The following is a 113,033-nucleotide window of genomic DNA, read 5'->3' as shown; positions in this document are numbered from 1 at the left end:
ATCGTCGACGAGGACACCGACAAGCGGTCATGACCGCCCCCCGGGACGAGGATGCGCCGCGGGTCGTGATCCGCGACAAGCGGCGCATCGATCCGACCACGGGCACGGTTCGGGTGCCGGCCGGCGAGCAGCCGGCCGGCACCACCCCCGGCCCCACCGCCCGAGACACAGCGGTCCGAGAGGAACAGATGAGCGAGCACGAGACGCCGGTCGCCGAGGAGTCGGTGCCCGGCCAGTCCGCCCCCGACGGCGACCTGGGGAAGCAGCTGGCCGAGCGAACGGAGGACCTGCAGCGGGTCACGGCCGAGTACGCCAACTACCGGCGGCGGGTCGACCGCGACCGGGCACTGGTGGTGGACCAGGCCGCCGAGCGCTTCGCCGCGCAGCTGTTCCCGATCGTCGACGACATCGAGCGGGCCCGGGACCACGACGAGCTCACCGGCGGGTTCAAGCTGGTGGCCGACCGCATCCTCGGGCTGCTCGACGGCCTCGGGGTCGAGGCCTTCGGCCAAGCGGGTGACCCGTTCGATCCGGCGCTGCACGAGGCCGTCCTCCACGACACGTCGCCGGAGGTGAGCGTTCCGACGGCGACCACCGTGCTGCGGCAGGGCTTCCGCCGCGGGGACCGGGTGCTCCGGACGGCGATGGTCGGCGTCTCCGAGCCGGAGTCGCCGGCGCCGGCTGCCGAGCCTGCGTCGGCTGAGTCGCCGGTGCCGGCTGCCGAGCCCGCGACCGACGACCAGCCGGTCACGCCGGACGACCAGCCCGCCGCCGGCTGACCGGCACGGCAGACAGACAGAGAGGGGGCGCCCGATGAGCACCCGGGACTTCATCGAGAAGGACTACTACGCCGCGTTGGGCGTCCCCAAGGACGCCGATGCGGCGGCGATCAAGAAGGCCTACCGCAAGCTGGCCACGGAACTGCACCCGGACAAGAACCCGGGCAACTCCGAGGCCGAGGCCCGCTTCAAGGACGTCTCGGAGGCCTACGACGTCCTGTCCGACACCAAGCGCCGGGCGGAGTACGACGAGGCCCGTCGGCTGTTCGGCGCCGGCGGACGCCCTGGTGGCTTCCCCGGCGGGTTCCCCGGCGGCGGCGGCCAGCCGTTCGACCTCGGCGACCTGTTCGGTGGGGCCGGCGCGGCCGGGGGGCGTGGTGCCGGCGGGCTCGGCGACCTCCTCGGCGGGCTGTTCAGTGGCGGCGCCGCCGGGGGTGGGGCCCGCGCCCGCAGCCAGGCGGCGTCCGGACCCGCGCGGGGTCAGGACGTCGAGACCGAGGCGACGCTCTCCTTCGACGAGGCCGTGCTCGGCGTGACGGTGCCGCTGCGCATGCAGAGTCCGGGCACCTGCCCGACCTGCGCGGGCAGTGGCGCCAAGCCCGGGACCTCGCCGCACACCTGCCCGGTGTGCCAGGGGGCGGGCGTGACCAGCCGGAGCCAGGGGGCGTTCGCGTTCTCCGAGCCGTGTCGCAACTGCCGCGGCACCGGCTCGGTCGTCGACGACCCGTGCCCCACCTGCGGCGGCAACGGGGTCACCACCCAGACCCGCACCATCACCGTCCGGATCCCGGCCGGCGTCAAGGACGGGCAGCGCATCCGGCTGCCCGGCAAGGGGGCGCCGGGACGGCGGGGCGGCCCGGCCGGTGACCTGTTCGTCGTCGTGCACGTCTCCGAGCACCCGTTGTTCGGGCGCAAGGGCGACGACCTGACGCTCACGGTCCCCATCACCTTCGCCGAGGCGGCGCTCGGGACGACGATCACCGTGCCGACCCTCGACGGGACCGTCTCGCTCAAGGTGCCGGCCGGTACCGCCAGCGGACGCACGCTCCGCGTCCGGGGCCGGGGCGTGCCGGGCAAGGGCCGCTCCGGTGACCTCCTGGTCACCCTCGAGGTGGCCGTGCCTGCGCGGCTGACCCCCGCGCAGCGCAAGGCGCTCGAGAACCTGGCCGAGGAGATGGACGAGGACCCGCGCCCGCAGATCACCGCCGCGGTGCAGGCGGGCGGTGAGGGATGAGCAGCGCGCAGGACCCCACGCGCTCCGTCGCCGAGGACGCCCCGGTCTTCGTCATCTCCGTCGCGGCCGAGCTGGCCGGCATGCACGCCCAGACGTTGCGCCAGTACGACCGGCTCGGCCTGGTCAGCCCGGGCCGCACGCCGGGGGGCGGCCGGCGGTACAGCCCGCGGGACGTCGCCCTCCTGCGAGAGGTGCAGCGGCTGTCCCAGGAGGACGGCGTCAACCTGGCCGGCATCAAGCGGATCATCGACCTGGAGTCCCAGGTGGAGGCGCTACAGGCCCGGGTGCACGAGCTGCTGGAGGCCCTGGACATGGCCGAGGCCCGGCGGATGGCGGCCGAGGCCGCCGTTCCGGCCGGGTACCGGCGGGATCTGATGCCCCAGAACCGGCAGAGCTCCGCCCTGGTCGTCTGGCGCCCGCGGGCCGAGCGGTGAGCGGTCCCCCGGACCGGGTCGACCAGCACGAGGCGTTCGTCCGGCTGGAACGCGAGATCGGCCTGCTCCTCCGCCGGGCCCGGGCCATCTCCGCCCGGCTGGCCGGTCAGCTGCATCCCGACCTCGACGGTGCGGCCTACGGGCTGCTCGCGCTGCTGGAGGACGCCGGCCCGCTGCGGGCCGGCGACCTGGTGGCGCGGCTGGGCCTGGACAAGAGCACCGTCAGCCGGCAGGTGGCCCACCTCGTCGACCTCGGGCTGGTCGACCGCGCCGCCGACCCGGTGGACGGCCGCGCGCAGGTCCTCACCCCGTCGGCGGAAGGCTCGGCCCGCCTCGCCCGGATCCGGGAGACCCGGCGGGTGCGTTGGGAGGCCGACCTCGACGACTGGCCGGCCGAGGACGTCGCGACGCTGGCCGAGCTCCTCGCCCGGCTCAACCGGCTCGGTGAGGCCCGCGAGGCCGAGGTCAGGGGTCCGCGCCCCGCCTGACCGGTCGGCTCAGCCCCCGGGGAAGCGGGTGAGCACGCTCCGCGGCAGCGCCGCTGCGGAGCCCGATCTCGTCGGCTCCACGAAGACCCCGAGCAGGCGCCGGGCGCTCAGGCCCGCCGAGGCAACCGTGTGCAGCAGAACCGGGAGCGAGTGCGGCGCAGTGGTCCTCCCCGTCGCCGGCCGGCGCTCAGGGAACCATCCAGCCGAGCACCGGGGTCGCCTGGAGCACCACGATCAGGCACATGAACAGCAGGAGCAGGATGCTCCAGCCGAACACCTTGCGGAACAGCTCCCCTTCCTTGCCCGCCATACCGACGGCGGCCGCCGCGATCGCCAGGTTCTGCGGGCTGACCATCTTGCCCATGACCCCACCGGACGTGTTGGCCGCCGCGAGGAGCACCGGGTCCAACCCGGCCTGGGCCGCGGTCTGCACCTGCAGGGCGCCGAAGAGCGCGTTGGCCGAGGTGTCCGACCCGGTCACCGCCACCCCGATCCACCCGAGGATGGGGGACAGGAAGACGAAGAAGTTCCCGGTCTGGGCGAGGAACGCGCCCAGCGTGGTCGTCTGGCCCGACTGGTTCATGACGTACGCCAGGGCCAGCACGGCCATCACCGTGACGATGGCCCACTTGAGTTCCTTGTAGGTGTCGATGTAGGCCTTGAACGCCCGGCCCGGCGACACCCTCAGCACCAGCGCGGTGAGGATGCCCGCGAAGATCATCAGGGTGCCAGCGGCCGGCAACCAGTTGAACGTGAAGGTGGTCGACGCCAGGGGCTCGTCGGCACCGGGTGCGAACACGTTGAGTCCCAGCCACGGGAACTTGATCGTCCACGGAGCCTCCGCCAGGGCGGTCTTCACCGGGCCGAGGTTGGCCAGCGAGAAGATCACGATGATGATCAGGTACGGGGCGTAGGCCTTGAAGACCTCGCCACCGCCGTCGGAGCGGCCTGCGCCGGAGGACACGTCGGGGTCGGCCGGTCCGCCGGAGCTGCCGGCGTAGCCCGGGCGCGGCGCTCCCCGGTCGCGCGCCCGCTGGTCGCCGGGACCGCCCGCGAGGGTCTCCTCGGTGGTCGCGCCCGTTCCCCCGGCGGCCGCGGTCGCGTGTGCGGGCTCGGCGAGGTCAGGGGATTCGGAGGGCCTCCACACCCGGAGCAGCGCCACGACAGCAGCCGCTGAAGCCAGCGCGGCGACGATGTCGGCGAGCGGCACCGAGATGTAGTTGGAGGCGACGAACTGGGCGACGCCGAAGGAGAGCCCCGCGACGAGCGCCGGCAGCCAGGTCTGACGGACACCGCGCTTCCCGTCGACGACGAGGACGAGCACCAGCGGGACGATGACAGCGAGGATCGGCGTCTGCCGCCCGACCATCGCGCCGAGGGTGTCCACGTTCAGGCGCGGGTCGTCGTTCACGCCCGAGGTCACGGTCGCCAGGGTGATGATCGGCGTGGCGAGGGCGCCGTAGGCGACGGGCGCGGTGTTGGCGATCAGCGACACCGCGGCCGCCTTGAGCGGCTTGAAGCCCATCGCCATGAGCATGACGACGGTGATGGCCACGGGGGTCCCGAAGCCGGCCAGCGCCTCCAGCAGCGCGCCGAAGCAGAAGGCGATGATGATCGCCTGGATGCGCTGGTCAGGGCTCACCTTGGCGAACGAGCGGCGCAGGACGTCGAAGTGGCCGCTGGAGACCGTGAGGTTGTAGACCCAGATCGCGTTGATGACGATCCAGAGGATGGGGAAGAAGCCGAAGGCGGCCCCCTCGGTGGCCGACAGCAGGGTCTGGCCGACGGGCATGGAGAAGAACAGGACAGCCACCACCATGGCGACGCCCAGGGAGACCAGCCCCGCGATCCAGGCCTTGACCTTCATCACCCCCAGGAGCACGAAGAGGGTGACCAGCGGGATGGCCGCGCAGAGCGCGCTGAGCCCTAGCGACCCGGCTACCGGGGCGAGTACCTGTTCGAACATCGGCCTTCTCACTTCGGCGTGAGGCGTGGACGTGGGACGGGTGGTGCTCACCCCGCCTGAGCGGTGGGCTCAGCGGAGGGGATCGGGGACACGCAGGGCGGAGACCGGCAGGCCGCGGATGGAGGCGTCGAGGACCTCGATCGTGTGCGCCATGCCGACCCGGGCGCCCTGCCGGTCGAGGGACGCCGCCACCTGCATGAGGCAGCCGGGATTGGCCGTGACCAGGAGCGACGCCCCGGTCGCGACGATGTTGCTGGCCTTCCGGTCGCCCAGTTCCCGCGCGGGCTCGGGGTTGAGGACGTTCCAGATCCCGGCCGACCCGCAGCAGATGGCGGCATCGGCGATCTCACGGATCTCCAGGCCCGGGATCTCGCTCAGCAATGCGCGGGGCTGGCTCCGGACGCCCTGGGCGTGCGCCAGGTGGCAGGCATCGTGGTAGGCGATGCTGACCGCGAGCGGGTGCCGTTCGGCCACGGTGCCGAGCTCGGCGAGGAACTCCGAGATGTCGCGGACCTTCGCGGAGAACTCCCGGGCCCGCTCGGCGTAGTCCGGGTCGTCCGCGAGCAGCTCGGCGTACTCCTTCATGCTCGATCCGCAACCGGCGGCGTTCACCACGACGGTGTCCACCCCCGCCGCCTCGAACACGTCGACCGTGGCGCGGGCGAAGGCCTGGGCCTCGGGCTCGCGGCCGTTGTGCACCGACAGTGCCCCGCAGCAGCCCTGGGACGGCGGCACGATGACGTCGCAGCCCTCGGCCGCCAGCACGCGGGCGCTGGCCGAGTTGACGCCGGGGAAGAACTCGCCCTGCACGCAGCCGGTGAGCAGACCCACCACGGCCCGGCGCTGCCCCACGGCCGGCACCCGGGCCGGCACCCGCTCCCGCTTGCCCAGGGGCGGCGCCAGGCTCTCCATCGCAGCGAGTTTCGGGGCGAACCGCTCGAGCAGCCGGGTGCGCCGGAGCAGCCGCGGCAGCCCGCTGCGCTGGTAGGCGCGCAGCGGTCCCCGGAGGGCGCGCAGCCGCCTCTTGTACGGGAAGAGGGCGAAGATCGCGCTGCGCAGCGCGCGGTCGCCGGGAGAGCGGTCGTGGTTGCGCTCGATCTGTGCGCGGGTCGCCTCGATCAGCCGGTCGTACTGCACGCCCGACGGGCAGGCCGTCACACACGCCATGCAGCCCAGGCAGGCGTCGAAGTGCTGCACCATCGAGTCGGTCATGGGCTCGCCCTCGAGCCCGGCCTTCATCAGGTAGACGCGGCCCGGCTCGCGCACGAGAGCGGAATGCCGCTGTCGAGCATCCACCGGCTGGTGCGGACGCTGGTGACCCGCGGCTACGTGCGTCAGCTGCCCAGTCGCCGCTATGTCTTGGGCCCCCGGCTGATCCACCTCGGGGAGATCGCCTCACAGACCCTCGCGACGTGGGCGCGGCCGCACCTGTCCGCGCTGGTCGACGCGGTCGGGGAGACCGCCAACCTCGCGATGCTGGACGGCGACCGCGTCGTCTACGCGGCGCAGGTGCCCTCCCGGCACTCGATGCGCATGTTCACCGAGGTCGGCCGCCGGGTCCACCTCCACTGCACCGGCGTGGGCAAGGTGCTGCTGGCCGGGCTGCCCGACGACGGCGTCCGGGAGGTGCTGGCCCGGGCGGGTATGCCCTCGCGGACACCCCGGACCTTGACCGACCCGGACGCCCTGCTGTCCCAGTTGCACCGGGTGGCTGCGCAGGGTTACGCACTCGACGACGGGGAGGAGGAGGAGGGCGTGCGCTGCGTCGCCGTCCCCGTGCCCGGAGGCGCGCCGGCCGCCGCCATCTCGGTGTCGGGGCCGGAGGGGCGGATGGCCATGGACGCCGTGCCCCGCGTCGTGTCCCTCCTCCGGTCCGCGGCTGCCGCGCTGGCGGCGGAGCTGACGGCCGGCCGCGACCGGCCCGCCCCCGTCCCTCCGGCCTGAGATCCTGCGCGGGCGTCGGACACCTGCTGACGTCGGTGATGCCCGACACCGTGCATTTTGTTGCTGACCGCAACCAACCAGGCATATGGTTGCGGTCTGCAAGCATCGACGCAAGGACTCCTCATGCCCATCAGCCCGGAGACCCGGGACCGGCTGACGGCGAGCATCGCCCAGCTCGTCCGCACCGGCCGACGCATCAGCTCACGGGCCGCGGCCCAGCTCTACGGCGACCTGCCCTCCTTCGGCTGGGCGCTCCTCCTGCCGCTCGAGCAGGACGGTGCCCAGCGCAGCAGTGACCTCGCGGCGCGAGCCGGGATCGACGTCTCCGTCGCGAGTCGGCAGATCGCCGTCCTCGAGCGGTGCGGCCACGTCGAGCGGCGTCCTGACCCGAAGGACGGCCGGGCCAGCCTGCTCAGCCTCACCCCCGCCGGCGCCGACGCGCTCACCGCTACCCGCGCGCTGCGGGCGGACTGGGCGCTCGGCGCCCTGGCCGGCTGGGACGAGGACGACGCCCACACCCTCACCGGCCTTCTCGACCGGCTCGTGAGCGACCTCGAGACGGCCGGCGTTCCGCACGGAACGGACCGGGCAGCGGTGCCCGCGCCGCGATGACGACGGGACCTTCCGCTTCCCAGAACATCAGGAGAAACGTGAGCAGCACCCTCCGACGCCCGACTGCGGTCGCGGCCGTCGCCGACCAGGCGCCCGTCGAGCAGCAGGGGCAGATGACGCACCGGGAGATCCTCTCGGCGCTGTCGGGGATGCTTCTGGCGATGTTCGTGGCGTTCCTCGCCTCGACCGTCGTCGCCAACGCCCTGCCCACGATCATCGCCGACCTACGCGGCACGCAGGGGCAGTACACCTGGGTGGTCACCGCGACCCTGCTGTCGTCCACGGCCTCGACGCCGATCTGGGGCAAGCTCGCCGACCTGTTCAGCAAGAAGATGCTCATCCAGCTGTCGATCGTGATCTTCATCGTCGGCTCGATGCTGGCGGGGCTCGCGCAGTCGGTGGAGACGCTGATCGCCTGGCGCGTGCTGCAGGGCCTGGGCCTCGGCGGTCTGCAGGCGCTGGTGCAGATCGCGATGGCGGCGATGATCAGCCCGCGGGAGCGGGGCAGGTACGCGGGGCTGCTCGGCAGCGTGATGGCCGTGGCAACCGTCGGCGGGCCGCTGCTGGGCGGCCTGATGGTCGACACCAGCTGGCTCGGGTGGCGCTCGGTCTTCTACGTCGGCGTCCCGTTCGCCGTCGTCGCGCTCGTGCTACTGCAGCGCACGCTGCACCTGCCGGTGACCAAGCGCGAGGTGCACATCGACTACCTCGGCGCAGCCTTCCTCACCGCCGCGGTCTCGACGCTGCTCATCTGGGTCACCCTGGCCGGCAACAGCTTCGCCTGGGCCTCCACCGAGACGGGGCTGTTCCTCGCCGGTGGCGTCGCGGCCGTCGTCGCCTTCGTCGTGACCGAGACGAGGGCCAAGGAGCCGATCGTCCCGCTCCGGCTCTTCCGCGACCGCACGACCACCCTGGCGATCATCGCCAGCATCGCGATCGGTGTGGCGATGTTCGGTTCGTCGGTCTTCCTCGGGCAGTACCTGCAGGTCGCCCGCGGCTACTCGCCCACGGCGGCCGGGTTGCTGACCATCCCGATGGTCGCCGGCCTGCTGCTGTCCTCCACGGTCTCGGGCATCCTGATCACCCGCACCGGCCGATGGAAGCGATACCTGGTCGCGGGCTCCGTGCTCGTCGTCGTGGCATTGGGTCTGCTGTCGGTGGTCGACCACCAGACCGACATGGTCGTGCTCGGCGTGTTCCTCTTCGTGCTCGGCGTCGGCATCGGCATGACCATGCAGAACCTCGTCCTGGCCGTGCAGAACACCGTGGCGGCCACCGACCTGGGTGCGGCGAGCTCCGCCGTGGCCTTCTTCCGCAGCCTCGGCGGCACGATCGGTGTCTCCGTGCTGGGCGCCGTGCTCAGCAGTCGGGTCGGTCACCTCATCGCCGAGGGGCTCGCGGGCACGCCGGGTGGTGCGGCGGTCGCCCAGGGCTCCGGGGGCGTCGGCCTGGCGGACCTGGCAGACGCCCCGCCGGCCGTCCAGGCCCTGATCCGCGTCTCCTACGGCGATGCGACCGGCCGGGTCTTCCTGGTCTCCGCGGTGATCGCGGTGGTGGCCGCTGTGGCGATCTTCTTCATCCGCGAGGTGGCCCTGAGCACTCGCAGCGGCGAGGAGCGACTCCGCGAGGAGGCGGAGGCGCCGGTCGCCTCCTGACCGACCTCACCACGACGACGTCCCGGCCCCGCCGGGGGCCGAGCCGTCGTCGCACCCGTGGCCCTTCCCGGGTCGGCCCTCTCCTGGCGTGCCCTGAGGGTGCGAAGGGCTCGGGGAGAGGGTCCTTCACCGAGGGTGGGAGGAGGGGGTCCTCTTTCAGTCGAGCGCGGCGTCCAGCGTGATCTCGACGCCGGTGAGCGCCTTGCTGACGGGGCAGCCCACCTTGGCGGCCTGGGCCGCCTTCTCGAAGCCGGCAGCGTCGAGGCCGTCGACCTCGCCCCGCACGGTGAGCTTGATGCCCGTGATCATGAAGCCGCCGCCTTCCTTGTCGGGGCCGAAACCGACGTCGGCGGTGACTTCCAGTGCCTGGGGGGTGCCGCCCGCCTTGGCGATCTCGCCCGACATGGCCATGGAGAAGCAGGCGGAGTGCGAGGCCGCGATGAGCTCCTCGGGGCTGGTGGTGCCGTCGGCCTCGTCGGACGTGCGCTTGGGCCAGGAGACCTCGTAGGTGCCGAGCTTGGAGCTGGAGAGCTCCACCTGTCCGGAGCCGTCCTGCAGGGTGCCGTTCCAGGCGGTGCGTGCGGTGCGAGTAGCCATGGGCCTTCTTCCGGGCCGGGCGCCGCCCGCTCCTGGGCGGCGCTCTGGTCGCCTCTTACCCGCTCGGCTGCGGTGCTACCGCGTCAGCAGATCGCTTCGCCGCGGTTCACGCGCTCGGTGAGCAGGCGCAGCCGCTGCCTGAGCTCGTCGAACTCGCTGGTGTCGAAGCCGATGGCGCCGATCATCTCCTCGGAGATGGCGAAGGCCTTCTCGCGGAGGCCGCGGCCCTGGTCGGTCAGGGCGATGGAGACCGAGCGTTCGTCCTCGACCCGGCGGTGCCGGGTGACCAGTCCCGCGGCGGTCAGCCGCTTCAGCAGAGGGGAGAGGGTTCCGCTGTCGAGAGCCAGGCGTGAGCCGAGCTGGCCCACGGTCTGGTGGTCGGACTCCCAGAGCAGCATCATGACCAGGTACTGCGGATAGGTCAGGCCGAGGGTGTCGAGCATCGGCCTGTAACGCGCCGTCACGGCCCGGGAGGCGGCGTACAGCGCGAAGCACAGCTGGTCGTCGAGCGCCACACTCGGTGCCGGCAGAGCGGTCATTCCCCGAGTCTAGGGCGCAGGAGCAGGTGCGCCATGGCCTTGTCGGAGTTCGTCGTCCGACAGGGGCAGGACGGGAGCTGCCTGGATGCGCCAGGGTTGAGTGGAACAGACTCAACTTGGCAACCGTTGTACCGGTCGACCACGCGCCGTCGGGGACACTCCCGGCGGCCGCCCGATCCAGACGAGAGGAAGCGCGTCCCTGACCATGGAGAGCAAGCTCACGACCCGGTCGCAGGAAGCCATCGCCGCAGCGCAGCGGCTCGCCGTCGCTCGCGGCCAGGCGGCGCTGGAGCCGGTACACCTTCTGGTGGCGTTGCTCGAGCAGTCCGACGGCATCGCCGGCCCGCTGCTCAGGGCGGTCGGCGCCGATCCGGTCGACGTCCGTGCGAAGGCCGAGGCGGCGCTGCGCCGCATGCCGAGCGTCAGCGGCGCCACCGTCCCGGCGCCGTCCCCGTCCCGCGAGTTCCTGCGCGTCCTGAACGCCGCCGGAGAGCAGGCCGGTGCACTCGGCGACGAGTACATCTCCACCGAGCACCTGCTGGTCGGCCTCGCCGAGTCCGGTGGGGAGGCCGGTGACGTCCTCATCGGTTCCGGGGCCACCCGGGACACGCTGCTCGGCGCCTTCCGCACCGTGCGCGGCAACCGCAAGGTCACCACGCCGGACCCCGAGGGAACCTTCCAGGCGCTCGAGAAGTACGCCGTCGACCTCACCCAGCGCGCTCGCGACGGCAAGATCGACCCGGTCGTCGGCCGCGACACCGAGATCCGTCGCGTCGTGCAGGTCCTGTCCCGCCGTACCAAGAACAACCCGGTCCTGATCGGCGAGCCGGGCGTGGGGAAGACGGCGATCGTCGAGGGCCTGGCCCAGCGGATCGTCGCGGGCGACGTGCCGGAGAGCCTGAAGGGCAAGCGCCTCATGGCGCTGGACCTGGCCAGCATGGTCGCCGGTGCCAAGTACCGCGGTGAGTTCGAGGAGCGGCTCAAGGCCGTCCTGCAGGAGATCTCCGAGTCCGAGGGTGAGATCGTCACCTTCATCGACGAGCTGCACACGATCGTCGGCGCCGGTGCCACCGGCGACTCGGCCATGGACGCCGGCAACATGATCAAGCCCATGCTCGCCCGCGGTGAACTGCGCATGGTCGGTGCGACGACGCTCGACGAGTACCGCGAGCACATCGAGAAGGACCCCGCGCTGGAACGCCGTTTCCAGCAGGTCTTCGTCGGCGAACCGAGCGTCGAGGACACCATCGGCATCCTGCGGGGCCTCAAGGAGCGCTACGAGGTGCACCACGGTGTCCGGATCACCGATGCCGCCATCGTGGCCGCCGCCACGCTGTCGGACCGCTATGTCACGGCGCGCTTCCTACCGGACAAGGCGATCGACCTCGTGGACGAGGCCGCCAGCCGGCTGCGCATGGAGATCGACAGCCGCCCCGTCGAGGTCGACGAGGTGGAGCGTGCGGTCCGCCGCATGGAGATCGAGGAGATGGCGCTGACCAAGGAGGACGACCCGTCCTCCATCGAGCGGCTCGCCGCGCTGCGCGAGGAGCTCGCCAACCGCCGCCAGGAGCTCGCCGAGCTGACCTTCCGCTGGCAGCAGGACAAGACCGCCATCGAGCGCATCCAGCGGATCAAGGAGGAGCTGGAGCACGTCCGGCTCGAGGCTGAGCGAGCCGAGCGGGACGGCGACCTGGCGCGGGCCGCCGAGCTGCGATATGGCCGACTGCCCGAGCTGGAGCGGTCCCTGGCCTCGGCCGAGGACTCCGTGGCGGCGGGTGACTCCATGCTCAAGGAGGAGGTCGGGCCCGACGACATCGCCGAGGTCGTGCAGGCCTGGACCGGCATCCCCGCCGGGCGGTTGCTCGAGGGGGAGACCCAGAAGCTGCTGCGGATGGAGGAGGGCCTGGCCGCGCGGGTGGTCGGCCAGCCCGATGCCGTCCGGGCGGTGTCCGACGCGGTGCGCCGCGCGCGCTCCGGCGTCGCCGACCCCAACCGGCCGACCGGCTCCTTCCTGTTCCTCGGTCCGACCGGCGTCGGCAAGACCGAGCTGGCCAAGGCGCTGGCCGAGTTCCTGTTCGACGACGAGCGGGCGATGGTCCGCATCGACATGAGCGAGTACTCGGAGAAGCACTCCGTGGCCCGGCTGGTCGGGGCCCCGCCCGGCTACGTCGGCTACGAGGCCGGCGGCCAGCTGACCGAGGCGGTGCGGCGGCGTCCCTACACCGTCGTCCTGTTCGACGAGGTGGAGAAGGCGCACCAGGACGTCTTCGACGTGCTGCTGCAGGTGCTCGACGACGGCCGGCTGACCGACGGCCAGGGCCGGACGGTGGACTTCCGGAACACCATCCTGATCCTGACGTCGAACCTGGGTTCGCACCTGATCGCCGATCAGTCGATCCCCGAGGAGCGGCGGCGGGAGGCGGTCATGGACGTCGTCCGGACGCACTTCAAGCCGGAGTTCCTCAACCGGCTCGACGACGTCGTGGTCTTCCGGGCCCTCGGCACGGAGGAGCTCGCCGGGATCGTCGACATCCAGGTCGGGGTGCTGGCGCGCCGGCTGGCCGCGCGGCGACTCACGCTGCGGGTCACCGAGGCCGCCCGTGAGTGGCTGGCGCTCAACGGGTTCGACCCCGTCTACGGGGCGCGGCCGCTGCGCCGGCTGGTGCAGTCGGCGATCGGGGACCAGCTGGCGAAGGCGCTGCTGGCCGGCGACATCCGGGACGGTGACGAGGTCGTCGTCGACTGGCCGGCCGACGTCGCCGACGACGCCAGCGGGCTGAGCGTCACCCGCGGCTGAGAAAGGGCCCGTCGGCTCACCGATCCGGCGGGCACTACCGCGCTGGGTGGCGGACGCGTCCGGGCGACGACACGCGGTCCCACGGTCGTCGTGGTCCCCCGGCGTCCTCCATGATCGCTAGGGAATCGGTACGAATGGAAGGCCGGAGATGACGTCAGGACAGGGTGGGCCGTACGGCGACCCGCCGCAGCAGCCGGATCAGGGAGGCCAGCCCCAGGGCTGGAACGCCCCGCCGCAGCAGCCCGGTCAGGGAGGCCCGCCGCAGGGCTGGAACGCCCCGCCGCAGCAGCCCGGTCAGGGAGGCCCGCCGCAGGGCTGGAACGCGCCGCCACCCCAGCCGCAGTACGGCCAGCAGCCGCCGTACGGGCAGCAGTACCCGGGGTACGCGCCGGCGCCCTCGGCCCCGACCGGTTACGGCGCCCCGCCGGCCATGGAGCGGCCGACTACCGTTCGGGCCGGCATCGGCGCCCTCGTGGCCAGCCTCGTGCTGGGGGTGATCGCCGCGATCGTCAGCTTCTCCGACATCGACACGCTGATCGGCCAGCAACTGGAGGTCAACACCGACCCGGCCCTCACCGAGGAGGTCATTCGCTCCGGGATCGTGATCGGCGCGATCGTCACGCTGATCTTCGTGGGGCTGCAGATCCTCTTCCTCTGGTTCGCCTGGAAGGGGCGCAACTGGGCCCGGATCGTGATCTGGGTCCTCGGGGGGCTCAGCGTGGTGTTCGGCCTGGCCGGTTCCGCCGCCGGCGGCCCCCAGAGCACCGGTTTCCTCACCTCCCTGGGCTGGTTCCAGTTGCTGCTCACGGCAGCCGGGATCGTCCTGCTGGCGCTCAAGCCGTCCAACGAGTGGTACCGCTTCCGCGGCTGGCAGCGCGCGAACGGTCAGGGCTGACGGATCCGGCAGCGGCGGCCCGTCGTGCCGCCGCTGACCGGGTTCGTCGGGAGCCCGGTCAGGCCCGGGTGTGCAGCTTCGGCACCCACGTGCCGGTGGTCCGCGCGAGCAGGCTCGTGACCGCAGCGACGGCCAGGACCAGGACCAGCAGCAGCGGGATCGTGACGCCCCCGATGCTCATCGCCGACATCAGCGAGAGCAGTGCCAGCAGCGCGCTGGCGGCCAGGCCCACCCAGCGGGCCCACGGCTGACGGCGCGGCAGGAACCAGGCGGCGAGCGCGAGGGCGAGCCCGACCACCAGGTAGGGCACCAGCGACATGAGCACGAACTGGCTGGCCTCGGACCGGGAGATGTCCTCCCCCTCCCGCACGAGACGGGCCACCGCGTCGTCGTAGGCGTACCAGAGCAGCGCGGCGTTCGTCAGGAGGAGCGCGGCGAGCACCCCCATCACGATGACGGCGACCCGCACGGACGGGGGCATCGACGGGCGCGCGGATGTGCCCTCGGCGGGGGGCTGGGAGGTCGGCACCCGTTCAGCGTGGCAGATCGTCGGCATCGTCGGCACCGGCCGCTCGGGCCACGAACGGTCGTGCCCCGTACAGATCTCGCCGCACCCGAATCCGGATCGGTCACGGCGCCCGAAGACAGGGGGTGACCACGTCGGTGCAGGCTCCGCCCCCCTCCTCCGGGGCCTCTCCTGCCCGGAGTTCCGCCGGCCGCCGGGCCCTCGCGGCGCTGGCGGGGCTGCTCGCCGCAGCGGTCGCCCTGGGTGTCGCCGAACTGATCGCGGGCGTGGTCGGGGCCGCGTCGTCACCGGTCATCGCGGTCGGGGACACCGTCATCACGCTCACGCCGGAGCCGGTCAAGGCCTTCGCCATCCGGACCTTCGGGGAGAACGACAAGATCGCCCTGGTCGTCGGAACGGTGGTGATCACGGCCGTCTGTGCGCTGCTCGTCGGGCTCGTCGGCCTGCGGAACCGGCGGCTGGGCGCCGGGGGGATCGCGGTGCTCGGCCTGGTGGGCGCGCTGGCCGCCGTCACCCGGCCGGCCGGCGGTCCGCTGGACGCCCTCCCGTCCCTCCTCGGTGCCGCGGCCGGCATCGCGGCGCTGCTCGCGCTCCTCGCGCCGCTGAACCCGACTCCGCGAGCCGCCGGGGCGCCCCCCGTTCCGCCTGCCGGGGGGACACCGGCCGACGAGCGCATCGTCGACCGGCTGCGCGACGTCCTCGGTTCCGGGGACCGCAAGGGTGCCGCCCTCGACCGTCGCCGCTTCTTCCTCGCCGGCGGGGTGGCCCTCGGCGCCGCCGCCGTCACCGGAGCCGGGGGCCGGCTGCTGCAGCGGCGCTTCGACGTCGCCGGTGACCGCGCCGCCCTCCGGCTGCCCGCGCCGGCCTCCCGGGCGGCGGCGCTGCCCGCCGGTGCCGACCTGGCCACCGAGGTGGACGGGCTGACCCCGCTGTTCACCGGCAACCGCGACTTCTACCGGGTCGACACGGCGATCAGCGTGCCGCGGATCCGCCCGGCCGACTACCGGCTGTCGATGACCGGCATGTTCGATGCCCCGCGCAGCTACACCCTTGCCGACCTCTTCGAGCGCACCGACCTGATCGAGCGGGACATCACACTCACCTGCGTCTCCAACGAGGTGGGCGGCGGGCTCGCCGGGACCGCCCGCTGGGTCGGCGTCCCGCTGGCCGCCCTCCTCGAGGAGAACGGCATCCGCTCGGGCAGCGACCAGTTGCTCTGCCGCTCCGAGGACGGCATGACCATCGGCGCCCCGACCCGATCGGCGCTCGAGGTCGAGGACGCGATGCTCGCGTTCGGCATGAACGGTGAGCCGCTGCCCGTCGAGCACGGCTTCCCGGTGCGGATGCTCATCCCGGGCCTCTACGGCTACGTGTCGGCCTGCAAGTGGCTGGTCCGGATCGAGGCCACGACGTTCGACGCGATCGACGCCTACTGGGTGGAGCGCGACTGGGCGGCCGAGGGGCCGATCAAGATCGCTTCCCGGATCGACACGCCGGCACCGCTGCGCCCGTTCCGGGCCGGCCGGCGCGCCATCGCCGGCGTCGCCTGGGCCCAGACGCGCGGCATCGCCCGGGTCGAGGTGCGCGTCGACGACGACGACTGGGCGCAGGCCGAGCTCTCCCCGGAGGTCGACGCGGACCTGTGGCGCCAGTGGGTGCTGCCCTACGACTTCGCCCCCGGCCGGCACTCGATCACCGTGCGCGCCACCAGCGCGGACGGCGAGGTGCAGGCCGAGGACCGCGCGACGCCGTTCCCCGCGGGTTCCAGCGGCTGGCACTCCGTCCAGGTGGTCGCCGCGTGACCACTCCTTCCGGCTCTTCGGCCGGACCCCGACCCGTCCCGGCGCCCGCCGGTGACGCGACACTCCGGACCGCTCCCGCGGACCGGCGCAGCACCCGCCCGCGACAATGCGGTCGCACGGACAGGACAAGGAGCACCATCACCGTGAAGAGCAATCTCCTCACCCGCGGCGTCCTCATGACCGCCGTCTCCACCCTCGCCCTCACGCTCAGCGCCTGCGGCTCGGACGACTCGTCCGACAGCACCGCCTCCGCGGACACGGGCAGCAGCATGGAGACCTCGGAGGCGCCGGAGAGCAGCGCGATGCCGACGTCCGACGAGCCGTTCGGTGCCGGCTGCTCCGCCGTCCCTGCCGAGGGCGAGGGCAGCTTCACCGGGATGACCGACGACCCGGTCGCCACCGCCGCCGGCAACAACCCGGCGCTGTCGACGCTCGTGCAGGCCGTGACCGCCGCGAACCTGGGCGACACGCTGAACACCACCGACGACATCACCGTGCTGGCCCCCGCCAACCCGGCGTTCGAGGCGGTTCCGGCCGACGCGCTGAACGCGCTGCTGGCCGACACCCCGCAGCTGACCACCGTGCTCACCCACCACGTCATCCCGGGTCGCCTGACCCCCGACGAGCTGGCCGGGACGCACACCACCCTCAACAACGACGAGGTCACCATCGAGGGCTCCGGTGAGGACTTCTCGGTCGCCATGGACGGCACCGTCGTCGGCATGGAGGCCTCGGTGATCTGCGGGAACGTGCAGACCGCCAACGCCACCGTCTACATCATCGACCAGGTGCTCAAGCCCGCCGCTGCCTGAGCGAGGACGGCCTCTCCCCACTCCTGACGCCCCCGTACGAGGACGCGCCCGGAGCGGGTCGCCCCAGGGCCGTCGTCCGACTCCGGTCGGACGGCGGCCCTGTCGCATGCCGGCGCCGCAGGCAGGGCTGCTCAGTAGGGTCGGGCGCATGGAAAAGGACCCCCTCCCTCCCCACTCCTCGTCCCTCGGGGCGGGCCCCTGGGGCGGGGTCGCCCTGCCCGACCGTGACCGGCTGCTCGAACTGATCGTCGAGCTGGCCGTGGTGCACGGGAAGGTCACGCTCTCCTCGGGGCGGGAGGCCGACTGGTACATCGACATGCGCCGCCTCACGCTGCACCACGAGGGCGCGCCGCTGGTCGGCCGGGTGATGCGGCAGCTGACCGGCGACCTGCGCTACGACGTCGTCGGGGGGCTGACGCTCGGAGCCGACCCGGTGGCGACCGCGATGCTGCATGCCGCCGCCGACGGCGAGGGATTCCTGGACGCCTGCGTCGTCCGCAAGGCGGGCAAGGCGCACGGGCTGCAGCGCCGGATCGAGGGTCCGGACGTCACCGGCCGCGCGGTGCTCGTGGTCGAGGACGTCTCCACCACCGGCGGGAGCCCGCTGACCGCGGCCGAGGCCCTGCAGGAGGCGGGGGCCGAGGTGATCGGCGTGGCCGTGATCGTCGACCGCGGCGGCCGCGAGGCGGTGGAGAAGGCCGGCTTCGAGTACCGCGCCGCCTTCACCCTCGCCGACCTCGGCCTCTGAGCGAGGACGCCGCCCGGTGCCCCTCGCGGGGGCCGACGACGGCCTGAGGGAGCCATCCCCGCTTACGGTGTGACCGTGACCACAACAGCGACGGCGTGGGCAGCCGAACTGCGGGAGGCGCTCGGCGCCGACGGGGTCCTCCTCGACCCCGACGTGACGGCCGCCTACGCCCGTGACCAGGCGATGCTCGTCGACGCCGGCGTGCCGGCGGCGGTCGTGCTGCCGCGCACCACCGCCGAGGTGGTCGCGGTGATGCAGGTGGCCTCGCGGTACGGCGTCCCCGTCGTGCCACGGGGGCCGGTTCGGGCCTGACCGGCGCGGCGAACGCCGTCGACGGCTGCATCGCCCTGGTCATGACCCGGATGGACGCCGTCCTGGAGGTCGCACCGGCCGACCGGCTGGCCGTCGTCCAGCCCGGCGTCGTGAACAAGTCGCTGCGGGATGCGGTGGCCGGGGTCGGGCTCTTCTATCCACCGGACCCGGCCAGCTACGACTGATGCACCATCGGCGGCAACCTGTCGGTGAACTCCGGTGGGCTGTGCTGCGTCAAGTACGGCGTCACCACCGACTACGTCCTGGGCCTGGAGGTCGTGCTCGCGGACGGGCGGGTGCTGCGCACCGGCCGTCGCACCGTCAAGGGCGTCGCCAGCTACGACCTGACCCGGCTGTTCGTGGGTGCCGAGGGGACGCTCGGCGTCATCACCGAGGCCACCCTGGCGCTGCGCCCCGCGCCGCAGCGGCCGGTCACCCTGGCCGCGAGCTTCGCGACGACGGCGCAGACCGGTCAGGTCGTCGAGCGGGTGGTCACCACCGGGCTGGTCCCCAGCCTCCTGGAGGTGATGGACCGGACCTGCATCCGCGCCGTCGACGACCTGCTCAAGGCCGACCTCGACCGGGACGCGCAGGCCCTGCTGGTCGCGCAGTCCGACGCGGGCGGTGCCGCGGCGGACACCGAGATCGCGCTGCTGACCCGGATCTGCGAGGAGGCGGGCGCGGACTTCGTCCACTCCACGGACGACCCGGCTGAGGGGGATCTGCTCCTCGCGGCCCGCCGGATGGCGCTGCCGGCGCTGGAGCGGCTGGGCACCACCCTGCTCGACGACGTGGCGGTGCCCCGGTCCCGGATCGCGGCCTTCATCGACGGCTGCGACGCCGTCGCCACCGAGCACGACCTCCTCGTCGGGGTCGTCGGCCACGCCGGGGACGGCAACATGCACCCCACGGTGATCTTCGACCCCGGGGACGCCGGCCAGCGCGAGCGGGCCTTCGCCGCCTTCGACGCGGTCCTCGCGCTGGGCCTCTCCCTGGGCGGGACGATCACCGGTGAGCACGGCGTCGGCCTGCTCAAGCGCAACTGGCTCGAGCGGGAGATCGGGCCGGTGTCCCTGGCCGTGCACCGCGCGATCAAGGACGCGCTCGACCCGGCGGGCCTGCTCAACCCGGGAAAGGTCTTCCGCGCAGCGACCGCCGGGGATCTCGAGGCGGTGGCCGGGCTGACCGCCGTGCGCTGATTGTGGCCGCCGGCCGATGAGTGGGGGAGCCGCCGCGATCGGCCGGGGGATGGCAACCTGAGCGCGTGGATCGACAGCGGCTGGTCGTCATCGGGGGGACGCCGCCGGGTTGTCGGCGGCCGCCCAGGCGCGGCGCCTGCAGCCGGCCGGGGAACTGGACATCGTGGTCCTGGAGCAGGGCCCGAAGATCTCCTACTCCGCCTGCGGCATCCCGTACTGGATCGGCGGCCAGGTCTCCGACCCCGACCGGCTGCTCGCCCGCACCCCGGCCGACTTCGCGGAGCAGGACATCGCCGTGCGCACCGGCACCCGGGCGGAGGGGATCGACCTCGCCGTCGGCGAGGTCGTCGCGGCAGGAGGAGAGCGGATCGGCTACGACTCCCTCGTCGTCGCCACCGGCGGCAGGCCGTTCCGCCCGCCGGTGCCGGGGCTGGACGCCGACGGCGTGCACGGGGTCCACCGGCTCGCCGACGGCGCCGACATCCGGGCCGCCATCGCCGCCGGGGCCGAGCGCGCCGTGGTCCTCGGCGGCGGCTACATCGGGCTGGAGATGGCCGAGGTGCTGCAGGCGCGCGGCCTCGAGGTGACCGTCGTCCTCGCCGATCCGCTGCCGATGGCCCAGCTGGACGCCGACATGGGGCAGCGCGTCTGCGCGGCGATGTGCGGGATGGGCATCGACGTGCAGAGCGACCAGCCGGTGCGGGAGATCGAGGTCGGTCCCGAGGGTGCGGTTCGGGCGGTGCGCACCGACGCCGCTGCCTACGACGCCGACCTCGTCGTCCTCGGGCTGGGCATGGGCCCGGAGACGACGCTGGCCCGGGAGGCGGGCCTGCAGCTGGGATCCACCGGGGCGATCGACGTCGCGCACACCCAGCGCAGCCGCTCGCACCCCGAGGTCCTCGCCGCCGGTGACTGCGCGCAGACCTTCCACCGGATCACCGGCGAGGCGATCCACGTCGCGCTCGGGACGCACGCCAACAAGCAGGGCCGGGTCGCGGGTTCGGTGATCGGCGGGCGGCCCGCGCGCTTCGCCGGCGTCCTGGGGACGGCGATGACCAAGGTCGGGGACCTCGAGGTGGCGCGGACCGGGCTGTGCACCACGCAGGCCGAGGAGGGCGGCTACGACTTCCGGACCGAGGTGATCGAGTCCTCGACCAGGGCCGGCTACTACCCGGGGGCCGCGCCGATCGCGGTCAAGATCATCACGGAGGCGGGGTCGGGGCTGCTGCTGGGCGCCCAGGTCGTCGGCGGCCCGGGGAGCGGCAAGCGGATCGACGTGTTCGCGACCGCCATCTGGGCGGGGCTGACGGCGGAGGAGCTGGCCGGCTCCGACCTCTCCTACGCGCCGCCGTTCTCCCCGACCTACGACCCGGTGGTCGTCGCTGCCCGCGTGGCCAGCCGCATCGAGCAGGGCTGAAGGACAGGGCTGGAGCACATGGCCGACCGCGCGTACGAGGCCGCACCGCCGCCGACGGAGAGCGAGGTCCGGCAGGCCGACTGGTACGGCGAGGACCTCTCCGGTCAGGAGCACGTCCGCGTCGCGTTCGTGGGCGTGGACCTGACCGAGGCCACCGACGACGGGGCGGTCTTCACCGAGTGCACCTTTCGCGACTGTCGGTTCAACCTCTCGCGGCACACCGACGCCGCGTTCCTGAACTGCACCTTCACCGGCTGCTCGTTCTTCGGCGCCACGTTCGTCGACTGCAAGATGATCGGCTCGACGTTCGACGCGTGCAGCTTCGACCTGCTGACCGTGGAACGGGGCGACTGGTCCTTCGTCGGGCTGCCGGGCGCCGACCTGGCCCGGGCGACGCTCACCGGGACCCGGATGCGGGAGGCCGACCTCACCGGGGTGCGGGCCACCGGCGCCACCCTGCGGTACCCGGACCTGTCGGCCGCCTCCCTGCACGCTGCCGATCTCAGCGGTGCGGACCTGCGCGGCTCGGACCTCTCCGCGGTCGACCCGCGCTCGGTCGAGCTGACCGGCGCGCAGGTCGACGTCCCCCAGGCGGTCGTACTGGTCACCGCTCTGGGTCTGAACGTCCGCCCCGACGCCCCGGAGTAACCGTCGCGGCGCAATACTGACCATGACGTACAGCGCCGTACAGCCACATCCCATCGGAGGAGTGCCCCGCATGCCCATCGCGACCCCCGAGGTCTACGCCGACATGATCCGCCGGGCCAAGGAGGGCGGTTTCGCCTACCCGGCGATCAACTGCACGTCCTCGGAGACGGTGAACGCGGCCCTCCGCGGGTTCGCCGACGCGGGCAGCGACGGCATCATCCAGTTCTCCACCGGCGGCGCGGAGTTCGCCTCCGGCACCAAGGTGAAGGACATGGTCACCGGTGCGGTTGCGCTCGCCGAGTTCGCCCACGTCGTCGCCGAGAAGTATCCGGTCAACGTCGCGCTGCACACCGATCACTGCCCGAAGGACAAGCTCGACTCCTACGTCCGGCCGCTGATCGCGCTCTCGAAGGACCGCGTGGACGCCGGCCAGGAGCCGCTGTTCCAGTCGCACATGTGGGACGGCTCGGCGATCGAGCTCACCGAGAACCTGGACATTGCCGAGGAACTCATGGAGAAGTCCGCGGCGGCCAAGATCGTCCTCGAGCTGGAGATCGGAATCGTCGGCGGCGAGGAGGACGGCGTCGTCGCGGAGATCAACGAGAAGCTTTACACCGCCGACGGCGACTTCCTGCGCACCGCCCAGCAGCTCGGCCTCGGCGAGCGCGGCGTGTACCTGCTCGCGGCGACGTTCGGCAACGTGCACGGCGTCTACAAGCCCGGGAACGTCAAGCTGCGCCCCGACGTCCTCGAGCGCGGCCAGGCGATCGTGGCCAAGGAGTTCAACCTCGGCGACGGCGCCAAGCCGTTCAACCTGGTCTTCCACGGCGGCTCCGGCTCGGCGCTCGAGGAGATCCGGGAGGCGCTCTCCTACGGTGTGGTGAAGATGAACGTCGACACCGACACCCAGTACGCGTTCACCCGCCCGATCGCGGGCCACATGTTCACCAACTACGACGGCGTCCTGAAGATCGACGGCGAGGTCGGCAACAAGAAGACCTACGACCCGCGCAGCTACCTCAAGGCCGCCGAGACCGGCATGGCCGCGCGCGTCGTCGAGGCGTGCGAGCACCTGCTGTCGGCCGGCCAGTCGCAGGGCGCCTGATGGTGCACGCGCACGGCAACCTGCTGGGCGAGCCGCCGGCGACGCTGTTGCCGGCCCACCCGGAGGCCGAGGCCGAGCTCGCGGCCGGCAACCCGCCCGCCGAGGTCGCCGCCCACCACCCGACGGTCAGCGCGACCTGGGCTGTCCTGGCCGAGGAGGCGCTGGGCCGGCCCGAGCGAGGGCTCACCGACACGATCGAGGCCTACGCCTACGCCCGCACCGGCTATCACCGCGGCCTGGACGCGCTGCGCCGCAACGGGTGGAAGGGCTACGGCCCCGTGCCGTGGTCACACGAGCCCAATCGCGGGTTCCTGCGCTGCGTGACGGTGCTGGCGAAGGCCGCGGAGGCGATCGGTGAGCACGACGAGCAGGAGCGCTGCACCCAGTTGCTGCGTGACTGCGATCCCTCACTGGCGCCCTGATCGGAGGATGTCGCGCCGCGGAACAGGGTCGTTCCGGTCGCCACTCTCCGTGATGATCGCTACCGTCCGTATCCCGTGGCCGCGAGGGCGGCGCGGAGGGATGGGAGGCACGTCATGGTCACGCTGCTCTGGATCCTCGCCGTGGTACTGGTGATCGCGGGAATCTTCGCGATCATCCGCGGCCAGATGTTGTGGGGAATCGTGCTCATCATCGTCGGCCTGCTCGTCGGCCCCGGCGGGGTGAGCCTCTTCGCCTGACCAGGCGCCCGGGAGGAAGCTGCGCGTCTCGACGGCAGCCTCCTCCCGGGCGCGGGTCGCTCAGCGGTCGCCACGGTGAGGCAGACGGAGCCTTCCTCAGGGCTGCAGGCGCCAGCGCACGCGGTCGTCGGCGTACCAGGTCCAGCGGTGGACCGGCCGCGGGTAGGCCACCCCGTCACGGAGGACGCGCGCCGGATCCGAGGCGATCTGGAGGGCCCGGCCGCTGGTGTGCCGGGTCGGCCGCAGCGGCAGCGTCATCACGGTGACGCCGATCGTGTCCACCGCCCGCCAGACGGGGCGGACGTCGATGCGCGTGATCTCGCCGTCGGCGACCTTGATGTCGTCGTGGTGGGCCTGCAGCCCCAGCCGCCGGCTGAGGGAGCGGCGGCCGTCGCCGTCGGCCTGCACCCGGCCGTGGTGCAGCAGCACTCCGCCGTGGTCGTCGCGTACGAGGCAGAGGTCCCGGGGCTCCCCGGTGCCGACGCCGATGTCGCGGGCCAGGGCGAGCGAGGCCTTGTCATCCGCCGGCTCCCAGGCCACCGGGACGAGCGAGGTGCGCTGGGCCTTGAGCAGGACGGTGAGCACGGCGGCCAGGCCGGGGACCGGACCTCGCACGCGCAGCGACTCGGCCTCCCCGGCGGCGGCGACGTCCGTCGGTCGGGGGGCCTGGCCGGGTTCCAGACGGCGGAGGTCCAGCTGGACGGAAGCCATGCCGATACCCTGCCACCTGACCACCCGACCATCCCGGCTGACCAAGCGGCCGGGAGTCGCCGGGTGCCGGACGAACCGACCCGCCCACCACCCCGACGACCGAGGAGAACCAGAACCCGATGCCGGCTGTCGTGCTGATCGGCGCCCAGTGGGGCGACGAGGGCAAGGGCAAGGCCACCGACCTCCTCGGCGGCCGCGTCCCCTACGTCGTCCGTTACCAGGGCGGGAACAACGCCGGCCACACGGTGATCACCCCGGACGGCGAGAAGTACGCCCTCCACCTCATCCCGTCGGGGATCCTGACGCCCGGCTGCACACCGGTCATCGGCAACGGCGTGGTCATCGACCCCGAGGTGCTCATCGGCGAGCTCGCCGGCCTCGACGAGCGCGGGGTGGACACCTCGCGGCTGGTCATCTCCTCGGACGCGCATTTGATCATGCCCCACCACCGGGCCCTGGACAAGGTGACCGAGCGCTTCCTGGGCAAGCGCAAGATCGGCACCACCGGTCGCGGGATCGGCCCTGCCTACGGCGACAAGGTGGCCCGGGTCGGCATCCGCGTGCAGGACCTGCTGGACCTCTCCATCCTGCGGCAGAAGCTCGAGGGCACCCTCCAGGAGAAGAACCAGATCCTGGTCAAGGTCTACAACCGCAAGGCCATCGACGTCGACGAGGTCGTCGAGGAGTACGCGCAGTACGCGGAGGCGATCAAGCACCGCATCGTCGACACCCGGCTGCTGCTCGGGAAGGCGCTCGACGCCGGCGAGTGGGTCCTGCTGGAGGGCTCGCAGGGCACGCTGCTCGACGTCGACCACGGCACCTATCCGTTCGTCACGTCGTCCAACCCGACGGCCGGCGGCGCCGCCGTGGGGGCCGGGGTCGGCCCCACCCGGATCGAGCGGGTGGTCGGCATCCTCAAGGCCTACACCACCCGCGTGGGCTCCGGGCCGTTCCCGACCGAGCTCTTCGACGCCGACGGCCAGTACCTGCGCACCCAGGGCGGCGAGGTCGGTGTCACCACGGGTCGCGACCGGCGCTGCGGCTGGTTCGACGCCGTCGTCGCCCGCTACGCCAGCCGGGTCAACGGGATCACCGACTACTTCCTCACCAAGCTCGACGTGCTGTCGGGCCTGGCGACGGTGCCCATCTGCGTCGCCTACGACGTCGACGGCGTCCGGCACGACGAGATGCCGATGACCCAGACGGAGTTCCACCACGCCACACCGGTCTACGAGGAGTTGCCGGGCTGGTCCGAGGACATCCGGCACTGCCGGAAGTTCGACGAGCTGCCCGCCAACGCGCAGGCCTACGTGCGGCGACTCGAGGAGCTCTCGGGCGCCAGGATCAGCGTCATCGGGGTCGGCCCGGGCCGTGACGAGAACGTGGTCATCCACGACTTGATCGATTAGCAGCCCTCCGGGGCTGCACCGCGGCCATGCTCTCTGTCGTCCTCCGGACGACACCGCGGCCACGTGCTGTCCCGCGTTGCATTGAGCGCGTCCCGGGCCTCTTCTCCGGAGGACCTTCGGCCCTCCGTCGTCGAGGCCGTCTCGCCGGAGCGGCTGACCGCTCCGGTCCGCTGCCCCCTGCCGTCCCCAGCTCCTTGCCGCGGCTCTTCGCCCCTCCTCCGGGACCCTCCGGGCCCCGTCGTCGGGGCGATCAGACCAGGGCAGCCTGGAGCTCGGCCACGGCCTGGGCGGCGTGGTCGGGGGAGTCGGTGATCAGGCCGTCGACGCCGAGCGAGAGCAGTCGGCGGGCCATGCCGATCGCGTCGCCCAGGGCCTCGGGGACGGTGCCCACGCGCAGGGGCTCGGGCAGGAAGGCGTTCTCCGCCCGCAGGGTCCAGGTGAAGACGGCCAGCTCCGCGCGGTGCGCCTCGTTCACCAGCGCCGAGGTGCCGGACACGACGTCGACATCCCGGAGAACCCGTTCCACGCTCGGCGCGACACCCTGGGCGTAGGTGGAGATCTCCCGCAGACCGGCGGGGGTGACCATGCGGTCCCCCTCCGCCACGTCGTCGACCAGCTGCATCATCTGCGGCCCGTGCTCACCCAGGCGGGCGCGGAGGTCGCGGAGGACGGCGGCGTCGAAGGACTGCAGCATCACCGGACCCTGCGCGTCGGTCGCGCCGAGCCGGCGGAGCTCCTCGGAGACCAGCTCCGCCATGGGGAGACCCTGCTCGGCGGACCAGCCGGGGTGCTTGAGCTCGGCCAGGACCCGGATCTGCCGGTCGGCGGTGGACCGCGCGCGGGCCAGGTCGACGACCTCGGCCAGCGTGAGGATGCCGAACCGGCCGTCGTAGGCGGTGTTGAGCGGCCGGACCTCCGGCATGCGCTCGACGGCGCGCAGCGTGCGCAGCTCGGCGAGGGTGAAGTCCTCGGCGAACCAGCCGGTGCACAGCTCGTCCTCGACGAGCTTGGTGGTCCGCCGGTCGGCGAACTCCGGTCGGCTGCTGACGTCGGTGGACCAGGAGAGCTCGCTCTCGTGGCGGACCACCAGGGCGCCGTCGCGGCTGACGACGACGTCGGGCTCGATCAGCTCGGCACCGAGGTCGATCGCCAGCTCGTAGCCGGCGGCCGTGTGCTCCGGCCGGTAGGCGGGGGCACCCCGGTGCCCGACGATGACAGGGCGGGGAAGGCGGGTCGCTGGACGGACCGCCAGCAACTCGGACGCGCGCATGTCCTTCACGGAACCCTCATCGGATGTACTCGAAGTGAACGGGCGGGAACGCGGCGCACACAATTCGAGAGACACGGCGCTGACCTGCGCGGCACCATCGGCTCGTGACCGATCTCTCAGCCCTGGGCTGGACCACCGACCGCGTGGTCGAGCTCCCTCCGGGGTGCACGCCCGCACGCGTGACCCGGGTCGACCGCGCCAGGCTCAGCGTGCTGAGCGGCCAGGGCGAGCAGCGGGTGGTCCCGGCCGCGGCGCTGTACGGGGTGGAGCCGGGTGGCCCGGCGGTGGGCGGTTGGGTGGCACTGCGCGGGGAGCTCGCGGTCGCCGTCCTGCCGCGGCGCAGCGCGTTCGTGCGGACCATCGCCGGACGGACCTCGGAGGCCCAGGTGGTGGCGGCGAACCTCGACACCGTCCTGGTGGTCGACGCCCTCACCGGCGATGCCCGGATGCGCCGGGTCGAGCGCTACCTCGCCGTCGCCGGGAGCAGCGGGGCCACGCCGGTGGTCGTCCTGACAAGGCGGACCTCTGCGCCGACGTGGGAGCCACCGTCGCGGCGGTGCGGGAGGACGCCCTCGGCGTCGACGTCCTGCCCGTCAGCGCGGTCACCGGGGTGGGCCTGGGGGAGCTCCGTGCACTGCTCGGGCCGGGACGGACCGCGGCGATGGTCGGCCCCTCCGGGGTCGGGAAGCCTCGCCAACGCACTGGCCGGGCGGATCGTGGCCGGGACCCGGGAGATCCGGGAGGACGGGCGTGGCCGGCACACCACGACCGCCCGTGAGCTGCGCCTCCTGCCCGGTGGTGGTCTGCTCGTGGACACCCCCGGCATGCGTGAGCTGGCGCTCTACGACGACGCGGAAGGGGTGGAGACCGCCTACGCCGACGTCAGCGAGCTGGCCACCGGCTGCCGGTTCCGCGACTGCGCCCACGGCGGCGAGCCCGGGTGCGCGGTCGCTGCGGCGATCGACGACGGCCGCCTGGACCCGGCGCGCTTCATCGCCTGGCGCAAGCTGCAGGCCGAAGCGCATCGCCGGCTGCTGCGCGTCGACGCCCGCGCCCGCGCGGAGGAGCGGGCCCGGCTGCGCACCCTGCACCGGGCGCTGCGGGAGCAGCCCAACAGGATGCGATGACGGCGGGCTCGGTAGCGTCGCGAGCCGTGCGCGTCCTGGTGATCGGCTCCGGTGCCCGGGAGCACGCTCTGTGCGTCGCTCTGTCCTCCGACCCGGAGCTGACCGCGCTCGCCTGCGCCCCGGGCAATGCGGGCACGCGAGCGCTGGCCGAGCCGCTGGCGGTCGACGTGGCCGACCCGGTGGACGTGGCCGGCGTGGCGACCGCGTGGCGGGCCGATCTCGTCGTCATCGGGCCCGAGGGGCCGCTGGTCGCCGGCGCGGCCGACGCCGTCCGGGACGCCGGGATCGCCTGCTTCGGCCCCTCCGCCCAGGCCGCGCAGCTGGAGGGCAGCAAGTCCTTCGCCAAGCACGTGATGGACGCCGCCGGCGTGCCCACCGCGCGGTCCTGGCCGGTCGGCGGGCCGGCCGAGCTGGAGACCGTGCTGGACGAGGTCGGTGCGCCGTACGTGGTCAAGGACGACGGCCTGGCGGCCGGCAAGGGCGTGCTCGTCACCGACGACCGCGACGCCGCGGTGGCGCACGGCCGGAAGGTGCTCGACGGCGGCGGGGCGGTGCTGGTCGAGGAGTACCTCGACGGACCGGAGGTGTCCCTGTTCGCGATCACCGACGGGACGACGGTCCTCCCGCTCGTGCCCGCACAGGACCACAAGCGCCGGGACGACGGCGACGTCGGCCCGAACACCGGCGGTATGGGTGCGTACGCGCCGCTGCCGTGGGCGCCGCCGGGCCTGGTCGACGAGGTGCTGGCGACCGTGCTGCAGCCGACCGTGGACGAGATGGCCCGCCGCGGGGAGACCTTCAGCGGCCTGCTCTACGCCGGCCTCGCGCTCACCTCAGGCGGCCTGCGCGTGATCGAGTTCAACTGCCGCTTCGGCGACCCCGAGACCCAGGTGGTGCTGCCCCTGCTCGAGACCCCGCTGGCCGGGCTGCTGCACGCCGCGGCCACCGGCACGCTCGCCGAGCATCCGCCGCTGCGCTGGCGGAAGGGCGCCGCGGTGACCGTCGTCGTCGCCGCGCACGGCTACCCGGAACGGCCCCGGACCGGTGACCCGATCACCGGAGCCGACGGTGAGGGTGTGCTGCACGCGGGCACCGCGCTCGCCGCGGACGGGACCGTGGTCTCCGCAGGCGGCCGGGTGCTCGCCGTCACCGCTGTGAGCGAGGACCTCGCCGCCGCCCGGCAGGCCGCTTACGAGCGCGTTGCCGGCGTCCGACTGGCCGACGCGCACTGGCGCACCGACATTGCGCTCGCCGCCGTCGAGGGCCGCATCACCGTCGGCTGACAGCTCGGCCCCGTCCAGAGGCTCGCCGCGAGCGAGCGAGCGGTGAGGGGGACGGGGTCCTTCCACTACTTCGCGGTGACCGCGGGCTTCGCCCGCTCCGGCCGCGGCTCGGGCGGGCGGGGCCCTTCGTGCCGCCGGCTCAGGTAGGTACCGGCAACGTTCGCACAGGCCACCGCCGGAACGGCGATCAGCGCCCCGAAGATGCCGCCGATCAGCAGCCCCGCGGCGATGGCCAGCACCACCGCCAGCGGATGCACCCGCACCGCCCGGCCGAGCAGCAGCGGCTGCAGGACGTGGCCCTCCAGTTGCATGACGGCCACGACGATCGCCAGAGCGATCAGGGCGGTGATCGGTCCCTGGGTCACCAGTGCGACCAGGACCGCCACGGTTCCGGCGAGGAACGATCCGATGATCGGGATGAATGCGCCCAGGAACACCAGCGCGGCGAGCGGGATGACCAGATCGACCCGCAGGATCGCCAGGCCGATCCCGATGCCCACGGCGTCCACCAGCGCCACGACGACCGTCGCCCGCACGTAGGAGATCAGCGTGCGCCACGACCGGCGGGCGGCCTCGTCGAGGTAGGCCCGGGAGTCGGCAGGAAACAGGCCCACCAGCCAGAGCCAGATGGACCGGCCGTCCTTGAGGAAGAAGAAGAGCGTGAACAGCGCCAGGACGATGCCGGTGAACACCTCACCGACCGTCGTGGCGGTGGTGATCGCCCCGGAGGCGAGGGTGTCCTGGTTGTCGACCAGGGTCGCCTGCATCGAGGCCACGGCGTCCTCGAGCTGCCCGCGGGTGATCGGGAACGTGCGGACCACGAACGACTGCACCTGGCCGATGCCCTCGCTGACCTGCTCGGCCAGATCGGGAAGACCCGCCGCGACCTGCTGGACGACCAGCGTGATGATCCCGGAGACGACGGTGAGCCCGACCAGGAGCATCGTGAAGGCGGCCAGGGACGGCGGCCAGCCGCGCCGGACCAGACCCGCGGCCCCCGGCTGCAACAGCGCCGCGAGGAGCAGGGCCACGATGACCGGCACGACCGCGACCGCGATGTAGGCCGCCGCATAGAGCAGCACGTACAACCCGGCGATCACGACGATCAGCCGCCAGGACCACGCGGCCGCCGTCCGCAGGCCGAAGGGGACGTCGTCCTCGGCGCTCGTCCGGCGTGGGGGAGCGGACCGCCGGCCCCGGGCGGGCGGGCGCTGCGGCCGGCCGCCGTCGGGCGGACCGCTGACCCCGCCGGGGCCGACAGCGCCGTCGAGGTCGGGGGCGCCCGGCTCGGGACTCCCGAGCGGGGGTCTGGTGGACCCGTCCCGTGGTTCCTCGTACGACCCGTCGTCGGCCGGGTCCTGCACGAAGTCGATCGGCTCCGGGTCGCCGTCGTAGTGGTGCCAGCCGTGGGGGTCGTGCTCCCGGGCCGCCCGGATCCGTTCGCGGGCCCGCAGGGTGAGGTCACGTGCGCGTCTGCGCATCACGCACCTCCGGGGCTGAAGCAGGGGCCGTCAATGATCGCGTCAGCCCTGCGGGAGGATGGTCCCGTGGTGCGACGAGCTGAGCAGTGGCAGGCGGTACCCGCGTGATCGAGCGCTACACGCTCCCCGAGATGGGCCGGGTCTGGAGCGACCAGCACAAGTACGAGCTCTGGTGCCGGGTGGAGACGCTCGTCCTCGAGGCGCACGCCGCTGCCGGCCGGGTGCCGGCGGAGGTGGTGGAGCCGGTGCGCAACGCGCCGCCGCCCACGCCCGAGCGGGTCGCGGAGATCGAGGAGACGACGCAGCACGACGTCATCGCCTTCCTCACCGCGTGGGCCGACAACACCTCGCCGCGGTCGGCCGCGGCCTACGTGCACCACGGCATGACGTCGTCGGACCTGCTGGACACGGCGCTGGCGGTGCAGCTCACCGACGCCACCGACGTCCTGCTGGCCAAGGCCGACCGGCTGGTCGCCGCGCTGCGCGACCACGGCCTGGCGAACCGGGACACCATCAAGGTCGGCCGCACCCACGGCGTGCACGCCGAGCCCGACGTCTGGGGCCACCGGGTCGCCGACCTCGCCTTCGCGATGGCGCGATCCCGTGACCGGCTGCGGGCGGCGCGCTCGGCCGTCGGCGTGGTGGCGATCTCCGGCGCCGTCGGCACGTACTCGCTGATCGACCCCTCGGTCGAGCTGGCCGTCGCCGAGGCGCTGGGGCTGCGGCCGGCCGACGCCTCCACCCAGGTGGTGCTGCGCGACGGCATCAGCGAGTGGGTCTCGGCGCTGGCGATCATCGCGACGGTCTGCGAGGCGATCGCGCTGGAGGTACGCCACGGCCAGCGGACCGAGGTGCGCGAGCTGTCGGAGGCGTTCGGGTCGGGCCAGAAGGGCTCGAGCGCGATGCCGCACAAGAAGAACCCGATCCGCTCGGAGCGCATCGCCGGGCTGGCGCGGGTGGTGCGGGCGGCGATCGTGCCGGTCATGGAGGGCATCCCGCTCTGGCACGAGCGCGACATCTCGCACTCCTCCACCGAGCGGGTCTTCCTGCCCGACGCCGCGATCACCACCGACTACCTGCTCGACCTGACGGCCGGGCTCGTGGAGAACCTCGTCGTGGACGTCGAGCGGATGCGCCTCAACCTGGAGTCCACCGGCGGCCTGATCTACACGTCGTCGGTACTGCTGGAGCTGGTCGAGGGCGGACTCTCCCGGGAAGACGCGTACGCGCTGGTGCAGGGCGCGGCGATGGAGACCTGGAACTCCGGGACGCCGTTCCGGGAGACGCTCCGGGCGCGGGCGAAGGACTCCGGCGTGACGCTGGACGAGGCGCGCCTGGACGAGATCTGCCGGCCGGAGCGGTACGTGACCAACCTCGGTCCGCTGTTCGACCGGCTGGCCGCACTGACGTGATCGACCTGCCGCTCGTCGCCCGGGGCAAGGTGCGCGAGATCTACGACGCCGGTTCCGACCGGCTGCTGCTGGTGGCGTCGGACCGGATCTCGGCCTACGACCACGTGCTGCCGACGCCGATCCCCGACAAGGGGCGGGTGCTGACCCAGCTGTCGGTGTGGTGGTTCCAGCAGCTGACGCCGGTGCTGTCGTCCTTCGGGGCTACCCACCACCTCATCTCGGCCTCGGACGTGCCGTCGGAGGTGGCCGGTCGGGCGATGCTGGTCCGGCGGCTGGAGATGCTGCCGGTCGAGTGCGTGGCGCGGGGTTACCTCTCCGGGTCCGGCACCGTGGAGTACTCGCGCACCGGGTCCATCCGCGACGTCCCCCTGCCTGCCGGGCTGGTCGAGGGTTCGCGGCTGCCGGCGCCGGTGTTCACGCCGTCGACCAAGGCGGAGGTCGGGGAACACGACGAGGCGATCGACTTCTCCGCCGTCGTCTCCGCCGTCGGTGCTGCGCGGGCGGAGGAGCTGCGGGAGCTGACCCTGGCGCTGTACTCGCGCGCCGCGGAGATCGCGCTCGACGCCGGGATCGTCCTGGCCGACACCAAGTTCGAGTTCGGGCTCGCGGGGGAGGGGCTGGTGCTGGGCGACGAGGTGCTCACGCCCGACTCGTCCCGCTTCTGGCCTGCGGCGACCTGGTCACCCGGTTCCGTGCAGCCCTCGTTCGACAAGCAGTACGTCCGTGACTGGCTGACGTCGTCCGGATGGGACCGGGTCTCGCCGCCGCCCGAACTGCCTGACGACGTCGTAGCCGCCACGCGCGAGCGCTACATCACGGCCTACGAGAAGCTCACCGGCCAGAAGTTCGCCTGAGGGTCGCTCCTCGGACGGGCCGCCGTCCTGACGTGCGACTCTCTTGACCTGCGACGGACCAGCGGCGGCATCGCGACTTCACCGGCGGCAGGGGCGACTCCCTGCTGCTCCTCCTGCGCGGCCTCGGCGCAACGGCGGCGGTGTGGCGGCGGCTGCCCCCGCTGGTCGATGAGTCGTGGGACGGCCGGTGGGCGGCGCCCGACCTCCGCGGTCACGGACTCTCGGTGGCCCAGCCGCCCTACGGCTACGGCATCCACGCCGCCGACATGGCGGAGCTGGCCGCGGAGACCGGCGCCACACGGGTCACGGTGCTCGGCCACTCGTTCGGCGGCGTCGTCGGGGCGGTGCTCGGCAGCGGTTGGTACGGCGTCCCTGTCGACCGGGTCGTCGCCGTCGGCGTGAAGATCGACTGGACCGACGACGAGGTGACGCGGGCCGCGGCGATGTCCACCCGGCCGCCCCAGGTCTTCGCGAGCTCGCTCGAGGCCGCCGACCGGCACCTGAAGATGGCCGGCCTGCGCGACCTCGTCGACCCGGTCGACCCGGTGGCGCGCGCCGGGACCCGGGTCGCTCACGGCGGCTGGATCGCCGCTCTCGACCCGCGGGCGTTCGGCGCGGTGGGCCCGTCGGTGGAGACGATCCTGTCCCGGTGCGCGGCGCCATTGCGGCTGTCCGCGGGCTCGGGCGACCCGATGGTCGGGCTGGACGCCATGCGCCGGGTCGATCCCGACGCCGTCCTCCTCGAGGGCGCCGGTCACAACGCCCACTGGGAGACGCCCGACGCCGTCTGGTCCCTCCTCACCCCCTGACCCGCGAGATCTGCACACTCGTGGCCATCAGCCGCTGATGGCCACGAGTTCGCAGATCTCGCTCCAGGGTTGTGGACGACGCCAGCGGGGTCGGTGCCGGTTGGAGCAGGCTCCGGCGGTGCCCAGTCGCCCGGTTCGTCCCCGTCTCACCGGCCCGGCCACCCGGTCCGGCGCCGCCTCCGCAGGCATCTCCGACTGGCAGCTGCGTCACCGGGGCGTCGCGCGTCTGTCCCGAGACACCTACCTGCCTCGGGCGCTGCTCGATGACGTGACGGCCCGGATCACCGCCGTCCTGCTGAGCGCACCCCCGAACGCCGTCGTCAGCCACGTCACGGCGGCGACGATCTGGGGCCTCGCGATCCCCATGCAGCCCGAGGATCCCCGCGTTCATCTCACCGTCGTGACCGGATCGGCGGTGCGCGCCCGTGTGGACCGCAGCATCCATCGCCGTCCGTTGATGGCAGCCGAGGTCGTCGAACGGCTCGGCTTCCGGCTCACCAACCCGCAGCGCACCTGGCGCGACCTCGCGGCCACCCTGGCGCCGTCGGCGCTGCTGGCGGTGACCGACCAGCTGCTGGCCCACTGGTGCTCCGTCGACGACCTGCACGCTCAGCTGCGACTCCGGCCGTCCGGACGCGGTTCCGCGCGGGCCCGAGCCGTCCTCCCCGTTGCGGATCCACGTGCGGAGTCGCCTATGGAGTCGGTGCTCCGGTGGCTCCTGCACACCGCGGGCGTTCCGGCTCCAGAGCTCCAGTACGTGATCCGTACGGCAGGTGGAGAGTTCCGTGCCGACTTCGCCTGGCCCGAGCACGGGGTGGTCGTCGAGTTCGACGGTGCCGTCCATCGCGAGCGTGGAGTCTTCGTGCGGGACCTCCGGCGGCAGAACGCGCTCGTCGCGGCCGGCTGGACGGTCCTGCGTTTCAGCGGCGCGGACGTGCTCGGTCGACCAGAGGAGGTCGTGGCCCAGATCCTGCGGGCGCTGGGCCAGTGAGTTCTGCGTTCTCGTGGTCATCAGGCGCTGATGGCCACGAGTGTGCAGATCTCGCGGGAAACGAGCGGGGCAGGGGCGAAAACGCGCCCAGGTACCCTCGTTGGCGTGTCCCGGGTGGTCGTCGACGTGGTCCTCAAGCCGGAGATCTCCGACCCTCAGGGTCAGGCGGTGCTCGGAGCGCTGGGCCGGCTGGGCCACGACAGCATCCGCAGCGTCCGCCAGGGCAAGCACTTCGTCCTCGAGGTCGACGGCACGCCCGACGAGGCGGAGTTGAAGCAGATCGCCGAGACGCTGCTGGCCAACCCCGTCATCGAGGACGTCGAACTGCACCTCACCACCGACTGAGAGAACGAGCTGTGCGCATCGGTGTTCTGACCTTCCCGGGCTCCCTGGACGACGTCGACGCCGCCCGCGCGGTGCGGCTGGCCGGGGGTGAGCCGGTCGCTCTGTGGCACGCCGACCACGACCTCAAGGACGTCGACGCCGTCGTCCTCCCCGGCGGCTTCTCCTACGGCGACTACCTGCGGGCCGGTGCCATCGCCGCCCGCGCACCCCTGATGCAGGACGTCGTCGACCGCGCGAAGCAGGGCCTCCCCGTGCTCGGCATCTGCAACGGCTTCCAGGTGCTCTGCGAGGCCGGCCTCCTCCCGGGCGCGCTGACCCGCAACAGCCACCTGCACTTCCGCAACCGCGACCAGGTGCTGCAGGTCGAGCGGGCCGACACGGCCTGGACGACGGACTACAGCGAGGGCCAGCGCATCGTGATCCCGGTCAAGAACGGCGAGGGCCGCTACGTGGCCGCCGACGCCGACCTCGACCGCCTGGAGGGCGAGGGGCGGGTCGTGTTCCGCTACGTCGACGGCAACCCCAACGGGAGCAGCCGCGACATCGCCGGCGTGACCAGCGAGGACGGCCGGGTCGTCGGCCTGATGCCGCACCCCGAGCACGCCGTCGAGGACCTCACCGGGCCGAGCACCGACGGGCTGGGCTTCTTCACCAGCGTCTTGAAGGCGGTCGTTGCAGCGTGACCCAGGGACTGAGCGATCTCGACACCGGTCCCGGCCGGCTGGCCGACCGCCTGGACACGGTCGAGCTGGCGGCGCGGACGCCGGACGACGAGCAGCCGTACGCCGAGCTGGGCCTGAAGTCGGACGAGTACGCGCGGATCCGCGACATCCTGGGCCGCCGTCCCACCACCGCCGAGCTGGCGATGTACTCGGTCATGTGGAGCGAGCACTGCTCCTACAAGTCCAGCAAGGTGCACCTGCGGCAGTTCGGCGATCTCCCGCCGAGCGACGCGCTGCTGGTGGGCATCGGGGAGAACGCGGGCGTGGTCGACGTCGGCGACGGCTACGCGGTGACCTTCAAGGTCGAGTCGCACAACCACCCGAGCTACGTGGAGCCCTACCAGGGCGCGGCCACCGGCGTCGGCGGCATCGTGCGCGACATCCTCACCATGGGCGCTCGGCCGATCGCGGTCATGGACTCGCTGAGGTTCGGTCGCGCCGACGCGCCCGACACCGCCCGCGTGCTGCCCGGCGTCGTCGCCGGGGTGGGCGGCTACGGCAACTGCCTGGGCCTGCCCAACATCGGCGGTGAACTGCTCTTCGACGACTGCTACGCCGGGAACCCGCTGGTCAACGCTCTGTGCGTCGGCGTCATGAAGCACGAGGACGTCCGGCTGGCCAAGGCCGAGGGTGTCGGCAACAAGGTGATCCTCTTCGGCGCCCGCACCGGCGGCGACGGCATCGGCGGCGTCAGCGTCCTGGCGTCGGAGACCTTCGACGCCGAGGGTCCGGCCAAGCGCCCCAGCGTCCAGGTGGGTGACCCGTTCACCGAGAAGCTGCTGATCGAGGCGTGCCTGGAGATCTTCGCCGTCGACCTCGTCACCGGCATCCAGGACCTCGGCGGCGCGGGCCTCTCGTGCGCGACCAGCGAGCTGGCCAGCGCCGGTACCGGCGGCATGCACATCGACCTCGACACGGTCCCGCTGCGCGACAGCACGCTCACCCCGGCCGAGATCCTGATGAGCGAGTCGCAGGAGCGCATGTGCGCGATCGTCGAGCCGGCCAAGGTCGAGGAGTTCCTCGCCGTCTGTCGCAAGTGGGACGTGCTCGCCACCGTCATCGGTGAGGTGACCGACGGCGACCGGCTCACCGTCGACTGGCACGGCGAGCGCATCGTCGACGTCCCGCCGCGCACCGTGGCCCACGAGGGACCCGTCTACGAGCGCCCGATGCAGCGCCCCGCCGACCTCGACGCCCTCCAGGCCGACGACGCCGCCCGCCTCCCGCGCCCGGTCACCGGCGCCGAGCTCGAGGCCCACTGGCTCGCGGTCGTCAGCAGCCCGGACGGCGCCGACAAGACCTGGGTCACCGAGCAGTACGACCGCTACGTGCGCGGCAACACCGTCCTGGCCCAGCCGGAGGACGCCGGCGTGGTGCGGATCGACGAGGAGAGCCACCGCGGCATCGCGCTCTCCCTCGACGGCAACGCCCGCTATGCGCGCCTCGACCCCTACCTCGGCGCCCAGCTGAACCTCGCCGAGGCCTACCGCAACGTCGCCGTCTCCGGTGCCAAGCCGCTCGCTGTCACCAACTGCCTCAACTTCGGCTCCCCGGAGGAGCCGGAGGTTATGTGGCAGTTCGCCGAGGCCGTCCGCGGCCTGGCCGACGCCTGCCGGGAGCTCGGGCTGCCGGTCACCGGCGGCAACGTGAGCCTCTACAACCAGACCGGCGACGTGCCGATTAACCCCACGCCGGTGATCGGCGTCCTGGGCGTGCACGACGACGTCCGCCGCCGCGTGCCCTCCGGCTGGCGACAGGAGGGGGAGACCGTCCTCCTGCTCGGCGAGACGCGGCCGGAGTTCGGCGGCTCGGCCTGGGCGTCGGTCGTGCACGGACACCTGGGCGGGCGGCCCCCGGCGGTCGACCTGGCCGCCGAGCGGACGCTGGGCGACCTGCTGGCTGCGCTGGGCCGAGAGGGCCTGATCACGTCTGCGCACGACCTCGCCGACGGCGGCCTCGCGCAGACGCTCGCGGAGTCCGCGCTGCGCCACGGGGTGGGCGCGCGCCTGCACCTGGACGGCGACCCGTTCACGGCGCTGTTCAGCGAGTCCACCGCCCGCGTCGTCGTCACGACGTCGGATCCCGGTGGCGTGAAGACGACGGCGCAGTGGGCCGGCGTCCCCGTGACGGAACTGGGGACGACGGGCGGGGCGGCGCTCACCGTCGACGGCCTGCTGGACCTGCCGCTCGACGAGCTGCGCGCGGCGTGGTCGGCGACCCTCCCGGCGCTGTTCGGCAGCCCGGAAGCCACGATCGGCACCGTTCCGGCGGGCACCGTCCCGACCAGCTGATGGCCGGGACCGCCCCCATCCCGGCGGAGGAGCTCCGCGCCGTCCTCGGGCCCGTTCTCCCGTGGCTGGCGGGGGAGGCGGAGCAGCCGCCCCGCGCGGTCGTGGGCGCCGCGGTGAAGACCACCGCCCGCTGGCTGGCCCAGCAGGTGCCGGGCCGCTCGGTGGAGCTGCGGGTGCCCCCGCACGTCGCCGTCCAGTGCGTGCCCGGCCCGCGGCACACCCGCGGCACCCCGCCGAACGTCGTCGAGACCGACGCCGCGACCTGGCTGCGCCTGGCGACCGGGCAGCTCACATGGGAGGACGCCGTCGCCGAGGGGAAGGTCAGCGCCAGCGGCAACCGCGCGGACCTCTCGGACAACCTGCCGCTGCGGCCCCTGAGATAGCACTGCGCCCCGTCCGCTCGGGAGCGGACGGGGCGCAGTGGACAGCGGTGGTGCGGGTCAGCCGCCGAAGAGCGCGCTGGCCGCCTTCACCGTGTTGTACAACCCGTAGGCCAGGGGCACGCCCACGAGGGTCCAGGCGAACGCGATGAGCGCCGCCGGGGTGTGGGTGGGTCGCTGGTTGCTGCTCGTGGAGGCAGGAGTGCTCATCGGGCGGCGCTCGCTTCCTGGGTGGAGGGGGACGGGGCGGCCTTGGGCTCGTGCCACTTGTCGGCCACCGGCTTGATCAGCAGGTTGGCGACGAAGCCGACGGCCAGCAGGCCGACCATGATGAACAGCGCCGGCCGGTAGTCACCGGCGACCAGCTCACCCGGCGTGCCGCGCGAGTCGAGGACGCCGTTGATGATCAGCGGACCGACCACGCCAGCGGCAGCCCACGCGGTCAGCAGCCGGCCGTGGATGGCGCCGACCTGGTAGGTGCCGAAGAGGTCGCGCAGGTACGCGGGGACCGTGGCGAAGCCGCCGCCGTAGAAGCTGATGATGATGGCGGCGGTCAGCACGAAGACCCAGGTCGCGGTGCTGCCGAGGGTCGCCAGGACGATGTACAGGACGATGCCGACACCCAGGTAGACCATGTAGATCGGCTTGCGTCCGATGTAGTCCGAGGTGGAGGACCACACGAACCGGCCCCCCATGTTGAACAGCGAGAGCAGCCCGACGAAGCCGGCGGCGGTCGCGGCGGCGACGGCCGAGGTGGCGCCGTCGCGGAAGAAGTCCTGGATCATCGGCGCGGCCTGCTCGAGGATGCCGATGCCCGCGGTCACGTTGCAGAACAGGACCGTCCACAGCAGCCAGAACTGCGGGGTCCTGATCGCGTTGTTGGCGGACACGTTCTCCGTCGTCACCAGGGACTTCGCCTTGACCGAGGCCGGGTCGAAGCCGTCGGGACGCCAGCCGTCGGCGGGGACCCGGATGATGAACGCCCCGAACATCATGAACACCAGGTAGACCAGGCCCAGGGTCAGGAACAGCAGCGCGACCGAGTTGCCGCTGGGCACGGTGCCGGCGGTTCCGTCGTAGCCAGGGTCGTAGAAGTTCATCAGCTGGCGCGACAGCGGCGAGGCGATCAGCGCGCCACCACCGAAGCCCATGATCGCCATGCCGGTTGCCAGGCCCGGACGGTCGGGGAACCACTTGATCAGCGTGGAGACCGGGGAGATGTAGCCGATGCCCAGGCCGATGCCGCCGAGGAAGCCGTATCCGAAGTACAGCAGCCACAGCTGCTCGGTGTAGATGCCGAGCGAGCCGACGAGGAAGCCGGACACCCAGAAGACGGCGGAGGTGAACATCGCGGCACGGGGGCCGTTCCTGTCCACCCAGGTGCCGAAGACGGCGGCCGAGAGGCCGAGCATGACGATGGCGATCGAGAAGATGATGCCGATCGCGGTGAGGCTGGTGTCGAAGTGCTCGACGAGTGCGGTCTTGTAGACGCTGGTCGCGTACGCCTGGCCGATGCACAGGTGGACGGCCAGGGCCGCCGGCGGGATCAGCCAGCGGTTGAATCCCGGCCGGGCGACGATGCGCTCACGGGCCAGGAAGCTGGGTACTGCCACGGAACAACCTCCGAGTCGGGAGGGGCGCACCCGGACGGGCGCAACCCGGTCGCGCGCTGTGATATGCATCGCGACCGTTCGCACGGTACGTCGCCGCCTCCGCGGCCGCGCGTCCGACACCCGGACGAGACACGGCCGTGACCACCGAATGCGCAGGTTGGGGGCGGTTCGGCCGCGGTGGCGTCGCCGACCTAGGCTCGTCCCATGGCCTATGAGGTGAAGGGCGTCGTGGCCCGCAGCAAGGGTGCTCCGGTCAGCATCGAGACGATCATCGTCCCCGATCCCGGCCCGGGTGAGGCGGTGGTCGACATCCAGGCGTGCGGGGTCTGCCACACCGACCTGCACTACCGGGAGGGCGGGATCAACGACGACTTCCCGTTCCTGCTCGGCCACGAGGCCGCCGGCGTCGTGTCCGCGGTCGGTGAGGGCGTCACCAACGTCGCGGTCGGCGACTACGTGATCCTCAACTGGCGGGCGGTGTGCGGGCAGTGCCGCGCCTGCCTCAAGGGCGAGCTGCAGTACTGCTTCGCCACCCACAACGCCGCGCAGAAGATGACCCTGGCCGACGGCACCGAGCTGTCCCCGGCGCTGGGCATCGGCGCGTTCGCCGAGAAGACCCTGGTCCACTCCGGCCAGTGCACCAAGGTCGACCCGGCCGCTCCGCCGACCGCCGCCGGCCTGCTCGGCTGCGGGGTGATGGCCGGGGTGGGTGCCGCGATCAACACCGGCGCCGTGCAGCGCGGGGAGAGCGTCGCGGTGTTCGGCTGCGGCGGCGTCGGGGACGCCGCGATCGCCGGCGCCAAGCTGGCCGGCGCGACGACGATCATCGCCGTCGACATCGAGGAGCGGAAGCTGGAGTGGGCCAAGCAGATGGGCGCCACCCACACGGTCAACTCCAAGGACACCGACGCGGTGGAGGCGATCAGGGCGCTGACCGGGGGCTTCGGTGTGGACGTCGCGATCGACGCCGTCGGCCACCCGAAGGTGTTCGAGCAGGCCTTCTACGCCCGTGACCTGGCCGGTCGGGTGGTGATGGTCGGCGTCCCGACCCTGGACATGACCATCGAGCTGCCGGCGATCGAGATCTTCGGCCGGGGCGGGTCGATCAAGTCCTCCTGGTACGGCGACTGCCTGCCGTCCCGCGACTTCCCGATGCTGATCGACCTGTACCTGCAGGGCCGCTTCGACCTCGACGCCTTCGTCTCCGAGACCATCGGCCTGGACGACGTCGAGGAGGCCTTCGCGAAGATGCACCGCGGCGAGGTGCTGCGCAGCGTGGTGGTCCTGAAGTGACCACCGCCCGCGTCGAGAAGGTCGTCGTCAGCGGGGTGTTCAGCCTCGACGGGCAGGACTTCGACGTCGACAACAACGTCTGGCTGGTCGGCGACGACGACGAGGTGCTCGTCATCGACGCCCCGCACGACGCCGCCCCGATCGTCGAGGCGGTCGGCGGGCGGCGGGTGACGGCGATCGTGCTCACCCACGGGCACAACGACCACATCACCGCGGCGCCTGCCCTCCGGGAGGCCACCGGTGCGCCCATCTGGTTCCACCCGATGGACCGGATGCTGTGGGACGTCGTGCACCCCGACTCGGAGCCGGACCGGGAGCTCGCGTCCGACGTCCGGTTCTCGGTGGCCGGTGTGGAGTTGGTCACCCGGCACACGCCCGGTCATTCGCCGGGGAGTGTGTGCCTCCATGCACCCGAGCTGAACACCGTGTTCACCGGCGACACCCTCTTCCACGGCGGGCCCGGCGCCACCGGCCGGTCGTTCAGCGACCGGCCCACGATCGTGCACTCGATCCGCTCGGAGCTGTTCACGCTGCACGGGGACACCGTGGTCAGGACCGGGCACGGCGAGGACACGACGATCGCGGCGGAGCTCCGGAACGTCGACTGACCTCAGTGGGACGTGAGCCGGGCGAGCGGCTCGACCAGTTCCCGCTCCTCGTACGACAGGTGCGAGAGCAGGGTGTCGGTCAGCACGTCGACGGCGGCGCGCAGCGGCCCCGCGCCGCCCGGCGCGGCGACGAAGCCCACCAGCGCCCGGTCGACCCGCTCGAGGACGTCGTGGATCACCAGGTGCTCTTCCTCGAGCCGGTCGATCACCGGGGCCAGCCGGTGGTCGGCGGCGCGCAGCTGGGGGAAGACGGCCTCGTCCTCCAGGCTGTGATGGGCGGTCACGAGCCGGCAGTAGGACGCGCAGTACGCGCCCACGGTCCAGTTGTTCTGCCGCACGGTCATCGCGGCGATCGCGGAACGCGCAGCGCCGACGTCCAGCGCGCCCGCCGTGACCTGCTCGACCAGACCGCGGAGCTGCTCCAGTTCGGCCCGCAGATGGTCGTGGACGTCGATCAGGTGCTGGCCGGCCGCCTGCTCGGACGGGGTGTACCTGCGCCCCGGGTCGGGGACCGGCCCGGTCGGCCGGAGGCTCTCGTCCCACAGCCGCTCGGGGCTGCGGCGCACACCGTCGTCGGGGGTGGGGGTGAACACGTGCCGATCATGACAAGTCCCGCCCGGCCCGCGGCACCCTGAGCGGGTTCCCCTGCCGATCGTGGGCGGATGGCACATCGCCGGTAGGCTCATGGAGTGCCTCGCGGTGATGGACGGCTGACGCACGACCTCGACCCCCACGCTCCCGGTCCCCAGGACGCCTGTGGCGTCTTCGGTGTCTGGGCGCCGGGGGAGGAGGTCGCGAAGCTGAGCTACTTCGGTCTGTACGCCCTCCAGCACCGCGGTCAGGAGGCGGCCGGGATCGCGGTGTCCGACGGCGCCTCGGTCGTCGTCTACAAGGACCTCGGGCTGGTCAGCCAGGTCTTCGACGAGCCGACCCTCGGCAGCCTGCGCGGCCACCTCGCCGTCGGCCACACCAGGTACTCCACGACGGGCGCCTCCACGTGGGAGAACGCCCAGCCGACGTTCCGCACCACCGAGGCGGGCACCGGCCTGGCGCTGTGCCACAACGGGAACCTGGTCAACACCGCCGAGCTGGCCGCCAAGGCCGCCGACGACGGCGTGGCCGGGGCGTTCGTCGCCACGAACGACTCCGACCTGATCACCGCGCTGATCGCCGCCCACCAGGACCTCTCGGTCGAGGCCGCGGCGATGGAGGTGCTGCCCCAGCTCCGCGGCGCCTTCAGCCTCACGTTCATGGACGAGGACACCCTGTACGCCGCCCGTGACCCCCAGGGGGTGCGGCCGCTGGTGCTCGGGCGACTGGAGCGCGGCTGGGTGGTCGCCAGCGAGACCGCCGCCCTCGACATCATCGGCGCCTCCGTCGTCCGCGAGGTCGAGCCCGGCGAGCTCATCGCGATCGACGGGAACGGCCTGCGCAGCCAGCACTTCGCGGTCGCCGAGCCCAAGGGGTGCGTCTTCGAGTACGTCTACCTCGCCCGGCCCGACACCACGATCTCCGGCCGTGGCGTGCACGCCGCGCGGGTCGAGATCGGCCGGCGGCTGGCCAAGGAGCACCCCGTCGAGGCCGACCTGGTCATCCCGGTGCCGGAGTCGGGAACCCCCGCGGCGGTCGGTTACGCCGAGGCCTCCGGGATCCCCTACGGGCTCGGCCTGGTGAAGAACTCCTACGTGGGGCGCACCTTCATCCAGCCGAGCCAGACGATCCGGCAGCTGGGCATCCGGCTCAAGCTCAACCCCCTGCGTGACGTCATCCGCGGCAAGCGGTTGGTGGTCGTCGACGACTCGATCGTGCGGGGGAACACCCAGCGTGCCCTGATCCGGATGCTGCGCGAGTCCGGCGCCATCGAGGTGCACGTCCGGATCGCCTCCCCGCCGGTGAAGTGGCCGTGCTTCTACGGCATCGACTTCGCCAGCCCCGCCGAGTTGGTCGCCAACGGCCTCGACGTCGACGGCGTGCGCGCATCGATCAACGCCGACTCCCTGGGCTACGTCTCCGAGCAGGGCCTGATCGCAGCGACGGAGCAGCCCGCCAGCCGACTGTGCACCGCCTGCTTCACCGGCGAGTACCCGATCCCGCTGGGGGAGCCCGAGGTGCTCGGCAAGCACGTGCTCGAAGGGATCGAGCACCGCGCCATCAGCGGCTGGACCGGCCAGCAGGCCGGCAGCGCCACCGTTCCCGGCGGCGCCGAGGACGCGCTGACCCGGCCGTGAGCACCGCGAGAGTGACGCCCGAGCGAGCATCGCAGGGGGATGCCGGGAGCCGACAGCGAGTGAGCATCGCAGCGAGCGCCAGCGAGCGAGGAGCGGAGCGAGCGCGAAGGCGACCAAGGGCGTCGACCGAGGAGCGGAACGAGGGCGGAACCGAGCAGTGAGCACCGAGTTCACGTATGCGGCGTCCGGCGTCGACATCGACGCCGGGGAGCGCGCCGTCACGCTGATGCGCGCCGCGGTGGAGCGAACCAACCGCCCGGAGGTCGTGGGCGGGCTCGGCGGCTTCGCGGGCCTGTTCGCGCTGGACACGGCGAAGTACCGCCGACCCCTGCTGGCCTCCTCCACCGACGGCGTCGGCACCAAGATTGCCCTCGCCCGGCAGCTCGACCGGCACGACACCGTCGGCATCGACCTCGTCGCGATGGTCGTCGACGACCTGGTCGCCTGCGGGGCCGAGCCGCTGTTCCTCCAGGACTACGTGGCCTGCGGGAAGGTCGTCCCGGAGCGGGTCGCCGCGATCGTCACGGGTATCGCCACGGGCTGCACCCGGGCGGGCGCTGCACTCGTGGGCGGCGAGACGGCCGAGCACGGCGACCTCATGGACGCCGACGAGTACGACCTGGCCGCGACTGCGGTCGGTGTCGTGGAGGCCGACGCCGTCCTGGGCCCGGAGCGGGTGCGGCAGGGCGACGCCGTGATCGCCATGGCGTCGTCCGGCTTCCACTCCAACGGCTACTCACTGGTCCGGCGGGTGGTGAGCGCGGCGGGCCTGGACCTGCACGCCACTCCGGCGGGACTGGTCCGACCGCTGGGTGAGGAGCTGCTGGAGCCGACCCGCATCTACGCCCGCGACTGCCTGGCGCTCGTCGACGCACTCGGCGTCGACCGCGTGCACGCCTTCGCCCACATCACCGGCGGCGGGCTGGCCGGCAACACCGCCCGGGTCGTCCCGGACGGGCTCGAGGCGGTGCTGGACCGCACCACGTGGTCGCTGCCGGCCGCGGTGCGGCTCATGGAGGAGCACGGCGTCCCGCGGGAGGAGTCCGAGCGGGCGTTCAACTGCGGCGTCGGCATGGTCGCCGCCGTGGCGCCCGACGCCGCGGATGACGCCGTCGCGCAGCTGACCGCGGCAGGCGTCCCCACGTGGGTCGCCGGCAGCATCGGCCGTCGCGAAGACGCCGACACCCCGGCCGCCCGTCTGGTGGGCTCCTACCGCTGACGGCCACGGTGGCCGCTCGGACGGTGCGTGAGAACACCGCAGCTCCCGGAGGAGCTGCGGTGTCCTCGATCAGACGCTGCGGATCAACCGATCAACGCGGGCTGGCGGCCCAGTCGTCGTCCGCGTCGTCGTCGGCCCAACGGTCGCTGTACTCGTCGTCGTCCGCGTCGTCGTCCGTCGCCCGCGGAGGGGCGACGTAGGACGGCGTGGATCCGGCGAGCTCCTTCTGCAGAGCAGAAAGGTCAGTGTTCGGTGAGCTGTACTTGAGCTCACGGGCCACGCGTGTCTGCTTGGCCTTCGCTCGGCCGCGCCCCATCGGCTCGACCCCCTCGCTACGGAGTGCGGGAGACCAGCCCCCGGGCTGGACGGCCCGCGTGGCGACCCCGACTGAGTGACAATGTCTTGGACAACCTTACGACACGGATCGGCGGCGGGCACACGTCCCTCCCCCCGGGGAGCGGGACATCGCTCACTCGGGTGTCGCAGCTCTCAGTGGGGCAGCCGGATCGTCGCCAGGCGGCCGACCGAGCGGATCCGCTCCTCGGCCAACCGGTCGGCCGCCACGGCCGGGGACACGCGCTCCTCGTCGGCGGCCCGGAACACCCGCAGGGCGACCTCGAAGATGCCGCTGGCCTTGGACTGTGCACGGGCGAAGGAGAACCCGTGCCGCTCGTCCTCCACCTGGATGACCCCGCCGGCGTTCACGAGGTAGTCCGGCGCGTAGAGGATCCCGCGCCCGCGCAGCTGCTCGGCGACCTCCGGCGTGGCCAGCTGGTTGTTCGCCCCGCCGCAGACGATGCGGGAGGGCAGCTCGGCCACGGTGACCGGGTCGAGCGCGCCACCGAGGGCGCAAGGGGCATAGACGTCGTGCGGCGTGCGGATCAGCTCCGCGGTGTCCGCGACGGCGCGCACGCCGGGGTGCCGGACTCGGAGCCGCTCGACCGCGGCCGGGTCGACATCGGTGACGACGACGTCGGCGCCGTCGTCCACCAGGTGGCCGGCCAGCCACGAACCGACCTTGCCCACCCCGGCGACGGCGACGGTGCGCCCCTCCAGGGACGGTGTCCCCCAGCAGTGCTGGGCCGCGGCGCGCATCCCCTGGAAGACGCCGTACGCGGTGAGGACCGAGGAGTCGCCGCAGCCGCCGTAGGCCTCCGACCGGCCGTGGGCGAAGCGGGTCTCCCGGGCGACGACGTCGAGGTCGGCGTTGTAGGTGCCGACGTCGCACGCGGTCAGGTAGCGCCCGCCGAGCGTCTCGACGAACCGGCCGTAGGCGCGCAACAGCGCCTCGGTCTTCTGGGTTCGCGGATCACCGATGATGACGGCCTTGCCGCCACCGAGGTCCAGGCCGGCGAGGCTGTTCTTGTAGGACATCGCCGCCGACAGCCGCAGCGCGTCCGCGACCGCCGCCTCCTCGCTCGCGTACGGGTAGAACCGCGTACCGCCGAGCGCCGGACCGAGGGCCGTCGAGTGGATGGCGATGACTGCTTTCAACCCCGACTCGGTGTCGCTGCAGAAGACGACCTGTTCGTGACCGGCGCTCAGCACATCCACGCCCCGAGCCTAGATCCACTCCGGCTGTCGTCCCGAGAACGCGGAGGTCCGGTTCCGCACTTCCCGTCGCGCCCACCCGGGACAGGCGCCACGGGACGTGGGGACACTCACAGCGATCTGTCGAATGTCCACGGCCGGCGGGCGTTGAAAGGTGTGGAGAGCGCCAATGCTTTCCCCTCGTCCCCGAGCTCGGAGTTGTCATGTCCCGCCAGTTCACCCCGAACAGCCCGTCCGCCCTCACGGCGCACGCCCAGACCGTCAGCGACCGCCGCCACGCCCTGGAGCGTGAGCTGGCCGACTACTCGTCGGACGCCGACCGCAACGACCTGCAGGTCCTGGTCGACGCCAGCATCAGCAGCGCAGCGTGGGAGGTCGGCGAGATCCTCAGCCGGCAGGCCCACGTCCGGCTGCACCGGGCCAACTGACCCACTCATGACGATCGGACGCCGTGGCGTCCGGTCAGTCGAACGGATTGCCGCCGCGGGAGATCTCTTCTGCGAACTCCTCCAGAGCGGTGCGGTCCGGCCGGGCGCCGGCCGACCGCACGACCTCCTCGAGTGCGGCGACGATCTCGGCCGCCGGACGACCGGCATGGCTGCGTCCCACTTCTCGGAGTCGGGGGCGCACCTGCTCGCTGACCTGCCGCTCCAGGCGCGGGTTCGGCGGCCGCAGCAGATTCCCCAGCTCCGCCTGCAGGTTCGATCGAAACCTGGGTCCGCCGTGCATCGGCACCTCCCCGCGCGCTGCGTCCATCATGACGCGACAGTCTCCCGGCGGGCGTCATCGTCGCTACGCTCCCGCGGATGACGCGGCCGACGGTCGGCGCCCGCACGCAGGGGGCGCGGTGATGAGCGCCCAGCCTGTGGGCGTCGCCGTCGTGGGTTTCGGCTGGATGGGCCGCGTGCACACCCAGGCCTACGCCCGGGTGCGGCACCACTTCCCGGAGCTGCCGGTCGTGCCGCAGCTCGTGGTGGTGGCCGACGACGTGCCCGGCCGGGCCGAGGAAGCCGCCGAGCACTTCGGGTTCGCCTCCGCCGCGCGGGACTGGCGCGAGATTCTCGACGATCCCCGCGTGAGCGCGGTGAGCATTGCAACGCCGAACTTCCTGCACCGCGAGGTCGGCGTCGCGATGGCCCGCGCCGGCAAGCACATCTGGATCGAGAAGCCCGTAGGCCTCACGGCGGACGACGCGCGAGCCGTCGCCGCCGCCGTCGCGGCCAGCGGCGTGCAGAGCGCCGTGGGATTCAACTACCGCCACGCCCCCGCTGTGGCTCTGGCTCGCGAGAAGATCAGCGGCGGTGAGATCGGGCAGGTCACGCACGCCCGCTTCCGCCTCTTCAGCGACTACGCCGCCTCGCCCGATGGCGCGCTGACGTGGCGCTACGAGCGAGCCCGCGGCGGCAGTGGTGTTCTCGGCGACCTGGCCTCCCATGGCGTCGATCTGGTGCGGTTCCTACTGGGCGACGTCGAGTCCCTCGTGGCCGACACGGCCGTGTTCATCACCGAGCGAGCCCGGCCCACCGGTGCCACGGCCGGGCACGTACGCATCCGCGGCGGAGACCTGGGCCCCGTCGAGAACGAGGACTACGTCTCCGCCCTGCTGCGACTGTCATCGGGCGCCCGGGTGGTGCTGGAAGCCAGCCGCGTCGCCGTCGGTGAGCAGAACAACTACGGGTTCGAGGTCCACGGCACGGACGGTGCACTGTTCTGGGACTTCCGCCGGATGGGCGAGCTGGGCGTGGTGGGTGGCACCGCCCGACAGGACGAGCCGGTCGAAACCGTGTACGTCGGTCCGGGAGCCGGGATGTACGGGGCCTTCCAGCCCGCGGCCGCGACCGCCATGGGGTACGACGACCTCAAGGTCATCGAGGCCCGGGACTTCCTGCGCTCCGTGGCCGAGGGCAGCTCCTACGGCACCGAGATCCGTGACGCCGTCCGCGCCGCTGTCGCGCTCGACGCCGTCATCGCGTCCGCAGCCGGCGGTGGCTGGGTCGACGTCCCCACCGTCTGACGCTCCGCGGGTCGCCCTCACGGGGTGGCGGAGATTCCATGCCGGCCCCCTCGAGGCCCCTGCGTCGAGGGGCTCTCCCCGCGGCAGATGCCCTGGGCCGATCGGCGGAGAAGGTATTGACGCGTCCTGTTACCCCTGTCACATTATCCATGTCAGATTGTCAGGACATATGGGCCTGGACGAGGTGCCGGGTCGCTCGGGTGACGGGGCGATCGGTCGCTTCGACGTGGCAGCGTTCAGCGACCGGGAAGGACGACCATGGCGCCCGACGTGGACGGCCCGTCCGCCGCGCCCGGCGCGCCATGCCCGATCGCGAAAGCCGTCACGGGTGGGCGGCGAACTGCTTCCCCTGACACCACGGGCGCAGGACCATCTCGGCAAGGTCGCGGCCCTGCGTCCTTCCGATCCGTCGTCCCGGCCCTCCGGAACCACACCCCCGCGGCCCTCCTGTCCGGTGGACCGCACGACGAGAGGACTACTCGATGAGCAGAATCGGGAGACCGCTGAAGGTGCTGGCGGCGGTCAGCGCCGTCGCGCTGGCGGCCGCGTGCAGCAGTGAGGGTGGTGCCCAGAACGAGGGTGTCGACGCCGGCCAGGAGTACACCATCGCGATGATCACCCACGAGGCCCCGGGTGACACCTTCTGGGACAAGATCCGCGCCGGCGCGGAGGCCGCAGCCGAGAGGCACAACATCACGCTGAACTACTCGAACGACCCGGACGCGGGCGAGATGGCGACGCTGGTGCAGAACGCGGTCGACAGTGACGTCGCCGGCATCGCACTGACCCTGGCGTATCCCGATCAGGTCGGCCCGGCTGCCCAGCGAGTCGCCGAGGCCGGCATCCCCATCGTCGCGTTCAACTCCGGCATCAACGACTACCAGAACTACGACGTGCCGATGTACTTCGGCTCGAACGAGCAGCTCGCCGGCCGCACCGTGGGTGAGCGGATCGGGCAGGACGGCGGCGGGAAGGCCCTCTGCATCATCCAGGAACAGGGTCAGGTCGCCCTCGAGACCCGCTGCGCCGGCGTGACGGAGGGCTTCCCGAACACTGAGATCCTCTACGTCACGGGCACCGACCTCCCCTCCGTGCAGCAGACCATCGGCTCCAAGCTGCAGCAGGACCCGTCGGTGACCCACATCGTCACACTCGGTGCGCCGATCGCGCAGGCGGCCCAGCAGGCCACGTCCGACACCGGCAGTCAGGCGGAGATCATCACCTTCGACCTCAACGCCGACGTCGCCAAGGCGATCGAGAACGGTGACATCGCCTTCTCCGTCGACCAGCAGCCCTACGTGCAGGGCTACCTGGCCGTGACTGCCCTGTGGCTCAACCTCACCAACGGGAACGACATCGGTGGTGGTCAGCCGGTCCTCACCGGTCCGTCCATCGTCGACGAGACGAACATCGGCCCGATCGTCAAGTACGCCGAGAACAACACCCGGTAGTCCCTCTGGGGGGAGCCGGGGGGACACCCGGCTCCCCCCGCCCCGTCCCCCTTGGAGCAAGCGATGAGCTCATCCGTGGCGACGAAGCCGTCGGCCCCCCCACCCAAGGCTGCCGCGCCGGCGCGCACGCAGCGATCGGTCCTGTCCCGCGTCCTGGCCCGACCCGAGGTAGGGGCGCTGGCCGCGGCCATTGCGATCTTCCTCTTCTTCTATGCGGTGGCAGAGCCGTTCCGCACGTTGCCCGCCTTCGCCACCGTTCTCTATGCCAGCTCCACGATCGGCATCGTGGCCGTCGGGGTCGCGCTGTTGATGATCGGCGGCGAGTTCGACCTGTCGTCCGGGGTGGCGGTGGCCACGTCTGCGCTGGCTGCAGCGATGATCACTTATCAGTTCAGCCTGAACATGTGGGTCGGCGTCATCTTCAGCCTGGTGGTCGCGCTCGCCATCGGCTTCGTCAACGGTTACCTCGTGATGCGGACCGGCATCCCCAGCTTCCTCATCACGCTGAGCACCTTCTTCATCCTCCAGGGCCTCAACCTGGGGATCACCAAGCTGGTCACCGGTACGGTCGCCACCCCGAACGCCAGTGCGCTCGACGGTTTCGACTCCGCCCGCGCGATCTTCGCCTCCGACATCCCCCTGGGGTTCATGACCCTCAAGGTCACCGTCCTGTGGTGGTTCTTCTTCGTGGCCGTCGCCTCCTGGCTGCTGCTGCGCACCCGCACGGGCAACTGGATCACCGCGGCCGGGGGCAATCAGGCCAGCGCGCGCGCGGTCGGCGTGCCCGTGCCGAAGGTCAAGATCGGCCTGTTCATGGGCGTGGCCTTCCTCGCCTGGTTCCTGGGCATGCACCTGCTCTTCAACTTCAGTTCCGTGCAGTCCGGCCTCGGCGTGGGCAACGAGTTCATCTACATCATCGCCGCGGTCGTCGGGGGTGCGCTGCTGACGGGCGGCTACGGCTCGGCGGTCGGGTCAGCATTCGGCGCCTTCATCTTCGGCATGACCACCCAGGGCATCGTCTTCGCGGGATGGGACCCGAACTGGTTCCGGACCTTCCTCGGCGTGATGCTGCTGCTCGCCGTCCTCGTCAACCTGTACGTCAAGAACTACGCGGCCCAGAGGAAGTGACATGACCGACACCATCGCCGAGCACGCCGCACCCGATCTCAAGGCCGGCACGCCACTGGTCGAGATGGAGGGCTGCGGCAAGAGTTACGGCGCCATCCGGGCTCTCGAGGGCGTCAACCTGACGGTCAACGCCGGAGAGGTCGCCTGCGTGCTGGGCGACAACGGCGCGGGCAAGTCCACCTTGATCAAGATCATCTCCGGTCTGCACCCGCACACCGAGGGCACGCTCCGGGTCGACGGCAAGGAGCGGCACTTCTCCTCACCGCGGGAGTCACTCGACGCCGGGATCGCCACCGTCTACCAGGACCTCGCGGTGGTGGGCCTCATGGAGGTGTGGCGCAACTTCTTCCTCGGCTCGGAGATCCGCAAGGGCAAGTACCCCATGGCCCCGCTCGACATCAAGGCCATGCGGGAGATCGCCGACGCCGAGCTCCAGAAGATGGGCATCTTCGTCAAGGACATCAACCAGCCGATCGGCACCCTGTCCGGCGGGCAGCGGCAGTGTGTCGCGATCGCCCGGGCCGTGTACTTCGGCGCGCGGGTCCTGATCCTGGACGAGCCGACCGCTGCCCTGGGGGTCAAGCAGTCGGGGGTGGTGCTCAAGTACACCGCGGCCGCCCGTGACGCGGGCCTGGGCGTCGTCTTCATCACCCACAACCCGCACCACGCCTACCTGGTGGGCGACCACTTCATCATCCTGAAGCTCGGTCGTCGGGTGCTGGACAAGAAGCGCTCCGAGGTCTCCCTCGAGGAGCTGACGACGGAGATGGCCGGCGGCCAGGAACTCGCCGAGCTCTCGCACGAGCTGAAGCGCTGATTTCCCCACGGCTGCGCCGGTCGGACCTGGCGGTCCGGCCGGCGCAGCGGTGTCCGGGACCGGCGTTCCGGCCTGGCTGGCCGGAACACGCCGCGGCCGTCACGGCGCGCTGGTGTGCCGCTCGGCCTGGGCGGTCAGCTCGGCGTCCAGCGCGCCAGGGGTCCAGCCCTCCTGCACGGCTCGCCAGACCAGCTCGGCCTGGGTCTCGGGGGCGAGGCCACCGATCGGCTGGTCGCGATCGAGGTTGGTCGGGAAGGCGTAGCCCTCCGCCGAGGCGGCGATGACGTTGCGCAGGGTGTGCTCGGCGGCGCCGGCGGCCTTTCAGGCCTGCAGGACGGGGTAGAGCGCGCGGCACATCGCCGTCCGGTCCACCACCTCCATCGCCCGGCCGAACGCCGAGGAGACCTGCAGCAGGTTGGCCATGCGGCGGACGTCGGCCGACCGGTTGGTGCCGGCGCCGTGGAACAGAGCCGGGTTGAAGAAGGCCGCGTCGCCCTTGCGCAGCGGCAGTTGGACGAAGTGCTCGTCGAAGTACGCGGTGAACTCCCGCTGGTGGAAGGCGACGTAGCCCGGGGCGTACTTCTGCGAGTGCGGCAGGTACATCGTCGGGCCGGTCACCACGGGCATGTCGCAGTGCGCGACCGCGCCCTGCAGGGTCATGACGGGGGACAGCCGGTGCACGTGCGCCGGGTAGGCCAGGGCCTGCTCCTCGGACATGAAGCCGAGGTGGTAGTCGCGGTGGGCGACCTGGGCCTGCCCGCCGGGGTTGACCACGTTGACCTGGCTGGTGAGCTGGTAGCCGCGGCCCAGCCACGCCTGCGAGACCAGCGCGATCACGTCGTTGCCGTAGTACGCGGCGAAGGCCTCCGGGTCCCGGACGGCGAACTTGTCCAGTGCTCCCCAGACGCGGTCGTTGGCGCCGGGCTTGGCGAAGTGGTCCCCGGCCGCGACACCGGCCGCCTTCTGCTCGGCGATCATCGCCTCGAAGACGGCGGTGGCCCGGTCGACGACGCCGGTGTCGGGGAAGGCGCCCGTGAAGGCGACGATCCCCGGACCGTCGGTCAGCGCGCGGGCCAGCTCGGCCTGCACCTCCCGGCGCCCGTCGGGGGTGGCGACGGAGTCGCGCAGCCGGGCACCGTAGACCAGGACGTTCTCCCGCACCTCGTCGGCGTGGGGGTAGTCGGCCAGGTCGGTGGTGGTCTCGACGACCGCACGGAACTCCTCCAGGCGGCAGTCCTCCGCGGCGAACCAACCGGAAGCGATCCGGCCGGGAACGGGGGTGGTCATGGCGTCGGCCTTCCGGTGCGGGGTGACGTGCCGTCGAGCCTGACGGGGGCCTGCCGGGCCGACAAGGCAGCACATCCCACGAAAAACCCGTCATCCAGCAGGGCTCAGAACTCCTCCCACGTGTCCGGGTACTGCCCGTCGACCCGGGTGCCGTCGGCGAGCGTGGCGATGTCGGCCATGTCCTCCTCGGTCAGGGTGAGGTCGAAGACGTCGAGGTTCTCGACCAGCCCGCCGCGGCTGGACGCCTTCGGGAACGTCACCAGGCCCTGCTGCACGTGCCAGCGCAGCATCACCTGCGCGGGGGTTCGGCCGTGCCGGGCGCCGATCCTCGCGAGCACCGGGTGCCGCAGCAGCTCCCCGCCGTTGGCCAGCGGGGACCACGACTCGGTGACGATGCCCCGGCGGGCGTCGTCGGCGCGCTGCTCGAGCTGCGGCTCCCACGGATGCATTCGATCTGGTTCACCGCCGGCACGGTCGAGGAGGCGGTAGCGAGCCGGTGGAGGTACTCGGGGAGGAAGTTGGAGACGCCGATGGCGCGGGTAAGACCCTCGGCGAGGAGCTCCTCCATGGCGAGCCAGGACTCGACGTAGCGGTCGAGCCGGGGCAGCGGCCAGTGGATGAGGTAGAGGTCGACGAAGTCCAGCCCGAGCCGGTCCAGGCTCGACCCCAGCGCCTCCTTCGCCGAGTCGAACCCCTGCTCTCAACCGCGCAGCTTGGTGGAGACGAACACCGATTCGCGCGGCAGGCCCGAGTCCGCGATCACCTGCCCGACACCCCGCTCGTTCTCGTAGCTGGCGGCGGTGTCGACGAACCGATAGCCGACCTCGAGCGCCTCGCGGACGATCCGCCGCATCTCCTCGTCGGGGAGCCGGGCGGTGCCCAATCCGAGCTGGGGGATCGCGACACCGTTGGTGAGTGCTACGTCCGGGACCGTGGTCATCCCGCAAGCCTCGCGAGCCGCCGAGTCGTCGGTCAACAACCACGACGACGACGCGGTCCGCTGCGGGGTGCCCCGAGACCCCGTCCGCGCAGGAGGGCCTCCGGGCGCTACATCTTCTCGGCAGCGGCGCGCAGGTTCTCGGCGGCGAGGGCGAGGCCCTCGAGGCGGTCGTAGGCGGCGTCCTCGTGCTCGATGTTGACCGCCATGTCGGGATCGACCTCGGCCAGCGCGCGGAGGAACCCGGTCCACCAGCCGACGTCGTGGCCGGCGCCGACGGCCACGAACCGCCACGCCGGGTCCTCCGGCCACGCGTTGCACCAGAAGCCGTAGCCGGTGGGGACCTTGTCGGCGGCGTCGGCGGGCACGCGCGTGAACGAGGTGTCGAGCACGCCGCGGATGTCGACCCCGGGCGTGATCATCGCGTCCTTGGCCGCAGCGTGGAACACCAGCGGACCCAGGTCGCGGATGCAGGCGGCGACGTCCATGCCCTGCCACATCAGGTGCGACGGGTCCATCTCGGCGCCGAGGTTCGTCGCGCCGGTCAGCTCGACCAGCTTCCGCAGGGTCACCGGCGAGAACACCAGGTTGTGCGGGTGCATCTCGATGGCGACCCGGACGTCGTGGGCGCGGGCGAGGGCGTCGATCTCCTTCCAGAAGTCGACCGCCACGCCCCACTGGTAGTCCAGGACGTCCATGTAGACGCCGTCCCACGGGTTGACCACCCAGGACGGGTACCTGGCGTCGGGGTCCGACCCGGGCGTGCCCGACATCGTCACGATGTTCCTGACCCCGAGCAGCCCGGCGAGCTCGATGGTGCGGCGGAGGTCGTCGGCGTGCTTGGGGCCGACGCCGGGCAGCGGGTTGAGCGGGTTGCCGTTGCAGTTCAGCCCGCTCAGCTCCATCCCACGGGAGGCGAACAGGTCGAGGTAGTCCCGCCGGGCCTGCTCGGAGGAGAGCAGCAGGTCGACGTGGCAGTGCGGGGAGGGGATGAAGCCGCCGGTGTTGACCTCGACCGACGTCAGGCCGTTGGCCTGCAGGACGTCGAGGGCCTCGCCGAGGGGGCGGTCGTGCAGGCAGGCGGTGTAGGCGCCGAGCTTGAGAGTCATGGGAGTTCTCGCCTTCTGGTCGTGGAGGTGGTCAGGCGGGGGGCGCAGGGTTGGCCGGAGCGTCGGCCTCGACGGGCATGCCGGAGCTCACCGAGGCGACCTCGACGGTTCCGCCGTCGGACTGGGACGACCGGACGACGGCCTGGATGATCGCCATGGTGTGGAGTGCGTCGGCGAAGGAGGCGTTGGCGGGCAACGGGTCGGGCGTGCCGGCGATCTGATCCAGGAACGCCCGGCACTGGTAGATGAAGGCCTCCTGGTTGCCGATGCCGACGCCCGGGGCCTCCATGGGGTAGCCGCCGTGGAAGTAGGGCATCTGCGGGCCGACGATCACCTGGCGGACGCCGCGCGTACGGGCCTCGGGCTGGGCGTCGTCGAACAGGTACTCCGCGGGCCGGTGGAAGTCGAACGCGGCGCGGCCGTCCAGCCCGTAGACGTCGAACCCCAGGCCGTTCGGCACGCCGAATACGGTGCGGGAAACGGAGAACGACCCCGTCAGGCCGGACTCGAACCGCGCAGTGAACATCGCGGTGTCCTCGTTCTCGACCTCGCCGACCTCGTCGCTGACCGGAGCGGCGCCGTGCCCCACGACTGCGCCAAGGGGGAGCGGGCGCTTGGGGATCTGGATCGAGACCGCGCCGCCGGACACCGCGACGATCGGCCCGCACAGGTACTCCGCGGCGTCGATCACGTGCGCGCCGATGTCGCCGAGTGCGCCGGAGCCGAGACCTCCCCTGAATCGCCATGTCAGCGGGCTGCGCGGGTCGCAGGCGTAGTCGCACCAGTACCGGCCGTGGAACAGTGACAAGTCCCCGAGTTCACCGTTGCGCACATGGTCGCGGATCGCCGCGATGGCCGGGGACCGGCGATACGTGTAGCCGACCGCGGTGACGACGTCGGCGTCCTCCTCGACGGCGACCATGGCTCGGCCGTCCTCCATCGAGCCGGCCAGGGGCTTCTCGCACAGCACGTGCTTGCCGGCGGCGATCAACGCCTCGGCGATCGGCCGGTGCAGCGCGTTGCCGACGACGATGCTGACCGCGTCGATCGTGGGGTCCTCGACGATCTCCTCCCAGCTGAAGACGGCCTTCTCGAAGCCGTACCGGCGGGCGGCATCCCTGGCCAGCGTCTCGTTGGCGTCGGCGACGGCGGCCAGCCGGATGGGCGGCAGTCCCTCTCCGAAGACGGTGTTGACCTGGCGGTACCCGGCGGCGTGGCTGCGGCCGGCCATCCCGGCCCCGATCACCGCCACGGACAGTCGTCGTCGCGACATGGCTGTTCCTCTCCTCGGGTGGACGGGGCTCCGGCGATGCGTGGGTGCCTCCGCGGCCGTGGCACGCTCCGCGGGTGAGCGGTCGACCGCTGATGTCCTTAAAGCGCTTTAATGGTGACGCCGATCTCAGCAGGGTGCAAGGGTCGCGTCAAGGGAGTGGGTGGTCGTCGTGAGTGCAGCCGAGTCGGTGCGTCGTCCCCGGTTGCAGGACGTCGCGGCCGCGGCGGGGGTCTCGCCGGCGACGGCGTCGCTCGTGCTGCGCGGCTCCGCGGGGCCGAGCAGCGTCACCCGCGAGCGCGTGCTCGACGCCGCCGCCCGGCTGGGGTATCGGCCCGACCGCGCCGCGAGCCTGCTGGCCCGCCGGCGCAGCAGGCTGATCGGCGTCCTGATGGACGTCCGCAGCACCTTCCACGCCCAGCTCGTCGAGGACGTCCACGAGGCGGCCGAGGAGCACGGATACGACCTGGTGCTCAGCACGATGACCCGCACCCGGGACGAGGGGCGGGCGGTCGAGACGCTCCTCGACTCGCGCTGCGAGGCCCTGGTCCTCCTCGGGCCCGAGGCCCCGGCCGCCCGGCTGGGCGCGCTCGACCGGCAGCTGCCCGTGGTGGCTGTCGGCCGGGCCGTCCCGTCGGCGGGCGTCGACGTCGTCCGCGCCGCCGACGACGAGGGCGTCGCCCTGGCGGTCGACCACCTGGTCGCCCTGGGGCACCGTCGCATCACCTACGTCGACGGCGGCCCCGGGGCCATCTCGGCCGGCCGGCGTCGCGGGTACCAGCGGGCGATGCGCCGTCACCGGCTCGGCGAGAACCTGCACGTCATGCCCGGTGACCATGGCGAGGAGTCCGGGGCGCGCGCGGCGCGGGCGCTCCTCGCGACGGACCTCCCGCCGACGGCCGTGGTCGCGTACAACGACCGTTCCGCGGTGGGGGTGCTGGACACGCTGCTGCGCAGCGGCGTCGGGGTCCCGGGGACGGTCTCCGTGGTGGGCTACGACGACAGCCCCCTCTCCCGGCTGGCGCACGTGGACCTGACCACCGTCAGTCAGGAGTCCCAGCAGCTGATGCGGCACGCGGTCGCCGCGGTGGTCGAGCGGCTCGACGGCGGCAGGATGGAGCACCGCGAGGTCGTCGTCCCGCCGCGCCTGGTGGTTCGGGGGACAACCGGGGCGCCGCCGGACGCTGAGCTCGATGACCCCCGGGGCGGGTCCCGTCGGGGATCAGTTCGATCTGACCATGGGTTGACGTGACGCCAGTCACTCGGCACCCTGGCCTTGAAGCGCTTTAGAGCGGCTGCCGGTCCAGCGCTTCCGCCCGTCGCCACCACGCGCCCGCGGAGACAGACATGGCCAGCACCGCCACGGCGATCGACTACAACCCGTTCGCGCCCGACTTCTACACGTCCGACCCGTTCGCGGTGTACCGGCGGATGCGGGAGGAGGCGCCCGTCTACTACAGCGAACGGTGGGGCTGGTACGCCCTGACCCGCTTCGAGGACGTGCGCGGGGCGGCGCTGGATGCGGACACGTTCCGCAGCTTCGAGGGCATGGACATCGACGACAGCCGCCTGGAGCAGGTGCCGCCCGGCTCGATCGGCAGCATGGACAACCCCCGGCACGACCAGGTCCGCTCGGTGGTGCAGCCCTACTTCCTGCCGCGCCGGATCGCCCAGCTGGAGGACGGCATCCGCACGGTGGTCCGCGACCTGGTCGCCTCCTGGCGGGACCGCGGCGCGGTCGGCAGAGGCACGGTGGACATCGCCCAGGAGCTGGCCTGGCCCATGCCCTTCGACGTCTTCTTCCACCTGATGGGTCTGCCGAGCCGGCACGACCCGGACCCCCTGGAGCGGGCGCGGCGCGAGCAGCTCGAGCACTGGACCCACGAGCTCAAGGACCGGGTGCCCGGCACGCCCCACCTGACCCCGGTGGCGCGGGCGGCCACCGCCGGTGTGCAGCAGTTCTTCATCGACCTGCTCGACGACCGACGCCGCGCCGCCCGGGACGACCTGGTCACGAGGTTCGTCCAGGCCGACATCGACGGCGTCCCGTTCGTGGGCGAGGAGGTCACACCGAACTCCGAGGTCAGCGGCCTGATGATGATCCTCTTCCTCGGTGGGGTCGAGTCCACCGCCGGCCTGACCGGCACGCTGTTCACGCTGCTGGCCGAGAATCCCGGCCAGCGCGCGCTCCTGCAGGCCGACCCGTCGCTGCTCCCGGCCGCGGTGGAGGAGGCTCTGCGCCTGATCACGCCCCTGCAGCTCACCGCCCGGACGACGTCGCGCGAGGTCACCCTGCACGGGGTCACCATCCCCGCCGGCGGCCGGGTCGTGCTCGTGATGGGCGCCGCCAACCGGGACGAGCGCCAGTTTCCCGACCCCGACACCTTCGACATCACCCGGCCCCGGGGCCGGCACCTGGGTTTCGGCGAGGGCGTGCACGGCTGTCTGGGTGCTCCGCTGGCCCGGCTCGAGGCGCGGATCGCGCTCGAGGAGGCCCTGCCCGTCCTGGGGGACTACGAGCTCGCCGGCCCGCCGACCTTCTACCCGAGCTCGCCCAACATGTACGTCTGGAAGAACCTGCCGGGCACCTTCGGCCGGTCCGCACGCCGCCCGCACGTCGAGGCCGTCTCCCACCGGACGACGACGGTCACCCTGGCCACCTCGGAGTTCGAGACCGAGGCCCGGGTCGCCGCCAAGCAGGAGGCCGCCGACGGGGTCGTCGTCCTGAGCCTGCGCGAGCCCGGGGGCCGCCCACTGCCGCCGTGGAAGCCCGGGGCGCACGTCGACCTGGTGCTCGGCGAGGCCCCCACCCGGCAGTACTCGCTGTGCGGCGACCCCGCCGACCACTCCGAGTACCGCCTGGGAGTGCTGCGCGACCCGGCCGGCCGCGGCAGCTCGCGGTACGTGCACGACCGGCTCGAGGTCGGGGACACCGTCCGGGTGCGCGGGCCGCGCAACAACTTCCCCCTGGTCGCCTCACCCCGCTACCTGTTCATCGCCGGCGGCATCGGCATCACGCCGATCCTGCCGATGATCCGGGCCGCGGAGGCCGCCGGCGCCGACTGGAGGCTCGTGTACGGCGGCCGGCGGCGGGCCTCGATGGCCTTCCTCGACGAGCTGGCGCAGTACGGCGACCGGGTGTCGGTCCGCCCGCAGGACGAGGCCGGGCTGCTCGACCTGGAGGGGCTGCTGGGCACGCCGCAGGCCGACACCCGCGTGTACTGCTGCGGCCCGGAGCCGCTGCTGGCCGCCGTCGAGCAGCGCTGTGGCGCCTGGCCGGCCGGCGCCCTGCACGTCGAGCGGTTCGCGGCCCGGCCGCTGACCGAGCCGGTGCGGTCCGAGGCGTTCGAGGTCGTGCTCGAGCAGAGCGGGCTCACCCTGACCGTCCCGCCGGACCGCTCGATCCTGTCGGTGGTCGAGGAGGCCCGGGTCGGCGTCCTCTCCTCGTGCGCCGAGGGCACCTGCGGCACCTGCGAGACCCCCGTCCTGGACGGCGTGCCCGACCACCGCGACTCCGTCCTCGGTCCGTACGAGAGAGAGGCGAACGACTGCATGATGATCTGCGTGTCCCGTGCCCGCACGGACCGATTGGTGCTGGACCTGTGAGAAAGGACCCCCCTGCCCCCCACCGTGGAAGGACCCCGTCCTCCCCACCCATCGCAGGCTCAGGTCGGGACCCGGGACGGGGCCACGCCGGGACCCTGCAGGGGGGTCGGACCGGGGTGGCCCTCGTCGGGTCGGGGCGGATGGGCGCCTTCCACGCCGAGACACTTGCCCGGCGCCTGCCGTCCGCGCGGCTGGCCGCGGTCGTCGACCCCGCGCCGGGTGCCGCCGAGCGGCTGGCCGGGGCGCTCGGCGCGGACCGCTCCTGCACCGACGTGGCGCAGCTCTGGGACGACCCGGCCGTCGAGGCCGTCGTCATCGCGGCGCCGGCTCGCACCCACGCCGACCTGGTCGTGGCCGCCGCGGCGGCGGGCCGGCACGTCTTCTGCGAGAAGCCGATGGCGGTCACCCTCCCGGACGCCGCCCGCGCCATCGACGCGGCGCGCGCCGCGGGCGTCGTCCTGCAGGTGGGCTTCAACCGCCGGTTCGCCGCCGACTGGCGGGCCGCCCGGGTGCTGCTCGACGCCGGCACCCTGGGGACCCCCCGGCTGCTGCGCTCGTTGACCCGCGACCCCGGCGGCTTCGACCCGTCCCGTGTCCTGCCCGACACGATCTTCCTCGAGACGCTCATCCACGACTTCGACACGCTGCGGTTCCTCAACCCCGGTGGCGAGGCCGTGGAGGTCTTCGCGACCGGGGACGCGCTCGTGGAGCCGGCGTGGCGGGACCGCGGGTTGCTCGACACAGCGGTGGTCACGGTGCGGTTCGACAACGGGGCCATGGCAGTGGCCGAGGCCTGCTTCGAGGCCGCCTACGGCTACGACGTCCGCGGTGAGGTGCTCGGCTCCGGCGGGATGGCGACGATGGGCGACGGCCGGCGCAGCGGGATGGCCTTCTCCGGGCCGGCCGGGCGGCTGGTCGAGACCGTCCGCGGCGACCAGGAACTCTTCCCGGACGCCTACACCGCCGAGCTGGCCGCCTTCGTCGACGCCGTCCGCACCGGGACCCCGGCCCGGGCGACCGGCGAGGACGCCCGCGCCGCCCTGGCGATCGCGCTGGCAGCGGCCGAGTCCGTGCGCTCGGGCCACCCGGTGCGGATCGACGAGGTGGAGAAGTGAGCCGGCCCCGTCCAGGGCACCGCCCCGAGCTCGCGCGGGGTGGGGGGGACGGGGTCCTTCGTCTGGCGGCCTCGGCCGAGATGCTCTTCCTCGACCTGCCGTTCGCCGAGCGGGTGCGGCGCATCGCCGACGCCGGCTTCGAGGTGGAGATCTGGGACTGGACGGCGAAGGACGTCGACGAGCTCACGAGGACCGGCGCGACCTTCTCCTCCATGACCGGGTACGTCAGCGGCACCCTGGCCGACCCGGACGGCGCCGCGGAGCTGCTGCGCACCGCCGCGCAGTCCCTCACCGTCGCCGAGCGGCTGGACTGTCCGCGGCTCAACGTGCACGGGACCGGGCTGGACGGCCGGGGGCTGCCGGTCGTCCCCGCCGAGGTGGTGACCCCGGCGATGTGGCTGACCGCCGCGCGGACGCTGGAGCAGCTGGCCAGGCTGGGGGAGCGGGCCGGGCGGGTCTTCACGCTGGAGAACCTCAACACCGCCGTCGACCACCCGGGCACGCCGTTCGCCCGCGCCGCCGACACGATCGCCCTGGTGGAGGCGGTGGGCAGCCCGCACCTGCGGCTCAACCTCGACCTGTACCACGCGCAGATCGGCGAGGGGAACCTCGTGGCGCTCGTGGAACGGGCCCTGCCGCTGATCGGCGAGATCCAGGTCGCCGACGTCCCCGGCCGCTGCGAGCCGGGCACGGGGGAGATCCACCACCCGGCGGTGGCGGCCGCCCTCGGCCGGCTCGGCTATACCGGCGTCGTGGCTCTGGAGGGCTGGGCCTCCGGCGATCCGGCGCGGGCCCTCGACCGCTTCCGCACCGCCTTCACCCTCTGATCGCCGGGAGGGGCCGGAGCCGGCGGAGACTCGTCTCGCCGGCTCCGGCCGGTCCTCTCTCAGGCGTTCTGCGGGAAGCCGAGGTTCAGGCCACCGTGGCTGGGGTCCAGCCAGCGGCTGGTGATGACCTTGCCGCGGGTGAAGAAGTGCACGCCCTCGGCACCGTGCGCGTGGGAGTCGCCGAAGAGGCTGTTCTTCCACCCGCCGAAGGAGTAGTAGGCCATCGGCACCGGGATCGGGACGTTGATGCCGATCATCCCGACCTCCACCTCGTGCTGGAAGCGCCGGGCGGCGCCGCCGTCGTTGGTGAAGATCGCGGTGCCGTTGCCGTACTCGTTGCTGTTCACCAGCTCCAGTGCATGCTCGTAGGTGTCCACTCGCAGCACCGAGAGCACCGGGCCGAAGATCTCGTCGGTGTACACGCTCATCTGCGGCTGCACGTGGTCGAGCAGCGTCGGGCCGAGCCAGTACCCGTTCTCCCCGCCGTCGGGCTGCACCTCACGGCCGTCGACCACCAGCTTGGCGCCCTCGTCCTCGCCGGCGTCGACGTAGGAGGCGACCCGGTCCCGGTGCCGCCGGCTGATCAGCGGGCCCATGTCGCTGCCCTTCCGGCCGTCGCCGGTGCGCAGCGTGGCGGTGCGCTCGGCGATGCGGGCGACCAGGTCGTCACCCACGCCGCCGACGGCGACGATCGCGCTGATCGCCATGCAGCGCTCGCCGGCCGAGCCGAACCCAGAGTTGACCGCGGCGTCGGCCGCCAGGTCCAGGTCCGCGTCGGGGAGCACGATCATGTGGTTCTTCGCGCCACCGAGGGCCTGCACCCGCTTGCCGTTGCGGGTGCCGGTCTCGTAGACGTAGCGGGCGATCGCGGTGGAGCCGACGAAGGACACCGACCGGATGTCGGGGTGCTCCAGCAGCCGGTCGACGGCGACCTTGTCGCCCTGGACGACGTTGAACACGCCGTCGGGCAGCCCGGCCTCCTTCCACAGCTCGGCGATCCAGAGCGCCGCCGAGGGGTCCTGCTCGCTGGGCTTGAGGACGACGGTGTTGCCCGTGGCGATCGCGATGGGGAAGAACCACATCGGGACCATCGCCGGGAAGTTGAACGGGCTGATGATCGCCACCGGGCCGAGCGGCTGGCGGACCGAGTGCACGTCGACGTTGGTCGAGGCGTTCTCGGTGAACCCGCCGCGGACCAGCGAGGGGACGCCGCAGGCGTACTCCACGACCTCCTGGCCGCGGGAGACCTCGCCCAGGGCGTCGTCGAGGACCTTGCCGTGCTCGGCGGTGATGATCGCGGCCAGCTCGGGCTTGCGGGCGTTGAGCAGCTCCCGGAAGCGGAACAGCACCGCCGTGCGCCTGGCCAGCGACGTGTCGCGCCAGCCCGGGAAGGCGGCCGAGGCGGCGGCGACCGCGGCGTCGACCTCCTCGGGCGAGGCGAGCGCGACCTGGCCGGTGACCTCACCGGTCGCCGAGTCGGTCACCTCTCCGGTGCGACCACTGGCACCCTCGCGGCGGGCGCCGTCGATCCAGTGCGGGATGTGGGTGGGCATGGCTACCTCTCAAGGAGCGGTGTCGTCGGGGAGCGGTGTCTGGGGGAAGTTCGGCCGTCCGGGAGCGGAGGCACCGGCGAGCGCGTCACCGGGGAAGTGCTTGGAGACCAGCTCGCGGATGGCGGCGAGCATCCGCGTGCCGGACTCGCGGGCCTGGTCGTCCCACCCGAAGACGCAGGTGGTGAGGACGCCGTCGAAGCCGATCCCCGCCAGGGCGGCGAAGGCCTCGTCGGCGTCCACGTCGCCGCGCCCGAGCTCCATGTGCTGGTGGACGCGGACGGGGTTGCCCGGCGGGTTGGTGATGTAGCGCAGCCCGTCGGAGGCGGTGTGGTCCATCGAGTCGGCGACGTGCACGTGGGTGAGCAGGTCGCCGGCGTGGGCGATGATCCCGGCCGCGTCGTCGCCCTGGTGGAACGTGTGCGGCATGCAGTACAGGAAGCTGACGCACGGCGAGTCGATGCCGCGGACCATGTCGACCGCCGGGTGGCCGAGCTCGATGAAGTCGTCCGGGTGCGGCTCGAGCACGAGCTTGACGCCCTCCCGCTCGAAGATCGGCAGCAGCTCCTCCATCGACCGCCAGAACATCGCCTCGGCGAGCTCCGGGGCCTCCGGCCGGCCGCTGAACTCGGAGTTCATCGTGTCCGCGCCGAGCTCGACGCAGATCTCGATGGCCCGCTTCCAGTAGCGGACGGCGGCCTGCCGCTCCACCTCGCCCGGGCCCGACCAGCGCATGACCGGCAGCAGCGAGGTGACGCCGACGCCTGCGTCGGACAGCTTCGACCGCAAGGCCCGCACCGTGGCGGTGTCCACCCGCGGGTGCTTGAAGAACGGGATGAAGTCCTCGCGGGGGGAGAGCTCGATCCACTCGTAGCCCATGCCGGCCACCACGTCGGGCAGCTCGAGCAGCGGGACGTTGCGCAGCATCTGCGGGTCCAGGGCGATCCTCATCGCGACTCCATCCGGACCTCGGTCCGCCGTCCGCTGTGCAGCGCCTCGACCCCGGCGGCGCAGACCGCCTGCGCGGCGTAGCCGTCCCACGCCCCCGGGCCGTCGACCTCGCCGCGGCGGGCGGCGTCCACCCAGCGCTGCAGCTCGATGTCGTAGGCGCGGCCGAAGCGCTGCCGGAAGTCCGGCGCGATGCCGGTCGACCGGGTCGCGCCCGGGGTCCCGCCGGCCAGGCGGACGAGGCCCAGGTCGAGGCCGATCATGGCACTGCCGTCCTCGCCGACCACCTCCGTGCGCACCTCGTAGCCCACGCCGGTGCTGACGAAGCACTCGACGTCGACCATCCGGCCACCGGTGGTCTCGAACAGCACCAGCAGCGGGTCGGACTGGCCGGCCACCGCGTGCCGGGTCGCCCTCGGCCGCAGCACGGTCACCGCGGCGATCTCCTCGTCCAGCAGGAACCGGGCGACGTCGACCTCGTGCACCACCGAGTCGTTGACCATCATCTCGCTGGTGAAGTGCGGCGGGACGGCGGCGTTGCGGTGCGCGCAGTGCACGAGCAGCGGCTCACCGAGCCCGCCGCCGGCGATCAGTGCCTTGAGCTCGGCGTACTCGGGGTCGAAGCGGCGCATGAAGCCGACCTGGACCAGCCGCCGGCCGGTGCGCGCGGTGTACTCGTCCTCGGCCCGGACCACGGCCAGGGCGCTGTCGGCGTCCATCGTCAGCGGCTTCTCGCACAGCACCGGCTTGCCCCGCCCGATGCAGGCGAGCACCTGCTCCTCGTGGAACTGGCCGGGGGTGGCGATCAGGACGGCGTCGACGTCGTCGTCGGCGATCGCGGCCAGCGGGTCGCCCATCACCCGGCAGCCGGGCACGGCGGCGGCCACCTGCTCGGCCTTCTCGGCGAACGCGTCGCTGACCGCGACGACCTGGGCTCCGGAGATGCGGCTGTAGAGGCGGGCGACGTGGTCGGCGCCCATCATCCCGACGCCCAGCACGGCCACGCGCAGGTCGCGCGCCGGGACGTCGGCGAGGTCGGGGAGCACCCCGGCGCGGGTCTCGGCGGTGGTCACGCCTGGGCCTCCGATCCGGTGGCGGGGGTCTTCGGGGCGCCGATCTCCAGCGCCGGCAGCCGGCAGCCGGCGATGTGCCGGTGGGTGCGCCGGGCGATCGGGAACGGCTGGTCCGGCGGGCAGGGGTACATGTCCTGCTCGACGATCGCGAACACGTCCAGCCCGTGCTCCTCGATCGCCTCGAACAGCGGCGGGTAGGCGGGCACCCCGTTGGGCGGTTCCACGAACGCGTTCATCCTGACCGCCTCCGGCCAGGTGATGTCCTTCTCGAGCACCTCGTCGACGACCGTCGGGTCGACCTGCTTGAGGTGCAGGTAACCGATGCGCTCCGGGTAGCGGCGGATCAGGTCCAGGTTGTCGCCTCGGTAGTAGCTGACGTGCCCGGTGTCCAGGCAGAGCGGCACGAGCTGCGGGTCGGTGTCGGCGAGGAACCGCTCGATGTCGTGCTGCCAGCCCACGTGGCTCTCCGCGTGCGGGTGGTAGGCGATGGAGAGCCCGTACTCCTCCCGGATCGCGTGGGCCAGCCGGTCCACACCGCTGGTCTTCGCGCGCCACGCCTCGGGGGTGAGCTCCCGTGGCTCGACGTCCGCGCCGGTCTTCTGGTCACGGAAGGTGTCCGGGATGACGACGACGTGTGTCCCGCCCACGGCCTCGGTCAGCGCGGCCACGTCCTTGACCTGGCTCCACACGGCGTCCCAGGACTCGGGCCGGTGCAGGTGCTCGAACACGGTGCCGGCCGACACCCGTAGGTCCCGCGCGCCGAGCTCGTCGGACAGCTGCGCGGGGTCGGTGGGCAGATAGCCGTAGGGGCCCAGCTCGATCCACTCGTACCCGCAGGCGCTGACCTCGTCGAGGAAGCGCTGCCACGGCACCTGGTGCGGGTCGTCGGGGAACCACACGCCCCACGAGTCGGGCGCCGACCCCACCCTGATGCGGCTGCGACCCGGGGTGTGGCCGGTGTCCTGCTGCGGTGCGGTCGCCGCCTGGCTGTCCGCGCTCATACGGTCCTCCTCCGGGAACGGTGGGTCAGGGCTCGGTGGGGTTCAGGTACGGACGCTGGACGGCCTTCCAGCGGTCGTAGACCGCGCGGGCGTCCTGGGTGCTCTGCAGGGTGGACACCTCGCTGACCGGGACGTCCCACCACGACTCGCTCGACGGCGCGTCCATGAGCGGGTCCGTCTCGACGTGCACGACCGTCGTCCGGTCGCCGGCCTTGGCCTTGCGCAGCGCCGCCTCGAAGCTCGGCCCGTCCTGCGCGACCAGGACGTCGACGCCGAGGCTGGCGGCGTTGGCGGCGAGGTCGACCGGCAGCACGTCGCCGTCGAGCCGGCCGGACTCGGAGCGGTAGCGGTAGCGGGTGCCGAACCGCTGTGAGCCGAGGGACTCCGACAGGGCCCCGATCGAGGCGAAGCCGTGGTTCTGCACCAGGACGACGACGATCTTGACGCCTTCCTGGACGGCGGTGACCAGCTCGGTCGGCATCATCAGGTAGGAGCCGTCGCCGACCATGACGAAGACGTCGCGGTCGGGGCTGGCCATCCGGATGCCGATGCCCCCCGGGATCTCGTATCCCATGGTCGAGTAGCCGTACTCGACGTGATAGCCCTTGCGGTCGCGGACCCGCCACATCTTGTGCAGGTCGCCGGGCATGGAGCCGGCGGCGCAGACGACGACGTCCCGCGGCGCGGAGACCTCGTTGACGATCCCGATGACCTCGTTCTGCGTCAGCCGGCCGCCCTCGCCGGCGCTCGGGGTCTCGGGGTGGTAGGCGGCCTCGACGGTGGCCTCCCACCGCGCGGCGAGCTCCGCGGTGCGGGCCCGGTACCCGTCGTCGACCGACCAGCCGGTCAGCGCCTCGGTGAGCGCGGTCAGCGTTTCGCGGGCATCGGCCTGCACGGCGACACCGGCGTGCTTGACGGCGTCCGACGAGCCGATGTTGACGTTGACGAACCGCACGCCGGGGTCGTTGAACGCGGTGTGCGAGGCGGTGGTGAAGTCCTGGTACCGGGTGCCGATCCCGATGACGACGTCGGCCTCGCGGGCCAGCGCGTTGGCCGCCGTGGTCCCGGTGGAGCCGATCGCGCCGACCGACTGCGGGTGGTCGTAGGGCAGCGCGCCCTTGCCGGCCTGGGTCTGGCCGACCGGGATGCCGGTGGCCAAGACGAAGGCGTCCAACGCGTCGGTCGCCTGCGAGTAGATGACCCCGCCGCCGGCCACGATCAGCGGGCGCCGGGCCGAGCGGATCACCTCGACGGCGCGCTGCAGGGCAGCCGGCTCCGGCAACGGCCGGCCCACGTGCCAGGTCCGCTCGGCGAACAGCTCGACCGGCCAGTCGAACGCCTCGGCCTGCACGTCCTGCGGGAAGCAGAGGGTGACCGCGCCGGTCTCGGCCGGGTCGGTGAGCACCCGCATCGCGCCGAGCAGGGCGCCGGGCAGCTGCTCGGGTCGCCAGATGCGGTCGAAGTAGCGCGAGACCGGCCGGAAGGCGTCGTTGACGGTCACGTCCCCGGTGTCGGGCCGCTCGAGCTCCTGCAGCAGCGGGCCGGCCGAGCGGGTGGCGAAGGTGTCCGCCGGCAGCAGCAGCACCGGCAGCCGGTTGATGGTGGCCAGCGCCGCACCGGTGAGCGTGTTCGTGGAGCCGGGGCCGACGCTGGTGGAGATCGCCCAGGTCTGCAGCCGGTCCTTGGCCCGGGCGTAGGCCACGGCGGTGTGCACGACGGCCTGCTCGTTGCGGCCCAGCACGTACCTCAGGGACGGCTCGGCGGCGTCGTCCTCGAGCTCGGCCTGCAGCAGTGCCTGGCCCAGGCCGGCGACGTTGCCGTGCCCGAAGATGCCGAAGCAGCCGGCGAACAGCCGCTGTCGCTGCCCGTCGCGCTCGGTGTACTGCTGGGCCAGGAACCGGACCACGGCCTGGGCAACGGTGAGCCGCACCGTCTCGAGGGCAGCCGGCGCAGGGTAGGACTCGCTCACGGTCGGGGGGCTCCGTTCTGGTTGGTGCCGGCAGGGGAGCGCAGCGGGAGCCGCGGGTCGACGTCCTCGGCCGCCCACGTGTCCCGCAGCCACGCGTGCGCCGGGTCGTCGACGATCCGCCAGGCCCGGTCCGGGCCGGGGCCGGCCATGACGTTGAGGTAGTAGAGGTCGTGTCCGGGCGCGGCGACGGAAGGGCCGTGCCAGCCGTGGGGCACCAGGACGACGTCGCGGTCGCGTACCTCGGCGAGCACGTCGATCGGGCGCTCCGGCGTGCCGTACACCCGGTGGTAGGCCAGGCCCGGCTGCCCCTGCGGACCGGGGGCGACCTCGAAGTAGTAGATCTCCTCGAGTTCGGTCTCCACGGCGGAGGTCTCGTCGTGCTTGTGCGGCGGGTACGACGACCAGTTGCCCCCCGGCGTGATCACCTCGCACGCGATGAGCGAGTCCGCCTCGAAGACGTCCGCGGTGGCGAAGTTGTTCACCTGCCGGCTGCACCGGCCGGCGCCGCGCAGTTCGACCGGGACGTCCGCGGCCGGGCCGTAGCGGACCGGCAGTCGGCGTCGGGCGCGGGCGGAACAGAGGGCGAAGCGGCCGCCGTCGCGGCTGTGCAGTTCGGCGGTGGCGTCCATGGGCAGGTAGGCGAAGTCGGTCGGGCCGGCGAGGACGCCGCTGCGCCCGGTGAGCGTGAGGACCTCGCCCTCGCACTCGACGGTCAGGCCGCCCGCCAACGGAACGACGACGACCTCGTCCGGGCCCGTGTCGACCGGATGCCCGCCGCCGGCCGGAAGTTCGAGCACGCGCAGGCCGGTGTGTCCCCAGCCGGCGGACTCGGGGGTCACCTCGAGGACGTAGGGGCCGCCGGCGGCGGTGCCGGCAGGCAGGTGCAGGGAACGGGTGACCGTACTCATGGCGACTCCTCGACGGGGGCAGGAGGGTCCTTCTCAGTGGACGAGAGCGACCGCGGTGTCCACCGCCCCTCCGACGTCGTCGTCGGGTGGGTAGAGCAGGGTGCGGCCGATCACCAGGCCGCGTACCGACGGGAGCGACAGCGCGTCGCGCCAGCCGGCGTAGGTCTCCTCGGGGCGACCGGACGGGTCGCCGCCGAGAAGCAGCGTCGGCAGCGTCGTGGCGTCCATGACGCGTCGCATCTCCGGCACGACGGGGAGCTTGAGCCAGGTGTAGGCGGAGGTGGAGCCCAGACCCTGGGCGATGTGGACCGACCGGATCACCGCATCGGGACTCAGGTCGTTGGCCACCCTCCCGTCGACCCGACGGGACATGAACGGCTCGAGCATCGCCGGCACGCCGGCCCGAGCCAGTTCGCTGATCGTCCGACCGGTGGTCTCCAGCATGGCCACCGTGCCCGGGTCGTCGAGGTCGATGCGGTTGAGCATCTTGGCGGCGTCGAACCGGGCCTCGACCACGCCGGCTACGTCGTAGCCGGTCATGCGGTCGTCGAGCTCGAAGGAGGCCCCGGCGAGGCCCCCGCGGTTCATGGAGGCGACGACGACCTTGTCCTCCAGCGCGCCGAGCAGGACGAGGTCCTCCGCGATGTCCGCCGTGGCGAGCAGGCCGTCGACGCCCGGCCGGGCGAGCGCCTCGCGGAGCCGGTCGAGCATGTCGGTGCGGCTGCTCATCGCCGAGGGTCGGCCCTGCGCGGCCAGGGCTCCGCGGGCCGGGTGGTCGGCCGCGAGCAGCATGAGCCGGCCGTCGGGGGGCAGGAAGGCGCGCCGGCGACGGCGCTCCCGCAGCGCCCGGCCGATGGCTCCGGGGTCACGGGAGCGCAGTTCGGTGATGTCCTCGTAGCTACGGCAGCGCGGAGCAGCGGTGTCGAGGACGTCGGACACCGACGTGGTCAGATCAGGCACGGGTCTCCTCCAGCATCGGGCGCGGGCCAGTCACGGCCGACCGGTCGACCACGGCGGCGATCTCCGCCCCGGTGGGCATCGCGGTCGAGCACTCCAGACGTGAGGCGACGATCGCGCCGGCGGCGTTCGCGTTGCGCAGCGTCTGCTCCAGGGACAGGCCGGCCAGCAGGCCGTGGCAGAGGGAGCCCCCGAACGCGTCCCCGGCACCCAGGCCGTTGACCACCTCCACCGGCGTGGGCGGGACGACCACGCGCTCCTCCGCGGTCCTGCCGAGGACCCCCTTCGGCCCCTGCTTCACCACGGCCAGTTCGACGCCGGCGGCCAGCAGCGCCTCCGCCGCACGATCGGGATCGGTCTCGCCGGTGGCGACCGCGCACTCCTCCCGGTTCCCCACGGCGACGGTCACGTGCGACAGCGCCGCCCGTACCTGGGCCGCGGCTTCCTCCCGGGAGGACCAGAACATCGGCCGGTAGTCCAGGTCGAGGACCGTGTGCCGGCGTCGTCCGCGGGCCTCCCAGGCGGCGACGTGGGCCGACCGGCTCGGCTCCTCCGACAGGCCCGTCACGGTCGCCCAGAGCACGTGGGCGCCCCGGACGGCGTCGAGGTGGAGGTCCTGGGGGCGGATCTGCAGGTCCGGCGCGGTCGGCCGGCGGTAGAAGTACAGCGGGAAGTCGTCCGGCGGGAAGATCTCGCAGAAGGTGACCGGGGTCGGATGCGCCGGGTCGACGACGACGAGCCGGTCGTCCACCCCGAGATCGCGCAGCGCCCGCCGGACGAACCGGCCGAACGGGTCGTCACCCACGCCGGTGACGAGAGCCACCGAGTGGCCCAGGCGCGCGGCGGCCACCGCCACGTTCGCCGCGCTGCCGCCGAGGTACTTGCCGAACGTCTCGACGTCCTCGAGCCCGACGCCGACCTGGAGCGGGTAGACGTCCACCCCGCTGCGACCGATCGCCAGCACGTCCAAGGGCTCAGTCACGGTGGGCACCGTCCGTTCGGGGGCGATCGCAGGCAGGCCGTGGTGTGCGCTTCCGACTGTGCTCGGGACCACATCCCTGTGTCAATACTTTGTTCTGACATAAGGTCATCACTTCAAAGGAGGGAGGGGTGCTCCGGCGGGGACAAGGGCCCCGCGAGGGTCTGCGATCATCGGGCCGTCGCCCGGCCGCAGCCCGGCAGTGACGAGCCGCTCCAGGAGGCGTTCCGTGGCACCCGCGCTCATGTTCGACATCGACCGCTCCAGCCCGACCCCGCTGTACTTCCAGCTCGCACGGGCCATCGAGGGGGCCATCACGGGCGGGGCACTGCCTGCCGGTTCGCGCCTGGACAACGAGCTCCTGCTGGCCCAGCGGTACGGACTGTCCCGCCCCACCGTCCGCCGTGCGGTCCAGGAACTGGTCGACAAGGGGCTCCTGGTGCGCAAGCGGGGCGTCGGCACCCAGGTCATCCAGCCGCACGTGAGCCGCTCCGTGGAGCTCACCAGCCTCTATGAGGACCTGGCGCGGTCGGGGGCGTCGCCGACGACCGCCGTCCTCTCGCTCGAGCGGGTGCCGGCACCTGTCGACGTCGCGGGTGAGCTCGACCTTCCCGAGGGAGAGGAGCTCGTCGTCGTACGCCGGCTGCGGAGCTCGGGCGGCGAACCGCTGGCCCTGATGACGAACTACCTGCCCGGTCGCTTCATGCCCACGGTCGAGGACCTCACCGAGCGCGGGCTCTACCAGTACCTCCGGGCGGCGGGCGTCCACCTGCGGGTGGCCCACCAGCGGATCGGCGCCCGGATGGCGCGCGCGGAGGAGGCGCGCCTGCTGGGCGAACCGCCCCGCTCGGCTGTGCTCACGATGCAACGGACCGCCTTCGACGACGTGGGGCAGCCCGTCGAGTTCGGCCGGCACATCTACCGTGCGTCGCGGTACGACTTCGAGACGACGCTGGTCGGCCGCTGATCGGCGGCACGTCCCACGGGGGTCCGCGGGCGCCCCGGGGCGTCGGTGGCCACCGCACCCTTCCGTTGCCCTGTGACCTGCCGCCGGTGGGTCCGGGCGGGCTCCTCGACGGCAGGAAGGCATGATCTCTCCGGACATCCGGCGGGGACGGCGTTGCCCCGCGACGCCTGGAGGACATGCACGATGGCTCGACCCTCGCGCCTGGCGGCGCTCGCCCTGGCCGCACCGTTGGTCCTGGCGGCCTGCACGATCGACGGAGGGGGCTCCGGCGGGAAGGGCTCCGGCGGGGGTGGGGCGGCCGAGGGTGGCGACCTGACGTTCTCGGTGATCACCCACGGCTCGGCCGGCGACGCCTTCTGGGACGTCGTGCAGAACGGTGCCGAGGCGGCCGGCGAGGACCTCGGCATCTCGGTGGACTACCAGAGCGACGGCGACCCGCAGCGGCAGGCGCAGCTCATCGACGCGGCCGTCAACCAGGACGTGGACGGCATCGTGGTCTCGATGGCCAACCCCGACGCCCTGCAGGACTCGGTGGAGGCGGCCGTGGAAGCGGGCATCCCCGTCGTGACGATCAACTCCGGCGGGCAGCGTTCCGCGGAGTTCGGTGCGATCGGCCACGTCGGTCAGGACGAGGCCATCGCCGGACAGGGCGCCGGGCGGCAGTTCGCGGACGCCGGCGCGGCGAAGGTGCTCTGCGTCCTCCACGAGGCCGGCAACATCGGGCTGGAGCAGCGCTGCTCGGGCGCGTCGCAGGGTCTGGGCAGCGCGGTGACCCCCTTGCAGGTCGACATCAACGACCTGCAGGGCGCCCAGTCGACGATCACCTCGCAGCTGCAGAGCGATCCGGACATCGACGCGGTCCTGACCCTCAACTCCGCCGTCGCCACCCTCGCCGTGGCGGCCACCGAGGACGCCGGCTCCGAGGCCCAGGTCGCCACGTTCGACCTCGACCAGGACGTCATCCGCGGCATCCAGGACGGCGACATCGCCTTCGCCGTGGACCAGCAGCAGTACGAGCAGGGCTATCTGCCGATCGTGATGCTCCAGCTGTACGCGGAGAACCTCAACACCGTCGGCGGGGGTCAGCCGGTGCTGACCGGGCCGGGGATCGTCGACGCGAGCAACGTCGACGAAATCGCCGACCTGGCTTCGGCCGGTACGCGCTGAGCACCCAAGAGGCCGCGGCGCCGGCCGGCCGGCGCGCCGACGAGCGGCTGACCGCGACCGGACCGCTGCGGCGGCTGCTGGTCACGCCGGAGCTCGGGGCGCTGATCGGGGCGGTCGTCGTCTTCGCGTTCTTCGCCGTCCAGTCGCCCGTCTTCCGCTCGGCACGCGGGGTCGCCAACTGGCTGGACCCCGCCTCGACCCTGGGGATCATGGCGGTCGCCGTCGCGCTGCTGATGATCGGCGGGCACTTCGATCTCTCGGCCGGCGTCATGACGGGGACGACGGCGCTGACCGTGGGCGTCGTCGCCGTCGAGTTCCGGCAGAACATCTGGACCGCGATGGGTGTGGCGCTGGTCCTCGCGCTGGCGATCGGGTTCCTCAACGGCTGGCTGGTCACCCGGACCGGCCTGCCCAGCTTCATCATCACGCTGGGCACGTTCCTGATGCTCCAGGGCCTCAACCTGGGCCTGACCAAGTTCTTCACCGGGACCGTCACCGCCGGCGGTATCGCCGGCGTGCCCGGCTACGCGGCGGCCGAGTGGGTGTTCGCCTCCCGGCTGAGCATCGCCGGCACCGAGTTCCGGGTGGCCATCCTGTGGTGGGTGCTCTTCACGGCGCTGGCCACCTGGGTCCTGCTGCGCACCCGCTTCGGCAACTGGGTCTTCGCCACCGGCGGGGACGACGTCGCGGCGCGGAACGTGGGCGTTCCCGCGCGCCGGACGACGATCGCCCTGTTCATGACCACCGCGGCGGCCGCCTGGTTCGTGGGGACCACGCTCGCGGTCCGGCTGACCTCCGTGCAGGCCAACACCGGCATCGGACAGGAGCTCATCTACATCGTCGCCGCGGTGATCGGCGGCTGCCTCCTCACCGGCGGCTTCGGTTCGGCGATCGGCGCCTCGCTCGGCGCGCTGATCTTCGGCATGACGCAGCTCGGCATCCCCTACCTGCGCTGGGACGCCGACTGGTTCTACTTCTTCCTCGGCGCGATGCTGCTGCTCGCCGTGCTGGCCAACCGGCTGGTCCGCCGCTACGCCGAGGCGGCGCGGCGATGAGCGGTCCGCAGTCCCCGCCCCTGCTGGAGCTGCGGGACGTCGGCAAGGACTACGGGTCGGTGATCGCGCTGGACGGCGTCACGACCACGGTGCGGGCCGGCGAGGTCACCTGCGTCCTCGGCGACAACGGCGCGGGCAAGTCGACGTTGATCAAGATCCTCTCCGGCGTCCACCGGGCCGACCGGGGGCAGGTGCTGCTCGACGGGCAGCCGGTGGCCTTCGGAGCGCCCCGGGAGGCGCTCGACGCAGGCATCGCCACGGTCTACCAGGACCTGGCGATGATCCCCCTGATGGCGATCTGGCGGAACTTCTTCCTCGGTGCCGAGCCCACCCGCGGGTGGGGGCCGTTCCGGCGCTTCGACGCCGCCCGGGCGCGGGAGACCACCCGGCGGGAGCTGGCCGCCATGGGCATCGACCTCCGGGACGCCGACCAGCCGGTCGGCACGCTCTCCGGCGGGGAGCGCCAGTCGGTGGCCATCGCCCGCGCCGTGCACTTCGGGGCGCGGGTGCTGATCCTGGACGAGCCGACCTCGGCGCTCGGGGTCAAGCAGGCCGGCGTCGTGCTGCGGTACGTCGCGCAGGCGCGCGATCGTGGAGTGGGCGTCGTCCTCATCACGCACAACCCGCACCACGCCTATCCGGTCGGCGACCGTTTCCTGGTGCTGAACCGGGGCCGGAGCGTCGGCAGCCTCGCCAAGGGCGAGGTCACCCGCGAGGAACTCACCGGCCTGATGGCCGGAGGCGCGGAGCTGGATCAGCTGGCGCACGAGCTGGAGCGGCCGGCCGGCTTGACCTGAATGTCGACATACCGATTGTGATGAGACGGTGACCGACCGTTCTTACCGCGGTACGTCGAATGTTCCGCGTGTTGCCTTTGTGACTCATGGTGACGCTGCGACTCTCCCTGGGCACCAACGCCCACCCTCTTCCCCAGGGAGCGAGTCATGTTCCAGCGTCGTCCGTCCGGACCGACGACTCCGACGGTCCCCGGACGCCCGGCCTCCCGCCGGCCGGTCGCGGGCCGCAGGGCTCGCCCCGTACGAGCCGTCCTCGTCGCCGCCGTCACCGGCGCGACGCTGCTCGGTTCCGCGGCGCCCGCCGCCGCCGTCCCGCCACCGCCGCCCAACCCGAGCGACAGTCAGCTCGGTGCCGCGCGGGCCGAGCAGGACGCCGCCGCCGCCGAGGTGGGCCGCATCGCCGGTCTCGTCGCCGGCGCCGAGGCCGAACTGGAGCGCGTGGGAGTCCTGGCGGAGGCCGCCGGCACGGCCTACATGCTGGCCGAGGAGGCTCTGGTGGAGGCGCAGGAGGCCGCCGACCGGACCGCCGCCCAGCTGGCGGAAGCCGCCGCAGCCGTCGCCGCGGCGGAGGCCCGGATCGCCCTCTTCTCGCGCGACAGCTACATGCAGAGCTCGGCCCTGAGCACGACCGCCGCCCTGCTCGACTCCGCCGGGCCGGGCGAGCTCGTCCAGCGGGCCGCGCTGCTGGACTACGTCGCCGACAACCAGCTCGACGCTCTCGGCGAGCTCGAGATCGCCAAGGTGGCGCAGGCCAACGCCGACTCCTCCGCCCGCGCCGCCCGCGACGAGATGGCCGCAGCCGAGGCGGTCGCCGAGGGCGCTAAGCGGGAGGCCGACGCCCAGCTGGCCGCCCAGCAGCGGACCTACGAGGCGGTCGCCGCGCAGAAGGCCGACTACGAGACCCAGTTGCAGGCGGCGCAGATCCAGCTGCTCGAGCTCCAGGGCGCACGTGACGCCTACCAGCAGTGGGTGGCCCAGCGGGAGGCCGAGGAGGCCGCGGCGCGGGCGGCCGCGGAGAAGGCGGCGCGGGAGGCGGCGGCAGCAGCGGCGGCGGCAGCGGCCGCGGCCCGGGGCGGCTCGGGCTCGTCCTCCGACGGCGGCGGCGCCTCCGGCGGCGGCGGCGGTGGTGGTGGCGGCGCGGTCAGCGGTGGCTCGGGCGACTATGCCGCACCCACCTACGGTCGGGTCTCCAGCTGCTACGGCGCGCGCTGGGGCGTCACCCACTACGGCGTCGACATCGCCGCCTCCATCGGCACCCCGGTCTACGCGGTGACCTCGGGCGTGGTCCGGCGGGCGGGACCGGCGACGGGTTTCGGCCAGGCCGTCTACATCGAAGGCGACGACGGCTACGTCACCGTCTACGGCCACGTGCACCGGTACTTCGTCTCCGTCGGCGAGCGCGTGTCGGCGGGCGAGGAGATCGCTGAGGTCGGCAACCGCGGCCAGTCCACGGGGCCGCACCTGCACTTCGAGGTGCACCGCAACGGCAGGCTCTACAGCGACCAGATCAACCCGGTGCCCTGGCTCAATGCCCGCGGTGTCTACATCGGGGGCTGTGGGGGCTGAGGAAGGACCCCCCTGCCCCCCGGCAGGGAGGCCTGACTGCGGCCCGCCACCTCGGGGATGAGTGGCGGGCCGCAGTCGTGCTCGGGATCGATCAGCTGGACGGCGCAGCCGGGTCGGTCGGGGTCGGGTCGATGCCGCACTCCTCGGTCAGGTACGATTGCACGTTCGTGGCCGAGGAGGTCAGCGAGCCCACGATCTCGGTGGTGCGCTGCTGGAACGCCGACGCCGACGCCGGGTCGTTGACGTCGACCGCCGCGAACGCCTGCGCGAACTGCTCGATCCCGTCGCCGAGAGCGGTCCAGTCGGAGGAGATCTCCGCCGGCGCCTCGATCGCGCGGACGTCGTCGGCCGCCTGCTGCAGCGCCGGGGCGAGCGCGGTGGGGTCACCCGAGCCGCTGAAGGCGGGCTCGATCTGCTCGAGTGCTTCGCGCGCCTGGGTGCAGAACTCGGAGCCGGACTCGCCGGCGGTGGTCTGGGCCGCGCTCGAGCTGCTCGCACTCGACTCCGACGACGCGGATTCCTCTCCGTCCGACCCTCCGCAGGCCGTGAGCAGGACGACGGCGGCGGCCGCGGACAGCCCGCTACGGCAGGCGGTGAGGGTTTGGCGCATGGGCGCGAGGCTAGCCGCCGGATGCGCGACCGCCCACCCGTCCGGCTAGCGTGCCGGACGTGGATGCCCCGGCCGACCCGCGTGCCACCTGGGGGCTGCCCGCCGCCGGCGAGCTGCCACGGAGGGCGGACCTCGAGCCACTGGTCACCCGTGTTCTCGCGCCCAATCCGTCGGGGATGACGCTGGACGGCACGAACACCTACGTCGTCGGGGCGCCGGGTGCCGGACAGGCGGTGCTGGTGGACCCGGGGCCCGACGACACCGCCCACCTCGCGGCGGTCGAGGCCGCCCTCGCCGACCGGGACGCCCGCTGTGTCGCCGTCCTGGTCACCCACCACCACGGCGACCACGCCGAGGCGGCGCTGCCCTGGGGAGCGCACTTCGGTGCCCCCGTCGCCGCGGCCGGCGCCGCGGTGGCCGGACCGGGCGGCCGGCTCCTGGACCACGGCGAACGGCTCTCGCTGGCGGGCACCACGATCGGCGTCGTGGCCACCCCGGGGCACACCGGCGACCACCTCGCCTTCCGGCTGGAGTCCGGCGCCGTCCTCGTCGGCGACCACGTCCTGGGGCGGGGCACGTCGGTGGTCACGCACCCCGAGGGCGATGTCGTCGCCTACCTGGAGTCCCTCCGGCGGGTGCACGACCTCGGCCCCAGTGCGCTGTACTGCGGGCACGGACCGGAGCTCACCGAGGACCCGGGTGCCGTCCTCGACTACTACCTGGCCCACCGCGCCTACCGGGAGCACCAGCTGCTGACGGCGCTGGCCGCGGGCGCCGCCTCGGTGGAGGACGTGGTGGCCACCGTCTACGCCGAGGTGCCGCGGTCCCTCTGGCCGGCCGCGACGCAGTCCACGCGCGCCACCCTGGCCAAGCTGCGCGCCGAGGGCCGCGTCGAGTTCGGCCCCGGGGAAGCGGTGCGCCTGGCATGACCGGAGTGGGAGGTCGGGGCGGGTGATCGTCACTGCGGCGGAGAGCGTCCGGGACCAGCGCCGTGCTGCTGCGGCCCTGGCCGACGCGGGGTTGCGTGCCGGTGACCGGCTGCTGGTCTCCGCGGCGGCCTCCCCCGCACTGCTGGCCGTGGTGCTCGGCGCCCTGCGCACCGGCATCGTCCCCGTGGTCCTGGACCCCGGCCTGCCCCCGGCCGAGCGGGCGGCACTGGCGGCGGACGCCGACCCCGCACTCGACGTCGCCGGCGATCCCGTCCGGCTGCTGACCGGCACCGAGGAGGCCGAACTCGCCGACGTCCCGTTGGCCCGGCCCATGCACTACACGTCCGGGACGACGGGACGGCGCAAGGGTGTCTGGTCCGGCGTGCTGGCGGAGGAGGACGCCCGGGCCCTGGCGGCCGAGGAGATCGAGCTGTGGGGCTTCGGGCCCGGCGACCGGCACCTGGTGCTCTCACCCCTGCACCACAGTGCCCCCCTGCGCTTCGCCGTGCACACGCTGCTCGCCGGCGGTGACGTGCTGCTGCCCGGACCCTTCGACGTCGCCCGCGCGGCCGCGGCGATCTCCACGCTGCACCCGACCACGACCTTCTGCGTCCCCACCCACCTGCAGCGGCTGGTCGCGCACGGGGGCGTGGACTGGGCTTCCTTCCGCCGCTTCGTGCACGCCGGGGCGCCGTGCCCCGCGCCGCTGAAGCGAGCGGTGCTCGACGCGCTGCCCGAGGGCAGTGTCTGGGAGTTCTACGGCTCCACCGAGGCCCAGTTCACCGTCTGCTCGCCGGAGGACTGGCTGGCCCACCCCGGCAGCGTGGGTTGCGCCCGGCCCGGCCGCCGGCTGGAGACCGACGACCGGGGGCAGCTGTGGTGCGCGGTGCCGCCGTGGGCGCGGTTCGAGTACTGGCGGGCGCCGGAGAAGACCGCGACGGCCTGGCGCGGGGACCTGGTCACCGTCGGCGATCTCGGTCGGGTGGACGACGACGGCGTCGTGTGGCTCGACGGCCGCCGCGAGGACCTGGTCATCTCCGGGGGCGTGAACGTCTACCCGGCCGAGGTCGAGGCTGTCCTGGACGCGCATCCGGGCGTCGTGGAGAGCGCCGTGTTCGGCGTGCCCGACGAGGAGTGGGGGCAACGGGTGGTCGCGGCCTACGTGGGCCCGGCCGACCCCGCTGAGCTCCGGGTCTGGGCGCGGGACCGGCTGGGCGCCGCGAAGCGGCCCAAGACGGTGCACCGGCTCGACGACCTCCCGCGCACCTCCACCGGCAAGGTGCGCCGGCTCGATCTCCCCGAGGTTCTCGGCCTGACCGGTGGGTGAGGCGTGGGACGTCGTCGTGGTCGGGGCGGGGACCTCGGGCTGCGTGGTGACGGCCCGGCTGGCCGACGCGGGGCGGCGGGTGCTGCTCCTGGAGGCCGGGGCCGACCACCCGCAGCCGGGGGACTTCCCGCCGGAGCTGCGCGACCCGACGACGATGCGGGCGGCCGCTCCCGGGCATCCGGCGAACTGGGACCTGTCGGCCGAGCTGACCGACGACCGGACGGTGCCCGTGCCCCGGGGGCGCGTGGTCGGCGGTTCCAGCGCCCTCAACGCCGGCTCGTTCATCCGCGGCACCCGCGCGGACTTCGACGGCTGGGCCGCCGCGGGCAACGACCTGTGGTCCTACGACGCCGTCCTCCCGGCCTTCCGGCGGCTGGAGGCCGACGCCGATCTCGGCGCCCGGCCGGGCCACGGGACGGAGGGGCCCATGCCGGTCGAGCGTCCCCGCAGCGGCCATCCACTGGCCGACGGGTTCGCTGCCGCGGCCGACGAGCTGGGCTTCCCGGCCGAACCGGACAAGAACGCCGACGGCCCCCCGGGGTACGGGCCGGTGCCGTTCAACGTGTCCGGAGGCCTGCGCGTCAACACCGCCATGGCCTACCTCTCGCCCCGTCGCGGTCTGGCCGGCCTGACCGTGCGCGGCGGGGTGACCGTGCGCCGCGTCGTCGTGGAGAACGGACGCGCGGTGGGGGTGGAGACGGCGGACGACGTCGTCCGGGCTGCCGAGGTGGTGCTCAGTGCAGGTGCGGTGGGCTCACCGCACCTGCTGCTGCTCTCCGGGGTCGGGCCGGCCGAGGATCTGCGGTCGGCGGGCATCCCGGTCGTCGCGGACGTGCCCGGGGTGGGGGCGGAGTTCACCGACCATCCGATCGTCCACGTCGGCTACCGGCCGGCGCGCCCGCTGACCCCGCCGCCCGGTCGCCTGCCCCTGCACGGCGTCCTGCACGCGACGTCGGAGGGGTCGCGGGTCCCCGGTGACCTGGAGATCCTTCCCTGGCTCGCTCCGTTCAGCCGGATCACCGGCGTACCGCGCGGCGACGACCCGATGGTGGCGGTGGGGCTGCAGCGCGAGGACAGCCGCGGCCGGCTGTCACTGGTCGCCGCCGACCCGTCGGGGCAGCCCCGCCTGGACTACCGCTACCTCGCCGAGGAGTCCGATCGCCGGCGGCTGCGTGGCGGCGTCCGGCTGGCCGTGGACCTGCTGCGCACCCACGCGTTGACCCCGCTGCTCGCCGGCCGGACCGGTCCACCGGACGACGTCCTTGCCCAGGACCCGGCCCTGGACGGGTGGATCCGGACGCACCTGACCACGGCGATCCACCTGGCCGGCACCGCACGGATGGGCCCGGAGACCGACCCCGGCGCGGTCGTGGATCAGCACCTCCGGGTCCGGGGCGTGGTGGGGCTCCGGGTCGTCGACACCTCGGTGATGCCGCAGGTGACCTCACGGGGCCCCGCCGCGACCGCGGTGATGCTGGGTGAACGGGCGGCCGAGCTGATGACAGCGGGGGTTTGACGCCCCTCGATCCGCGTCGTGTCGCTCCCCAGGGGGCGGGGAGCCTGCTCAGCCCGGCACCTGCTCAGCCCGGCACCTGGACCGGGGGCACCGCGGCCGCCGGCGCCTCGACCGGGGGCGCCTCGACCGGGGGCGCCTCGACCGGGGGCGCCTCGACGGGCGGGGGCGGGGGCGCGGGTGCGGGTGCGGGTGCCGGCGCGGGCCGGGGCCGAGGGGGCGGGGGCGGCGTCGGATCCGTCAGCCGAATGCCCGGCGGCGGGAAGGGAACCGGCGGCTGAGCCGAGAGGATCGGCTCCATGGCCGCCCGCCAGATGGGTGCCGCGAGCCGGCCGCCGTAGCCGCCGATGTCCTGGTTCTGCTTGGGGTTGAGGATCATGACGCTCGCGGTGTACTGCGGGGTGTAGCCGACGAAGGCCACCGAGAAGCGATCCTGGCTCGTGCCGGTCTTCCCGGCGATCTGGTGGCCGGGGATCGCGGCGCGGGTGCCGGTGCCGATGGGCAGGGCGGTGTCGCCGACCAGGATCTGGTTCAGCGTCGTCGCGACCTCCGGCCGCACCGCACCGGGCGTGCAGGTGCCGGCCAGGGGGAGTGGTGCGCCGTCCGGCCCGGTCAGCGGCGCTCCGTTGCGGTCGAGGATCTCGGTCACCGGCGTGGGGTCGCACTGGGTGCCCGATGCCGCGAGGGTGGAGTAGGCGCTGGCCAGCGCCAGCGGGCTGGTCGCCTCGGCGCCGAGGGTGAACGAGCCGCGGTTCTCAGCGATCAGCTGATCGGCGACGGGGTCCAGGGAGAACAGACCCATCCGCTGGGCCGTCCGGACCGGGCCCTCGACGCTGCCGAGCTGGTCGGACAGGGCGACGAAGTAGGTGTTGGAGGAGCGGATCAGAGCCTCGGTCATGGTCAGCGTCGATGGGTAGTTGTCACCGACGTTCTCCACGGCGTAGGGGGCGAGGCCGTTCTTGTAGACCCGCGACACGTACGGGTCGCTGGTGGTGATGGTGTGCCACGGCGGGATCCCACGCTCCAGTGCGGCGGCGGCGACGAACACCTTGTACGTCGACCCCGCGCCCTGGCTGGCCACCACGTTGAGGTTGACCGACTCCTGCGCGGGGTCAGCCCCGTCGTAGCCGAAGCGTCGGTTGACGCTCATCGCCAGGACCTTCCCCGTGCCCGGCTCCACCGCGGTGAACATGCCGGCCAGCGGATCGCCCAGGGGCAGGTTGGCCACCACCGCCTGGTCACCGGCCACCTGGAGGTCCGGGCGCAGGGTGGTCCGGATGGTCAGCCCGCCGGTCTCCAGCTGCTCCTGGGTGAGGCCCAGCCCTTCCGTCAGGTGGCGCTGCAGGTAGTCGCAGAAGAACCCGCCGACCACGGCGTCCACGCACCCGTTGGGTGGCGGTTCGGTCGGGTTGACCTCCACCGGCTGCCCTGCGAACTCGGCCAGCTCCTGATCGGTGATGTGTCCGAGTGAGTGCATGCGCTGCAGCACCTGGTCGCGTCGGTCCCGGGCGCGGTCGGGATTGGTGATCGGGTCGTCGTTGGTCGGCGTCTGCACCAACCCGGCCAGCATCGCCGCCTGCGGCAGAGTGAGACCGGCGGCGTCCACACCGAAATAGCGCTGGGCCGCGGCCTGGACCCCGTAGGCGCCCTGGCCGAAGTAGACGATGTTGAGGTAGCGGGTGAGGATCTCCGCCTTCGAGTACTGCCTCTCCAGCGTGAGGGCGAGGCGCGCCTCCCGGAGCTTGCGCCCGAGGCTCTCCTCGGTGGCGGCCAGCCGCTCCTCGGCGGTCGTGGCGGACTGCAGGCGGGTCTGCTTGACCAGCTGCTGGGTGATGGTGGAGCCGCCCTCGCGCACGTCCCCGGCGAGGAGGTTCTTCACCAGGGCGCGCGCGGTGCCCTCCACGTCGAGCCCCCGGTGCTCGTAGAAGCGGGAGTCCTCGATGTCGACCAGGGCCTGCTTCATCACCTCGGCGATCGCCTCGCCGTCCACCGGCGTCCGGTTGTTCCGGTAGAAGTGTGTGATCAGTGCGCCGTCGGAGGCCAGGACGACGGTGTTGCCGGCCGGGGGGGCGCCCAGCTCGACCGGCAGGGGGGCGAGCAGGTCGGCGTGGGAGCGGACGACCAGGCCGGGTCCGAGGAACCAGGGGAGCAGCAGAGCCGCCAGGAGCGCGCCCGCGAGGGGGACGGCCACGAGCAGCAACTGGGCCGCGTGCCGCCGGGGACGATGCCGCCCGGTCATGGACCACCTCGCCTGCGCCCGGGCCGGAGCCCGGCAATCGACACTGCTCCTGCCGGAATGGTCGCGCGCCGAACCGTTCCTGCGCACCGGTTCCTGCGCGGGCCGCTCTGCGGACGGCGTGTTGCCGATCCACTCGTCGCCCTCTGTCGTCGCGAGACCGGAACGAGGTGACTCGGGCCGGGGCGAGCGGGGTCACCGCGCCGACGACGACGCCGGCCAGGAGGAACAGCGCCGCAGGTCCCCTCGAACAGGGCCCGTCGACACGGCCGAGCGCGGCAGGTGCTCCTCCACGAGCACGTCCTCGAGGACGCGGCGCCTGCTGACGGCCGGGCTGTCCCGGCGGCGCGCTCTCGCAGCCGCCGGAACGCCGGGATCAGGGGGTCAGCGGACCGCGGCGATCTCGCTGGTGGTCGTGGTCGGCATCGGCGACCACGCGTCGGGGTGCGGGCGGCCGGCATCGGCGACCCACGGCCGCGCGGGCGCGGAGCCGCCGGCCGGGCGGGCGGCGGTCTGGGGCCGAGCGCTCAGGCTCACGATCAGGGCGAGCAGCACGAGCAGTCCGACAAGGAGACCGCCGATGACCAGGAGCGTGGAGAGCATGTACAGAACGTAAGCGTGGGAACGGTCCGTGTCATCAGATCTGCTCCGGCAGATCTCACCGAAGTTCTCCCGCCGGATGCACACAGTTGGCCGGTCGGTACGCCTGGCCTGACCTCGCCCCTGGCAGATGCGCACACCGGATCGGGACGAGTCGCCCGCTCCTGCTGGCCGTCCGGGGCGGCAGGAGCGGGCGGATGTCGTCGCATCGGTCAGCGGCCGGCACGGTCGGGTAGCAGACCTCGGGCGATGGGTAGACCCGGCGGGTGGCTGCGGGACGACGACTGGTGACGGGCTTGTCCCGCGGGGCGGGCCGGCTGGTCGCCGTGCCCGTCGGCGGGCTCGCCCGCCGGCGCGGCGGCAAGCCGATGCACCCGCGGGGTGCGGTGTTCGACGCGGTGCTGGAGCGACGCGGCGGGGCCGTGGGCAGGGGAGTCCCGTGGCTGGAGGCGGTCGCGAGCGACCCCGCGGTGGTCCGGCTCTCCCGGGGGGCCGGACTGCCGGCCCCGCTCCCGGACCTGCTCGGGCTGGCGGTCCGCTTGCCCGGCGAGGGGACGCCGATCGACCTGCTGCTGAGCACCACCGGCCGGGGTCCGCTGACCCGCCTATTGCCGCTGCCGCGACGGGACGCGGCGGCGATCTACTCCTCGATCATGGCCTACCGCTCGGACGCCGGATCCTTGCGACTGGCCGCCTTCCCCGAGGCCGCCGGGGTGCCGTCCGACCCGGGGCCGCTCGCTCGTGCCGTCGCCAGGGACGGGCTGCGCTTCACCCTCGCCGTCGCGCGCGGTCTCGGTCCCTGGCAGCCCTTCGCCACCCTGGCGCTGACCGGTGCCGTGCCGGCGCTCGATCCCGACGTCCGTTTCGACGCCGTCCAGAACCCGCCACCGGGCCTGGTGCCCGACGGGCCGATGGCCCGGTTCCGGGCACCGTCCTACCGGCGGGCCCGCGCCGCCCGATCGGCTGCCGGGGAGCGCTGACCACGGCGATCCCCGCGTCGGGGACGCCCACGGCTGCTCGACGTGCCCTGCAGTCCTCGAGGCACTGCCGTGGTCGGGGCGATGCTGTTCCTGACGCCGTCGACGACGTCCCGTGGCTGTTCGTGGCGCTGGCTGCGGGCATCGTCCTCACCGGTGCCGTGGGATGGCGGGCTGCGCCGCGCCCTGCGGGCCGTCGCCGCACGGCGGTCACGGGCCGTCCCTGACGAGCTGTGCCACCATCGTCGTCCCCCGTGACGACGAGGCGGGCGCGGACCCTCACCGTCGAGCGGCGCCACGCGGGAGCGGGCGGTCGTCGGCTGTGCTGCGCCCGCTCACCCGATGGAGTTGGTCACGGGTTCGCCGGGGGTAGCGCTGGGTAGGGAGATCGTGACCGGCTCGAAGACCGTGGCCGGGCGCTGAGATCGTCGAGCAGTGCGCCCTGCTGTCCAGTGCTCGACCACACGAGGAGCCGAACCACCCCTGTGATGCCCGCAGACCCTCCTGAAGCCAGGGGGTCGCTCCGCCGGGGCGACCCCGTCCGGGTGGCCACCATCCCGTTCGCCGACTCCTACGTCGACGCGGTCCTTCCCTCCGACGTGGTCCGCGTCGGCCCGTCCGGGGAACTCAGCCCATGGCTGGACGTCGCCTATCTCGTCGAGCACGCCGCCGAGCTGGACGTCCTGCACCTGCACACGGGGCCCGGTCACGTGGCGATGGCGGCCGGCCAGTGCTGGGCCGAGACCGTCCGCCGGCTCGGTATCCCGCTGGTGGTGACCGTGCACCGCCTGCGTGCCCCCGGGCGAGGGTGTGCCCACGAACAGGCGATGGACGCACACCTCTCGGCGGTGCTGTCCACCGCGGAGGTGGTCTTCACGCTGACGTCCGGCGCGGCCGACGAGATCGCCGAGCGGTTCGGGCGGACGGCGATCGTCGTCGCCCATCCGTCCGTGACCGTGCCCGACCCGGAGCTCGGCGCCGAACGCGGCGTCGTCGGGCTGCGCCTGGGACGGGTGTCGGCGGCGGTACCCGATCCTGCCGCCCTGGTCCGGGCGGCACTGTCGGGTGCGGTGTCCGGGGGTGGCCGGCTGCGGGTGCTCGTGGACGCGGCGGACGAGCAGTGGACCGGGCGTGCCGTGCGCACGCTGGCCCGGCGCGGAGACCTGGAGCTCGTCGTCCATCCGGGCGAGGACTGGTCGGCTCAGCTGCAGCAGCTGCACGTGGCGGTGCTGCCCGAGCCGTGCGGCAGTCACTCACGTGACCTGGAGATCTGCCGCGACGTCGGCACCCGGGTCGTGGCGCCCAGCTGCGGATGGTTCGCCGATCAGTGGTCCGACGTCGTCTCCTACGGCAACCACGAGCAGGGACGGCTGGATCCGGTGTCCCTCACCGCTGCCGTCGCGGCCGCACTCGCGCGGCCCATGCCGCGCCCCGCCGACCGAGATTGGCGCGATGAGCAGCGGACCGCCGTTCGGCAGGTGCACGCCGACGTCTATGCGCAGGTCGCGGCCGACCGCAGCTGGGTCTGAAAAGGACCCCGTCCTCCCCACCCTTCGCAAGCTCAGGGCGGGAACCGGGACGGGGCCATGAAGTGCTGGTGGGCAGGGGCGGGGTCGAACCGCCGACCTCTCGCTTTTCAGGCGAGCGCTCGTACCGACTGAGCTACCTGCCCCTCCCGGTGTCTCCACCGGAGAGCGACCCTGACGGGACTCGAACCCGCGACCTCCGCCGTGACAGGGCGGCGCGCTAACCAACTGCGCTACAGGGCCTTACTGGTCGTGCGTGCCCCCAACGGGGTTCGAACCCGTGCTACCGCCTTGAAAGGGCGGCGTCCTGGACCACTAGACGATGGGGGCTCGTAGTTCGCCGGGGGCGGAAGAAACAATACATGCCCCCCGTGGCGTACCTCGGCGGGGGGCAGGTGTCCTGCGAAACTTCGCCGGTGAGCACCCGTTCCCGCGCCGCTGCCCTCCTCCCGCTGCTCCTCGCCGGACCTGTCCTGCTGGCCGGATGCGGCGAAGGGAGGACGTCGGAGGCCGCCTCCTCGTCATCCGCTGGTGCGGCGGAGCAGTCCGGCGAGAGCGCCGCGACGGAGTCCCCGGCCGTGGCCGGCACCGCCGAGGACGGGGCCGGCGACGCACCCGACTTCCCCGCAGACGCGGTGGCCGACACCGCGGAGGCGTCCGCCGACGCGGCGGTCACGGTGAGCGACATCCGGATCGGCGGACACGACGGCTTCGACCGGGTCGTGTTCGAGGTCGGCGGCACCGGCACCCCCGGCTGGGACGTGCGGTACGTCGAGGTTCCGGCGTCCCAGGGAAAGGGGGACCCGGTGGACGTCGCCGGCGACGCCGTCCTCCAGGTGACCCTGACCGGCGTGGGCTACCCGTACGCGACGGGGGTCGAGGAGTACGCGGGTCCGTCGCTGACCGGCGCCGGGACCTCGGCGGTCACCGAGGTCGTCTACGACGCGACGTTCGAGGGCACCGCGGTCGCTTTCGTGGGCACCGGAGCGAAGAACCCCTTCCGCGTCCACCTGCTGGAGAACCCCACGCGGGTGGTGCTCGAGGTGGCCCACTCCGGCTGAGCGGGGGCGCTCAGCCCAGGGACGCGGTGAGCTCCACGGAGTCGTCGGTGACGCTCGAGCACTGCAGTTCCAGTGGTCCCGCCGTGACCGTCTCGCCCTGCCCGCAGGTGACGCTGGCTCCGCCGACGCTCAGCGAGGCACGGCCGTCCTGCACGCCGCCGAAGGACAGCGTGGTGCCGAGGATGTCGGCCTCGGCGCGCTCGCCGCTCAGCGTCACCGTGCACGAACTGGTCGAGCAGCTGACGCCGTTGGCGGAGAAGGAGCAGGCGGACAGCGGCAGCAGCAGCGCGCCCGCAAGGAAGGGAGCGGCAATCCGGGTGGCCGTCGACGTCGAGGACATGTGCCGAGCGTAGGTGCGCATCCTCATCCGGTCGGGGACGCGGGCGTGCCCGTGCCCGTGCCGTCGGAAGGGGCGCCGTCGCCGGGGGTGCTGTCGCCGGGCGTGCTGTCGTCGGGGGTGCTGTCGCCCCCCTCCTGCTGCGGAACGGTCCGGCGCTGGATCGTCACCTCGGTCTCGCCCAGCCCGCCGAGCGTGATGTCGTCGTAGGCCTGCAGGCGTCCGGTCTCCGCGTCGAGGTAGAGGACGCTGCAGGTCAGCGGCTCGGGGTACTCGCCTTCCAGGGCGCGAAGGCCCGCGCCTCCGGTGGAACCCTGCACCATGAGCAGCGTCCCCTCGTCGAACCGCCCAACCCTGCGCTCGTGGGTGTGCCCGGCGAGCACCAGGGGGACGTCGCCGTCGAGGGGTCGGCCCAGCTTCGGGTTGTGGACCAACGTGATCGCCGGTGGTTCCGGGAGACCTCGGATGAACTTCAGGAGCTCCTCGCCGGACTCGTAGAGCACCGCGTCCCCTGCGTCGTCGTCCCCTGTGCTCTTGTCCGGGGTGAATCGCGGGTCGGACATGCCGACGATCTCGATGCCGGCGACGGTCACCGACGACGAGTCCAGGACGGTGGCGTTCGGTTGCGCAGCGACGAGCGCAGCGGTGGCTGCGGAGTCGTGGTTGCCGCGCACGTAGACGTAGGGCACACCCAGGGTGCCCACCGAGGTGATCAGCTGGTTCTCCGGCTCGCTGCCCCAGTCGGTGATGTCGCCGCTGTCGAGCACGCCGTCGACGCCGAACTGCTCCGCCACCTGTGCGACCAGGTCGAATCCTGCGGGGTTGAGGTGGAGGTCGGAGACGTGCAGGAGGGCAACCGTCTCGCCGCCGTCGGCGGGCGCGGGGAGGGCGGAGAGTGCGGAGTACAGCGTCCCGACGTTGCCCACCAGGTCCTCGAGGGACGCACGGTAGGCGTCGAAGCGGGCGACGATGTCCTCGGCGCTGCCGATGAGACTGGTCGCGTTGACGAGGAGGCCGGTGTAGGTCGGCTGCGAGAGCGCCTGCGGGCGCCAGGTGGCCGCACCGATCCCGGCCGTGCCGACCAGCATCGCGGCCGTGACCCCGGCGGCGATCACCGGTTCCCGTCGGCGGCGGGTGATGACCAAGGACGTCAGGGCGGCGCCGGCGATCGCCCAGCCCGCAGTGGTCCACGCCAGCCGGACAACTGCGGCCCGCAGGTCGGCGCTGACCTCACCGACGACGCCGGCCAGCCGCACGGGATCGTTGGCCAGTGCCCGCGCGCGGTTCTGGTCCACCTGCTGCAGTGCGACGTCGAGGTGCAACGGACCGTCGTAGACGTCGACGCTGAGCGCCCCCAGGGGTGGTACGGCGACCGATGCGCCGCCCCCGGTGGGGCGGAAGGCCAGCGTCGCGTCGAAGGGGCCGATCGGGGCCGAGATCCGGCCGAAGAGGAGCACGGCGACGAGAGCCCCGGTGAGCGCGATGAGGACGCGCAGCGCCCAGCGACCCCCTACCCGGGCGCGGCCCGGCCAGGGGGAGGGGCCGGTTCCGGTCGGCTCGCTCACCCGGACCACGCTACTGAGCGATCCGGACTCCCGTCGGGCGGAAGATCCAGCGCAGGGCGATGAAGCGGATCAGGCCGATGAGGCCGGTGACGGCCGCGACCAGGCCGATCTGGAGCGCGGGGTGGGCCGCGCCGACGCTGGCCTCCAGCCAGCGGAGCGCCACGCTCGTGGCGACCAGGCCGAACAGCGAGACCCCGCCCGCCTCGATCTGGGCGGCGAGCCAGCCGACCCGCTCGTCGGCCCGGAAGGTCAGCCGGCGGTGCATCTCGTTGGCCAGCACGGAGGAGAACACCGTGGCCACGACGTGGGCCGGCAGGTAGCCGAGCCACTCCAGGCCCAGGAAGAGAACGGCGTACACCCCGGTGGACGAACCGCCGACCAGGACGAACCGGACGAACTGAGCGAACGTGTCGTCGCGGCGTACCCGCTCGGAGACCGCCTTCCCCGTCTCGCCGACCCGGTGCAACGGGCCGTGCGGAAGGTCACCGAGCACGTCGGTGCCTTCCGGCCGGCGGCGCAGCAGGGACGGGCAGGTCACGACGGTCCCCTCGATAGATGTGGCGGCAGGGTCAAGGCTCCTCCTCGACCAGCCTCCTGTCACCGAGAACAAGCCTGGTCACCCTGACGATTCCCCGTTCATCCCGTCACGATCTTGTGAACTCGAGGGCGTCGGGGGTCGGTCGGAGGGGTAGAGCACCGGCCATGAGCCTCATGACGATCCTCGATCGGGTGGCCGACGTTCCGACCTTCGACAAGGTCCTCGACCCGGCGCGGCGGGCGGTGAACGCGGTGCTGCGGCCTCAGGCGTTCAAGGATCTGCTGCACGGGACGTGGCTGGGGCACCCGCTGCACCCGGTACTGGTCCAGGTGCCGGTGGGCAGCTGGGTGTCGGCGGGACTGCTCGATGCGATCCCGCGGCTGCGTCCGGCGGCCACCGTGCTGATCCGCACCGGCGTGGTCGCGGCGGTGCCTGCCTCGCTGGCCGGTGCGGCCGACTGGTCGGAGCAGGCAGTCGGAGTACGGCGGCTCGGGGCGGTGCACGCGGTGGCCAACACCGCGGCGCTGGGCCTCTACGTCGGCTCCCTCGTCGCGCGCGGCAGGGGCCGCGGGACGCTGGGGCGGGTGCTGTCCTACACCGGACTCGGGATCGCCGGCGGTTCGGCGGCCATCGGGGGGCACATGTCCTACGCGCAGTCCTCCGGCGCTTCCCACGCCGCGACGGCGGCGAGGGCCCTCACCTCGGACTGGATCGACCTGGGACCGCTCGACGACCTGCCCGAGGGGCGGCCGGCGCTGCGCACCGGCAAGGGGGGAAGCATCGCCGTCCCCCTTGCCGCCGTCCGGCGCGGGACGAAGGTCGACGTCTTCATCGGGGCCTGCTCCCACCTCTCGGGGCCGCTGTACGAGGGCGCCGTCGAGGACGTGCGCGGCCGCGAGTGCCTGGTCTGCCCGTGGCACGGCTCCGCCTTCGACCTGGACAGTGGCGCGCCGCGACGGGGTCCCGCCGCCAATCCGCAGGAGAAGCTCGAGGTGCGGATGGAGGCCGGTCGGGTGATGGCCCGGCTGCCGAACCACCAACGCTGACCGCCGCGCGCGGCCTACGCTCCGCCTCGTGAGGTGGAGCGTGCTGGTCACGGCCGCGTTCCTCACCGCCGCCTGCGGGACGACGCCTCCGGCGAGCGCCCCGGCGCCTGCGTCCGGCTCGGGGGCCTCCCCGATCGCCGCCGTCCCCGGGATCGAGGCCGAGGCGGTACGGCTGCGCACCGACGAGGTGGTCGGCGGACAGGTCCAGGTGCGGGTGACGAACACCGGCGACGACGGCTTCACCGTCACCGCGGTCACGCTCGACTCGCCCGGGTTCGCCCTCCTGCCCTCGACGGCAGTGACGGCGGAGTTCCCGCCGGGCCGGGTGATCGACCTGCCGACCCCGTACGGGTCGCCGGAGTGCGACGCGGCACCGCTGCCGGCAGAGGCGCGGCTGTCGGTCGTGCGTCCTGACGGCCGGGTCGACGACGTACGGGTGCCGTTGGCCGGCGACGTGCTGGCGCTCGTGCACGACGAGGAGTGCGCGGAACAGGCCGTCGCAGAGGTCGTGGACGTGAGCGTGACGGGGCTGTCCGACGACGGAGAAGCGGTCTCAGGGGCGCTGACCCTGACCCGCCGCAGCGGGGACCAGCGGGTGTCCGCGACGGCGCTGAGCCGCAGCGTGCTGCTCGAGGCCCGTGCGGACCGGCTGCCGCTGATCCTCGATGCCGACGAGCCCCGCGTGACGACGGCGGTGTCGTTCACGCCGGCGACCTGCGACCCGCACGTGCTGTCGGAGACCAAGAAGCCGTACGTCTTCCCGCTGACCGTCGAGGTCGGGGGAGCGGACCCGGTGCCGGTCGACCTGCCGCTGGACGACGCCGCTCGCGACCGCCTCGCGGCGCTGGTGCAGCGGGTCTGCGGCGCCGCGGACTGAGTGGAGGAAGAAGCCGGCCCGGCCGCCCCGGGGGGAACGGGTCAGCCGGGCCGGGGTCCAACCCGCCGGACGTGGTGCGCCGGCGGAAGATTCCGCGGCCGGGTGGGAGGCGACGCTGCCCGGCCACCCGACCGGAGCGGTGATGACCGTACGTAGTGGCCAAGGGTCGGCGGCATCCCCTGAACGGGTGCAAAGTCCCAGTTGACGGCGACAGAGCGCACATTCCGGCCGGTTCGATCTGTTGCAGCGTGGGAACGGGGAGGCGGTGTTCTTCCTCTTCTCGAACCGGCTGGGCTGCCTCGGCTCGCTCCTGCTGTCCGCCGTCCTGACCCTCGTCCTGCTCGCGGTGTTCGACGTCCTCTAGCAGCCCCGCCGCGGAGCTGATCAGCGCCTGGACTCGACGGGCTGGTCCAGCTCGTGGCCTGCGGCCGCCAGCACGGCCTCGCGGACGCGGTCGAGGGTGGTGGAGCGCAGCCGCCACTGCTGCCAGTACAGGACGACGTCCACCGCGCCGGCCGGGTCGAGGACGACCAGCTCCGCTGTCACTGCGCGCGCCTGGAGGTCGGGCACCATGGCCCAGCCCAGGCCGAGGGTGACAGCGGTGACGAAGTCCGCCGCGGCGGGCACGTAGTGCACCGGTGGGGCGACCTCGGCGCCGGCTCGCGCGTGCAGGTAGCGGTGCTGCAGGTCGTCCTTGCGGTCGAAGACGACGACCGGGGCCCGGGCCAGCGCCTCGGGGATGGGGCCGGCGGGGAACCAGTGCCGCGCGAAACCGGGAGTGGCCATCGGCCGGTAGCGCATGCCGCCCAGGCGGGTGGAGGTGCAGCCGGGCACCGGCTCGGCGTCCGCGGTGACCGCCGCCATGACCGTGCCGGCGCGCAGCAGCGCGCTGGTGTGCTCCTGATCCTCGCGGTACAGGTCGAAGCAGACGTCGCCGGCCAGCGGCGTCAGTGCGGGCAGCACCCAGGTGGCCATCGAGTCGGCGTTGACCGCGATCGGCAGCGTGGGCACGCGCTCGGGGGAGGGGGTGCCGCCGAGCTCGCGGACGACGTCGGCGGTGAGGAGGTCGATCTGTCGGGCCAGCCGCAGCACCGCCTCCCCGGACTCGGTGACCTGCACCGGCTTGGTCCGCACCAGGAGGATCCGGCCGGTCGCGACCTCCAGCGCGCGCAACCGCTGGCTGATCGCGGACGGGGTGATGTGCAGCGCCCGCGCCGCAGCCTCCAGCGTGCCTCCCCGGACGGTGGCATCCAGCGCCCGCAGCTGCGCCAGGTCCAGCTCCACGACAGAGATGCTAACGATGCAACAGAAAGATGAGCTGGACCGCGCCTGTAGCGGTCTCTAGCGTCGACGGGGTGCTGACCACCCCGGCGCTGCTCCCTGCCGCATCAGGGCTCGCCCTGGGCCTGGGGCTGATCGTCGCCATCGGCGCCCAGAACGCCTTCGTCCTTCGCCAGGGGCTCCGCCTGGAGCACGTGGCCGCCGTGGTGGCGGTGTGCGCCCTCTCCGACATCGCCCTGATCCTCGCCGGGGTGCTGGGTGCCGGCGCGGCCCTGTCGCGGCTGCCGTGGCTCATCCCGGTGGTGTGCTTCGCCGGGGCGGCGTTCCTGCTCTGCTACGGCGTGCTGGCCGCACGACGGGCGCTGCGTCCCGGCGCGCTGTTGCCCGACGCTGCCGGCGCCCGCACCGGTCTCGCGGTGACCGTCGGCACGTGCCTCGCACTGACCTGGCTCAACCCGCACGTGTACCTCGACACGGTGGTGCTGCTCGGCTCGATGGCCTCCACCTACGGCGAGCACCGGTGGCAGTTCGCGGCCGGCGCCGGTTTCGGCAGCGCGCTCTGGTTCACCGGCCTCGGCTACGGCGCCCGACTGCTCCGGCCGGTGTTCGCCCGCCCGGGAGCGTGGCGGGTCCTCGACGGCGTGGTCGCCGCCGTCATGGCGGCCCTCGCGGTCTCCCTCGCCGTCCGGGGCCTCAGCGGGGCCTGAGTCCCGCAGCCCGAGATGCCGGTGCCACAGTCAGCGGTCACCAGCCGACCACCTGGAGGACCCGTGATCGATGTCGAGCTCCCGCCCGGACCCGCCGCGGGTGCGCTCGCCCGGGGGTTCGCCGCGTGCCTGGCGTCGGTCACCGAGGTACCGGTGACCGACCTGCCGCGGCCCGGCGACGACCTAACGCACGCCCTGGGCGCCTGGCGGACCTGGTTGGCCGAGCAGGGGTCGGGGCTGGTGCCCATCGCCGACCCCGTGCGCTTCCAATGGGCCGGCTGGTGGATCGCCGTCGTCGAGGACCCCGTCTGTGCCGGGGCCGAGGAGACCCACGTGGCCGTGCTGGCCTTCGGCACGCCGCCGGGTGTCGTGCTCAGCCCGCAGACCCCCGCGCTGCTCGGCCGGGCCACCGCGGACCTGCGCATCCGTGAGGCCTACGCCGTCGCCTCCCTCGATCCGGTGCTGCACCGGCAACCGGCCGGAGCGGACCTGCGGGGCACCGTCGAAGGGCTTGCCGTGGCGCCCGCCGCGGAGGCGCCGATGCAGCTGCTCGAGGTCGCACAGGCCCGCGCCGGCCGCGGGCTCGACGGGGACCGCTACGCCGCGGGCGCCGGCACGTTCAGCCCCCGCGCCGCCCGGCGCCCCGGCTACGACCTCACCCTGATCGCCGCCGAGGTCCTCGACGAGCTGGCCGCGGGCGGGCGGGCGCTGGGCTTCGCCGGCACCCGGCGCAACGTCCTCACCCGCGGCATCGACATCAACGCCCTGGTCGGGCGGCGCTTCCGCATCGGCGACGTGCTCTGCGAGGGACGGCGACTGTGCGAGCCCTGCGTCCACCTCGACCGGATCAGCGGACCGGGGATTCTGCGGCCGCTGATCCACCGCGGCGGGCTGCGCGCCGACGTCCTCACCGACGGGAAGATCCGCTCGGGAGCGCCGGTCCTCTCCGTCTGACCGGACGACTCGACCCTGGCGCCAACGGCGATGCCGTGTCTCCCGGCGGCGCTGCTGCTGCCCGCGGCGGACCCGCGTTGATCCGGTGGTCCCGGCCCCCGGCGGTAGCCTCACACCCGGTTGCCGTTGCCCTCAGAAGTCTCACGCGTCGTCTCGTGAGTTGTTTGGAGGGTCCTCTGCACCCACCGGGCCTCGGGGGATCGGTATTTCTACTCTGACCTGCACTTCATTGGATGGCGCGAAGGCAGGGTCCTGGCTTGCAGGGACGCTCCGAGGGCGGCCTTGGAACGCCATTACGACCGTAGTGGAATGGCCACCCCGGGGATGGGCGTGGCTTGACTTCCTATCAGACCTTCGATCCCGAGTGAGCCAGTCCAACGTCCATGGCCCCCCTTTGGGAGCGGGGGCGGCTACCCGCGGTTCCGTGCTCGGCCCTGGCAGGGGCCTGCTCCGACGTCGCCAGAACGGCGAGCGCCAGAGGCCGGGCTTGCGGAGGGCCGTGCTGACCCTCAGTTCCTCGTCACCGCCCTGCTCGAGGACTCCGGCGACGCGTACCTCGGCGTCCTGGCCACCCTGGTCGCGGCGACCGACACCGCCCCGTTCCCGCCCCCGCTTGGCCGGTTGCGACCACACCCCGACCCGCACCGGGGGGAAGGCCCGCCCGTGACCGCCACGGACGGTTCAGCGACCGTACTGACTGAGTCCCGCACGGAACGCTGCCAGGCTGTCCGGTGAGCTCTGCACCCGCCAGTCTGTCTCCTTGTCGTAGTTGAACCAGAGGAACCCGCGGATTCCCCCTCGACGGTCGAGTGCGGCGAAGAAGTTCTTCACCCAGGCGGCCTTGTCGCCGCCCATCTCCGTGGAGCCGACCTCCCCCAACACCAGCGGTCGGCTCGTCAGGGAGTCGAGCTCATCGAGCGCTGTGGCGAACACCTGCTCAAAGGTCCGCCAGCGACTCCACTGCTGGGTCCGGCCCCAGTTGTAGCCGTCGAGCGCGGCCACGTCGACCACGTCGTCGCCGGGGTAGACGTCGCGGAGCGACACCCCGGTCGGGGAATCGACGTTGGGGCTCCACACCCAGACCACGTTGCGGGCGCCCTCCCGCTCGAAGAGACGGTGCACGTGCCGCCAGGCCTGGACGTACTCGCCCGGGCGGTTGCCGTTGACGCCCTCGGACCACGAGTTCCAGTTCCCGTTCATCTCGTAGCCGAAGCGCAGCCACAGCGGTCCTCCCCAGTCCCGGATCTGGCGTGCCCAGCGGCGGATGTATTCATCGTGACCGCCGTTGATGATCGTCGAGAGCCGATAAGCCGGCTGCTCGACCCCGCCGGTGCCCACCCACGGTTCCCAGCTGATCTCCGGAATGGAGCCGCGGGCCAGCAGCGCGGCGGCGTCGCGACTCGGGAAGTCGGGGAAGGAGTCGAAGGCGGCGTACCACATCACCAGGTCGGCCCGTCTGCCGACGGACTGCTCGAAGCGCTCAAGATCCCCAAGGTCCGCCGGTACCCGCGGCAGCGTCACACCGAAGTAGCGGCTCCAGCCGAACGTAGGCAGCGGGGCCGGCGCCACGTCGGGGGCGGAGCCGGGCAGGAGAAGCAGGACCGCGGCGATGACCGCCGCAGGGGCCAGGGGAGCCGCCGGGACGGAGGGCCTCCGGCGGCCTGAAAGCGCGCGCACCCGCACAGTGTTCCGGGCAAAGCCTCCGGGAGCATCCACACCGGCATGCCCGCGCGTCCGCCTCGGGGCCGCCCATGTCGGCGACCGGCCAGGTGGGCTGCCGGTCCGCCACCCGCCTGTGATCCAGGTCACACTGGGTAAGTTTCAAGGTCACCTCGCGGGAGTGTCGCGCCTCGCAACTACAAACCCACTCCGCCTGTGCAGTGCGTGAGAACCAGCCAGGAATCCGGCGCAAGACATCACGTCGCGCGATGACGTGATCGCTGGACGCATTCTCTTACGCGGTGTCGCGTTCCAGTCGCAGAACTGGCTCTTCCGGGGGCGGGCGCCTTTTGTCACTCTAGATTTGGTCGCGCACTCGGAACACGCGCATTTCGCACATCGGCCTCTTGGAGGACCTGAGAGGCTGCTTCGGACATCGCTACCGACGCCCGGCGTCGCAGCCGCGTATCCCCTTCGGGTCCCTCCTCCAGGGCAACCGTTCACGCCATACAGGGCTCTGGGACCACGTCCCTGACCGCCTCCGCCGCCATACACCGACGGACCGTCCGAGGAACCTCCATGACCAGGGCCGCCACCACGTTCGCCTTCTACCTGAAGGACAACATCGCCCTCGATGTCCACCCTCTCCGCGCCGGGACACCCTCTGGTCGGCACAGACCGCACCGAGTCGCCAACCCCGCCCGCCCCTTCGAACCCCGCCGCGACTGGGCCTTCGGGTTCCTGACCGGGCACCGGCTGTACACGGTGCTCACGATGACCGTCTGCACGCTCGGGCTCTACCTGCTCCAGGAAGGAATCTGGCCCGAGGCGAGGGCCCCCCGCGGCCTCTGGCAGCAGACGTGGAGCTGGGCCAGCCTGGTCTGGCTGGCTGCGGTCGTCCCAGGCACGATCGGACTGCTGGGCCTGCTGTTCTACCGTCACTCCCGGACGCTCGACACGGTGAGCCGGATACCGCAGACCGTGTCGTGGCGTCTGGTCAGCCGCGGTACGAACATCGACGCGGTCCGGGCGACGATCCGGCGGTGCCAGGAGGAGATGCGTAAGACGCCGCTCTTCCCCTACGTCATCGAGGTCGTCATGGACGAGAAGGCGCCGATCGATCAGCTGCCGCAGGACGATGACATCGTCTACTTCGAGGTCCCCAAGAGCTACCGGACGCCCAAGGGGACCCTGTTCAAAGCTCGAGCACTGCAGTACGCGCTAGAGCACTCGAGGCTCCCGGACGGCGCGTGGATCGTGCACCTGGACGAAGAGACGCACCCCACCAGCTCGGGCGTCAAGGGCATCAGCCAGATGATCCGCGAGGAGGATAAGTCCGGCCGGCTCCGCGTCGGCCAAGGCGCCATCCTCTACCACCGCCAATGGCGCAACCACCCGATCATGACGCTGGCCGACAACATTCGGACCGGTGATGACTTCGCGCGCTTCCACTTCCAGCACCGCGTCGGCCGGACCATCTTCGGTCTGCACGGCTCCTACATCGTCGTGCGCAACGACGTGGAGAAGTCGGTGGGCTTCGACTTCGGTCCCGCCGGCTCCATCACCGAAGACGCCTTCTGGGCGCTCGTTCTCATGCAGCACGGCGGACGTGCCCGCTGGGTGGACGGCTACCTGGAGGAGCAATCCACCCAGTCGGTGAGTGACTTCATCAAGCAGCGGCGCCGCTGGTTCCAGGGCCTGGTCAAGGTCTCGCTGTTTGCGCCGGTCAAGCTCCGGTGGCGAGCCTGCCTGGGGATCAACACGCTGCTGTGGACCATCGCTCCGCTCGGCGCCATCTACACGATCGGGCACGCCATCTACGGCTTCCAGGTCAACCCCACGGTCCGGGCGCTGGCCAACCTATCCTTCGCCGAGTTCATGACGCTGTACTTCATCGGGCTGAAAGCCAACCTTGACGAGCACGGGATCACCCATCCCATCAAAAGGCTCGGCTGGTCACTCGCTCAGCTGGTGTTGACACCCTTCTTCTCACTCCTGGAGTCAGCCGGGGTTGCCACCGCCATCGTCCGGCCGGTGGCCGGCTTCCACGTCGTCTCGAAATAGCCGTGCACTTTGTTCCTCCGGCCACGGGTACTGCCTGCGCCAGTACCGGCTGTCCTCGGACTTCCTAGGGCCCGCGACCAGTCGTCGACCACCCCGAGCGAACCACGTCACGGGGTACGCGAGGACGTGGGCGGCGACCCGGCCACACCGGGCAGCCGCGGCGGCCCGAGGTCCAGCTTGATCGCGGCCCCACACCGGCGGGCACGCGACTCGGCGGCCACCGGCTGGCGGACCGTGAGCCGAGCGAAACGCAAGCGTGGGGCAGCGATCGGGCGAAGGTGCTCGCGCCGAGCCCCTGCGGAGTGTGGTCCCCCTGCCACTCCCCGGGCTGCGCCTGCAGTGGTCCCCCACCCCGACATGAGCCTCGCCGCCGCCGGCCACCCGGTTGCCGCGGACTGACCGCCGCCCACACCCCGGAGCAGGTCACGGGACTGCCGCCACCGCCGGCGCAGGCGTCGGCGCCGCCGTCGGTGTGGTAGGCCTCCGGCGCTCAGGGCGTCGAACAGGGCTACTCGCAGGTTGTCGATGTCTCCACGGACGATCCGGGCCGCGCGCCGGCTCCGCCCTCAAGAGCAGCACGTCGAGCTCCGCGGTGAGGAAAGGCTGTCGTAAACCAGCGCGGCGTACGACTGCCGCTGTGTGGACGAGCACCGAGCGTCCGCATCTCCTCCCGAGTCCGCTGCATAGGGAGCGGTCGTGCTGTCGGCAGGATGACCGGGGCAGTGGCCTTGTCCGCGGCAGGGGAACCTCCGCAGCCGCGGAGCCAGCCCCGGGTTGAGCTGCCGTAGGCTCCGCGGTGGCGGATCCGGAGGCCCCAGTCGGCTCGGGGTGAGTTGCACCGAGGGAAACCACGAGGACAACCCCGATAGAACTACGGATCCCCCCCGGGCCTCTAGCTCAATTGGCAGAGCAGCGGACTTTTAATCCGCGGGTTGTGGGTTCGATCCCCACGGGGCCCACGTAGCTGGCCTGCGGTTTCGTCCGCCTCGGTCAACTCTTCGGTGCCTGCGGTACCCGCTGTGGTCGCAGTGTGGTCTCCACCTGACGCGGAGGCGGTCGCGAAGGCTGCTTCGAGCAGTGCGCCCATCGCGTCGGACGCGGCGCGGGCGGTGTCCTCGTTCAGGTGGTGGTAGATGTCCGCGGTGATGCCGATCGAGGAGTGGCGGAGCATCTTCGATACGACAGCGATCGGGACTCCGGCCGCGATCATCAGCGACGCGGCGCCGTGCCGGAGATCATGCAGCCGCACCTGACGCAGCCCCGCGGCCTTGCTCAGGGCGACGAACCGGCGGGTGACGTACTCCGGCCGCAGTGGTGCACCGTTCTCCCGGGCGAACACCAGGTCGTGATCCTCGTACGCATCGCCCCACGCGGCGCGGTCGAGTTCCTGGCCCAAGCGCACCTGAGCGAGGGCGTGCACCGCGCGCTCGGTCATGGAGACGGTGGCCTCGGACGCCCGTGTCTTTGGGGTGTCGAACCGCAGTCGGCCACCGACGTCGACGACGGTCTGCCGGATCCGTGCCGTCCGGTTGCTCAGGTCCAGGTCGCACCAGCGGAGCCCGAGCGCCTCGCCGCGGCGCAGTCCGCACGCGGCGACCACCTCGAAAAGCGGGCCGAGACGGTCGGTCTCCACGTGCCGAAGGAAGGTCGCGAGCTCGCCGGCGGTCCAGGGCTGCACCTCGGGCCGGGCGCCGTTCGGAGGAGTGACGTTACTGGCGACGTTGTAGGGGAGTCGTCGCGTCTTCACCCCGTAGGTCAACGCCGACCTGAGGGTCGCGTGGATGCGCCTGACGGTCTGCGGCCCGCGCCCGACAGCGGCGTCGTCGAGCAGCTGCTCGACGTGCTCGGCGCGCAGCCGCTCGATCGGCAGGTGCCCGATCGCCGGGACGATGACGTTCTCCACGTGCGCCCGATATGACCGCAGCGTCGTGGCCTTGGACTCACCGGCCTTCACCTGTAACCACCGCTCGAGGAAGGCGGCGACGGTCTCGCGGTCGTCGACGCGCACGCCGATCGCAGTGCGATTGGTGACGTCGGTCAGCGCCTTGCTCGCCGCGGCCTTCGTCGGGAAGCCGCCGCGGCGCATCGTCCGGCGCTTCCCGCCGGGCGCCGGGGGCATGTCGACGGCGTAGTACCAGGTGCCGTGCTTGCCGTCGGTGGCCAGCCGGGGGCAGGACTGGCCGAGCTGGCGCCCGGTCTCGTCGCGGCAGGAGCAGCGGCGGTAGACACGTCCTCGCCGCTCGATGCTCACTTGCTCATGCCCTTCGGTCGGGGCACCTCGAGCCTATCCATCTCATCGAGGAGCATCGGCTCGCACGCCGGTGGGGAGAGCTGCTGCTCGTGCATCCGGTCGTAGTGCTCGGTCAGGGTCAGGAGCGCCGTCCGTAGTCGCCGGTCGATCGCCTCCAGTTCATTCTGGTGCACCTTGAGGAGCATCTCGAGGTACTTGCCCTCGTCGGGCAGTGGCCGACTTGCGGCCGCTTCTCGCTCCCTCAGCAACCCCTTGGCGTAACCGGTGAGCTGCCACAGCTCCTGCCAGCCCAGGAGCGGGGCGCCGTTGCGTGCCCACCGGAGTTCGTGCTCAAGGTCGCTGTCGGGCCGTGGGGCCGATGTCTGCCCGAGGAGCCATCTCAGAGCCGCCTCCTGGTCCACGACCACACCCGGAGTGAGCCTCGCTCGATCGCTGCTCGTCAGCGGTAACAGCATCTGCGCTGGCGGCAGGTTGAGGACATAGGCGAGCGTCAGCCACTCGTCGACGCCGATTCGCTGGCGGCGGTTGTTCAGGATGTTTGTGATCGTCGATTGATCGAGTGAGGGCATCCCAGCCGCGGCGCACGCCTGAGCCAGCGTCCGAGCGTTCCAGCCATCTCGATCTCGGGCCTCCCGGACGGCGGCGATGAGCGCCTCGGTGACCGAGCCCGGGTCTGTCATGAATGCAGACTAGCGCGTAACAGTTGCACACGCCAGCACATGTCCGTCATGCTCTAGTTACTGTCCGTCGTGTAACTGGAGCAGATATGGATCAGAGGCTGCTGACGACCCAGGAGGTCTCAGCGCGCTACGGCGTGCCCCGACGAACGCTCTACTACTGGCGTTCCATCGGTCAGGGCCCACATGCCATCAAGGTGGGCCGCCACCTGCGTTGGCCTCAGGACGGGCTCCGCGACTGGGAAAGTCGCCTGGCGCTTGAGCAGATCGAAGGCGCGAAATGAACCGGGATGAGTTGCTCGCGCTACCGGCTACGACCGACGTCGCCACCGCCGCTCGGGCGTTGAACTGTGGCAGGACGCTGGCGTACCAGCTGGTCAGAGCCGGCCGGTTTCCGGCACGCGTCGTGCGACTCGGCTCGCGCTACCGCGTAGTCGTGGGCGGTCCGGACGGCCTCTGGGCCGCCCTCGGCATCGACCCGACCGCCGATACGCGGAAGTCTGCGGTGGCGACGGCACCGCCCGCCCTGCTCGTCGGGGAGCCGGCGTGTGGTTGAAGCTGTCGGATGATTTCGGCGATGACGCCGCCCGGGCTGGTCTGTCCGACGCCTCCGTTCGTACCCACATCGAGGCGCTGCTCTGGATCATGCGTCGCGAGGGGGAGCCCGTGCTCGACCGGCGGGACCTGCGTCGCGCGCTGGAGTCGTCGCAGGCCGAAGAGGCCGTGGCTCAGCTACTCGCCACCGGTTGGTGGCAGCGCCTGGACGACGGCCGGTTTCGGGTGCTGCAGAGCATGAACGACCAGCTGGAACCAGAAGTAATCGTCCGCCGTCGTGAGGCCGCGGCCGAGCGTCAGCGCCGGAAGCGGTTGAAGGCTGTCGGACTTGACCCGGACACCGGCGAGGATGTGTCACGCCGTGACGTCACGCGTGACAGCCTGCGTGACGCCACGCGTGACCCGGGACGGGCCGGGACTGGTCGGGGCGGGTCGGGGGAAGCACTTAGGGCAGCGGGATCTGGAGCGCGCGATACTGCCGATCTGAGACTGTCCCTTGTCAGTGCCGATGGTGCCGACAATTGGCCGCCGCTTCGGCCGATCCCCGACGGTCACCCGCCCCTGGCGGCCACTCCTAGGCCCGCCGGGTACGTCTCGGTGCAGGGACAGCTGGCGACGTCGCGTGAGTGCCGCGTCTGCGGCGACCCGCTCGACCACGCCGTCCCTGAGGACACGCACCCCGCGTGCGAGCCATGACGCGTCGCCCCGCGTCCGCTGACGGATGTTCTCGGTGGCCGCCCGGGACGGAGCCGCATCGGCGCTCAGCGCGTCGCGCTTGCCGACGCGCATCCGGACTCGACGCGCCCCAGGCGCTCCGACTTTACTCAGCGAGGCCGCGATGGAGGCGCACCAGCCCGGCGGCCCGTCTGTCGAGGAGCTGCGGATCCGCATCCGCGCTCCACGCCACCGCGCCGCAGAATCCGCCCGTGACGGAACCCCACGCGCCCTGCCCCGCTGTGGCCCTACTGCCGTTCCGGCCAGCTGAGCGACCACCGGCGGACTGGGCACTCCGTGAGGCTTCTCCCCGTCGGCTGCTGTACTCCGTCGTCGACGCCGCGGCGTAGCTGTCGATCGGCAAGAGCGTCCTGTACGAGCTTCTCCGGTCCGGGGACATCCCCGGCGTAGAGATCGGCGGCCGTCGCCTCGTCGTCGACGTCGACCTGGTCGCCGACGTCGACCAGCTCCGGGCCGCCGCGGCCTACGGCTGAGGTAGCCGACTCGTGTGCGAGGCTCGCTGGCATGACCTCGTGGAATCCGACTCGCCTGTTCTCCAATCGCTCCGTCGAGCAGGAGACGAGTGGCAAGTGGAGCCACCTGCAGCGCGAGATCGGCGCAGCGGATGAGGCCACGCTCGCCGAGCCGGACAACGTGCGGGAGATCATCGAGCGGCAGATCGGCGGCCCCGTGCCCGAGTTGCAGCGCGAGCGCGCCACGTTCCCTCTGGACACGGTCGGTGCTACGACGGTGGTCCAGGTGGTTCTTCCCTACACCGGCAGCTCCAGCTACTTCTGGGTGAAGCCGTCCAGCGCCACTCGCACGCCGGTGGTCGAGGCGCAGGTGGAGTCCAGCGGGTTCGACCGCCCGGACACCTACACCCTCACGCTGAGGAACACCTGGCCCTCCGGGGTGGAGCCGGCCACCGTAAAGGCATGGGCTCGCGAGCGGGTCGATCTCATCGAGGCGTACCTGACCGCGCTGCGGGACGAGTTCGCCGAGGCGGACCGAGAGCTCCGGCAGGAGGCGGAGTCGCTGGCGGCCAACCGACTGCAGGGGCTGCGTAACGAGCGCGTGCTCGCCGAGGGGCTGGGCGAAGGCATCTGAACCGGCGGTCCCGCCACCTTCACGCTTCCCCGGCACCTGACCGGTGGGCCCCATGCGGACTGGGCATACTCGGCGCCCGTGAGCATGTCGTCGCGCCGCGTGCGCTTCTACGAGATCCTGAGCGACGACGGCCAGCGGCTGCAGCCCGTGGACCTCGAGCGGCACTTCTTCGACGTCGTCGCCTCGCTGCCGGACAACGCGACGGAGCACTGGCAGAACGAGTACGGCCTCCGGGTGCGCGGCCGGGTCTACCGGGCCCCCGAGGGCGCCGGCGCCCGGGCGAGGAACGACCTGATCGTGCTCGACCGCGTTCACCGCGAGCCGAACTTCAACTATGTGCAGGGCGGCACGTACTCCGAGCACCGCTTCCCCGATCCGGACACCGAGTTCGCGGAGCCGAAGTTCCTCGCCTTCTTCGAGCGGAACCTGGTGGCCACCTTCACCAGTGGACTGCGCATGACCGCCGTCGAGGCCTGCCTCAACACCTGGCGCGCAGCCCGGTCTCTCGCGCCGATCCAGTTCGTCCCCGTGGTCGACACTGACCGCCTCACCCACATGGCGAAGGCCGACTCGGTCGGGAAGCTGTGGCTGCAGCTGCCGGCCGACGTCGCTCGCCGCATCTACGACCAGCGAGGGACGACGCTCGGCCGCTTCCTGCGCAGCCGGGCACAGCGCGAGGGCCGCGTGGGGGTCGAGCTGCAGATCGACATCAGCGACCGGGACGCCTCCGACGAGCTCCGGGACGAGCTCGCCTTCCTCATGGAGGACGACGTCTTCAGTGAGATCGTCGACCAGGAGGACACCCAGGTCGTCGCCACGTACTACACCGAGGACAGCAAGGCGCCGCACAGTCACAACTTCCTGGGCCAGGCGCTCGCTATCACGGTGCAGGTCGAGGTGCCCGAGCCTGAGCTTGGGCCACAGCTGTGGAGTGCCAGCGAGGCGCTCGTCGAGGCGTTCAACAGGCGCAGAGACCGACTTGTGCAGGTTGTCCCCGAGGCGGGCTAGCCTGCCCGCCATGGGGACCCGACGCACGCGGCGCGACCGCCTCGACGCGATCCTCGAGGCGCCGGCGGTGGACTACGCCGGCGCCACGATCCTGGTCGGTCTTGTGCTGGTGCTGGCGCAGAAGCTTTCCGGCTTCGACGTGCTCGGCCACCTGGACGACGCTCAGCGTGCCGACCTCTACGGCAGGCTAATCGGACCGCTCTCGATCGTCGCGAGCATCGGCACAGCCGGGCTGGCGGTGTACGCCGGCAATGCGGGACCAACCATGACCCTGCTCCGCGCGACGTTCGGCGGACGGGTGCTGAAGCAGTTCCGGGGCGCCGCGGCCGCGGCCGGCCTTGGTGTGCTGATCCTGATCGCCGTCTACGTCGCCCAGGTCGGCTACGACGCAGACTGGACTCGCTGGATCGCGCTCGGAGCGGCCGCCTTCCTCATGCTCCGCACGCTGCGGGTCATCTACTTCTACAGCCACGTGCTGAAGATCGTGGACGAGGACAAGGTGCCTCTGCCTCCTCGCCCCAGCCTCGACGACCTCCCGATCGTCCAGCGGCGACGAAAGTCGTCCGTCTGACACGAGCGCGGTGGTGGCGTCGGATTCGCCACGTGGCAAGCGGATCGCCGTGGCTACCCAGCCAGACGGGCCCGTCTCGGTACGGTCGCGGATCATGCGCATCCAGAGTTCGGCCGCCGTCCTGGCCACCGCCACCATGCTGGTCGCCGGCTGCTCCTCCTCCGGCGACGAAGACTCCGCCGCCGAGTCGTCCAGCGGTGCATCTACGACGGCCGACGCGCCTGCCTTGAGCACTGACGAGATCCTCGACGCCTTCGTCGCAGCCGGCCTCCCCGCGACCAACCCTCGGGACAACACCGACAACCAGTGCTCGGCCTACGGCTGCGACCAGTACCTGACCACTGACGACATCAGCGTGCTCGTCTTCACCGACCAGACGGCGCTTGAGCACGCGGCCGACGTCATCGGGGTCAGCGGCTACCGGTCCGGTGCGGTCGTGCTGTCCTACGCGGGAGCCAGGACGCCGGAGGAGCTACGCCCCCAGTACGAGGCCGTGGTCGACCAGCTCATCGGCTGACCGGCGCTCGCCGATCACCTCTCGTGGCCGTCGTCAATGACGGTGGCGCCCGCGAGAGCCAGCCGGCGCAGCAGGGCGATGTTGGTGGCGGCTCTCGTCAGCTTCTTGGAGAGCCGCGGCGCGAGCACCCCGGCGACGGCCACTGCCGCGGTTGCCCTCACCGCGGTCTTGGTGGCCCTGATCCTGGTCCTGGTGCCCGACAACCCCGACACCATCGCGGCCGACGTCCCGGCCGACATGGTGTGGGACTTCCGCCTGACCTCCCTGGGGCAGCTCCTCGTGCTGTGGACCGCGTTGGGACTTGCCGCCGGCTGGCTGCTGGACCGCGCCGTCCGGACCGCGGCGTAATACGCGGCGGGCCGTCGCAGCCCCAGGCCACCTCGAGAACGTGCTGGTGGGCTCCGATTCGGTGGCACAGGGCCCGTCGATTCGGCAGTTCCGCGAGTGGCCCCTCGCGCGCGTGCGCGGCGCGGACCTGCCACTGCCGGCCCTTAGGGTCCCACCGTGACGCGACCCTCGCTGCTCTCGGACACCTGGTACGCCCGCGATCTCCCTATCCTCGTCGAAGTCGTACGCCGGTTCGACGGGGAACCCAATGGTCGCGTCGGGATGTGGGAGGTCGCCGACGCCAGCGGCCTCAGCGAGGACGACGTCATCCGGGCAGCTCATGCCCTCGCGAACCCCGGTCTCGTCACCACCTCCGGCACCATGGCCAAGTCCATGGAGAGCTTCCGCGGAGTCAGCACTGAAGCCCGCCGCCACGCGGGACTCTGGCCATCCCCGGAGGCTGTCGCCGACCGCCTGGTCGCCGCCCTGCAGGCCGCCGCGGACAACGCCTCGGAAGGCGAACCCCGGACCCGCGCCCGTCGAGCACTCGACGCCTTCGTCGCCGCCGGCCGTGACTTCGCAGTCGATGTCGCGGCCGGCGTCACCACGAAGCAGCTGGGCGGCTAATGCAGGCCGTACTGGCCGCCCTCGGCATCCTCGGGACGCTCGGCGGCGTGGTGCTGGGCGGCCGCCTCGAACACCGACGCTGGCTCCGCGACAAACGCCTGCAGGCCTACTCCGCCATGAACACCGCGATCGGGGTCTGGCTCAAGGCGTATACCCACCTGGAGCGGCACGACGGCGGCTTGGCCGAGCTCACCGATGCCATCGGCGACCTCGCTGACAAGCAACAGGCCGTTCGCCTTCTCGGATCGGCCACCACCCGCAAGCGAGCCCACGACACCCTCGCCGTGGCCGTCGCCGGCTACATCCAGGCGACAGCCGCCGCACGGGAAGAGCGCGAGCTCACCGACGAGGAGACCGATGCCGTCATCGAGGAACTCGGTAACGAGGGGCAGCGGCTCTTCGAGGCGCAGATGGCCGATCTCCATCGTCGCCCAGACCGCCCCTGAGCTCCTCCTGCGGCTAAGGGGCGCGTATTACGCGTAGGTGAGCCGCAGCCGTTCCACGGGCGGGAGTTTCGGGCGTATCGGGAGCCGCTCATCGCGCGCGCGGGCGACTCTGTCCAGGGGATTACAGATCCCCTCGCGCGGCAGTGACCTCGACGAGCACATCTGGTGGGCACCCGGCGGCGCGGCCGCTCGACCCCGTCAGCAGTCTCCGGTCGCCGGGTTGCGCCGTGTCGCTGGACCGTAGAGGCATCATGGCCGACGTCAACAGCAGGCCATGATGACCGGCGCAGCCCCGGGGAGTCGCTCACATGCATGGTGGTCCGGGCGAGCGCCGTACCCGGGGCCGGATGAACGGTCGGTGCCTGACCGTTGTCGCGTTCGTCGCAGCCATGCTCGCCGGCTGCAGCGCCGACTCACACTCCATGCCCGACGTCGTAGGACAGCGCCTCGACGACGCGCTGCAGACCCTCAAGAACGCCGGCTTCGCGAACGTAGACGCCGACGCCGTCTTCGGTGGGCTATTCATCGTCAATGACGACCGGTGGGCGGTTACCGAGCAACAGCCGGCAGCGGGCGCTCCTGTCGATCTGGACGAGGCCGTGGAGTTGGGGGCGGGGCCGCTGGACGATGCCCGCACCCTGGAGGCACTGCCCTCCGCCGCGGTACGACCTGAACTCGAAGCTCGGCGGGACGCCGAACGGGCCGCGAAAGAAGCTGACGCCGAGCGGGCCGCCGCCGAGGCGGCGACCGAGGCCGCCGCGGAGCTGGTAGAGCCGGCCATCTTCGACCTGCCTGAGGTCTACGCCGCCGACCACGGTGAGGATGCTTACGACCGGCCGCGCCCGAGGGTGCTCCGGCGGGACCTCGCTGAGTACCTCGCCGCCGTGCGGATCGCCGACCCGGCGACCGCCGACCAGATCGCACCGGGGCTGCGCGTTGTGCCGGCGGCATGGTGCAGTCTCTGGCTCCCGCGCCACACGGGCGAGGAGTTGGATCGCTGGACCGCCGCGGCGGACGCCTCGGCCGCGCACATGGCCGCGGCACTGAACGTGAGCTATGCGTCGTCGACAACTCCCGCCATCGCCGCTCTGATGGCGACGGCGCGGGAGGAAGCGGGCCGCCGGTTCTGCCCCGAGCAGGCCGCCCATCCAGGGGAGCAGGTAGATGAGTCCCCTCAGGGCGCGGGGGTGTTCCCCGGTGAGGGCGAGTCGCCCGTCCGCATGACCGAGACCGTCCTGGATTCCTGGTGGTTCTTCCAGTCGATCTTCGGCTACGACCAGGCGGTTCCGGCAGATCGGATCCGCCTGGCCTACCTCAGCCTGCTCGCCCAGCCCGCACAGTTCCGATGGCAGGAAGCCGTCCTCATGGACTGCGACTTCTACGCCAGATCGTTGTCTGGCGAGCTACGCGACAACACCGTGGAAACCATGCTGACGAACAACACTGTCATCGAGATCCACGACCGGGTGGACATGGAGCGGGCCGTGATTCGGGAGGAAGGCCACCACTTCGACGCCCTGGCGGGCAGCTTCATCCAAGACTGCTAGTCCAGACTGCCCTGGGACTGCCCCAACGCTTCGCCGGTGCGGTAAGGCCACCCACGGGCTCTCCCCAGGAGCCTCCCTCCGCTGGGTTGGGCGGCCGTGTCGCAGCGTGCCTGATCGACCACGCTTGGTTGAATGGCCGCCGTGCCGCGCTTCGATGAGATCGTTTCCGCCTTCGGGGCGGCGGCGAAGGACAAACTCGCTGGTCCCGGCGATCGTGAGGCGGCGATCCGATCGCCGATCGAGCGGCTGATCACCGAGACTGCGACCGAGCTCGGCTTGACGGCGGTTCCTTACGACGAGGTCCGCGACTCCGACCGGGCCGTGAGGCCGGACTATGCGATCGCGGTCAACGGCGCGATCAGCGGATACATCGAGGTGAAAAAGCCGGGAGCCTCGGTCGATCCGGACTCGTTCACCGGCCATAACCGGCGGCAGTGGGATCGGCAACGCGATCTGCCGAACCTGATCTACACCAACGGCACGGAATGGCGTCTCTGGCGCGACGGCGAGGCCGTCGTGTTGCCGGTCAACCTCTCCGGGGGACCGCTGGACCGAGCCGGAACGGCGCTGACCGCGCCACCGGCACTGGAGCTGCTCCTAACCGATTTCCTCCGCTGGCATCCAGCCCCCATCACGTCGGTCCATGCCTTGGTACGCGCGGTGGCTCCCCTAACCCGCCTGCTCCGGGGCGAGGTTCTTGACCAGCTGGCCGCCGAACGGCGGGCGGTGGCCGTCGGCGGAGCACAGGAGGCTCAGCCCTTCCTCGGCCTGGCGCAGGACTGGCGATCTCTCCTGTTCCCGACGGCCTCCGATGAGGTCTTCGCAGACGGCTATGCCCAGGCTGTGACCTTCGCGCTTCTGCTCGCGAGGACCGAGGGCATCGAGCTGGCCGGCTCCCTGCATGACATCGGCACGGCCTTGGGCGGCGCGGACCACTCTTTGATGGGCCGGGCGCTGCAGCTGCTCACCGACAACGTGGCAGCCGACTTTTCTGTCACGCTGCAGCTGCTCGTCCGGGTCGTTGGAGCCGTCAACTGGACACGAGTCCGCGCCGGCCGGCGGGACACCTACCTGCACCTCTACGAGCGGTTCCTTGAGGTCTACGACCCGAACCTTCGCAAGCAATCCGGCTCTTACTACACCCCGCACCAGGTCGTGGAGCAGATGGTGCGGTTGGCCGAGGAGGCGCTGATCAGCCGCTTCGGTCGCATGAAGGGCTTCGCTGACCCCGAGGTCCGGACGATCGACCCAGCCATGGGCACCGGCACTTACCTGCACGAGATCATCACCCGAGTCTCAGCCGTCGTCGAGGCCCGGGAAGGGCCGGGAGCGGTGCCTGCCGCCACGGCGCAGCTAGCCGAACGACTGGTCGGCTTCGAGCTGCAGATGGGCCCGTATGCGGTAGCCGAGCTGCGTACGAGCGGCCTGTTGCGCGACCTGAACGCGCAGCTGCCGCTGTCGGGAATGCAGCTCTACGTCGCCGACACCCTCGATGACCCCGACGCCGAGGTGACCCAGCTGGCATCCGGGCTGGACCTGATCGCCCGCTCCCGCCGGCAGGCCAATGACATCAAGCGCCGATCCCCGGTGACTGTGGTGATCGGTAACCCGCCCTACCGCGAGCGCGCCGAGGGGCTGGGCGGGTGGATAGAGAACGGCACCGCTGACGTCGTCGCGCCGCTGCAGGCCTTCCGCGCAGAGGGCAATGGCCTCTCCGAGTACGTGCTCAAGAACCTCTACGTCTACTTCTGGCGATGGGCCACCTGGAAGGTCTTCGACGCACACCGCGATCAACCAGGCACCGACACGGGCATCGTCTGCTTCATCACCACGAGCGGGTACCTCCGCGGGCCTGGGTTCAAGGGGATGCGCGAGTACCTCCGCCGCACCTGCTCCGAGGGCTGGGTCATCGACCTGACGCCAGAGGGCCAGACACCCGACGTGCCGACCCGCGTCTTCCCCGGAGTCCGTCAGCCTCTCGCGATCGGGCTCTTCCTCCGCCGCGAGGGGAGCACCGAGGACGTCCCCGCAGAGATCCGTTACCGAGCGGTGCACGGCCGGCAGGCCAACAAGTTCGACGCGCTGGAGAAGATCGGTCTCGACGATGACGGCTGGCGGTCCGCGCGTACCTCCTGGCAGGCCCCCTTCACCCCTGCCGCTGAAGGTGCATGGGACGAGTTCCCAGCACTGAGCGACCTGATGCCTTGGGTCGCCCCCGGAGTCAAAGCGAACCGGACCTGGGTGTACGCACCCTCCCCGGACGTGCTCGACGCGCGCTGGCGACGGCTGGTCGCCGAGACCGACCGCGTGGAGAAGCAACGGCTGTTCAAGGAGACTCGCGACTCGCGCCTCGATGATCGCAAGGACGCTCTGCCCGGGCATGACACCGCGTCGGCGACCGGACACATCGAGGACGAGCGCGGCACGGTCTCGGGCATCGTCCGGGTCGGTTATCGGGCCTTCGACCGGCAGTGGCTCATCGCGGACTCGCGTGTGCTGGATCAGCCGCGGCCGGCGCTCTGGGCGGCACGCATCCCCGGCCAGGTCTTCGCCTACGAGCTGCACTCATCGCCGATCTCGACCGGGCCGGGGATCGTCCTGTCATCACTCGTTCCCGACATGCACCACTTCAAGGGCAGTGAGGGCGGGCGTGCGCTGCCGTTGCTGCACCCCGGCGGTCGACCCAATACCGCCGCGGGGCTGCTCGAGGCGCTCTCCGCGCTGGTCGGTGGTGCCCTGTTCGAGGGTGCCGTCGAGGCCGGCGACCTGCTGGCCTACGTGGCCGCCGTTGTCTCGCACCCCGGCTACACCGCCCGCTTCGCCGACGAGCTGACCACTCCTGGCGTCCGCGTCCCCATCACCGCGGATCCGGGACTCTGGGCTGAGGCCGTCACCCTCGGCCGAGGCATCGTCTGGGCACAGACGTACGGCGAGGCGATGGCTGACGATTCCGCCGGACGTCCCGCCCACGACATCCGCTTCGAGGTAGGCCACTCCTGCCGCGTGCTGAACCGCACGCCGATCACCGGCCTGCCCGACGGCGTCACTTACGACGAGGCCACCGACGAGGTTGTGCTAGGTACGGGACGGTGGGGCCCCGTACGTCGGGAGGTCTTCGACTACGCGGTCGGCGGCAAGAACGTCATACGTTCGTGGATCAATTACCGGAAGGCCGTCCCGGGCGGCAAGAAGACAAGCCCGCTGGACGACGTCCACATCGGGGCGTGGCCGGCTGAATGGTCCGCTGAGTTCACCGATCTCCTGACCCTGTTGACGCGTCTCGTCGAGGTCGAACCAGCTCAGCTGGACCTCCTCGATCGAGTCCTCGCCGGACCAGTGGTGACGGTGTCAACGCTGACGGAGCACGGCGTTCAGTGGCCGTCGAGCTCAGCTGACCGCAAACCCAACTTCACGAGCCCAGTAGTAACGCAGGCATCGACCGATCAGTTGTTCTAATGCTCCGTATCTGACGCGGTCTGAGTCTTGCGTTGCCGTGGATGGAGGTTGTCCCGGGTCTCGTAGAAGTTGAGGTGGCGGCCCCCTGCCCGCACCGGCCGTGAGGTAGGTGTTGGGCGTCCGCCAAGACACCACTTCG

108 protein-coding genes, 4 tRNA genes and 3 pseudogenes (1 of these 115 running past the window's edge) are annotated in these 113,033 nt (G+C 72.2%); 73 read left to right on the top strand and 42 right to left on the bottom strand.

Annotation, left to right across the window (positions count from 1 at the left end; genetic code table 11):
* The 5 genes in view from dnaK to CHB94_RS26555 are tightly spaced (at most 34 nt apart) and all read left to right on the top strand, a layout consistent with a single transcriptional unit that may run on beyond the window.
* Positions 1-33, top strand: partial view of a molecular chaperone DnaK gene (dnaK, locus tag CHB94_RS05235; RefSeq protein ID WP_089335606.1) — the 3' portion only. 1,833 nt of this gene lie to the left of the window's left edge; 33 of the gene's 1,866 nt are visible here — the last part of the coding sequence; its start codon lies beyond the left edge, outside the window; it ends in the stop codon at positions 31-33.
* Positions 30-779 carry a nucleotide exchange factor GrpE gene (grpE, locus tag CHB94_RS05230; protein ID WP_089335518.1) on the top strand — a complete coding sequence of 250 codons (750 nt, stop codon included), beginning with the start codon at positions 30-32 and terminating at the stop codon, positions 777-779. The genes dnaK and grpE overlap by 4 nt, the downstream gene beginning before the upstream one ends.
* A gap of 34 nt (positions 780-813) precedes the next feature.
* Positions 814-2,013 carry a molecular chaperone DnaJ gene (gene dnaJ / locus CHB94_RS05225; protein WP_089335517.1) on the top strand — a complete coding sequence of 400 codons (1,200 nt, stop codon included), beginning with the start codon at positions 814-816 and terminating at the stop codon, positions 2,011-2,013.
* Entirely contained in the window at positions 2,010-2,447 is a 438-nt protein-coding gene (locus tag CHB94_RS05220) for a heat shock protein transcriptional repressor HspR (protein ID WP_089335516.1), read from the top strand. Before dnaJ ends, CHB94_RS05220 begins: the two co-directional genes overlap by 4 nt.
* Positions 2,444-2,935, top strand: a complete 492-nt coding sequence (locus CHB94_RS26555) for a MarR family winged helix-turn-helix transcriptional regulator (RefSeq protein WP_089335515.1) — start codon at positions 2,444-2,446, stop codon at positions 2,933-2,935. Before CHB94_RS05220 ends, CHB94_RS26555 begins: the two co-directional genes overlap by 4 nt.
* A gap of 187 nt (positions 2,936-3,122) precedes the next feature.
* On the opposite strand, the gene CHB94_RS05210 is transcribed toward CHB94_RS26555, so the two are convergent.
* Both CHB94_RS05210 and CHB94_RS05205 read right to left on the bottom strand, forming a co-directional pair.
* Positions 3,123-4,901: an L-lactate permease gene (locus CHB94_RS05210; protein WP_089335514.1), complete on the bottom strand. Its 1,779-nt coding sequence runs from the start codon at positions 4,899-4,901 to the stop codon at positions 3,123-3,125.
* 69 nt (positions 4,902-4,970) lie between these two features.
* The gene (locus CHB94_RS05205; protein WP_254920412.1) at positions 4,971-6,167 is read right to left on the bottom strand and encodes a (Fe-S)-binding protein; all 1,197 of its coding nucleotides are present in this window, start codon (positions 6,165-6,167) and stop codon (positions 4,971-4,973) included.
* 9 nt (positions 6,168-6,176) lie between these two features.
* On the opposite strand from CHB94_RS05205, the gene CHB94_RS05200 reads away from it, so the two are divergent.
* From CHB94_RS05200 to CHB94_RS05190, 3 genes are all read left to right on the top strand, one after another.
* The gene (locus CHB94_RS05200) at positions 6,177-6,845 is read left to right on the top strand and encodes an IclR family transcriptional regulator (protein ID WP_089335513.1); all 669 of its coding nucleotides are present in this window, start codon (positions 6,177-6,179) and stop codon (positions 6,843-6,845) included.
* 123 nt (positions 6,846-6,968) lie between these two features.
* Complete coding sequence (locus tag CHB94_RS05195) at positions 6,969-7,457, top strand: MarR family winged helix-turn-helix transcriptional regulator (RefSeq protein ID WP_089335512.1); 489 nt, start codon at positions 6,969-6,971, stop codon at positions 7,455-7,457.
* Between the two features lie 38 nt (positions 7,458-7,495).
* Positions 7,496-9,112 carry an MFS transporter gene (locus tag CHB94_RS05190; RefSeq protein ID WP_254920411.1) on the top strand — a complete coding sequence of 539 codons (1,617 nt, stop codon included), beginning with the start codon at positions 7,496-7,498 and terminating at the stop codon, positions 9,110-9,112.
* 156 nt (positions 9,113-9,268) lie between these two features.
* Here the strand turns inward: CHB94_RS05190 and CHB94_RS05185 are convergent, their stop codons facing one another.
* Both CHB94_RS05185 and CHB94_RS05180 read right to left on the bottom strand, forming a co-directional pair.
* A complete protein-coding gene (locus CHB94_RS05185) occupies positions 9,269-9,709 on the bottom strand; it encodes an OsmC family peroxiredoxin (protein ID WP_089335511.1) in 441 nt (146 codons plus the stop codon).
* Between the two features lie 83 nt (positions 9,710-9,792).
* Positions 9,793-10,248 carry a MarR family winged helix-turn-helix transcriptional regulator gene (locus CHB94_RS05180; protein WP_089335510.1) on the bottom strand — a complete coding sequence of 152 codons (456 nt, stop codon included), beginning with the start codon at positions 10,246-10,248 and terminating at the stop codon, positions 9,793-9,795.
* Positions 10,249-10,453: 205 nt separating this feature from the next.
* Here CHB94_RS05180 and clpB point away from each other — a divergent pair, with 205 nt between their 5' ends.
* Together clpB and CHB94_RS05170 are read left to right on the top strand one after the other, a co-directional pair.
* Positions 10,454-13,045, top strand: a complete 2,592-nt coding sequence (gene clpB, locus CHB94_RS05175) for an ATP-dependent chaperone ClpB (protein ID WP_089335509.1) — start codon at positions 10,454-10,456, stop codon at positions 13,043-13,045.
* A 148-nt stretch (positions 13,046-13,193) separates the two neighbouring features.
* The gene (locus CHB94_RS05170; protein WP_089335508.1) at positions 13,194-13,940 is read left to right on the top strand and encodes a hypothetical protein; all 747 of its coding nucleotides are present in this window, start codon (positions 13,194-13,196) and stop codon (positions 13,938-13,940) included.
* Between the two features lie 58 nt (positions 13,941-13,998).
* Here the strand turns inward: CHB94_RS05170 and CHB94_RS05165 are convergent, their stop codons facing one another.
* Entirely contained in the window at positions 13,999-14,469 is a 471-nt protein-coding gene (locus CHB94_RS05165; RefSeq protein ID WP_176445417.1) for a hypothetical protein, read from the bottom strand.
* 122 nt (positions 14,470-14,591) lie between these two features.
* Here CHB94_RS05165 and CHB94_RS05160 point away from each other — a divergent pair, with 122 nt between their 5' ends.
* From CHB94_RS05160 to CHB94_RS24995, 10 genes and pseudogenes are all read left to right on the top strand, one after another.
* Positions 14,592-16,268, top strand: a complete 1,677-nt coding sequence (locus tag CHB94_RS05160) for a molybdopterin-dependent oxidoreductase (RefSeq protein WP_217899177.1) — start codon at positions 14,592-14,594, stop codon at positions 16,266-16,268.
* Between the two features lie 143 nt (positions 16,269-16,411).
* Complete coding sequence (locus CHB94_RS05155) at positions 16,412-17,080, top strand: fasciclin domain-containing protein (protein ID WP_254920410.1); 669 nt, start codon at positions 16,412-16,414, stop codon at positions 17,078-17,080.
* Positions 17,081-17,228: 148 nt separating this feature from the next.
* Positions 17,229-17,828 (top strand): orotate phosphoribosyltransferase, encoded by a 600-nt coding sequence (pyrE, locus tag CHB94_RS05150; protein ID WP_254920409.1) that lies wholly within the window; start codon positions 17,229-17,231, stop codon positions 17,826-17,828.
* Positions 17,829-18,011: 183 nt separating this feature from the next.
* Positions 18,012-18,391 (top strand): annotated as a pseudogene (locus CHB94_RS26010) (FAD-binding oxidoreductase); the annotation flags it as partial.
* A 27-nt stretch (positions 18,392-18,418) separates the two neighbouring features.
* Positions 18,419-19,339 carry an FAD-binding oxidoreductase gene (locus CHB94_RS26005; protein WP_368073849.1) on the top strand — a complete coding sequence of 307 codons (921 nt, stop codon included), beginning with the start codon at positions 18,419-18,421 and terminating at the stop codon, positions 19,337-19,339.
* A 109-nt stretch (positions 19,340-19,448) separates the two neighbouring features.
* Positions 19,449-20,756 carry an FAD-dependent oxidoreductase gene (locus CHB94_RS05140; protein ID WP_141137421.1) on the top strand — a complete coding sequence of 436 codons (1,308 nt, stop codon included), beginning with the start codon at positions 19,449-19,451 and terminating at the stop codon, positions 20,754-20,756.
* Positions 20,757-20,774: 18 nt separating this feature from the next.
* A complete protein-coding gene (locus tag CHB94_RS05135) occupies positions 20,775-21,404 on the top strand; it encodes a pentapeptide repeat-containing protein (protein ID WP_089335505.1) in 630 nt (209 codons plus the stop codon).
* Positions 21,405-21,474: 70 nt separating this feature from the next.
* Positions 21,475-22,509 carry a class II fructose-bisphosphate aldolase gene (fbaA, locus tag CHB94_RS05130; RefSeq protein WP_089335504.1) on the top strand — a complete coding sequence of 345 codons (1,035 nt, stop codon included), beginning with the start codon at positions 21,475-21,477 and terminating at the stop codon, positions 22,507-22,509.
* Positions 22,509-22,931, top strand: a complete 423-nt coding sequence (locus CHB94_RS05125; protein WP_217899176.1) for a DUF3151 domain-containing protein — start codon at positions 22,509-22,511, stop codon at positions 22,929-22,931. The genes fbaA and CHB94_RS05125 overlap by 1 nt, the downstream gene beginning before the upstream one ends.
* A gap of 114 nt (positions 22,932-23,045) precedes the next feature.
* Entirely contained in the window at positions 23,046-23,189 is a 144-nt protein-coding gene (locus CHB94_RS24995) for a GPGG-motif small membrane protein (protein WP_176445426.1), read from the top strand.
* Between the two features lie 96 nt (positions 23,190-23,285).
* Here the strand turns inward: CHB94_RS24995 and CHB94_RS05120 are convergent, their stop codons facing one another.
* On the bottom strand, positions 23,286-23,900 hold the full coding sequence (locus CHB94_RS05120) for a hypothetical protein (RefSeq protein ID WP_089335503.1): 615 nt from the start codon (positions 23,898-23,900) through the stop codon (positions 23,286-23,288).
* 119 nt (positions 23,901-24,019) lie between these two features.
* Here CHB94_RS05120 and CHB94_RS05115 point away from each other — a divergent pair, with 119 nt between their 5' ends.
* Positions 24,020-25,309: an adenylosuccinate synthase gene (locus tag CHB94_RS05115; RefSeq protein ID WP_089335502.1), complete on the top strand. Its 1,290-nt coding sequence runs from the start codon at positions 24,020-24,022 to the stop codon at positions 25,307-25,309.
* A gap of 250 nt (positions 25,310-25,559) precedes the next feature.
* On the opposite strand, the gene CHB94_RS05110 is transcribed toward CHB94_RS05115, so the two are convergent.
* Positions 25,560-26,579 (bottom strand): glycerophosphodiester phosphodiesterase family protein, encoded by a 1,020-nt coding sequence (locus CHB94_RS05110; RefSeq protein ID WP_089335600.1) that lies wholly within the window; start codon positions 26,577-26,579, stop codon positions 25,560-25,562.
* A 104-nt stretch (positions 26,580-26,683) separates the two neighbouring features.
* Here CHB94_RS05110 and rsgA point away from each other — a divergent pair, with 104 nt between their 5' ends.
* Complete coding sequence (gene rsgA / locus CHB94_RS05105; RefSeq protein WP_254920407.1) at positions 26,684-27,706, top strand: GTPase RsgA; 1,023 nt, start codon at positions 26,684-26,686, stop codon at positions 27,704-27,706.
* A gap of 26 nt (positions 27,707-27,732) precedes the next feature.
* Complete coding sequence (gene purD / locus CHB94_RS05100) at positions 27,733-28,989, top strand: phosphoribosylamine--glycine ligase (protein WP_089335501.1); 1,257 nt, start codon at positions 27,733-27,735, stop codon at positions 28,987-28,989.
* Positions 28,990-29,054: 65 nt separating this feature from the next.
* Here the strand turns inward: purD and CHB94_RS05095 are convergent, their stop codons facing one another.
* Positions 29,055-30,470, bottom strand: coding sequence for an AI-2E family transporter (locus CHB94_RS05095; RefSeq protein WP_089335500.1), 1,416 nt, complete (start codon positions 30,468-30,470; stop codon positions 29,055-29,057).
* 104 nt (positions 30,471-30,574) lie between these two features.
* Between CHB94_RS05095 and purB the strand changes: the two genes are divergently transcribed.
* The 8 genes from purB (at position 30,575) to CHB94_RS05055 (ending at position 38,277) form a co-directional block, all read left to right on the top strand.
* Positions 30,575-31,882, top strand: coding sequence for an adenylosuccinate lyase (gene purB, locus CHB94_RS05090; protein ID WP_089335499.1), 1,308 nt, complete (start codon positions 30,575-30,577; stop codon positions 31,880-31,882).
* Positions 31,879-32,736, top strand: a complete 858-nt coding sequence (locus CHB94_RS05085; protein ID WP_176445425.1) for a phosphoribosylaminoimidazolesuccinocarboxamide synthase — start codon at positions 31,879-31,881, stop codon at positions 32,734-32,736. The genes purB and CHB94_RS05085 overlap by 4 nt, the downstream gene beginning before the upstream one ends.
* Before the next feature lie 101 nt (positions 32,737-32,837).
* Entirely contained in the window at positions 32,838-33,545 is a 708-nt protein-coding gene (locus CHB94_RS05080) for an alpha/beta fold hydrolase (RefSeq protein ID WP_089335498.1), read from the top strand.
* A 118-nt stretch (positions 33,546-33,663) separates the two neighbouring features.
* The gene (locus CHB94_RS05075; RefSeq protein WP_176445423.1) at positions 33,664-34,536 is read left to right on the top strand and encodes a DUF559 domain-containing protein; all 873 of its coding nucleotides are present in this window, start codon (positions 33,664-33,666) and stop codon (positions 34,534-34,536) included.
* A gap of 105 nt (positions 34,537-34,641) precedes the next feature.
* Positions 34,642-34,881 carry a phosphoribosylformylglycinamidine synthase subunit PurS gene (gene purS / locus CHB94_RS05070; RefSeq protein ID WP_089335496.1) on the top strand — a complete coding sequence of 80 codons (240 nt, stop codon included), beginning with the start codon at positions 34,642-34,644 and terminating at the stop codon, positions 34,879-34,881.
* An 11-nt stretch (positions 34,882-34,892) separates the two neighbouring features.
* Positions 34,893-35,564 carry a phosphoribosylformylglycinamidine synthase subunit PurQ gene (gene purQ, locus CHB94_RS05065; protein ID WP_089335495.1) on the top strand — a complete coding sequence of 224 codons (672 nt, stop codon included), beginning with the start codon at positions 34,893-34,895 and terminating at the stop codon, positions 35,562-35,564.
* The gene (gene purL, locus CHB94_RS05060; RefSeq protein WP_217899175.1) at positions 35,561-37,894 is read left to right on the top strand and encodes a phosphoribosylformylglycinamidine synthase subunit PurL; all 2,334 of its coding nucleotides are present in this window, start codon (positions 35,561-35,563) and stop codon (positions 37,892-37,894) included. Before purQ ends, purL begins: the two co-directional genes overlap by 4 nt.
* Complete coding sequence (locus tag CHB94_RS05055) at positions 37,894-38,277, top strand: sterol carrier family protein (protein WP_089335494.1); 384 nt, start codon at positions 37,894-37,896, stop codon at positions 38,275-38,277. The genes purL and CHB94_RS05055 overlap by 1 nt, the downstream gene beginning before the upstream one ends.
* Before the next feature lie 57 nt (positions 38,278-38,334).
* Here the strand turns inward: CHB94_RS05055 and CHB94_RS24990 are convergent, their stop codons facing one another.
* Complete coding sequence (locus CHB94_RS24990) at positions 38,335-38,484, bottom strand: MFS transporter small subunit (protein WP_176445422.1); 150 nt, start codon at positions 38,482-38,484, stop codon at positions 38,335-38,337.
* On the bottom strand, positions 38,481-39,887 hold the full coding sequence (locus CHB94_RS05050) for an OFA family MFS transporter (protein WP_089335493.1): 1,407 nt from the start codon (positions 39,885-39,887) through the stop codon (positions 38,481-38,483). Before CHB94_RS05050 ends, CHB94_RS24990 begins: the two co-directional genes overlap by 4 nt.
* 204 nt (positions 39,888-40,091) lie before the next feature.
* Between CHB94_RS05050 and CHB94_RS05045 the strand changes: the two genes are divergently transcribed.
* Positions 40,092-41,180, top strand: coding sequence for an S-(hydroxymethyl)mycothiol dehydrogenase (locus CHB94_RS05045; RefSeq protein ID WP_089335492.1), 1,089 nt, complete (start codon positions 40,092-40,094; stop codon positions 41,178-41,180).
* Positions 41,177-41,788, top strand: coding sequence for an MBL fold metallo-hydrolase (locus tag CHB94_RS05040; protein WP_089335491.1), 612 nt, complete (start codon positions 41,177-41,179; stop codon positions 41,786-41,788). Before CHB94_RS05045 ends, CHB94_RS05040 begins: the two co-directional genes overlap by 4 nt.
* A 2-nt stretch (positions 41,789-41,790) precedes the next feature.
* Here CHB94_RS05040 and CHB94_RS05035 read toward each other — a convergent pair whose 3' ends face one another.
* A complete protein-coding gene (locus tag CHB94_RS05035) occupies positions 41,791-42,381 on the bottom strand; it encodes a hemerythrin domain-containing protein (RefSeq protein ID WP_217899174.1) in 591 nt (196 codons plus the stop codon).
* A gap of 96 nt (positions 42,382-42,477) precedes the next feature.
* Between CHB94_RS05035 and purF the strand changes: the two genes are divergently transcribed.
* Positions 42,478-44,016, top strand: coding sequence for an amidophosphoribosyltransferase (gene purF, locus CHB94_RS05030; RefSeq protein ID WP_089335490.1), 1,539 nt, complete (start codon positions 42,478-42,480; stop codon positions 44,014-44,016).
* A 157-nt stretch (positions 44,017-44,173) separates the two neighbouring features.
* A complete protein-coding gene (gene purM / locus CHB94_RS05025) occupies positions 44,174-45,235 on the top strand; it encodes a phosphoribosylformylglycinamidine cyclo-ligase (RefSeq protein ID WP_089335489.1) in 1,062 nt (353 codons plus the stop codon).
* A gap of 91 nt (positions 45,236-45,326) precedes the next feature.
* On the opposite strand, the gene CHB94_RS05020 is transcribed toward purM, so the two are convergent.
* Positions 45,327-45,551: a DUF3073 domain-containing protein gene (locus CHB94_RS05020; protein ID WP_089335488.1), complete on the bottom strand. Its 225-nt coding sequence runs from the start codon at positions 45,549-45,551 to the stop codon at positions 45,327-45,329.
* A 173-nt stretch (positions 45,552-45,724) separates the two neighbouring features.
* The gene (locus CHB94_RS05015; protein ID WP_089335487.1) at positions 45,725-46,789 is read right to left on the bottom strand and encodes a Glu/Leu/Phe/Val family dehydrogenase; all 1,065 of its coding nucleotides are present in this window, start codon (positions 46,787-46,789) and stop codon (positions 45,725-45,727) included.
* A 200-nt stretch (positions 46,790-46,989) separates the two neighbouring features.
* Between CHB94_RS05015 and CHB94_RS05010 the strand changes: the two genes are divergently transcribed.
* The gene (locus CHB94_RS05010; RefSeq protein WP_089335486.1) at positions 46,990-47,214 is read left to right on the top strand and encodes a hypothetical protein; all 225 of its coding nucleotides are present in this window, start codon (positions 46,990-46,992) and stop codon (positions 47,212-47,214) included.
* A gap of 34 nt (positions 47,215-47,248) precedes the next feature.
* Here the strand turns inward: CHB94_RS05010 and CHB94_RS05005 are convergent, their stop codons facing one another.
* The gene (locus CHB94_RS05005; protein ID WP_089335485.1) at positions 47,249-47,545 is read right to left on the bottom strand and encodes a hypothetical protein; all 297 of its coding nucleotides are present in this window, start codon (positions 47,543-47,545) and stop codon (positions 47,249-47,251) included.
* 91 nt (positions 47,546-47,636) lie between these two features.
* Between CHB94_RS05005 and CHB94_RS05000 the strand changes: the two genes are divergently transcribed.
* The 4 genes from CHB94_RS05000 to CHB94_RS04985 all read left to right on the top strand — a co-directional run bounded on the left by CHB94_RS05000 (position 47,637) and on the right by CHB94_RS04985 (position 52,196).
* Entirely contained in the window at positions 47,637-48,800 is a 1,164-nt protein-coding gene (locus CHB94_RS05000; RefSeq protein WP_089335484.1) for a Gfo/Idh/MocA family protein, read from the top strand.
* A gap of 482 nt (positions 48,801-49,282) precedes the next feature.
* Positions 49,283-50,251, top strand: a complete 969-nt coding sequence (locus CHB94_RS04995) for a substrate-binding domain-containing protein (RefSeq protein ID WP_089335483.1) — start codon at positions 49,283-49,285, stop codon at positions 50,249-50,251.
* Positions 50,252-50,314: 63 nt separating this feature from the next.
* Entirely contained in the window at positions 50,315-51,379 is a 1,065-nt protein-coding gene (locus CHB94_RS04990; RefSeq protein ID WP_089335482.1) for an ABC transporter permease, read from the top strand.
* Between the two features lies 1 nt (position 51,380).
* Positions 51,381-52,196, top strand: coding sequence for an ATP-binding cassette domain-containing protein (locus CHB94_RS04985; protein ID WP_089335481.1), 816 nt, complete (start codon positions 51,381-51,383; stop codon positions 52,194-52,196).
* A 321-nt stretch (positions 52,197-52,517) separates the two neighbouring features.
* Here CHB94_RS04985 and CHB94_RS04980 read toward each other — a convergent pair whose 3' ends face one another.
* The 5 genes and pseudogenes from CHB94_RS04980 to CHB94_RS04965 form a co-directional block, all read right to left on the bottom strand.
* Positions 52,518-53,483, bottom strand: a complete 966-nt coding sequence (locus tag CHB94_RS04980) for a phytanoyl-CoA dioxygenase family protein (RefSeq protein ID WP_217899173.1) — start codon at positions 53,481-53,483, stop codon at positions 52,518-52,520.
* A gap of 104 nt (positions 53,484-53,587) precedes the next feature.
* A complete protein-coding gene (locus CHB94_RS26670) occupies positions 53,588-53,932 on the bottom strand; it encodes an aldo/keto reductase (protein ID WP_368073847.1) in 345 nt (114 codons plus the stop codon).
* Between the two features lie 56 nt (positions 53,933-53,988).
* Positions 53,989-54,336: pseudogene (locus CHB94_RS26665) on the bottom strand (aldo/keto reductase); the annotation flags it as partial.
* Between the two features lie 194 nt (positions 54,337-54,530).
* Positions 54,531-55,529 (bottom strand): sugar phosphate isomerase/epimerase family protein, encoded by a 999-nt coding sequence (locus tag CHB94_RS04970; RefSeq protein ID WP_089335480.1) that lies wholly within the window; start codon positions 55,527-55,529, stop codon positions 54,531-54,533.
* 31 nt (positions 55,530-55,560) lie between these two features.
* Positions 55,561-56,802, bottom strand: a complete 1,242-nt coding sequence (locus CHB94_RS04965; protein WP_089335479.1) for a Gfo/Idh/MocA family protein — start codon at positions 56,800-56,802, stop codon at positions 55,561-55,563.
* A 169-nt stretch (positions 56,803-56,971) separates the two neighbouring features.
* Between CHB94_RS04965 and CHB94_RS04960 the strand changes: the two genes are divergently transcribed.
* The 4 genes from CHB94_RS04960 to CHB94_RS04945 all read left to right on the top strand — a co-directional run bounded on the left by CHB94_RS04960 (position 56,972) and on the right by CHB94_RS04945 (position 62,347).
* A complete protein-coding gene (locus tag CHB94_RS04960; protein ID WP_089335596.1) occupies positions 56,972-58,051 on the top strand; it encodes a LacI family DNA-binding transcriptional regulator in 1,080 nt (359 codons plus the stop codon).
* Positions 58,052-58,146: 95 nt separating this feature from the next.
* The gene (locus CHB94_RS04955; protein ID WP_089335478.1) at positions 58,147-60,405 is read left to right on the top strand and encodes a cytochrome P450; all 2,259 of its coding nucleotides are present in this window, start codon (positions 58,147-58,149) and stop codon (positions 60,403-60,405) included.
* Positions 60,406-60,521: 116 nt separating this feature from the next.
* Positions 60,522-61,520 (top strand): Gfo/Idh/MocA family oxidoreductase, encoded by a 999-nt coding sequence (locus CHB94_RS04950; RefSeq protein WP_254920406.1) that lies wholly within the window; start codon positions 60,522-60,524, stop codon positions 61,518-61,520.
* Positions 61,517-62,347 carry a TIM barrel protein gene (locus CHB94_RS04945; protein ID WP_254920405.1) on the top strand — a complete coding sequence of 277 codons (831 nt, stop codon included), beginning with the start codon at positions 61,517-61,519 and terminating at the stop codon, positions 62,345-62,347. Before CHB94_RS04950 ends, CHB94_RS04945 begins: the two co-directional genes overlap by 4 nt.
* Before the next feature lie 59 nt (positions 62,348-62,406).
* Here CHB94_RS04945 and CHB94_RS04940 read toward each other — a convergent pair whose 3' ends face one another.
* The 8 genes from CHB94_RS04940 to iolC are packed head-to-tail and all read right to left on the bottom strand — an operon-like array spanning position 62,407 to position 71,735.
* A complete protein-coding gene (locus CHB94_RS04940; RefSeq protein WP_089335477.1) occupies positions 62,407-63,900 on the bottom strand; it encodes a CoA-acylating methylmalonate-semialdehyde dehydrogenase in 1,494 nt (497 codons plus the stop codon).
* A gap of 9 nt (positions 63,901-63,909) precedes the next feature.
* The gene (locus CHB94_RS04935) at positions 63,910-64,848 is read right to left on the bottom strand and encodes a sugar phosphate isomerase/epimerase family protein (RefSeq protein WP_089335476.1); all 939 of its coding nucleotides are present in this window, start codon (positions 64,846-64,848) and stop codon (positions 63,910-63,912) included.
* A complete protein-coding gene (locus tag CHB94_RS04930) occupies positions 64,845-65,918 on the bottom strand; it encodes a Gfo/Idh/MocA family protein (protein WP_089335475.1) in 1,074 nt (357 codons plus the stop codon). The genes CHB94_RS04935 and CHB94_RS04930 overlap by 4 nt, the downstream gene beginning before the upstream one ends.
* Positions 65,915-66,919: a TIM barrel protein gene (locus CHB94_RS04925; protein ID WP_089335474.1), complete on the bottom strand. Its 1,005-nt coding sequence runs from the start codon at positions 66,917-66,919 to the stop codon at positions 65,915-65,917. The genes CHB94_RS04930 and CHB94_RS04925 overlap by 4 nt, the downstream gene beginning before the upstream one ends.
* 25 nt (positions 66,920-66,944) lie before the next feature.
* Positions 66,945-68,888 carry a 3D-(3,5/4)-trihydroxycyclohexane-1,2-dione acylhydrolase (decyclizing) gene (iolD, locus tag CHB94_RS04920; RefSeq protein WP_089335473.1) on the bottom strand — a complete coding sequence of 648 codons (1,944 nt, stop codon included), beginning with the start codon at positions 68,886-68,888 and terminating at the stop codon, positions 66,945-66,947.
* The gene (gene iolB, locus CHB94_RS04915) at positions 68,885-69,796 is read right to left on the bottom strand and encodes a 5-deoxy-glucuronate isomerase (protein WP_089335472.1); all 912 of its coding nucleotides are present in this window, start codon (positions 69,794-69,796) and stop codon (positions 68,885-68,887) included. Before iolB ends, iolD begins: the two co-directional genes overlap by 4 nt.
* 33 nt (positions 69,797-69,829) lie before the next feature.
* Positions 69,830-70,756, bottom strand: coding sequence for a class I fructose-bisphosphate aldolase (locus CHB94_RS04910; RefSeq protein ID WP_217899171.1), 927 nt, complete (start codon positions 70,754-70,756; stop codon positions 69,830-69,832).
* Positions 70,749-71,735 carry a 5-dehydro-2-deoxygluconokinase gene (gene iolC / locus CHB94_RS04905; RefSeq protein WP_089335471.1) on the bottom strand — a complete coding sequence of 329 codons (987 nt, stop codon included), beginning with the start codon at positions 71,733-71,735 and terminating at the stop codon, positions 70,749-70,751. Before iolC ends, CHB94_RS04910 begins: the two co-directional genes overlap by 8 nt.
* Positions 71,736-71,961: 226 nt before the next feature.
* On the opposite strand from iolC, the gene CHB94_RS04900 reads away from it, so the two are divergent.
* The 5 genes from CHB94_RS04900 (at position 71,962) to CHB94_RS04880 (ending at position 77,284) form a co-directional block, all read left to right on the top strand.
* Entirely contained in the window at positions 71,962-72,699 is a 738-nt protein-coding gene (locus CHB94_RS04900) for a GntR family transcriptional regulator (RefSeq protein WP_254920404.1), read from the top strand.
* A 183-nt stretch (positions 72,700-72,882) separates the two neighbouring features.
* Positions 72,883-73,866, top strand: coding sequence for a sugar ABC transporter substrate-binding protein (locus CHB94_RS04895; protein WP_089335470.1), 984 nt, complete (start codon positions 72,883-72,885; stop codon positions 73,864-73,866).
* Positions 73,863-74,921 (top strand): ABC transporter permease, encoded by a 1,059-nt coding sequence (locus tag CHB94_RS04890; RefSeq protein WP_217899185.1) that lies wholly within the window; start codon positions 73,863-73,865, stop codon positions 74,919-74,921. The genes CHB94_RS04895 and CHB94_RS04890 overlap by 4 nt, the downstream gene beginning before the upstream one ends.
* Positions 74,918-75,718 carry an ATP-binding cassette domain-containing protein gene (locus CHB94_RS04885; RefSeq protein ID WP_089335469.1) on the top strand — a complete coding sequence of 267 codons (801 nt, stop codon included), beginning with the start codon at positions 74,918-74,920 and terminating at the stop codon, positions 75,716-75,718. The genes CHB94_RS04890 and CHB94_RS04885 overlap by 4 nt, the downstream gene beginning before the upstream one ends.
* Before the next feature lie 147 nt (positions 75,719-75,865).
* Positions 75,866-77,284 (top strand): peptidoglycan DD-metalloendopeptidase family protein, encoded by a 1,419-nt coding sequence (locus CHB94_RS04880; protein ID WP_089335468.1) that lies wholly within the window; start codon positions 75,866-75,868, stop codon positions 77,282-77,284.
* 91 nt (positions 77,285-77,375) lie between these two features.
* Here the strand turns inward: CHB94_RS04880 and CHB94_RS04875 are convergent, their stop codons facing one another.
* Positions 77,376-77,894, bottom strand: a complete 519-nt coding sequence (locus CHB94_RS04875) for a hypothetical protein (RefSeq protein WP_089335467.1) — start codon at positions 77,892-77,894, stop codon at positions 77,376-77,378.
* Positions 77,895-77,953: 59 nt separating this feature from the next.
* Between CHB94_RS04875 and CHB94_RS04870 the strand changes: the two genes are divergently transcribed.
* From CHB94_RS04870 to mftG, 3 genes are read left to right on the top strand one after another with little or no spacing between them, the layout of a single operon-like run.
* On the top strand, positions 77,954-78,823 hold the full coding sequence (locus CHB94_RS04870) for an MBL fold metallo-hydrolase (protein WP_089335590.1): 870 nt from the start codon (positions 77,954-77,956) through the stop codon (positions 78,821-78,823).
* A gap of 22 nt (positions 78,824-78,845) precedes the next feature.
* Complete coding sequence (locus CHB94_RS04865) at positions 78,846-80,150, top strand: class I adenylate-forming enzyme family protein (protein ID WP_089335466.1); 1,305 nt, start codon at positions 78,846-78,848, stop codon at positions 80,148-80,150.
* Complete coding sequence (mftG, locus tag CHB94_RS04860) at positions 80,143-81,666, top strand: mycofactocin dehydrogenase MftG (protein ID WP_089335465.1); 1,524 nt, start codon at positions 80,143-80,145, stop codon at positions 81,664-81,666. Before CHB94_RS04865 ends, mftG begins: the two co-directional genes overlap by 8 nt.
* A 64-nt stretch (positions 81,667-81,730) precedes the next feature.
* Here the strand turns inward: mftG and CHB94_RS04855 are convergent, their stop codons facing one another.
* On the bottom strand, positions 81,731-83,902 hold the full coding sequence (locus CHB94_RS04855; RefSeq protein ID WP_089335464.1) for a transglycosylase domain-containing protein: 2,172 nt from the start codon (positions 83,900-83,902) through the stop codon (positions 81,731-81,733).
* A 381-nt stretch (positions 83,903-84,283) separates the two neighbouring features.
* A complete protein-coding gene (locus CHB94_RS04850; protein WP_089335463.1) occupies positions 84,284-84,502 on the bottom strand; it encodes a hypothetical protein in 219 nt (72 codons plus the stop codon).
* A gap of 284 nt (positions 84,503-84,786) precedes the next feature.
* Between CHB94_RS04850 and CHB94_RS04845 the strand changes: the two genes are divergently transcribed.
* A complete protein-coding gene (locus tag CHB94_RS04845) occupies positions 84,787-85,479 on the top strand; it encodes a phosphodiesterase (protein ID WP_089335462.1) in 693 nt (230 codons plus the stop codon).
* A 485-nt stretch (positions 85,480-85,964) separates the two neighbouring features.
* On the top strand, positions 85,965-87,005 hold the full coding sequence (locus CHB94_RS04840) for a glycosyltransferase (RefSeq protein WP_089335461.1): 1,041 nt from the start codon (positions 85,965-85,967) through the stop codon (positions 87,003-87,005).
* 66 nt (positions 87,006-87,071) lie between these two features.
* On the opposite strand, the gene CHB94_RS04835 is transcribed toward CHB94_RS04840, so the two are convergent.
* The 3 genes from CHB94_RS04835 to CHB94_RS04825 all read right to left on the bottom strand — a co-directional run bounded on the left by CHB94_RS04835 (position 87,072) and on the right by CHB94_RS04825 (position 87,332).
* Positions 87,072-87,148: transfer RNA gene (locus CHB94_RS04835), tRNA-Phe, on the bottom strand.
* Positions 87,149-87,171: 23 nt separating this feature from the next.
* Positions 87,172-87,245, bottom strand: a tRNA-Asp gene (locus CHB94_RS04830).
* 14 nt (positions 87,246-87,259) lie between these two features.
* Positions 87,260-87,332 (bottom strand) — tRNA-Glu (locus CHB94_RS04825).
* Between the two features lie 86 nt (positions 87,333-87,418).
* On the opposite strand from CHB94_RS04825, the gene CHB94_RS04820 reads away from it, so the two are divergent.
* A complete protein-coding gene (locus CHB94_RS04820) occupies positions 87,419-88,063 on the top strand; it encodes an AMIN-like domain-containing (lipo)protein (protein ID WP_089335460.1) in 645 nt (214 codons plus the stop codon).
* A 10-nt stretch (positions 88,064-88,073) separates the two neighbouring features.
* Here CHB94_RS04820 and CHB94_RS04815 read toward each other — a convergent pair whose 3' ends face one another.
* The 3 genes from CHB94_RS04815 to CHB94_RS04805 are packed head-to-tail and all read right to left on the bottom strand — an operon-like array spanning position 88,074 to position 90,503.
* A complete protein-coding gene (locus CHB94_RS04815) occupies positions 88,074-88,403 on the bottom strand; it encodes a hypothetical protein (RefSeq protein ID WP_089335589.1) in 330 nt (109 codons plus the stop codon).
* Positions 88,404-88,426: 23 nt separating this feature from the next.
* On the bottom strand, positions 88,427-89,965 hold the full coding sequence (locus CHB94_RS04810; protein WP_089335588.1) for a metallophosphoesterase: 1,539 nt from the start codon (positions 89,963-89,965) through the stop codon (positions 88,427-88,429).
* A gap of 10 nt (positions 89,966-89,975) precedes the next feature.
* Positions 89,976-90,503: a GtrA family protein gene (locus CHB94_RS04805; protein ID WP_254920402.1), complete on the bottom strand. Its 528-nt coding sequence runs from the start codon at positions 90,501-90,503 to the stop codon at positions 89,976-89,978.
* Positions 90,504-90,667: 164 nt separating this feature from the next.
* Here CHB94_RS04805 and CHB94_RS04800 point away from each other — a divergent pair, with 164 nt between their 5' ends.
* From CHB94_RS04800 to CHB94_RS25995, 3 genes are all read left to right on the top strand, one after another.
* Entirely contained in the window at positions 90,668-91,549 is an 882-nt protein-coding gene (locus CHB94_RS04800) for a Rieske (2Fe-2S) protein (RefSeq protein WP_089335459.1), read from the top strand.
* A gap of 28 nt (positions 91,550-91,577) precedes the next feature.
* On the top strand, positions 91,578-92,426 hold the full coding sequence (locus CHB94_RS04795) for a hypothetical protein (RefSeq protein ID WP_141137420.1): 849 nt from the start codon (positions 91,578-91,580) through the stop codon (positions 92,424-92,426).
* A gap of 241 nt (positions 92,427-92,667) precedes the next feature.
* Positions 92,668-92,790, top strand: coding sequence for a hypothetical protein (locus tag CHB94_RS25995; RefSeq protein WP_254920401.1), 123 nt, complete (start codon positions 92,668-92,670; stop codon positions 92,788-92,790).
* 20 nt (positions 92,791-92,810) lie between these two features.
* Here CHB94_RS25995 and CHB94_RS04790 read toward each other — a convergent pair whose 3' ends face one another.
* Complete coding sequence (locus CHB94_RS04790; RefSeq protein ID WP_089335457.1) at positions 92,811-93,710, bottom strand: LysR family transcriptional regulator ArgP; 900 nt, start codon at positions 93,708-93,710, stop codon at positions 92,811-92,813.
* Between the two features lie 71 nt (positions 93,711-93,781).
* Between CHB94_RS04790 and CHB94_RS04785 the strand changes: the two genes are divergently transcribed.
* Both CHB94_RS04785 and CHB94_RS25595 read left to right on the top strand, forming a co-directional pair.
* Positions 93,782-94,414, top strand: coding sequence for a LysE/ArgO family amino acid transporter (locus tag CHB94_RS04785; protein WP_089335456.1), 633 nt, complete (start codon positions 93,782-93,784; stop codon positions 94,412-94,414).
* Positions 94,415-94,477: 63 nt separating this feature from the next.
* A complete protein-coding gene (locus tag CHB94_RS25595; protein ID WP_217899170.1) occupies positions 94,478-95,368 on the top strand; it encodes an MOSC domain-containing protein in 891 nt (296 codons plus the stop codon).
* Between the two features lie 681 nt (positions 95,369-96,049).
* Here CHB94_RS25595 and CHB94_RS04775 read toward each other — a convergent pair.
* Complete coding sequence (locus CHB94_RS04775) at positions 96,050-97,045, bottom strand: glycoside hydrolase family 26 protein (RefSeq protein WP_089335455.1); 996 nt, start codon at positions 97,043-97,045, stop codon at positions 96,050-96,052.
* Positions 97,046-97,606: 561 nt separating this feature from the next.
* On the opposite strand from CHB94_RS04775, the gene CHB94_RS04770 reads away from it, so the two are divergent.
* Positions 97,607-99,091: a glycosyltransferase family 2 protein gene (locus CHB94_RS04770; RefSeq protein ID WP_089335454.1), complete on the top strand. Its 1,485-nt coding sequence runs from the start codon at positions 97,607-97,609 to the stop codon at positions 99,089-99,091.
* A gap of 886 nt (positions 99,092-99,977) precedes the next feature.
* Positions 99,978-100,050, top strand: a tRNA-Lys gene (locus tag CHB94_RS04765).
* 215 nt (positions 100,051-100,265) lie between these two features.
* Here the strand turns inward: CHB94_RS04765 and CHB94_RS26660 are convergent.
* Together CHB94_RS26660 and CHB94_RS04750 are read right to left on the bottom strand one after the other, a co-directional pair.
* Positions 100,266-101,342, bottom strand: a pseudogene (locus CHB94_RS26660) (site-specific integrase); the annotation flags it as partial.
* Entirely contained in the window at positions 101,339-102,022 is a 684-nt protein-coding gene (locus tag CHB94_RS04750; protein ID WP_141137418.1) for a hypothetical protein, read from the bottom strand. The pseudogene CHB94_RS26660 and the gene CHB94_RS04750, both read right to left, overlap by 4 nt.
* An 86-nt stretch (positions 102,023-102,108) precedes the next feature.
* Between CHB94_RS04750 and CHB94_RS26655 the strand changes: the two genes are divergently transcribed.
* A complete protein-coding gene (locus tag CHB94_RS26655; protein ID WP_089335451.1) occupies positions 102,109-102,303 on the top strand; it encodes a helix-turn-helix transcriptional regulator in 195 nt (64 codons plus the stop codon).
* 262 nt (positions 102,304-102,565) lie between these two features.
* Positions 102,566-103,270 (top strand): hypothetical protein, encoded by a 705-nt coding sequence (locus CHB94_RS04735; RefSeq protein ID WP_089335449.1) that lies wholly within the window; start codon positions 102,566-102,568, stop codon positions 103,268-103,270.
* Between the two features lie 266 nt (positions 103,271-103,536).
* Here the strand turns inward: CHB94_RS04735 and CHB94_RS04730 are convergent, their stop codons facing one another.
* Complete coding sequence (locus tag CHB94_RS04730) at positions 103,537-103,815, bottom strand: hypothetical protein (RefSeq protein WP_089335448.1); 279 nt, start codon at positions 103,813-103,815, stop codon at positions 103,537-103,539.
* On the opposite strand from CHB94_RS04730, the gene CHB94_RS04725 reads away from it, so the two are divergent.
* The 4 genes from CHB94_RS04725 to CHB94_RS04710 all read left to right on the top strand — a co-directional run bounded on the left by CHB94_RS04725 (position 103,814) and on the right by CHB94_RS04710 (position 106,491).
* The gene (locus CHB94_RS04725) at positions 103,814-104,395 is read left to right on the top strand and encodes a hypothetical protein (protein WP_089335447.1); all 582 of its coding nucleotides are present in this window, start codon (positions 103,814-103,816) and stop codon (positions 104,393-104,395) included. The genes CHB94_RS04730 and CHB94_RS04725 overlap by 2 nt on opposite strands.
* Before the next feature lie 78 nt (positions 104,396-104,473).
* Complete coding sequence (locus CHB94_RS04720) at positions 104,474-105,403, top strand: hypothetical protein (protein WP_089335446.1); 930 nt, start codon at positions 104,474-104,476, stop codon at positions 105,401-105,403.
* Positions 105,404-105,413: 10 nt separating this feature from the next.
* Positions 105,414-105,974: a hypothetical protein gene (locus CHB94_RS04715; RefSeq protein ID WP_089335445.1), complete on the top strand. Its 561-nt coding sequence runs from the start codon at positions 105,414-105,416 to the stop codon at positions 105,972-105,974.
* Positions 105,975-106,068: 94 nt separating this feature from the next.
* Complete coding sequence (locus tag CHB94_RS04710) at positions 106,069-106,491, top strand: hypothetical protein (protein ID WP_089335444.1); 423 nt, start codon at positions 106,069-106,071, stop codon at positions 106,489-106,491.
* A gap of 14 nt (positions 106,492-106,505) precedes the next feature.
* On the opposite strand, the gene CHB94_RS25990 is transcribed toward CHB94_RS04710, so the two are convergent.
* Positions 106,506-106,652 (bottom strand): hypothetical protein, encoded by a 147-nt coding sequence (locus CHB94_RS25990; RefSeq protein ID WP_254920426.1) that lies wholly within the window; start codon positions 106,650-106,652, stop codon positions 106,506-106,508.
* Between CHB94_RS25990 and CHB94_RS04705 the strand changes: the two genes are divergently transcribed.
* From CHB94_RS04705 to CHB94_RS04685, 5 genes are all read left to right on the top strand, one after another.
* The gene (locus CHB94_RS04705) at positions 106,597-106,839 is read left to right on the top strand and encodes a CbtA family protein (protein WP_254920423.1); all 243 of its coding nucleotides are present in this window, start codon (positions 106,597-106,599) and stop codon (positions 106,837-106,839) included. The two genes, CHB94_RS25990 and CHB94_RS04705, sit on opposite strands and share 56 nt — an antisense overlap.
* Before the next feature lie 156 nt (positions 106,840-106,995).
* Positions 106,996-107,445, top strand: a complete 450-nt coding sequence (locus CHB94_RS04700; protein WP_089335442.1) for a hypothetical protein — start codon at positions 106,996-106,998, stop codon at positions 107,443-107,445.
* Positions 107,445-107,891: a hypothetical protein gene (locus CHB94_RS04695; RefSeq protein ID WP_089335441.1), complete on the top strand. Its 447-nt coding sequence runs from the start codon at positions 107,445-107,447 to the stop codon at positions 107,889-107,891. The genes CHB94_RS04700 and CHB94_RS04695 overlap by 1 nt, the downstream gene beginning before the upstream one ends.
* Before the next feature lie 422 nt (positions 107,892-108,313).
* Entirely contained in the window at positions 108,314-109,438 is a 1,125-nt protein-coding gene (locus tag CHB94_RS04690) for a PASTA domain-containing protein (protein WP_176445419.1), read from the top strand.
* A 132-nt stretch (positions 109,439-109,570) separates the two neighbouring features.
* Complete coding sequence (locus CHB94_RS04685; RefSeq protein WP_089335439.1) at positions 109,571-112,894, top strand: type ISP restriction/modification enzyme; 3,324 nt, start codon at positions 109,571-109,573, stop codon at positions 112,892-112,894.
* The last annotated feature ends 139 nt before the right edge of the window (positions 112,895-113,033 follow it).

The sequence above is a fragment of the Blastococcus mobilis genome, assembly GCF_900188025.1.
In the GTDB taxonomy this organism is placed as follows: domain Bacteria; phylum Actinomycetota; class Actinomycetes; order Mycobacteriales; family Geodermatophilaceae; genus Blastococcus_B; species Blastococcus_B mobilis.
The sequence above is the reverse complement of the archived record's forward strand: the minus strand, read 5'-3'. Positions and strand labels throughout refer to the sequence as shown.

What these genes read in the sequence shown, in the direction of transcription:
- grpE (WP_089335518.1), top strand. Translation starts at nt 30, where the DNA reads ATGACCGCCCCCCGGGACGAGGATGCGCCGCGGGTCGTGATCCGCGAC.
- dnaJ (WP_089335517.1), top strand. Translation starts at nt 814, where the DNA reads ATGAGCACCCGGGACTTCATCGAGAAGGACTACTACGCCGCGTTGGGC.
- CHB94_RS05220 (WP_089335516.1), top strand. Translation starts at nt 2,010, where the DNA reads ATGAGCAGCGCGCAGGACCCCACGCGCTCCGTCGCCGAGGACGCCCCG.
- CHB94_RS05210 (WP_089335514.1), bottom strand. Translation starts at nt 4,901, where the DNA reads ATGTTCGAACAGGTACTCGCCCCGGTAGCCGGGTCGCTAGGGCTCAGC.
- CHB94_RS05200 (WP_089335513.1), top strand. Translation starts at nt 6,177, where the DNA reads ATGCCGCTGTCGAGCATCCACCGGCTGGTGCGGACGCTGGTGACCCGC.
- CHB94_RS05195 (WP_089335512.1), top strand. Translation starts at nt 6,969, where the DNA reads ATGCCCATCAGCCCGGAGACCCGGGACCGGCTGACGGCGAGCATCGCC.
- CHB94_RS05185 (WP_089335511.1), bottom strand. Translation starts at nt 9,709, where the DNA reads ATGGCTACTCGCACCGCACGCACCGCCTGGAACGGCACCCTGCAGGAC.
- CHB94_RS05180 (WP_089335510.1), bottom strand. Translation starts at nt 10,248, where the DNA reads ATGACCGCTCTGCCGGCACCGAGTGTGGCGCTCGACGACCAGCTGTGC.
- clpB (WP_089335509.1), top strand. Translation starts at nt 10,454, where the DNA reads ATGGAGAGCAAGCTCACGACCCGGTCGCAGGAAGCCATCGCCGCAGCG.
- CHB94_RS05170 (WP_089335508.1), top strand. Translation starts at nt 13,194, where the DNA reads ATGACGTCAGGACAGGGTGGGCCGTACGGCGACCCGCCGCAGCAGCCG.
- pyrE (WP_254920409.1), top strand. Translation starts at nt 17,229, where the DNA reads ATGGAAAAGGACCCCCTCCCTCCCCACTCCTCGTCCCTCGGGGCGGGC.
- CHB94_RS05135 (WP_089335505.1), top strand. Translation starts at nt 20,775, where the DNA reads ATGGCCGACCGCGCGTACGAGGCCGCACCGCCGCCGACGGAGAGCGAG.
- fbaA (WP_089335504.1), top strand. Translation starts at nt 21,475, where the DNA reads ATGCCCATCGCGACCCCCGAGGTCTACGCCGACATGATCCGCCGGGCC.
- CHB94_RS05125 (WP_217899176.1), top strand. Translation starts at nt 22,509, where the DNA reads ATGGTGCACGCGCACGGCAACCTGCTGGGCGAGCCGCCGGCGACGCTG.
- CHB94_RS24995 (WP_176445426.1), top strand. Translation starts at nt 23,046, where the DNA reads ATGGTCACGCTGCTCTGGATCCTCGCCGTGGTACTGGTGATCGCGGGA.
- CHB94_RS05120 (WP_089335503.1), bottom strand. Translation starts at nt 23,900, where the DNA reads ATGGCTTCCGTCCAGCTGGACCTCCGCCGTCTGGAACCCGGCCAGGCC.
- CHB94_RS05115 (WP_089335502.1), top strand. Translation starts at nt 24,020, where the DNA reads ATGCCGGCTGTCGTGCTGATCGGCGCCCAGTGGGGCGACGAGGGCAAG.
- CHB94_RS05110 (WP_089335600.1), bottom strand. Translation starts at nt 26,579, where the DNA reads ATGCGCGCGTCCGAGTTGCTGGCGGTCCGTCCAGCGACCCGCCTTCCC.
- CHB94_RS05095 (WP_089335500.1), bottom strand. Translation starts at nt 30,470, where the DNA reads ATGCGCAGACGCGCACGTGACCTCACCCTGCGGGCCCGCGAACGGATC.
- CHB94_RS05055 (WP_089335494.1), top strand. Translation starts at nt 37,894, where the DNA reads ATGGCCGGGACCGCCCCCATCCCGGCGGAGGAGCTCCGCGCCGTCCTC.
- CHB94_RS24990 (WP_176445422.1), bottom strand. Translation starts at nt 38,484, where the DNA reads ATGAGCACTCCTGCCTCCACGAGCAGCAACCAGCGACCCACCCACACC.
- CHB94_RS05045 (WP_089335492.1), top strand. Translation starts at nt 40,092, where the DNA reads ATGGCCTATGAGGTGAAGGGCGTCGTGGCCCGCAGCAAGGGTGCTCCG.
- CHB94_RS05020 (WP_089335488.1), bottom strand. Translation starts at nt 45,551, where the DNA reads ATGGGGCGCGGCCGAGCGAAGGCCAAGCAGACACGCGTGGCCCGTGAG.
- CHB94_RS05010 (WP_089335486.1), top strand. Translation starts at nt 46,990, where the DNA reads ATGTCCCGCCAGTTCACCCCGAACAGCCCGTCCGCCCTCACGGCGCAC.
- CHB94_RS05005 (WP_089335485.1), bottom strand. Translation starts at nt 47,545, where the DNA reads ATGATGGACGCAGCGCGCGGGGAGGTGCCGATGCACGGCGGACCCAGG.
- CHB94_RS05000 (WP_089335484.1), top strand. Translation starts at nt 47,637, where the DNA reads ATGAGCGCCCAGCCTGTGGGCGTCGCCGTCGTGGGTTTCGGCTGGATG.
- CHB94_RS04995 (WP_089335483.1), top strand. Translation starts at nt 49,283, where the DNA reads ATGAGCAGAATCGGGAGACCGCTGAAGGTGCTGGCGGCGGTCAGCGCC.
- CHB94_RS04990 (WP_089335482.1), top strand. Translation starts at nt 50,315, where the DNA reads ATGAGCTCATCCGTGGCGACGAAGCCGTCGGCCCCCCCACCCAAGGCT.
- CHB94_RS04985 (WP_089335481.1), top strand. Translation starts at nt 51,381, where the DNA reads ATGACCGACACCATCGCCGAGCACGCCGCACCCGATCTCAAGGCCGGC.
- CHB94_RS04980 (WP_217899173.1), bottom strand. Translation starts at nt 53,483, where the DNA reads ATGACCACCCCCGTTCCCGGCCGGATCGCTTCCGGTTGGTTCGCCGCG.
- CHB94_RS26670 (WP_368073847.1), bottom strand. Translation starts at nt 53,932, where the DNA reads ATGCATCCGTGGGAGCCGCAGCTCGAGCAGCGCGCCGACGACGCCCGC.
- CHB94_RS04970 (WP_089335480.1), bottom strand. Translation starts at nt 55,529, where the DNA reads ATGACTCTCAAGCTCGGCGCCTACACCGCCTGCCTGCACGACCGCCCC.
- CHB94_RS04965 (WP_089335479.1), bottom strand. Translation starts at nt 56,802, where the DNA reads ATGTCGCGACGACGACTGTCCGTGGCGGTGATCGGGGCCGGGATGGCC.
- CHB94_RS04955 (WP_089335478.1), top strand. Translation starts at nt 58,147, where the DNA reads ATGGCCAGCACCGCCACGGCGATCGACTACAACCCGTTCGCGCCCGAC.
- CHB94_RS04940 (WP_089335477.1), bottom strand. Translation starts at nt 63,900, where the DNA reads ATGCCCACCCACATCCCGCACTGGATCGACGGCGCCCGCCGCGAGGGT.
- CHB94_RS04935 (WP_089335476.1), bottom strand. Translation starts at nt 64,848, where the DNA reads ATGAGGATCGCCCTGGACCCGCAGATGCTGCGCAACGTCCCGCTGCTC.
- CHB94_RS04925 (WP_089335474.1), bottom strand. Translation starts at nt 66,919, where the DNA reads ATGAGCGCGGACAGCCAGGCGGCGACCGCACCGCAGCAGGACACCGGC.
- iolB (WP_089335472.1), bottom strand. Translation starts at nt 69,796, where the DNA reads ATGAGTACGGTCACCCGTTCCCTGCACCTGCCTGCCGGCACCGCCGCC.
- CHB94_RS04895 (WP_089335470.1), top strand. Translation starts at nt 72,883, where the DNA reads ATGGCTCGACCCTCGCGCCTGGCGGCGCTCGCCCTGGCCGCACCGTTG.
- CHB94_RS04885 (WP_089335469.1), top strand. Translation starts at nt 74,918, where the DNA reads ATGAGCGGTCCGCAGTCCCCGCCCCTGCTGGAGCTGCGGGACGTCGGC.
- CHB94_RS04880 (WP_089335468.1), top strand. Translation starts at nt 75,866, where the DNA reads ATGTTCCAGCGTCGTCCGTCCGGACCGACGACTCCGACGGTCCCCGGA.
- CHB94_RS04875 (WP_089335467.1), bottom strand. Translation starts at nt 77,894, where the DNA reads ATGCGCCAAACCCTCACCGCCTGCCGTAGCGGGCTGTCCGCGGCCGCC.
- CHB94_RS04855 (WP_089335464.1), bottom strand. Translation starts at nt 83,902, where the DNA reads ATGACCGGGCGGCATCGTCCCCGGCGGCACGCGGCCCAGTTGCTGCTC.
- CHB94_RS04850 (WP_089335463.1), bottom strand. Translation starts at nt 84,502, where the DNA reads ATGCTCTCCACGCTCCTGGTCATCGGCGGTCTCCTTGTCGGACTGCTC.
- CHB94_RS04840 (WP_089335461.1), top strand. Translation starts at nt 85,965, where the DNA reads ATGCCCGCAGACCCTCCTGAAGCCAGGGGGTCGCTCCGCCGGGGCGAC.
- CHB94_RS04815 (WP_089335589.1), bottom strand. Translation starts at nt 88,403, where the DNA reads ATGTCCTCGACGTCGACGGCCACCCGGATTGCCGCTCCCTTCCTTGCG.
- CHB94_RS04800 (WP_089335459.1), top strand. Translation starts at nt 90,668, where the DNA reads ATGAGCCTCATGACGATCCTCGATCGGGTGGCCGACGTTCCGACCTTC.
- CHB94_RS04770 (WP_089335454.1), top strand. Translation starts at nt 97,607, where the DNA reads ATGACCAGGGCCGCCACCACGTTCGCCTTCTACCTGAAGGACAACATC.
- CHB94_RS04750 (WP_141137418.1), bottom strand. Translation starts at nt 102,022, where the DNA reads ATGACAGACCCGGGCTCGGTCACCGAGGCGCTCATCGCCGCCGTCCGG.
- CHB94_RS26655 (WP_089335451.1), top strand. Translation starts at nt 102,109, where the DNA reads ATGGATCAGAGGCTGCTGACGACCCAGGAGGTCTCAGCGCGCTACGGC.
- CHB94_RS04725 (WP_089335447.1), top strand. Translation starts at nt 103,814, where the DNA reads ATGACCTCGTGGAATCCGACTCGCCTGTTCTCCAATCGCTCCGTCGAG.
- CHB94_RS04730 (WP_089335448.1), bottom strand. Translation starts at nt 103,815, where the DNA reads ATGCCAGCGAGCCTCGCACACGAGTCGGCTACCTCAGCCGTAGGCCGC.
- CHB94_RS04715 (WP_089335445.1), top strand. Translation starts at nt 105,414, where the DNA reads ATGGGGACCCGACGCACGCGGCGCGACCGCCTCGACGCGATCCTCGAG.
- CHB94_RS04710 (WP_089335444.1), top strand. Translation starts at nt 106,069, where the DNA reads ATGCGCATCCAGAGTTCGGCCGCCGTCCTGGCCACCGCCACCATGCTG.
- CHB94_RS04695 (WP_089335441.1), top strand. Translation starts at nt 107,445, where the DNA reads ATGCAGGCCGTACTGGCCGCCCTCGGCATCCTCGGGACGCTCGGCGGC.
- CHB94_RS04690 (WP_176445419.1), top strand. Translation starts at nt 108,314, where the DNA reads ATGCCCGACGTCGTAGGACAGCGCCTCGACGACGCGCTGCAGACCCTC.
- CHB94_RS04685 (WP_089335439.1), top strand. Translation starts at nt 109,571, where the DNA reads ATGGCCGCCGTGCCGCGCTTCGATGAGATCGTTTCCGCCTTCGGGGCG.